Annotated in this window: 90 protein-coding genes, 1 tRNA gene and 2 pseudogenes (1 of these 93 running past the window's edge); 62 read left to right on the top strand and 31 right to left on the bottom strand. The window is 45.8% G+C overall.

Translation table 11 applies throughout. The features are described 5' to 3' along the window. The 13 genes from ACQRBJ_RS06785 to ACQRBJ_RS06725 all read left to right on the top strand — a co-directional run. Window positions 1–164, top strand: partial view of a thiamine phosphate synthase gene (locus ACQRBJ_RS06785; RefSeq protein ID WP_445303165.1) — the final stretch only. The gene continues 517 nt to the left of window position 1, outside the view; only the last 164 of its 681 coding nucleotides appear in the window; its start codon lies beyond the left edge, outside the window; it ends in the stop codon at window positions 162–164. Between the two features lie 29 nt (window positions 165–193). After that, window positions 194–2776, top strand: coding sequence for an endonuclease MutS2 (locus ACQRBJ_RS06780; protein ID WP_445303164.1), 2583 nt, complete (start codon window positions 194–196; stop codon window positions 2774–2776). 286 nt (window positions 2777–3062) lie between these two features. Continuing rightward, window positions 3063–3136: transfer RNA gene (locus ACQRBJ_RS06775), tRNA-Thr, on the top strand. A gap of 240 nt (window positions 3137–3376) precedes the next feature. Beyond that, complete coding sequence (locus tag ACQRBJ_RS06770) at window positions 3377–3982, top strand: DUF4199 domain-containing protein (protein ID WP_445303163.1); 606 nt, start codon at window positions 3377–3379, stop codon at window positions 3980–3982. A gap of 39 nt (window positions 3983–4021) precedes the next feature. After that, window positions 4022–4993, top strand: a complete 972-nt coding sequence (locus ACQRBJ_RS06765) for a glycosyltransferase (RefSeq protein WP_294970184.1) — start codon at window positions 4022–4024, stop codon at window positions 4991–4993. Beyond that, window positions 4981–5463 carry a DUF6452 family protein gene (locus ACQRBJ_RS06760; RefSeq protein WP_441936462.1) on the top strand — a complete coding sequence of 161 codons (483 nt, stop codon included), beginning with the start codon at window positions 4981–4983 and terminating at the stop codon, window positions 5461–5463. Before ACQRBJ_RS06765 ends, ACQRBJ_RS06760 begins: the two co-directional genes overlap by 13 nt. Then, window positions 5414–6133, top strand: a complete 720-nt coding sequence (locus ACQRBJ_RS06755; protein ID WP_443918128.1) for a DUF6048 family protein — start codon at window positions 5414–5416, stop codon at window positions 6131–6133. Before ACQRBJ_RS06760 ends, ACQRBJ_RS06755 begins: the two co-directional genes overlap by 50 nt. Window positions 6134–6136: 3 nt before the next feature. Continuing rightward, entirely contained in the window at window positions 6137–7153 is a 1017-nt protein-coding gene (locus ACQRBJ_RS06750; RefSeq protein WP_445303162.1) for an FAD:protein FMN transferase, read from the top strand. 1 nt (window position 7154) lies between these two features. Then, entirely contained in the window at window positions 7155–7832 is a 678-nt protein-coding gene (locus ACQRBJ_RS06745) for a Crp/Fnr family transcriptional regulator (protein ID WP_294970197.1), read from the top strand. A 47-nt stretch (window positions 7833–7879) separates the two neighbouring features. Further along, window positions 7880–9979: a M3 family metallopeptidase gene (locus tag ACQRBJ_RS06740; protein ID WP_445303161.1), complete on the top strand. Its 2100-nt coding sequence runs from the start codon at window positions 7880–7882 to the stop codon at window positions 9977–9979. 47 nt (window positions 9980–10026) lie between these two features. Next, the gene (locus ACQRBJ_RS06735; RefSeq protein WP_445303160.1) at window positions 10027–10473 is read left to right on the top strand and encodes a deoxycytidylate deaminase; all 447 of its coding nucleotides are present in this window, start codon (window positions 10027–10029) and stop codon (window positions 10471–10473) included. Between the two features lie 27 nt (window positions 10474–10500). Continuing rightward, entirely contained in the window at window positions 10501–12234 is a 1734-nt protein-coding gene (locus ACQRBJ_RS06730; protein ID WP_295347088.1) for a S41 family peptidase, read from the top strand. Window position 12235: 1 nt separating this feature from the next. Then, window positions 12236–12772, top strand: coding sequence for a 5-formyltetrahydrofolate cyclo-ligase (locus tag ACQRBJ_RS06725; RefSeq protein ID WP_445303159.1), 537 nt, complete (start codon window positions 12236–12238; stop codon window positions 12770–12772). 28 nt (window positions 12773–12800) lie between these two features. Here ACQRBJ_RS06725 and ACQRBJ_RS06720 read toward each other — a convergent pair whose 3' ends face one another. Together ACQRBJ_RS06720 and recF are read right to left on the bottom strand one after the other, a co-directional pair. After that, window positions 12801–13091 (bottom strand): DUF721 domain-containing protein, encoded by a 291-nt coding sequence (locus ACQRBJ_RS06720; protein WP_153122652.1) that lies wholly within the window; start codon window positions 13089–13091, stop codon window positions 12801–12803. 67 nt (window positions 13092–13158) lie between these two features. Continuing rightward, window positions 13159–14262, bottom strand: a complete 1104-nt coding sequence (gene recF / locus ACQRBJ_RS06715) for a DNA replication/repair protein RecF (protein WP_153122650.1) — start codon at window positions 14260–14262, stop codon at window positions 13159–13161. A 147-nt stretch (window positions 14263–14409) separates the two neighbouring features. On the opposite strand from recF, the gene ACQRBJ_RS06710 reads away from it, so the two are divergent. The 3 genes from ACQRBJ_RS06710 to ACQRBJ_RS06700 are packed head-to-tail and all read left to right on the top strand — an operon-like array spanning window position 14410 to window position 16061. Further along, the gene (locus tag ACQRBJ_RS06710; RefSeq protein WP_295347082.1) at window positions 14410–15105 is read left to right on the top strand and encodes a tetratricopeptide repeat protein; all 696 of its coding nucleotides are present in this window, start codon (window positions 14410–14412) and stop codon (window positions 15103–15105) included. A gap of 45 nt (window positions 15106–15150) precedes the next feature. Further along, complete coding sequence (gene ribH, locus ACQRBJ_RS06705) at window positions 15151–15627, top strand: 6,7-dimethyl-8-ribityllumazine synthase (protein ID WP_153122646.1); 477 nt, start codon at window positions 15151–15153, stop codon at window positions 15625–15627. A 53-nt stretch (window positions 15628–15680) separates the two neighbouring features. After that, window positions 15681–16061, top strand: a complete 381-nt coding sequence (locus tag ACQRBJ_RS06700) for a hypothetical protein (protein ID WP_153122644.1) — start codon at window positions 15681–15683, stop codon at window positions 16059–16061. A 63-nt stretch (window positions 16062–16124) separates the two neighbouring features. On the opposite strand, the gene ACQRBJ_RS06695 is transcribed toward ACQRBJ_RS06700, so the two are convergent. Then, window positions 16125–16721 carry a DUF4738 domain-containing protein gene (locus ACQRBJ_RS06695; protein WP_445303158.1) on the bottom strand — a complete coding sequence of 199 codons (597 nt, stop codon included), beginning with the start codon at window positions 16719–16721 and terminating at the stop codon, window positions 16125–16127. Between the two features lie 372 nt (window positions 16722–17093). Between ACQRBJ_RS06695 and ACQRBJ_RS06690 the strand changes: the two genes are divergently transcribed. The 3 genes from ACQRBJ_RS06690 to ACQRBJ_RS06680 all read left to right on the top strand — a co-directional run bounded on the left by ACQRBJ_RS06690 (window position 17094) and on the right by ACQRBJ_RS06680 (window position 19909). Beyond that, entirely contained in the window at window positions 17094–17816 is a 723-nt protein-coding gene (locus ACQRBJ_RS06690) for a DUF4230 domain-containing protein (RefSeq protein WP_295347079.1), read from the top strand. A gap of 93 nt (window positions 17817–17909) precedes the next feature. Further along, window positions 17910–18398: a DUF4230 domain-containing protein gene (locus ACQRBJ_RS06685; RefSeq protein WP_445303157.1), complete on the top strand. Its 489-nt coding sequence runs from the start codon at window positions 17910–17912 to the stop codon at window positions 18396–18398. A gap of 128 nt (window positions 18399–18526) precedes the next feature. After that, on the top strand, window positions 18527–19909 hold the full coding sequence (locus ACQRBJ_RS06680; protein ID WP_294970219.1) for an alanine/glycine:cation symporter family protein: 1383 nt from the start codon (window positions 18527–18529) through the stop codon (window positions 19907–19909). Between the two features lie 242 nt (window positions 19910–20151). Here the strand turns inward: ACQRBJ_RS06680 and ACQRBJ_RS06675 are convergent, their stop codons facing one another. Beyond that, window positions 20152–20730 carry a GNAT family N-acetyltransferase gene (locus ACQRBJ_RS06675; protein ID WP_445303156.1) on the bottom strand — a complete coding sequence of 193 codons (579 nt, stop codon included), beginning with the start codon at window positions 20728–20730 and terminating at the stop codon, window positions 20152–20154. A gap of 375 nt (window positions 20731–21105) precedes the next feature. Here ACQRBJ_RS06675 and ACQRBJ_RS06670 point away from each other — a divergent pair, with 375 nt between their 5' ends. The 3 genes from ACQRBJ_RS06670 (at window position 21106) to ACQRBJ_RS06660 (ending at window position 25465) form a co-directional block, all read left to right on the top strand. Further along, window positions 21106–22503 (top strand): sigma-54-dependent transcriptional regulator, encoded by a 1398-nt coding sequence (locus tag ACQRBJ_RS06670; RefSeq protein ID WP_445303155.1) that lies wholly within the window; start codon window positions 21106–21108, stop codon window positions 22501–22503. 219 nt (window positions 22504–22722) lie between these two features. Then, the gene (locus ACQRBJ_RS06665; protein ID WP_445303154.1) at window positions 22723–22938 is read left to right on the top strand and encodes a hypothetical protein; all 216 of its coding nucleotides are present in this window, start codon (window positions 22723–22725) and stop codon (window positions 22936–22938) included. A 196-nt stretch (window positions 22939–23134) separates the two neighbouring features. Next, window positions 23135–25465, top strand: a complete 2331-nt coding sequence (locus tag ACQRBJ_RS06660; protein ID WP_445303153.1) for an ATP-binding response regulator — start codon at window positions 23135–23137, stop codon at window positions 25463–25465. Window positions 25466–25610: 145 nt separating this feature from the next. Here ACQRBJ_RS06660 and ACQRBJ_RS06655 read toward each other — a convergent pair whose 3' ends face one another. Continuing rightward, the gene (locus ACQRBJ_RS06655) at window positions 25611–26306 is read right to left on the bottom strand and encodes a hypothetical protein (RefSeq protein ID WP_445303152.1); all 696 of its coding nucleotides are present in this window, start codon (window positions 26304–26306) and stop codon (window positions 25611–25613) included. Here ACQRBJ_RS06655 and ACQRBJ_RS06650 point away from each other — a divergent pair. After that, window positions 26305–26526, top strand: a complete 222-nt coding sequence (locus ACQRBJ_RS06650) for a hypothetical protein (RefSeq protein ID WP_445303151.1) — start codon at window positions 26305–26307, stop codon at window positions 26524–26526. The genes ACQRBJ_RS06655 and ACQRBJ_RS06650 overlap by 2 nt on opposite strands. Before the next feature lie 98 nt (window positions 26527–26624). Beyond that, on the top strand, window positions 26625–27488 hold the full coding sequence (locus tag ACQRBJ_RS06645; RefSeq protein ID WP_445303150.1) for an SDR family NAD(P)-dependent oxidoreductase: 864 nt from the start codon (window positions 26625–26627) through the stop codon (window positions 27486–27488). Window positions 27489–27790: 302 nt separating this feature from the next. On the opposite strand, the gene ACQRBJ_RS06640 is transcribed toward ACQRBJ_RS06645, so the two are convergent. From ACQRBJ_RS06640 to ACQRBJ_RS06630, 3 genes are all read right to left on the bottom strand, one after another. Next, window positions 27791–29185 (bottom strand): hypothetical protein, encoded by a 1395-nt coding sequence (locus ACQRBJ_RS06640; RefSeq protein WP_445303149.1) that lies wholly within the window; start codon window positions 29183–29185, stop codon window positions 27791–27793. 58 nt (window positions 29186–29243) lie between these two features. Beyond that, window positions 29244–32075, bottom strand: a complete 2832-nt coding sequence (locus ACQRBJ_RS06635; RefSeq protein ID WP_445303148.1) for a TonB-dependent receptor domain-containing protein — start codon at window positions 32073–32075, stop codon at window positions 29244–29246. Between the two features lie 142 nt (window positions 32076–32217). Next, window positions 32218–33291, bottom strand: a complete 1074-nt coding sequence (locus ACQRBJ_RS06630) for a metallophosphoesterase (protein WP_297158990.1) — start codon at window positions 33289–33291, stop codon at window positions 32218–32220. A 295-nt stretch (window positions 33292–33586) separates the two neighbouring features. On the opposite strand from ACQRBJ_RS06630, the gene ACQRBJ_RS06625 reads away from it, so the two are divergent. Next, entirely contained in the window at window positions 33587–34111 is a 525-nt protein-coding gene (locus ACQRBJ_RS06625; protein WP_445303147.1) for a hypothetical protein, read from the top strand. Between the two features lie 232 nt (window positions 34112–34343). On the opposite strand, the gene ACQRBJ_RS06620 is transcribed toward ACQRBJ_RS06625, so the two are convergent. Then, a complete protein-coding gene (locus ACQRBJ_RS06620; protein ID WP_445303146.1) occupies window positions 34344–36134 on the bottom strand; it encodes a 1-deoxy-D-xylulose-5-phosphate synthase in 1791 nt (596 codons plus the stop codon). 171 nt (window positions 36135–36305) lie between these two features. Beyond that, window positions 36306–36674 (bottom strand): helix-turn-helix domain-containing protein, encoded by a 369-nt coding sequence (locus ACQRBJ_RS06615; protein ID WP_287560361.1) that lies wholly within the window; start codon window positions 36672–36674, stop codon window positions 36306–36308. Between the two features lie 357 nt (window positions 36675–37031). On the opposite strand from ACQRBJ_RS06615, the gene ACQRBJ_RS06610 reads away from it, so the two are divergent. Next, window positions 37032–37481, top strand: a complete 450-nt coding sequence (locus ACQRBJ_RS06610; RefSeq protein ID WP_445303145.1) for a cupin domain-containing protein — start codon at window positions 37032–37034, stop codon at window positions 37479–37481. A gap of 3 nt (window positions 37482–37484) precedes the next feature. On the opposite strand, the gene ACQRBJ_RS06605 is transcribed toward ACQRBJ_RS06610, so the two are convergent. Continuing rightward, entirely contained in the window at window positions 37485–37853 is a 369-nt protein-coding gene (locus ACQRBJ_RS06605; RefSeq protein WP_445303144.1) for an MmcQ/YjbR family DNA-binding protein, read from the bottom strand. A gap of 331 nt (window positions 37854–38184) precedes the next feature. On the opposite strand from ACQRBJ_RS06605, the gene ACQRBJ_RS06600 reads away from it, so the two are divergent. Beyond that, window positions 38185–40620: an outer membrane beta-barrel protein gene (locus tag ACQRBJ_RS06600; RefSeq protein ID WP_445303143.1), complete on the top strand. Its 2436-nt coding sequence runs from the start codon at window positions 38185–38187 to the stop codon at window positions 40618–40620. Between the two features lie 248 nt (window positions 40621–40868). Next, complete coding sequence (locus ACQRBJ_RS06595; protein ID WP_445303142.1) at window positions 40869–41888, top strand: helix-turn-helix domain-containing protein; 1020 nt, start codon at window positions 40869–40871, stop codon at window positions 41886–41888. Here ACQRBJ_RS06595 and ACQRBJ_RS06590 read toward each other — a convergent pair. Genes ACQRBJ_RS06590 through ACQRBJ_RS06580 form a run of 3 tightly spaced genes read right to left on the bottom strand, consistent with a single transcriptional unit; the run spans window position 41872 to window position 43483 of the window. After that, complete coding sequence (locus ACQRBJ_RS06590) at window positions 41872–42552, bottom strand: CatA-like O-acetyltransferase (RefSeq protein WP_294972053.1); 681 nt, start codon at window positions 42550–42552, stop codon at window positions 41872–41874. The genes ACQRBJ_RS06595 and ACQRBJ_RS06590 overlap by 17 nt on opposite strands. Window positions 42553–42563: 11 nt before the next feature. Then, complete coding sequence (locus ACQRBJ_RS06585) at window positions 42564–42971, bottom strand: hypothetical protein (RefSeq protein WP_445303141.1); 408 nt, start codon at window positions 42969–42971, stop codon at window positions 42564–42566. A 5-nt stretch (window positions 42972–42976) separates the two neighbouring features. Next, window positions 42977–43483 carry a GyrI-like domain-containing protein gene (locus ACQRBJ_RS06580; RefSeq protein WP_295346224.1) on the bottom strand — a complete coding sequence of 169 codons (507 nt, stop codon included), beginning with the start codon at window positions 43481–43483 and terminating at the stop codon, window positions 42977–42979. A gap of 341 nt (window positions 43484–43824) precedes the next feature. On the opposite strand from ACQRBJ_RS06580, the gene ACQRBJ_RS06575 reads away from it, so the two are divergent. From ACQRBJ_RS06575 to cydB, 3 genes are all read left to right on the top strand, one after another. Beyond that, the gene (locus ACQRBJ_RS06575) at window positions 43825–44085 is read left to right on the top strand and encodes a DUF4492 domain-containing protein (protein ID WP_294972062.1); all 261 of its coding nucleotides are present in this window, start codon (window positions 43825–43827) and stop codon (window positions 44083–44085) included. A gap of 81 nt (window positions 44086–44166) precedes the next feature. Next, on the top strand, window positions 44167–45702 hold the full coding sequence (locus ACQRBJ_RS06570) for a cytochrome ubiquinol oxidase subunit I (RefSeq protein ID WP_445303174.1): 1536 nt from the start codon (window positions 44167–44169) through the stop codon (window positions 45700–45702). 87 nt (window positions 45703–45789) lie between these two features. Then, window positions 45790–46926, top strand: a complete 1137-nt coding sequence (gene cydB / locus ACQRBJ_RS06565; protein ID WP_445303140.1) for a cytochrome d ubiquinol oxidase subunit II — start codon at window positions 45790–45792, stop codon at window positions 46924–46926. 264 nt (window positions 46927–47190) lie between these two features. Here cydB and ACQRBJ_RS06560 read toward each other — a convergent pair whose 3' ends face one another. Next, on the bottom strand, window positions 47191–48066 hold the full coding sequence (locus ACQRBJ_RS06560; protein WP_445303139.1) for an MBL fold metallo-hydrolase: 876 nt from the start codon (window positions 48064–48066) through the stop codon (window positions 47191–47193). 142 nt (window positions 48067–48208) lie between these two features. Here ACQRBJ_RS06560 and ACQRBJ_RS06555 point away from each other — a divergent pair, with 142 nt between their 5' ends. Beyond that, window positions 48209–48526 (top strand): AAA family ATPase, encoded by a 318-nt coding sequence (locus ACQRBJ_RS06555; protein WP_445303138.1) that lies wholly within the window; start codon window positions 48209–48211, stop codon window positions 48524–48526. A gap of 87 nt (window positions 48527–48613) precedes the next feature. Here ACQRBJ_RS06555 and ACQRBJ_RS06550 read toward each other — a convergent pair whose 3' ends face one another. Both ACQRBJ_RS06550 and ACQRBJ_RS06545 read right to left on the bottom strand, forming a co-directional pair. After that, window positions 48614–49495 (bottom strand): Rpn family recombination-promoting nuclease/putative transposase, encoded by an 882-nt coding sequence (locus ACQRBJ_RS06550; RefSeq protein WP_445303137.1) that lies wholly within the window; start codon window positions 49493–49495, stop codon window positions 48614–48616. A 502-nt stretch (window positions 49496–49997) separates the two neighbouring features. After that, window positions 49998–50168, bottom strand: a pseudogene (locus tag ACQRBJ_RS06545) (MBL fold metallo-hydrolase); the annotation flags it as partial. A 227-nt stretch (window positions 50169–50395) separates the two neighbouring features. On the opposite strand from ACQRBJ_RS06545, the gene ACQRBJ_RS06540 reads away from it, so the two are divergent. After that, window positions 50396–52162, top strand: coding sequence for an AAA family ATPase (locus tag ACQRBJ_RS06540; RefSeq protein ID WP_445303136.1), 1767 nt, complete (start codon window positions 50396–50398; stop codon window positions 52160–52162). 82 nt (window positions 52163–52244) lie between these two features. Here ACQRBJ_RS06540 and ACQRBJ_RS06535 read toward each other — a convergent pair whose 3' ends face one another. Then, window positions 52245–55397: a DEAD/DEAH box helicase family protein gene (locus tag ACQRBJ_RS06535; RefSeq protein WP_445303135.1), complete on the bottom strand. Its 3153-nt coding sequence runs from the start codon at window positions 55395–55397 to the stop codon at window positions 52245–52247. A 5-nt stretch (window positions 55398–55402) separates the two neighbouring features. After that, on the bottom strand, window positions 55403–57331 hold the full coding sequence (locus ACQRBJ_RS06530) for a DNA methyltransferase (RefSeq protein ID WP_441191925.1): 1929 nt from the start codon (window positions 57329–57331) through the stop codon (window positions 55403–55405). Between the two features lie 598 nt (window positions 57332–57929). Between ACQRBJ_RS06530 and ACQRBJ_RS06525 the strand changes: the two genes are divergently transcribed. The 8 genes and pseudogenes from ACQRBJ_RS06525 to ACQRBJ_RS06490 all read left to right on the top strand — a co-directional run bounded on the left by ACQRBJ_RS06525 (window position 57930) and on the right by ACQRBJ_RS06490 (window position 65388). Further along, entirely contained in the window at window positions 57930–59228 is a 1299-nt protein-coding gene (locus ACQRBJ_RS06525) for an AAA family ATPase (protein WP_445303134.1), read from the top strand. Window positions 59229–59231: 3 nt separating this feature from the next. Further along, window positions 59232–59810, top strand: a pseudogene (locus tag ACQRBJ_RS06520) (RloB family protein); the annotation flags it as partial. Next, window positions 59808–60062: a winged helix-turn-helix transcriptional regulator gene (locus ACQRBJ_RS06515; RefSeq protein ID WP_295347297.1), complete on the top strand. Its 255-nt coding sequence runs from the start codon at window positions 59808–59810 to the stop codon at window positions 60060–60062. The pseudogene ACQRBJ_RS06520 and the gene ACQRBJ_RS06515, both read left to right, overlap by 3 nt. Continuing rightward, complete coding sequence (locus ACQRBJ_RS06510; protein WP_445303133.1) at window positions 60059–61252, top strand: hypothetical protein; 1194 nt, start codon at window positions 60059–60061, stop codon at window positions 61250–61252. The genes ACQRBJ_RS06515 and ACQRBJ_RS06510 overlap by 4 nt, the downstream gene beginning before the upstream one ends. A 434-nt stretch (window positions 61253–61686) precedes the next feature. Beyond that, complete coding sequence (locus ACQRBJ_RS06505) at window positions 61687–62037, top strand: hypothetical protein (protein ID WP_445303132.1); 351 nt, start codon at window positions 61687–61689, stop codon at window positions 62035–62037. 212 nt (window positions 62038–62249) lie between these two features. Continuing rightward, on the top strand, window positions 62250–63572 hold the full coding sequence (locus tag ACQRBJ_RS06500; RefSeq protein ID WP_295347262.1) for a hypothetical protein: 1323 nt from the start codon (window positions 62250–62252) through the stop codon (window positions 63570–63572). Between the two features lie 17 nt (window positions 63573–63589). Beyond that, complete coding sequence (locus ACQRBJ_RS06495; protein WP_445303131.1) at window positions 63590–64993, top strand: CHC2 zinc finger domain-containing protein; 1404 nt, start codon at window positions 63590–63592, stop codon at window positions 64991–64993. A 173-nt stretch (window positions 64994–65166) separates the two neighbouring features. Beyond that, window positions 65167–65388 carry a DUF4248 domain-containing protein gene (locus ACQRBJ_RS06490; protein WP_294972634.1) on the top strand — a complete coding sequence of 74 codons (222 nt, stop codon included), beginning with the start codon at window positions 65167–65169 and terminating at the stop codon, window positions 65386–65388. Window positions 65389–65461: 73 nt separating this feature from the next. Here the strand turns inward: ACQRBJ_RS06490 and ACQRBJ_RS06485 are convergent, their stop codons facing one another. The 3 genes from ACQRBJ_RS06485 to ACQRBJ_RS06475 are packed head-to-tail and all read right to left on the bottom strand — an operon-like array spanning window position 65462 to window position 66410. Further along, window positions 65462–65692: a DUF3791 domain-containing protein gene (locus ACQRBJ_RS06485; protein WP_445303130.1), complete on the bottom strand. Its 231-nt coding sequence runs from the start codon at window positions 65690–65692 to the stop codon at window positions 65462–65464. 5 nt (window positions 65693–65697) lie between these two features. After that, the gene (locus ACQRBJ_RS06480; protein ID WP_445303129.1) at window positions 65698–66189 is read right to left on the bottom strand and encodes a DUF3990 domain-containing protein; all 492 of its coding nucleotides are present in this window, start codon (window positions 66187–66189) and stop codon (window positions 65698–65700) included. Then, on the bottom strand, window positions 66186–66410 hold the full coding sequence (locus tag ACQRBJ_RS06475) for a DUF3791 domain-containing protein (RefSeq protein ID WP_294972626.1): 225 nt from the start codon (window positions 66408–66410) through the stop codon (window positions 66186–66188). Before ACQRBJ_RS06475 ends, ACQRBJ_RS06480 begins: the two co-directional genes overlap by 4 nt. Before the next feature lie 390 nt (window positions 66411–66800). Here ACQRBJ_RS06475 and ACQRBJ_RS06470 point away from each other — a divergent pair, with 390 nt between their 5' ends. Further along, entirely contained in the window at window positions 66801–66989 is a 189-nt protein-coding gene (locus tag ACQRBJ_RS06470; RefSeq protein ID WP_153122584.1) for a hypothetical protein, read from the top strand. Window positions 66990–67270: 281 nt separating this feature from the next. Then, a complete protein-coding gene (locus ACQRBJ_RS06465; RefSeq protein ID WP_441932598.1) occupies window positions 67271–67894 on the top strand; it encodes an HU family DNA-binding protein in 624 nt (207 codons plus the stop codon). A gap of 256 nt (window positions 67895–68150) precedes the next feature. Here the strand turns inward: ACQRBJ_RS06465 and ACQRBJ_RS06460 are convergent, their stop codons facing one another. Next, complete coding sequence (locus ACQRBJ_RS06460; protein ID WP_445303128.1) at window positions 68151–70040, bottom strand: SLC13 family permease; 1890 nt, start codon at window positions 70038–70040, stop codon at window positions 68151–68153. 228 nt (window positions 70041–70268) lie between these two features. Between ACQRBJ_RS06460 and ACQRBJ_RS06455 the strand changes: the two genes are divergently transcribed. Both ACQRBJ_RS06455 and ACQRBJ_RS06450 read left to right on the top strand, forming a co-directional pair. Beyond that, window positions 70269–71597, top strand: a complete 1329-nt coding sequence (locus tag ACQRBJ_RS06455) for an inositol-3-phosphate synthase (protein WP_294969503.1) — start codon at window positions 70269–70271, stop codon at window positions 71595–71597. 334 nt (window positions 71598–71931) lie between these two features. Beyond that, window positions 71932–72414, top strand: coding sequence for a low molecular weight protein-tyrosine-phosphatase (locus ACQRBJ_RS06450; RefSeq protein ID WP_297159151.1), 483 nt, complete (start codon window positions 71932–71934; stop codon window positions 72412–72414). Window positions 72415–72543: 129 nt separating this feature from the next. Here the strand turns inward: ACQRBJ_RS06450 and ACQRBJ_RS06445 are convergent, their stop codons facing one another. The 7 genes from ACQRBJ_RS06445 to ACQRBJ_RS06415 all read right to left on the bottom strand — a co-directional run bounded on the left by ACQRBJ_RS06445 (window position 72544) and on the right by ACQRBJ_RS06415 (window position 89646). Next, window positions 72544–74982, bottom strand: coding sequence for a TIM-barrel domain-containing protein (locus tag ACQRBJ_RS06445; RefSeq protein WP_445303127.1), 2439 nt, complete (start codon window positions 74980–74982; stop codon window positions 72544–72546). A gap of 19 nt (window positions 74983–75001) precedes the next feature. Then, window positions 75002–77473, bottom strand: a complete 2472-nt coding sequence (locus tag ACQRBJ_RS06440) for a glycoside hydrolase family 2 TIM barrel-domain containing protein (protein WP_445303126.1) — start codon at window positions 77471–77473, stop codon at window positions 75002–75004. 114 nt (window positions 77474–77587) lie between these two features. Then, window positions 77588–80542 carry a TIM-barrel domain-containing protein gene (locus ACQRBJ_RS06435; RefSeq protein WP_445303125.1) on the bottom strand — a complete coding sequence of 985 codons (2955 nt, stop codon included), beginning with the start codon at window positions 80540–80542 and terminating at the stop codon, window positions 77588–77590. 186 nt (window positions 80543–80728) lie between these two features. Continuing rightward, window positions 80729–84931 (bottom strand): hybrid sensor histidine kinase/response regulator transcription factor, encoded by a 4203-nt coding sequence (locus tag ACQRBJ_RS06430; protein ID WP_445303124.1) that lies wholly within the window; start codon window positions 84929–84931, stop codon window positions 80729–80731. A 145-nt stretch (window positions 84932–85076) separates the two neighbouring features. Next, window positions 85077–86093 (bottom strand): LacI family DNA-binding transcriptional regulator, encoded by a 1017-nt coding sequence (locus ACQRBJ_RS06425; protein WP_441932593.1) that lies wholly within the window; start codon window positions 86091–86093, stop codon window positions 85077–85079. A gap of 271 nt (window positions 86094–86364) precedes the next feature. Further along, window positions 86365–87003 (bottom strand): DNA-binding response regulator, encoded by a 639-nt coding sequence (locus tag ACQRBJ_RS06420; RefSeq protein WP_445303123.1) that lies wholly within the window; start codon window positions 87001–87003, stop codon window positions 86365–86367. Between the two features lie 81 nt (window positions 87004–87084). Then, window positions 87085–89646 carry a DUF5686 family protein gene (locus ACQRBJ_RS06415; RefSeq protein WP_445303122.1) on the bottom strand — a complete coding sequence of 854 codons (2562 nt, stop codon included), beginning with the start codon at window positions 89644–89646 and terminating at the stop codon, window positions 87085–87087. Window positions 89647–89864: 218 nt separating this feature from the next. Here ACQRBJ_RS06415 and ACQRBJ_RS06410 point away from each other — a divergent pair, with 218 nt between their 5' ends. From ACQRBJ_RS06410 to ACQRBJ_RS06395, 4 genes are read left to right on the top strand one after another with little or no spacing between them, the layout of a single operon-like run. After that, on the top strand, window positions 89865–90401 hold the full coding sequence (locus ACQRBJ_RS06410; RefSeq protein ID WP_445303121.1) for a phosphatidylglycerophosphatase A family protein: 537 nt from the start codon (window positions 89865–89867) through the stop codon (window positions 90399–90401). Continuing rightward, complete coding sequence (locus ACQRBJ_RS06405) at window positions 90389–90850, top strand: GtrA family protein (protein WP_295347283.1); 462 nt, start codon at window positions 90389–90391, stop codon at window positions 90848–90850. The genes ACQRBJ_RS06410 and ACQRBJ_RS06405 overlap by 13 nt, the downstream gene beginning before the upstream one ends. 44 nt (window positions 90851–90894) lie before the next feature. Further along, complete coding sequence (locus tag ACQRBJ_RS06400; protein ID WP_295347285.1) at window positions 90895–91599, top strand: CDP-alcohol phosphatidyltransferase family protein; 705 nt, start codon at window positions 90895–90897, stop codon at window positions 91597–91599. A gap of 6 nt (window positions 91600–91605) precedes the next feature. Beyond that, window positions 91606–92454: a phosphatase PAP2 family protein gene (locus ACQRBJ_RS06395; RefSeq protein WP_294969527.1), complete on the top strand. Its 849-nt coding sequence runs from the start codon at window positions 91606–91608 to the stop codon at window positions 92452–92454. A gap of 88 nt (window positions 92455–92542) precedes the next feature. On the opposite strand, the gene ACQRBJ_RS06390 is transcribed toward ACQRBJ_RS06395, so the two are convergent. Beyond that, window positions 92543–93697, bottom strand: coding sequence for an N-acetyltransferase (locus tag ACQRBJ_RS06390; protein WP_294969529.1), 1155 nt, complete (start codon window positions 93695–93697; stop codon window positions 92543–92545). Window positions 93698–93957: 260 nt separating this feature from the next. Between ACQRBJ_RS06390 and ACQRBJ_RS06385 the strand changes: the two genes are divergently transcribed. From ACQRBJ_RS06385 to ACQRBJ_RS06325, 13 genes are all read left to right on the top strand, one after another. After that, complete coding sequence (locus ACQRBJ_RS06385; protein ID WP_294969532.1) at window positions 93958–95298, top strand: MATE family efflux transporter; 1341 nt, start codon at window positions 93958–93960, stop codon at window positions 95296–95298. A gap of 114 nt (window positions 95299–95412) precedes the next feature. Continuing rightward, the gene (locus ACQRBJ_RS06380) at window positions 95413–99786 is read left to right on the top strand and encodes an acyl-CoA dehydratase activase-related protein (protein WP_445303120.1); all 4374 of its coding nucleotides are present in this window, start codon (window positions 95413–95415) and stop codon (window positions 99784–99786) included. A gap of 149 nt (window positions 99787–99935) precedes the next feature. Further along, complete coding sequence (locus tag ACQRBJ_RS06375) at window positions 99936–100877, top strand: serine acetyltransferase (protein ID WP_294969538.1); 942 nt, start codon at window positions 99936–99938, stop codon at window positions 100875–100877. After that, a complete protein-coding gene (locus tag ACQRBJ_RS06370; RefSeq protein WP_294969540.1) occupies window positions 100861–102387 on the top strand; it encodes a THUMP domain-containing protein in 1527 nt (508 codons plus the stop codon). Before ACQRBJ_RS06375 ends, ACQRBJ_RS06370 begins: the two co-directional genes overlap by 17 nt. 141 nt (window positions 102388–102528) lie before the next feature. After that, window positions 102529–104775, top strand: a complete 2247-nt coding sequence (locus ACQRBJ_RS06365; RefSeq protein WP_445303173.1) for a DPP IV N-terminal domain-containing protein — start codon at window positions 102529–102531, stop codon at window positions 104773–104775. 128 nt (window positions 104776–104903) lie between these two features. Continuing rightward, entirely contained in the window at window positions 104904–106172 is a 1269-nt protein-coding gene (purD, locus tag ACQRBJ_RS06360) for a phosphoribosylamine--glycine ligase (RefSeq protein WP_445303119.1), read from the top strand. A 105-nt stretch (window positions 106173–106277) separates the two neighbouring features. Further along, window positions 106278–107255 (top strand): hypothetical protein, encoded by a 978-nt coding sequence (locus ACQRBJ_RS06355; protein WP_294969545.1) that lies wholly within the window; start codon window positions 106278–106280, stop codon window positions 107253–107255. Between the two features lie 51 nt (window positions 107256–107306). After that, the gene (locus tag ACQRBJ_RS06350) at window positions 107307–107759 is read left to right on the top strand and encodes a YqaA family protein (protein ID WP_118063560.1); all 453 of its coding nucleotides are present in this window, start codon (window positions 107307–107309) and stop codon (window positions 107757–107759) included. Between the two features lie 77 nt (window positions 107760–107836). Further along, window positions 107837–108640 (top strand): metal ABC transporter solute-binding protein, Zn/Mn family, encoded by an 804-nt coding sequence (locus ACQRBJ_RS06345; protein WP_294969550.1) that lies wholly within the window; start codon window positions 107837–107839, stop codon window positions 108638–108640. 70 nt (window positions 108641–108710) lie between these two features. Next, window positions 108711–109427 carry a metal ABC transporter ATP-binding protein gene (locus tag ACQRBJ_RS06340; protein WP_445303118.1) on the top strand — a complete coding sequence of 239 codons (717 nt, stop codon included), beginning with the start codon at window positions 108711–108713 and terminating at the stop codon, window positions 109425–109427. A gap of 124 nt (window positions 109428–109551) precedes the next feature. Next, complete coding sequence (locus ACQRBJ_RS06335; protein ID WP_445303117.1) at window positions 109552–112986, top strand: glycosyltransferase family 117 protein; 3435 nt, start codon at window positions 109552–109554, stop codon at window positions 112984–112986. A gap of 69 nt (window positions 112987–113055) precedes the next feature. After that, the gene (locus ACQRBJ_RS06330; RefSeq protein ID WP_153122407.1) at window positions 113056–113667 is read left to right on the top strand and encodes a polysaccharide deacetylase family protein; all 612 of its coding nucleotides are present in this window, start codon (window positions 113056–113058) and stop codon (window positions 113665–113667) included. A 6-nt stretch (window positions 113668–113673) separates the two neighbouring features. Continuing rightward, window positions 113674–114414 (top strand): hypothetical protein, encoded by a 741-nt coding sequence (locus tag ACQRBJ_RS06325; RefSeq protein WP_153122405.1) that lies wholly within the window; start codon window positions 113674–113676, stop codon window positions 114412–114414. Window positions 114415–115343: the final 929 nt, after the last annotated feature.

Here is a 115343-nt window from a genome sequence, read left to right as displayed (position 1 = left end):
TTATCCCGCAATTGAGAGCCTGGAACTTTGGTGGAGCGGCATTCCTGGGGGCAGTATGGAACGAGCGGCACAAATACGATTGGCCCGATTATCTGAACAACATCCAAAAAAGGCTTACACCTTCAAAGGCAAAGAACACACTTAATGGTTCAAATATTTGGTAGTTAGCCAAAATAATTGTACTTTTGCACCCATGATTTATCCAGATAATTTTGAAAACAAGATAGGATTCAACGAAATCCGCAAGATGTTACGCGAAAGATGCCTCTCTCCACTTGGTAAAGAACAAGTGGACAAGATGGCATTCAGCGATGAAGCTGAAGAAGTAAACGAATGGCTCATGCAGGTGCGTGAGTTCCGCAGACTGATGGAGGAAGTAGAAGACTTTCCCCTGCAGTATTTCTATGACGTCAGGGAAAGTATCCTCCGCATCCGAGTAGAAAACACCCACTTGGAAGAAGACGAGCTTTTCGATTTGAGACGTTCGCTTGCAACCATCGCAGGCATGGTGAAGATTCTGAATCATAGTGATGAAGACGACGGGCACGCAGAACCGGAAGACGGCTGGCGCAGAGAAAAGAAATACCCTTACCCTGCCCTACACCGACTGTCACAAAACGTGATGACCTTTCCTCAGCTGATTCAGAGAATAGACCAAATCCTTGACAAATTTGGAAAGATACGAGATAATGCTACCCCGGAACTCCTCCTGATCAGAAGAGAACTGGCAAAGACTGAAGGTAGTATCTCCCGTACATTATATAGTATATTACGAACAGCCCAAAGTGAAGGTGTTGTTGAGAAAGACGTGACTCCTACCCTCCGTGACGGCAGACTGGTAATACCGGTTATCCCAACCTTGAAAAGAAAGATCAAAGGTATCGTACACGACGAGAGTGCTACGGGTAAAACCGTCTTCATCGAACCGACCGAAGTGGTAGAAGCCAACAACCGTGTGCGTGAACTGGAAGGTGAAGAAAGAAAGGAGATTATCCGCATCCTTACCGATTTCACCAACAAGGTTCGTCCTTTCTCAAAAGAGATTCTTGACAGTTACCGCTTCCTTGCCATCATCGACCTGATTCAGGCGAAACAAAAGCTGGCAGACACCTTCAAAGCTATCGAGCCTGAGGTAGAAGACCATCCGCACGTAGACTGGATCCGAGCTATCCACCCTCTGCTCCAGCAGTCATTACAGAAGAAAAATGAAAAGGTAGTACCTTTAGACATCACACTGACCAAGGAAAAGCGTATCCTGATCATTTCCGGTCCGAATGCCGGAGGTAAATCCGTATGCTTAAAGACTGTGGGACTGCTCCAATATATGCTGCAATGCGGACTGAGTATCCCCGTAAGTGAGAGATCAAAGACAGGTGTATTCAAAAACATCATGATTGATATTGGTGACGAACAGAGCCTGGAGAACGACCTCAGTACGTATTCATCCCACCTTCTGAACATGAAAAATATGATGAAAGCCGCCAATAGCGACACCATCATATTGATAGATGAGTTTGGTACCGGTACAGAACCGGGTATCGGAGGAGCCATCGCAGAGGCAGTACTCGATAAATTCTGCAAGCAACAGGCTTATGGAGTCATCACGACCCACTATCAGAACCTGAAACATTTTGCAGACAGTCATGAAGGTGTGGTTAATGGTGCCATGCTCTACGACCGTCATGAGATGAAAGCACTCTTCCAGTTAGCCATCGGCCGTCCAGGCTCTTCTTTTGCCATCGAAATAGCAAGAAAGATCGGATTGCCAGAAGAGGTTATCAAAGAAGCTTCAGACATCGTAGGTTCAGAATATATCCAGAGCGACAAATACCTCCAGGACATTGTACGCGACAAGCGGTACTGGGAGAACAAACGCCAGAATATCCACCAGCGAGAGAAGGATATGGAAAAAACCATCTCCAAGTATGAAAGTGATATTGAGGATATCGAACGAAGCAGAAAAGCTATTCTCAAGAAAGCCAAGGAAGAAGCTGCAGAACTCCTGAAGGAAAGTAACAAGAAGATTGAGAATGCCATCAGAGAGATTCGAGAGAGTCAGGCAGAGAAGGAGGAAACCCGCCGCATCCGTCAGGAACTCGATGCCTTCAAACAGGAGGTTCAGGAGATTGACACCAAGGAATCGGATGACAAGATAGCCCGCAAGATAGCCCAGATTCAGCAGCGCAAGGAGCGGCATGCCAAGCGACAGGCTGAAAAGAAGGAGACCCAGGAGAAGGCTGCGGCAGCCCTGCGTAATGCACAGAACAAGGCTCAGGCAGAAAGCAAACGGGAGATAAAAGCCGGTGATACGGTTCGTATCAAAGGATTGACAACTATCGGAAAAGTGGAAAGCATCAACGGTGATACCGCTACTGCCGTATTCGGAGGTATGAGAACCAAAATGCGTCTGAACAGACTGGAGCATGCTACGGCTACAGTAGAGAATGTGGACAAGACCGAGGAACGCAAGGAAAACCTTGCCTCTTACGGTATCAGCAAGGAAACCAGAAAAACCATTGATGCCCACAAGACCAACTTCCATCAGGATTTGGATGTAAGAGGCATGCGTGGTGACGAAGCATTGAATGCTGTACAGTATTTTATAGATGATGCCATCCTGGTAGGTATGCCACGTGTCCGCATCCTTCATGGAAAGGGCAACGGTATCCTCAGACAACTCATCCGCCAATATTTGAGCAGCGTCCCTAATGTGACCCATTATGCAGATGAGCATGTACAGTTTGGCGGTGCAGGAATCACGGTGGTAGACTTTTAAGTGAAGAATGCTTCTTCCTCTTAATATAATTAAGGTGAAGTATGGAAAAGGAGGCAAGATTTGCCTCCTTTTTCTAAATAAACGTTAACAAGCAAAACTTTTTCTGCAAAACATTTGGCAGGATAAGAAAAAAGCAGTACCTTTGCACTCGCTTAAAAGCAATAACCGCTTTCAAGTTTATGAGACGGACAAGTCTCATACGACCAGCTCCCTCGGAATCCCCCAGGATGGGAACATAGCAAGGGTACTTGGTTGTAGCGGTGCGATATGAATCGCTTGTCCACCCGCCTCTTTAGCTCAGTTGGCCAGAGCACGTGATTTGTAATCTCGGGGTCGTTGGTTCGAATCCGACAAGAGGCTCAAAAAGGAATCTTCTTTCAGAAGGTTCCTTTTTTATTTTATCTAAGTTTGGCACAACCGAAACAAAAGTTTCCCGACGCATTGAAGTGTACAAAACAAACAGAAACATATATTTTTCTATCTTTCAAGGCGTTTTATCTTTAATTATATATAAATATTTTCACCCTTTACACCTTATATAATAAAAAAGTTGTATTTTTGCAAATTGATATATTACATTCGCAGAAATACATTATAACAATGAATACAGAAAATAACGAAAATCAAGAAGAGAAGAAGACAGACGAGCAGACGCAAAAGGTTAAGATCTACATCATCGATACGGGTAAGATCAAACAAACCAAAGCGTTTGCCCGACAAGATGGAGCAATTCTTGGCATCGTATGGATAGCCAGCTTCGTCTGCACCATGATGGCAGTAGAACCAAAGTACCAGATGCTGGGGTTACTATCCAACATTCTGATTATCTCTACCCCATTCGTGGTAGCAAAGAGATTGAAGTATTTCCGTGACTTCGTAAGAGAGGGACATATTTCTTTCAGACACGGATTATACTATTGCATCCAGACATTCTTCTATGCAACCCTACTGCTCACCATCGTGCAGTATCTCTGGTTCCGATTCATGGATACAGGCATGTTTATGACTCAGCTTCAAACCAACTACCAGATGATAGCACAGGTTTATCAGTTGACAGCAGAGGAAACAAAAGCTCTCTTCGATGCCATCTCTATGATGAAACCAATAGCATGGGCATCCATGTTTATGATTACCGACCTGGTTGCTGGAGCAATACTCAGTCCGATACTTGCTGCCATATTCGCCAAAAAGAAAATAGCCAATTAGGTTTCAGATAAAAAATAAATTCTCAAAACATCAGATAAAATGGATATTTCAGTTATCGTTCCTCTGTTCAATGAGGAAGAGTCGCTGCCAGAACTCTTCGCCTGGATCAAACGGGTGATGGATGCCAACGATTTCACTTACGAAGTTATCTTTGTGAACGACGGTTCTACCGACCGTTCATGGAACGTCATAGAAGAACTTGCCGAGAAAAACGAGCAGGTAAAAGGAATCAAATTCCGCCGCAACTACGGAAAGAGTCCTGCCCTCTACTGTGGATTCAAAGAGGCACAAGGTGATGTAGTCATCACTATGGATGCCGACTTGCAGGATTCACCTGACGAGATACCAGGTCTCTACGAAATGATAAAGAAAGATGGTTTCGATCTTGTATCGGGTTATAAGCAGAACCGCAAGCAGGGAGACCCTCTGAGCAAAACGATTCCAACCAAACTTTTCAATGCCACAGCCCGCAAGGTGAGCGGCATCCACAATCTGCATGACTTTAACTGCGGACTCAAGGCTTACCGCCGCGACGTAGTGAAGAACATCGAAGTATACGGTGAGATGCATCGCTACATTCCATACCTTGCCAAGAATGCAGGCTTCGCAAATATTGGCGAAAAACCTGTTCACCATCAGGCAAGAAAGTTTGGTACTTCCAAGTTCATGGGCTGGAACCGTTTCGTGAACGGCTATCTGGACCTGATGACACTCTGGTTCCTGAGCAACTTCGGCAAGAAGCCAATGCATGTTTTTGGATTCTTAGGAAGTGTGGTGTTCTTCATTGCCTTTCTCTCGCTTATCGGACTTGGCATCGATAAAGCCATAGACTTACATCGTGGCATCTACGGACACCTCATCACCGATTCCCCATACTTCTTCATCGCTCTCATTGCGATGGTATTGGGCAGTCAGTTCTTCCTAGCCGGATTCCTGGGTGACCTTATCAGTCGTCAGAACCCTAATCGTAACGATTATCAAATAGAAAAGGAAATAAGATGCAAAAAATAATACCATTGGTTTTCATGATGCTGGTACTCATGGTGGCTAGCTGCACTAGTCTCAACTGCCCGCTCAACAACACCACTTACACCAAGTATAAGTTGATGGGCAACGTAAAGACACTCAACGCCACCTTAACCATCTCGACCACCAAACAGGAAGGAGAAGACAGCGTACTTATCAATAAGGATGAGAACGTGGATAGCTTCATCCTTCCGATGAGTTACCACCAGCCTGAGGATGTGTTCTTTTTTGAAATTCAGAATGCAGACAATCAGGTATGGAAAGATACAGTAACCGTCAAGAAAGAGGACTATCCACATTTCGAGTCTGTAGATTGCGGTGCAGCCTACTTCCACAAAATAACAGAAGTGAAGACAACCCACAACTATATCGACTCAATAGTTATCAACAATAAAGAGGTTAATTATGATGCATCTAAAGCGCATTTCTACATATATTTCGGTACCCGTTACTAAAAAAGCGGTAATTGTCCTGAGTCTTCTCCTACTCTTAGGTGGAGGATGGGCGAACGCACAAAACCGTCTAAAAAAAGTAGCAACGGTAGAAAAAGATACGATTCCATGGTTTAACGGAATGGCGGTGAGTGTGGATTTAATAGGACCAGCCCAATTGATGGTAAGTGATTACGGACAATATGAAGCTTCTCTGCGAGTGAACTTAAAAGACAAGTATTACCCTATCTTTGAATTGGGTTACGGCAAAGCAGATGCCTTCGATGAGAGTACCCAGATCACTTATAAGACAAGTGCACCATACGCCCGTCTGGGTGTAGACTGGAACCTGCTCAAAAACAAGCACGATGACTACCGCCTGTTTGGCGGATTCCGTTACGGTTTCACCTACTATAAATACGACATCTCTTCACCACCCATCAAAGATCCAGTCTGGGGAGGTGATGCACCTTACGGAGCAGAAGGCGTATCCGCTAACTATCACTGGCTGGAAGGTGTAATAGGAATAGATGCAAAGATATGGGGACCAATCCGCATGGGATGGAGTTTCAGATACAAGCGCCGTGTTGCCCATAATGATGGCGACATGGGCAACACCTATTATGTACCAGGCTTCGGCAAGCAAGGTGGTTCCCGACTTGGCGGTACGTTCAATGTAACATTTGAAATATAAACAATGAAGAATAAAAGACTCATTTGGCAGATACCGTTTCTGCTTCTCTTGATTTTTGGCAGTATTTATGTCATTCGCCAACAGCAAAATACTCCTTACCAGAGGGATGAAGGTTTCATCTTTGGTACTATCTATCACATCACTTACCAAAGTGACGTCAATTACCAAAAAGAAATCGAGGCTGAACTGCAGAAAGTAGACAATTCTCTTTCTCCATTCAACAAGACATCCATCATTTCGCGTATCAACCGTAATGAAGACGTGAAGGTAGACAACATGTTTGCTGAGGTTTTCCAACTCGCAGAAAAAATATCCAAAGAAACAGACGGAGCATTTGACATCACTGTAGCCCCCATGGTAAATGCCTGGGGATTCGGATTCAAGACCGGGAACCCTCCTACCCAACAAACAGTAGACAGTCTTCGCGCTATCGTCGGATTCCAGAAAGTAACATTAAAGGAAGAGCACGTCAAGAAACAGAATCCTCATATCATGCTCGACTGCTCAGCCATTGCCAAAGGATACGGAAGCGATATCGTGGCAAGGTTTCTAAAGAAAAAAGGCATCCGAAACTTTATGGTAGAGATTGGTGGCGAAATTGTGGTGAATGGAAACAGCGACAAGCAAGTGCCTTGGCGGGTAGGCATCAACAAGCCTACAGACGATTCTCTCAATACGAATCAGGAATTACAAGACGTAATCAATGTGACAGACATAGCAATGGCAACAAGTGGAAACTATCGGAATTTCTACTATAAGAACGGCAAGAAATACGCTCACACAATAGACCCGAAGACAGGCTATCCCGTGCAGCACAATATTCTGTCAGCCACCGTTCTAGCCAAGAATTGTGCCACAGCCGATGCCTATGCCACATCCTTCATGGTAATGGGACTGGATGGAGCTAGGAAAGTATTGGAAAAACATCCTGAACTTGACGCCTATCTCATCTATTCCGATGAACAGGGAAATAACAGGATATGGTATTCGCCAGAGCTCAAGAAGAAAATATTGAAATAGAATGCAAGAAGACAGAGTATATGACAATCTTTTAAATCTGCCTCTATTCCTGGGAATGAGCCGTAACGATTTGCTGGAAGTAGCCGGTCATACAAAGTTCGATTTCCAAAAGGCAGAAAAGGGACTCACCATCGTCAAGGAAGGAGAGCCCTGCAAACGTCTGTACTTTCTTCTTACCGGCGAACTCAACGTTGTCACAGAGGCTGACGATCATGGCTACCGCATCGAAGAAGACATCAAAGCCCCAGAAGCGTTTCAAATGGAATGCATCTACGGATATAACCAATACTTCACTCACACCTATATCGCAAAGAAAGAATGTAGCGTGATGAGTATCAGCAAGCAGGAGATGCAGAAACTATCTGATAGATACGAGATTTTCAGAATCAACATGTTCAATCTCATTTCTACTCAAACCCAAAAGAACAACCGGCGCCTGTATCGGGTTCCTCCCAAAACACTCTCAGAACGTATCATCCAGTTCTTTGAAAGCCGATGTCTCAAACCTGCCGGCGAAAAATTATTCCACATCAAGATGGAAAGACTTGCCGCAGAAATGAATGTCAAGAGAATCTATGTCTCCAACGTGCTGAATGAACTGCAGAAGCAAAAGCTCATGCATCTGGAAAGAGGAAGAATCTATATTCCACAATTAGAAAAGCTGATTGTGAATAAATAAAAAGAGAACTGTCATAGAGTAAAGCAAACAAATAAAAAATCACTATCATGCAAGATATAAAAGATCAGAATCATATCAGAAATACAGAGAATCGAGAGAATCCATTCTTTGTTCCCTATCACACACCGCACGATACTGTGCCTTTCAACCGTATCCTGCTGGAAGACTATGAGCCTGCCTTCATGGAGGGTATTCGCCGTGACAAAGAAGCGACAGACAAGGTCATCAACGACCCGGCTGAGCCTACATTCGAGAATACTATCGCCCGTGTGGATACAGAAAAAGGCGAACATTATTACGACCTTTTAAGTCGTGTTTCCAATGTATTCTCATGCATGATGAGTGCAGAGACATGCGACGAGATGGAGGAACTGGCACAAAAGATGAGTCCTATCCTCACCAAACATGCCAACGACATTACACTCAACAAGAAACTCTTTGAGCGTATTAAATATGTTCATGACCACCCTAACAGAGAGTTAACCCCAGAAGAACAGATGCTTTTGGAAACCAGTTATGATGGTTTTGTACGTAGTGGTGCTCTTCTTGATGAGGAAGGAAAAGACAAGCTTCGCAAACTTACAGAGGAAGCAAGTATTCTCACCCTCCAGTTCTCACAGAATCTCCTGAAGGAAGACAAGGCATTTACCCTCCATATCACAGACGAGGCTCAACTTGACGGACTTCCAGAAACAGCAAAGGCTGCAGCAGCTCATACTGCCAAAGAGAAGAATGAAGAAGGCTGGATTTTCACACTCGACTATCCAAGTTACTCTCCATTCATGACCTACTCTACTCAGCGTGAACTCCGCAAACAGATGTATATGGCACGCAATACGGTCTGTACCCATGAGAACGAGCAGAACAACATTGAAATCTGCAAGCGATTGGTCAATTTACGTAGAGAACTCGCTCAACTTCTTGGCTTCGAGACCTATGCAGACTATGTATTACGTCATCGAATGGCAAGTAATGTAGAGAATGTCTATAAACTTCTCAATGATCTGATTGAGGCTTATAAGCCAACAGCAGAAAAAGAAGTGAAAGAAGTAGAAGTCCTAGCCAAGAAACTGGAAGGCGAAGACTTCAAAATGGAGCCATGGGACTTCGGATTCTATTCCCACAAGCTCCAGATGGAAAAATACAATCTGGATGCAGAGATGCTCCGTCCATACTTCCAACTTGACAAGGTGATAAAGGGCGTCTTCGGATTAGCCAACAAACTGTATGGTATTACCTTCAAGGAAAACAAAGAGATTCCAGTATACCATCCTGACGTGAAGGCATACGAAGTATTCGATAAAGACGGCAGTTATCTGGCTGTGTTCTATGCAGACTTCTTCCCACGCAAGGGCAAACAGGGAGGTGCCTGGATGACAGAATTCCAAGGACAATGGATAGACCATAAAGGCAACAACATACGTCCACACGTGAGCGTAGTGATGAACTTCACCAAGCCTACAGAAGAAAAACCTGCCCTCCTGACCTTGGGAGAGGTAGAGACCTTCCTGCATGAGTTTGGTCACAGCCTTCACGGAATGTTCGCCAACACCCGGTTCGAAAGTCTTTCGGGTACCAATGTATGGTGGGATTTCGTAGAGTTGCCATCCCAATTTATGGAGAACTATGCCATAGAAAAGGAATTCCTGCGCACCTTCGCTTTCCATTATGAAACAGGCGAGCCATTGCCGGACGAGCTCATCGAACGTATCGTAAAAAGCCGCAACTTCATGGCAGCATACGCCTGCCTGCGCCAAGTAAGTTTCGGACTCCTGGATATGGCATATTACACCAAAAAGGATGTCTTTACAGCTGACATCATCCCATTCGAGAAAGAAGCATGGAAAGAAGCCATGATTCTACCACAGTTGCCTGACACTTGCATGACCGTACAGTTCTCGCACATTATGGCAGGAGGTTACGCAGCCGGCTACTACAGTTACAAATGGGCTGAAGTTCTGGACGCTGATGCATTCAGCGTATTCAAGAAAAACGGTATTTTCGACCGAACTACCGCCCAGAGCTTCCGTGACAACATACTCTCAAAGGGAGGCACCGAACATCCGATGACACTCTATAAACGATTCCGTGGACAAGAGCCAACCATAGACGCCCTACTGGAACGCAACGAAATCAAGAAGAGTTAACAGTTTAGGCAAGTAATTATAAATGACACAATATAAATAACAGATCAATGGGGGACAACTTTTTAAAACAGAAAAAGCTTGATTTGCGATACCTTCGCATGGCTCGCATCTGGGCAGAAAACAGCTATTGCAAACGCCGACAGGTAGGTGCTTTAGTAGTAAAAGACAAGATGATTATCAGCGATGGTTACAATGGTACACCAAGCGGATTTGAAAATATCTGCGAGGATAACAATGTAACCAAGCCCTATGTCCTCCATGCAGAAGCCAACGCCATAACCAAGTTGGCCCGCAGCAGCAACAACAGCGAGGGAAGCACACTTTATGTCACTGCTTCTCCTTGCATCGAATGCTCCAAGCTCATCATTCAAGCAGGCATCAAACGAGTTGTATATGCCGAGAAATACAGACTTACTGATGGTGTGGAACTATTGGAAAGAGCCGGAGTAAAAGTAGAATATATGAATCCTGATGAAAATATCAGTTTAGAATAACGTTAGTATAATGTAAATTAGTAAGTTATGAATAAGAACAAGAATAAGACCAACAGGTTTATGCCGTTCATCATGGCACTCTGCGTAGTGCTAGGCATTGTCATCGGCACATTCTTTTCGAATCATTTTGCCGGCAACCGACTCAACGTCATCAATAGTGGAAGCAACCGCTTAAACAACTTGCTCCATCTCATTGATGACCAATATGTAGATTCTGTCAACATAGATTCGCTAGTAGATAAAGCCATTCCACAAATTCTTGCGGAACTGGATCCTCACTCGGTCTACATCAGTGCCAAAGATGCAGCTCAGGCTAATGACGACCTCAAAGGTTCATTCTCGGGTGTAGGTATTGAGTTCGTGATCCGCCAGGACACCATTCATGTGCAAAATGTAATCCAAAACGGTCCTGCCGAAAAAGCAGGTCTTCTAGCAGGAGATAAGATTGTTGCTGTGGATGGCAAACCTTTCGTGGGCAAAATCGTGACCAATCAGGAAGCCATGCACCGCTTAAAGGGTCCTAAAGACACGAAAGTAAAAATCGGCGTAATCCGCTATGGCAGCAACAAGGTACAGAGCTTCACGGTAACACGAGGAGAAATCCCAACCAAGAGTATAACTGCAGCCTACATGCTCAATGACAATACAGGCTACATCCGCATCAAGAACTTCGGTGAGAACACTTATCCAGAGATGCTTATCGCCTTAGCCAAACTGTCTCAACAGGGATTCTCTAATCTCTGCATTGACTTACGCGACAACTCTGGAGGCTATCTCACAGCTGCAGTAAATATGGCAAACGAGTTCTTACCAGAAAAGAAACTGATTCTCTATACACAAGGACGAAAGTCTCCTCGCCAAGATTATCCGAGCGACGGCAAGGGTTCTTATCAAAAGATACCTATGGTTGTACTCATCAATGAGGGTTCGGCTTCTTCTGCTGAAATCTTTGCAGGTGCCATGCAGGATAATGACCGTGCAACCATCATCGGTCGCCGTTCATTCGGAAAGGGATTGGTACAACAGCAAATAGAATTCCCAGACCATAGCCTTATCCGTCTCACCATTGCCAGATACTATACTCCTTCTGGAAGATGTATCCAAAAACCTTATACGATGGGTGATGACAAGGATTATGAACAGGATCTTCTGGATCGCTACCAGCATGGAGAATTTTTCTCACAAGACAGCATCAAGCATACGGGTCCTGCATACCACACAGGCATTGGACGTGTAGTTTATGGTGGAGGTGGTATCACGCCAGACATCTTTGTTCCAGAAGATACGCTCGGTATGACTTCCTACTTCAAAGAGGCTAGTTTGAGCGGCTTGATCCTACAGTTTGCATTTACCTATACTGATGATAATCGTCCTAAGTTGAACAACTTCAAGGAGATGATGGAACTTGCCGATTATCTTGACAGTCAGAACATGGTGGAACAGTTTGTCAACTATGCAGACAAGCATGGATTGAAGCGCCGTAACCTTCTTATCAAGAAGTCACATAAGTTGCTGGATAGAGTCATCGACAGCCGTATCATCTATAACATGCTTGATGAACAAGCCTGGACTCAGTATATCAACCAGGACGACCCAGTGATTAAGAAGACCCTCGAAGTCTTCGAAAAGCACGAGGCGTTCCCAAAGAAACCTGAGCCAACAGCCAAATTCAAAAGCAAGAAGCAGAAAGTAGCAATGGCTGGCATACCATACAATTACAGTTCACTACATTGCAGAAATATGATGATGGCAAACGCATAAGATGAATAAGAAAGAACTTAGAAAAATCATAAAAGACAGAAAGCGACAGTATTCCTCAAGCCAACTTGAGGAACTGTCGCTTTCTGTCTTATCCCGACTTACAGATCAAGAATCTTTCCGCAAGGCTAAAATCATTTTAATGTATTATTCTCTCCCTGATGAAGTCAACACTCATACCTTTATTGATGAGATGACAGCTTTAGGGAAAACTGTTCTTTTACCTGTAGTAAAGGATTCAGAAAAAATGGAAATCAGAGAATACTCTGGCAGAAAAGATCTCACAGAAGGTTCCTTTCATATTATGGAGCCTATCGGCAAGCTCTTTCCACCAGAAAGATATGGGGAAATAGAAGTCGGTGTCATTCCAGGTATGAGTTTTGATGAAAAAGGCAACCGTCTGGGACGAGGAAAAGGATATTATGACAGATTTCTGAAAAAAGTACCAACCCTGTTCAAGATTGGCATCTGTTTCGACTTTCAAAAGACAGATACCATCCCAACAGAAGAAACGGATATCAGAATGGATTGCATCATATAAAGAGTTCTGGAAATAGAGGCAAATTCTATCAATAGAAACGGATATCTGAAATCACCAATGCCCCTACCTGCTCGTTCAATCTTCTTACCAAGATTGAACGATGCATGGTAAGATCTGCCCTGAGAGCAGGATTTAGAATCTTAACATAAAGGGTTTGATTCTTGATAAATTTATCAGCACAATAAACAGAAATAGAGGCACCAACAACGGTGTCCCAACTATCCAAGAGACGCTTTTGCTGCAAAGGCGTCTCCAATCCTTCGTTTCTCAAAAACTCCGGCAAAAGTTCTGCTATAGAACGAACCTTTTTTCTAAACATAATTATACCCAATAAATAATGTACTACAAATCGTCAGACTTGATTTTCCACCCCTGACATTCAGTATCTAATCTCTTACATGCAGTTCTCCATTTTCGACAGAGAAAATCTTATAGTCGCCACGTAAACGATGAAGGATTTGGTCAAGATGATCACGATTGGTATCCGTGATAAAAATCTGTCCAAAATTATCATTCGAGACTAACTGAACTATCGCTTCAACCCGCTGAGCATCAAGCTTATCAAAAATATCATCCAACAAGAGTAAAGGAGTGGTATTAGAGCAGGTTCGCTTCAAGAAACTAAACTGCGCCAACTTCAAGGCAATGACATAACTCTTGTTCTGTCCCTGACTTCCCTCACGCTTCATCTGATAGTCACCAATCGTAAACTCCAAGTCGTCACGATGAACTCCATGAAGCGAATAACCAACGGCACGATCCTTGAATCTATCACGCTGGATAACCTCCAATAACGGTCCCCTTTGACAGTGCGAAATATAATGCAAGCCTACCCGTTCCTTATCACCGGAAATATGCTGATAAATCTGCTGAAACAAAGGTATTAATTCGTTGACAAAAGCCTGGCGCTTAGCAAAGAGCAGTTCTCCATTCATAGCCATCTGCTGTTCCCAAAGCTCCATAAGAGTTACATCCGGTTCCGCCTCCATCTTCAGGAGAGCATTACGCTGCTGCAAGGCTTTGTTGTAGTTAGAAAGAGCCTCGATATATGTATTATCATACTGAGAGATAACAACATCCATCAGTTTTCTACGCTCATCACTTCCACCCTCAATGAGGGAAACATCAGAAGGAGAAACAAAGACAAGCGGAATGAGTCCAATATGTTGAGACAAGCGCTTATATTCTTTCTTATTTCGCTTAAAATGTTTTTTGGTTCCACGCTTCATCCCGCAATAAATGTTCTCCAAATCCCCATTATCATTCTCATAATTACCTTCCAACATAAAAAAGGCCTCATCGTGCAAAATGATTTGCGAATCAATCGGATTATTGGCACTTCTGCAAAACGAGAGGTAATAAATTGCATCCAAAAAGTTGGTCTTACCCATGCCGTTATGACCGATAAGACAGTTAATTTTGGGCGACAATTCAATATTGGCGCTCTTGATATTTTTATAGTTAATAATGGAAATATTCTTTAAAATCATAGACTCTTTACTGATTATTGAGTGCAAAGTTAACAGAAAAAGCCCAAAAAACGAAAAAAGTAGGCTAGAAATTTCAATATCTGAATAAAATTCCGTATTTTTGCAGAAGTTTAGCAATATTAGAATAATAAAAAACAAAAATACAAAATGGCAAACAACAAAGTACAGGCTCAGGAAATAGAGAGCCTCAACATTCGTGAGGCCTTCTTCATGAAGAACAAGAAGGCTATTATTATCGCTGTGGTAGCTATTGTAGTTATCATTGCTGGTGTATTCGGTTATGTATCTCAGATCTCTGGTCCACGTGAGGACAAGGCTAGCACAATGCTTGGCAAGGGTCAGACTTACTTCAACAACGAGATGTTCGAACAAGCACTTAACGGAGACGGTGCTGGTTACGTTGGCTTCAAGAAAATTGCAGACGAATATAGCAGCACTGACGCTGGTAACTTGGCAAACCTCTATGCAGGTCTTTGCTATGCTAACCTTGGCAAATGGGCAGAAGCAGAAAAGAGTTTGGATGCATTCTCTTCAAAGGATGACCAGATGATCAGCCCAGCAGCTGAAGCTGCGCTCGGTGATGTTTACGCTCACTTGAACCAGTTGGACAAGGCTGTCGAAGCATTCAAGAAGGCTGCTTCCATGGCTGACAGCAAAGCAGAAGACGACACTAACAACAGTCTCTCTCCTGCATTCCTGATTAAGGCTGGTGAAGTTCTCGAGAGCCAGAACAAGAAGCAGGATGCATTGAATATCTATCAGGATATCAAGAAGAAGTATGTTAACTCTATGCTTGTTCAGAGCGGTGAGATTGACAAGTACATTGAGCGCGCATCCAATTAATAACATCTTACGAGTAACATCTTAGAACAAGTTTAATAGATAATTATGGCAACAGCTCTTCATAATTTATCAGAATATGACCTTAGCAAAGTACCTGATGCCAGCAACATGTGCTTTGGTATCGTTGTAGCTGAATGGAACCCAGAAATAACAGGTGCCCTGCTGGACGGTGCTGTCAAGACGCTCGAAAAACATGGAGCCTTAACAGAGAACATACATGTTAAGACTGTTCCTGGCAGTTTCGAACTCATCTATGGCGCACATCAGATGGTACTTAATGGCGGCTATGACGCTGTTATTATCTTGGGAAGCGTAATTCGTGGTGAAACTCCTCACTTCGATTATATCTGCGAGGGAGTAACCTATGGTATTGCCCGTCTCAATGCCACACAAGAGATTCCTGTCATTTATGGACTCTTGACTACAAACGACCTGCAACAGGCAAAGGACCGTAGCGGTGGCAAATTGGGCAACAAGGGCGATGAATGTGCTATTGATGCCATCAAAATGGCTAAATTCTAAAAGCACAGACATTGAGTCTTTCAAAACAATTACTATATAATAAGGTAAATAAAATGAAGCTCTACCAATTATTACAGTCATACGAATTTGAGGAGATTTTCCCTACAGTCAACGTGATGTTTCCCAACGCACAGTTGCATAGAGACGTCTTTGAAAAAGCATTCAACATGCTTTGCGACATTCAACCTATCAGTTCCAAGAAAGTAATCCGTTTCGAACTGATGGAGGATCCAAACTCTAGCGATATGTTTGTTGGAGCCAACGACAGCTGTTTTCAAACAACTTGGGATGTATGTCTCGGCAAAGAAATAAAGAAAGGGAAAGGCGCCGACCTCAACGATGTGGAAATGGTAGCCAATTGTCTGCTTAATATCCTCTTCATAGGTCGTCATCCTCAAAGTTTCGAAAAAGATTATAAGAAACTCTTCAAATAATCATAGGAATTACAAAAAAAGGACCTCTTGAAATCTGAGTATTTCAAGAGGTTCTTCCTTTATTTATACACCCTCATCATCGTCTTCATCAACAGAAGAATTGCCCGATGGAGAACTGTCATTTCCTTCAGTATCCAGTAATTGATCTTTACTGATACTCACCTCCCCCATCTTAGAGACTTTTACCACCAAAGGCAAATATTCATCACTCATCACATCAGGTGAACCAACACTGGCTGCAAAACAAAGATTGTTACCTTCAGTTTTTACATAGACAATACCCAATAATCCACCAGAGGCCTTGGTATGAGAATCCAAGTATTTTTCAAAGGCAGCTTTGGTAAAACTACGTTTGAAGAATTCAGAACCGTCGCTTCTTATAATCCGAACAGTAATCATATTATCGTGATACTTAGTATTTTCATCTACCTTAACGAGCGGCAAACTGTCATCTGGTTCTCGTTTTACCACCACTTTGTATGTAGCGCCCAACCATTCAATGCTTCTAGACTGCTCATACTCACTCATCTTGAGTGTTTGCTTTTTAACTTTGACAACAGGTTTAGGAGCTATAATGATGTTGCTTTTCTTTTTCTCAGCACACGAAGCCATTATACCTATAGCCAGAGCCATGAAAAATAAGTAATTGATTCGTTTCATTGCTTTTTTATTTTAATGCTACAAAAGTAGTAAAAAAAAACGAAATAAACACGGGTTACCCGTTAAAAAAGAAAAAAAGCATCGACTTTCACAAGCCGATGCTCCGAATCTACCTAAATACTAACTAATAAATTTCCTATTGAATCTTACACGATATAATAAAAGTTCAGTTTATGAATTCTAATCAGTAGTTTGACGTCATCACGAAGAAAAGGTTTAATGCAAGTCTAAAAAAAAATGCATTTTTTCTTCATTAAATGTTTTTTCTCTCTTAAAACTGCTTCTTTTCTTCTTTTTAAAGCAAATTTACCCTTTTTATTTTGAGATTTAAACATTTTGTCGTATCTTTGCAGACAAAAAGAAACATTTTGTATGAAAAAGATTCTATTATTCATAATAACTGCCAGCATTTTTACCTTTTCTTCTTGCTATCAGAAAGAGCAAACGCAAGAAAAGGAGCAAGTCATCGACACTATTCCAATGATGGTGATGCAAATACAAAAATGCAACCGACTATATACGGCAGAAGCCCATGTTCACAAAATTATCACCCACGATGATCAACTGAATCTGAAAGGTTCTTTTTTCAGAAAGAACTTCAACATTCATGTACCTGGTTCAAACAGGAAAGTTGCAATCCCTATGAATGCAACCATCAAGGCTTCCGTAGACTTCCAAGGGTTTTCCAATCAAAATGTGTTACGCAAAGGTGACAAGATAGAAATTATTCTGCCAGACCCAAAGCTGACACTCACGAGCAGTAAGATAGACCACAATGCGGTAAAACAATATGTTTCCATTGCCCGCAGCAATTTCAGTGATGCAGAACTCACCCAACTAGAGCAGCAAGGCAGACAAAGCATCATCAATGATATTCCGAATCTTGACCTCATGGAACAAGCTAGGCTCAGTGCCGCAAATACTCTGATTCCGATGCTCAAGGACATGGGATTCAAGGAAGAAAACATCAAAATTAGCTTCCGTAAGAAATTCACAATCCACGACTTGAAGGAATTCATTTCAAATGGATTGAATGACAATAAAACAATAGAAAAGAGAACAGCCTCTAGCCAGGCATCAAATAAAGAGGACTAAGATATGAAGAAATATGGAATCATAATCATTTTATTCCTTATTATAATAATAGGTGGAGCACTCTTTTGGCTTAATAAAGACAATACAATAAACGTGGCAACGGAAGAAAAGACCACCCTTTCACCAACCCAAGTAGAAAGTATTGAGGCTATCGGGCAATGGGAATTTCTTGCCATCAACGATGAGGAACTCGTTGATACAACCCGACATGGCTTCTTTGGTGACGATCAATTGGTACGTATCTATTATGGTACCCTGCGTCTCGGCATTGACATGAAAGACGTAAAGGAAGGATGGATACAGACGGATGAAAAGAAAGATTCCATAGTCTGCACCCTTCCCCCAATACGACTCCTCGACAACAATTTCATAGACGAGGCAAAGACTAAAAGTTTCTTTGAAGAAGGAAAATGGACTGGCGCTGACCGACAGGCTATGTACGACAGAGCTTACGTTATGATGAAAAAGCGTTGCTTGACACCTGTGAATTATCAGACGGCAAGAAGAAATGCCAAGCAGCAATTCAAAGACATGTTCAAGACAATGGGATTCACTAACGTTAGAATAGAATTCGAAGACTGAGGGTAGAATTACCTTCAGTCTCCCAAAACGGAAGTAACTAAACATATTCCGTTCATAAAAAGACAAGAGAGTTATCAGGGCGCAAGCCTAATTATTAATTATCATTTTTAAATTAAAACATAAGAGAGATGGATGCTATCAATGATTTTTTCACAGCCTTTAGTTCATTCCTTTGGGGATGGCCTATGATTATTTTATTGTTGGGAACTCATATTTTTCTAACCATCCGCCTGCGCTTTCCACAGCGCAAGATATTCCAGGCTATCAAATTGTCTGTCAAGAAAGACAAGAAGGCAACGGGGGATGTTTCTCAATTCGGAGCACTAGCCACTGCCTTGGCAGCTACCATCGGTACGGGTAACATCATCGGTGTGGCTACAGCCATAGCATTAGGTGGACCAGGTGCTGTCCTTTGGTGCTGGCTCACCGGTGTTTTCGGTATTTCTACCAAGTATGCAGAGGGACTTCTTGCCGTAAAATATCGAGTTAAGACAACACGAGGAAAGATGCTGGGAGGTCCGATGTATGCTCTAGAAAAGGGATTGGGCTGGAAATGGCTTGCCATCCTCTTCGCAACCTTTGCCGCCCTTGCTTCTTTTGGTATTGGCAGCACAGTTCAAGCTAATGCCATCTCAACCCTTGTAGAGAATCAATATGGCATTTCTCCTTTCATTACAGGCTCGATAGTTACCATTTTAGGAGCAGCCGTAATCATTGGTGGTGTAAAGACAATCTCTAAGGTTTGTGGAATGCTTGTACCTTTCATGGCCCTATTCTATGTATTGGGCTGTATTTATATTCTCATTGTAAATCATGCCTACATTCTCCCTGCCCTACAGATTATCTGCGAATCAGCTTTTACAACAAAAGCTGCTGGTGGTGGTTTTGCAGGTAGCACACTGATGCTTGCAGCCCGTTATGGTATTGCCCGTGGTCTTTTCTCTAATGAGAGTGGACTTGGTTCTGCGCCAATTGTTGCCGCAGCTGCTCAAACCCGCAATCCCGTTCGACAGGCATTAGTTTCATCAACAGGAACATTCTGGGATACAGTCATCATCTGCGCTCTAACAGGACTGGTAATCACCAGCAGTATCATAGCCTATCCAGATATAGACTATCATGATGGAGCAGCACTTACCAAAGCAGCTTTTAGTAAAATACCATATATTGGAGCTCCATTACTAACATTTGGTCTGACCACCTTTGCTTTTAGTACTACACTAGGTTGGAGTTATTATGGCGAACGTTGCGTAGAATACCTGAAGGGAAAGAAATGGATGCTTTGCTATCGCATCCTCTACATTGCCAGTATATTTGCAGGAAGTGTCATCAGTCTCGGTCTGGTATGGAACATAGCTGATTGCATGAATGCTCTTATGGCTATTCCAAATCTCGTCTCTTTACTATGTCTTAGTGGAATTATTGTGCATGAAACAAGAAAGTATCTTTGGCGCCACCGTCTAGATCAGGATATGGAGGAAAGCGAATTACAGGAAGTAGAAGACAAATAATCGTGCAAACGATTGTCCTGAAGAAATAGCAGAAAACTATATATTTTTGATTCATCCTACCATTTTCTTTTGTACCTTTGCAGCAGAAAAGGTAACTTTATAGAAAATATAGGTTAAAAGAGATTTTATTAGTTTTTGTTGATTAAAAAAATGCCCAGGCAGCAGTGATGCTATCCTGGGCTTTTTGTTTTATATGCTCTATTCACTTATATTCTGTAATCATCAACAAGAATTTTCACTTCTTATTCAGCATTTATCTGCAAATGCTTCATTCCGTGTCCACCCCACGTTGTATAATTGACGAATTGGAATCCCATACGAGTATAAAGGCTTTCAGCTCTTGGATTGCCTTTATCAACCAATAATCCAACCTTCGGAATACCAAGTTCCTTACCACGTTGTATGGCAGCATTCAACAAAAGCTTTGCAATCCCCTTACCTCTATAGCTACTGGAAACAGCCAAACTGTCGAGATAGAATTCACCTTCTTGAGTCTCAGCATCCATACCCGAATAATCAATTCCAAAGGTATCAAGAGCCTCATCTACAAATCTTTTGCGCAAAGTCTTAAGTTGAGCTCCATCATAAGCCACCAAGATGCCAGCAACCACACCATCAGCAGTCATAGCCATCAACACATTTCGGTAACTATACTGGCTATCCTCCATCTTTACCAGACGTTCCATCAACTGATGAAAATCAGCCAATGTATGACGAGGTCCGGCAAAATTCTGACAACATTCCGTATTCATCGCTTCCATAATGAGCGATGCTATATGCGAAGCTTTATCTGGGGTTGCTTGTTCGATATGTATCTTCATTTTCGTTTAGTTTTTACAATTACGAATGCAAAGATAATAATAATTAACGAGATAAACAAAACTTTTTCTTTTTCTTTACTTTTGTTTCACAAAGATTTTATATCTTTGCCCCATAATTCAATAACAAATGTTAAGATAGAGGCTACCAGATTGTCACAACATCAATTTCCCAGAGTAAAAAGCTATCAAAAATCAATTGATAATATAAGATCTCTATCCTTCATGTTTGGGTAGAGACCTTCATTATTATTATAATCTTTTGTAAAAACTGACAATTAAAGACTTTTTCTTTGCTGATTCCAAATAATAATGCTAACTTTGCGCACGAATTTGTTTTATCTTGAGAAGACAAAGAGACAGAAAGATTGTAATGATATGGAAAAAATACTAATAGTTGAAGACGACATCGCATTTGGAACCATGATTCAGACATGGCTCAGGAAGAAAGGATTCGAAGTTGAAAAAACGACTTCGGTGAAAGCAGCTATACAGGCTTGGGAGAAATTGGAAAGTAGATTTGATCTGGTGCTATCCGACCTTCGTCTTCCAGACCATGATGGTATTTTCTTATTGCAATGGATGAGAAAGCACGGCGTGCAAGTACCTTTCATCGTCATGACCAGCTATGCAGAGATTCAGAACGTAGTACTCGCCATGAAGTCGGGTGCTACAGATTACGTAGCCAAACCTTTTCATCCGGACATCCTCCTGGAAAAGATTAAGGAAGCCATAAAAAATCACAATACAAGCTCTCTATCAGAGAAAAATATAGAGCAGAGGGAGGCAACAGGAAATCAGGAGCCAATAGATAATAAAAAAGTATCAGGAAATACGGAATCTAAAGGAAATGTAGATGTTCCTAAATATCTTGAAGGTGAAAGTGAGGCTTCAAGAAAACTCTATAGTTTCGTATCTTTGGTTGCTCCTACCCCTATGTCAGTTCTCATTCTGGGTGCAAGCGGAACGGGTAAGGAATATGTAGCTCGTCGCATTCATGAATTAAGCCAGCGGGCAGGGAAACCTTTCTTTGCACTCGACTGTGGAGCCATTCCTAAGGATGTGGCAGCATCAGAATTCTTCGGTCACAGCAAGGGAGCCTTTACGGGAGCAGACCAAGACAAAAAGGGAGCTTTCGAAATAGCAAATGGCGGTACACTCTTCCTGGACGAAATGGGGAACCTGAACTATGAAGTGCAAGTGCAACTGCTTCGTGCCCTTCAGGAGCGAAAAATTCGTCCATTGGGCAGCAACAAGGAAATCGACATCGACATCCGACTGGTTTGCGCCACCAACGAAAATCTGGCACAGCGTGTAGCAGAGGGAAACTTCCGCGAAGACCTATACCACCGCATCAACGAGTTTACCATCTACATGCCGGAGTTGAAAGACCGTGGTGCCGATCTCTTCCTCTTTGCTGATCTCTTTATCAAACATGCCAACAAAGAACTCAATAGAAACGTGGAAGGACTCGATGGTAAGGCGAAGGAGAGAATCGCCTCTTATAACTGGCCAGGAAACCTGCGCGAATTGAACAATGTGATGAAACGTGCCACTCTTCTTGCCACAGGCAGATATATTGGAGTAACAGAACTGGAACAGAGTATGGCTCATATTCAACCACAAGCTCCTACCACCCTGCATGATGAGGAAACAGAACTGCAGCGTATAGAAGCAGCACTAAAAGCGGCAGGAGGTAACAAGAGTAAAGCTGCACAATTGCTTGCTGTGGATAGAAAGACGCTGTATAACAAGATGAAGAAGTACGGCATCTGAGGAACTTTCCCCAATATTTTGGGGAAAAATTCCACACTTGTTCCACAACTTCCACAAAGTTAAGATTTGGCACAAAAATGCATATTAACTGATTATCAACCATTTACTAAAAGGAGGAATCTTTTGGCACGCAGATTGTGAACTCGCAAACAAGCAACAATGCAAGTAAGACGGTTCATTAAAGTAAAAATAATATTCACAATAAAAAATAAAAAGATTATGAAAAAGTTAGTATTCGCAGCTATCGCTGCCATGGTAATGGTATCAGTTAGTAATGTATTCGCCAACAACAAAATGGCAAGTGTTTCATCAGTAGCTCCAGTAGACACAGTTGCTCCTGCAGAACCAGCAGACACAACAGTAGAGAAGACAACTCCAGCAGAGACTCCAGCTGATTCTACAACAGCAACAACAGATTCAACTGTAGCTAAGTAATATCACCTTCAAAAAACAGTAATAAACAGAAGAAATAGAAAGACATTAAATATCAGTAATTACGCTTCGCTTTCAATTAGGCAGGAGACTAATGATAAAATTCATTGGTCTCCTGACTTGTTTTTAGCCCTTTCTTTTCTTTAAATCAGTTTTTTGCATTATCTTTGCAGAAGATAATTAAGTAAGTAGATTTCACATGCACAAAAACAATATTCCACTCAAGGTAGCCCTCGGCTATTGCATTATTGCTATTATCATGATTCTGGCAATCAGTCTCGTATATAGCAACACCAAGAGCATCATCGCCATCAACGAAGCATCCCGTGAGTACATCAAGAAAAAGGATGCAGCAGACAGTACCATGACTTCTCTGCTCAAAGAAGAACAGAAGAACTTGAAGCAACTCTCTGATGCAATGGCAGGGAAATCTACGTCCAATTATCTGCAAGATAAGGTAAAAAGTCTCAATACCGGCAAGGATTCTATCGTTGTTCATTCCAAAGCCCCACAAACCCACGAGGCAAAGAAAACTACGGTGGAAGTAATGAAGACCCGCCGAGGATTCTTCCGGCGACTAGCCGATGCTTTCAAGAAAGAGCATGCAGAGACGCTAAGCATCAAGCAAGACAGCAACAGAGCCATCATTGATTCTATCACAACTCCTGTGAATGTGGCAGAAAATGTAGCCAACATTCTGGACCAGATAGACAAGAAGGAGAAGGTGGCTACGCAAGACCATAAGGAAAGTATCAACAAAGAGATGGAAGACTTGAAAATAGTCAGTACAAAACTTGCCTTACGTTCTGCCAAGCAACTGAGTGATGTGCACCAAAGGGAACGTGACTCTATGCAGAAAGCCATCAACAAAGCGATGGCAGCCCGCAGACAACTGTTGTGGCAAATAGGTTTACTCACACTAATAACACTCTTTGCAATTATCGTCATGATTTGGTTCATCTGGCGCGATGCTAGAAAAGAGCGCATCTACCGGGAGAATCTTGAGGCAGCCAACGAAGAAATCCAACGCATCATGAACCAACGTGAACGACTTCTTCTCACCATTACCCACGATATCAAGGCTCCCGCAGCCTCCATTTCCGGCTTCATCGACCTGATGAAAGAATACGTCACCGAAGCACAAGGTATGGAATGTCTTCAAAATATCAAGAACTCAGCAGCTCATCTTTCCAGACTCGTAGCTTCTCTTCTTGATTATCATCAGTTGGAAAATGGATTGATGAAGGTTCAGCCTGTTTCTTTCTCTCCAGCCCAACTGGTGAAAGAATCGGTAGAGGGAATGCGATTACGAGCCAAAGAGAAAGGCTTATCCATTTCGTATGAGATGACGATGGGAATGAAAAAGGAAGCAAATCAGGAGAATGAAACAGACAAGGAATTATTCCTAGCCGATGCTTTCCGTATTCGTCAGATTCTGGATAATCTGGTGAGCAATGCCATCAAATATACCGATCACGGAAGTGTCAACATTGAGGCACGAGTTTCCAAAATCATGGGTAAGCTGACACTCACCCTGAGCGTGCAAGATACCGGCAAGGGAATGACTGATGAGGAAAAGCAGAAAGTATTCCAGGCATTCACCAGATTAAAGAGTGCACAAGGCATCGAGGGAACAGGCCTGGGCTTGTCTATCACTCAAGAACTGGTGTCGCTTCTCGGTGGAGAAATTCTACTTCGTTCTACCTTGGGCAAAGGTTCCAGTTTCATCGTTACGCTACCTATAGAACCTGCCCCAAAAGATGATTCGCAGGAGGATATCAAACAAACATCTGATCATCAGGAAGCCAAGGACTCAGACAACAAAAAGAAGGCTCAACAAGAGTTTGCCAACAATAAGGTTCTGATTCTCGATGACGACAAGCTTCAGCTTCAACTTCTCCAGGAAATGCTACGACGCATAGCAGGCGATTCCTGGCAAGTATTCGCCTGCAATCATGTGATTGATGCACTCACCATCCTGCACAATGAGCAGCCAGCCCTCATGCTGATGGACATAGAAATGCCAGAAATGAATGGTACAGAGATGATTACCCACATCAACCATACCAATATGACTGTCATTGCTATGACAGCGCATGATACGAGTATCCGGGAACAACTTATAAAAGCCGGCTTCGACGATTGCCTGTTCAAGCCATTCAGCATGGAGAAGTTATCTGCTATCCTGGGAATAGATTCTGAACCTCAATCCCACTTTGACGCTCTTCTGGCTTTTGCAGAGGGCGATGAAGAGGCTGCAAAAGAGATACTCAACACCGTGAAGCAGGAACTGGCAGAACATCTTAAGAATTTGAAAGAAGCCATGGAGGAGGATTCCTTATTTATAGATAAAATAGGAAAAGCTGCTCACAAGCTCCTGCCGATTGCCAGTATGATGCAGATGAGTTGTCTGGAAGAACTGAAGGCACTATCGCCTGAACATATTCAAGAGAATGGAGAAGAAGAGATTAGGAAGAAATTGAAGGTTGTTGCAGATTGCTTGCAGCACGTGCTGGAACAGAGTTTCTAGCACGCGCCTTCCCTTTTATTCCCTGATCTGCTGCGGCGTCAGCCCTGTATGCTTCTTGAAATAACGACAGAAGAAACTGACATCGGCAAAATGAAACTACCAAGCCATCTCCTTGATGCTTTGCGTAGTTCGCTTAAGATGCATCTTAATCTGCAGAATCACGTATTGGTCGATGATGGTCTTGGGGGTATGCCCAGTTACCTGGTTCACGATATTGGTGAGATATTTCGAGGAGATATTCATCTGGTCGGTATTGCGGATTGCGCTGAAGATACTCATGAAAACCGATGAAGAACGCCTTCAACTGGCACAATACCAATTGGGAGATACAAGTACATTCCGATTGGTCGAAATAAACTTTTAATAGAGCAAACATTCCATTGATGATATTTGTCACCACGGGGATATCCTGTCTGCATCTGTCTTCCCGTAAGGAAGAATAAACCGTCTGTTCCAGTTGCAGACTTGCTTCACGAAGCAAGGAAGGATTATATTTCAGGATTTCGGCTTGGAAGCAGTTCGCTGTTTGAAGAGATTTGCAATCTCCGTTTTCAGTTTCAGGGGATTTGCAATCCTCATTTTCAGTTTCAGGGGATTTGCAATCCCCATTTTCTGTTTGAGGGGATTTGAAATCCCCGTCAATCTTCAATTCTACTACATCATTCGGGAACAGCGTAATCACCGCCCCCTCATAAAGTTCCCAATCCTTATAATTCACATTCAGCCTCGCCTTTCCTTTCCGGCAAATCAATATTGCTCCGTAAGTCAATACTTGCGGACCCTCCTGCCATTCCTCCAAACCAGAGCAGGAAAGGCTTGCTTTCTGATAACTGCTCTTCATGGAATTGACGATGGCAGGCAACATGTCGCGCGGATTGCCTTACGATGCCACCAATCTTCTGATGCTCAGTATCCGGAACCTCTATGGCATTACTTGTATCATCGGTCTTGCTGTATTGCTCATCTTCCTGCTATGGGATGTTCAGCCGGTAAGAAGTACCCTGAAGAAAATGCCAGCATGGAATTTTGTAGGCAGAAAGATGAAAAAAGCAAGCAGATAATGCGCACATTCAAAGAAAAACATTATCTTTGCATTTAGTTTAACAAAATGAAATATTCTTTTTTTAAAGGAATAAGGAAAAACATCAAAGAAAAAACTATGGCAAAGAAAGCGATTGTGATGGGGGCAACCTCAGGAATAGGAATGGAAGTAGCCAGCCTCTTAGCGCAGAGAGGTTGGCAGGTGGGAATAGCCGGAAGAAGAGTAGAGCGACTTGAAGAAGTAAAAAGAAATACAAACCAGATTATTTCTGAGAAAACAAAAGTATCTCAGAAGGGGAACATTTCAGAAGGCATGAAAGCATCCAGGGGAGAAATCACCTGCTATCAGCAGATAGATGTAACTTCGGCTGACGCCCCTACTCTTCTTCAGAAACTCATCGAAAAACTCGGTGGGATGGATTTATATTTCCATAGTTCAGGAATCGGATGGCAAAACTATTCACTTGATTTTGAAAAGGAAATGAAGACCGTTGAGACCAATGGGCTGGGATTTGTAAGAATGGTGGATACGGCTTTCAACTGGTTTGCCCAACAGAGTCAAGAGCAAGATAAAGGGCAAGAGCTAAGACTAGAGCAAAAATCAGATAAAGGCAAGGGCAATGATACTTACCGCATCGCCTGCATTACCTCTATTGCCGGAACGAAAGGGCTCGGTGCTGCTCCTGCCTATTCTGCCACCAAGCGTTTCCAGAATCATTATCTGGAGTGCCTTACCCAGCAGGCTTACATGCGCCATCTTCCTATCGCCATCACAGATATCCGCCCGGGTTTCGTAAAGACTGACCTGATAGCTGGCAGCAACTATCCCCTGCAATTAACTCCTCAGGAAGTGGCTCAGCAGATTGTAAATGCTATAGAACGGGGAAAAACAGTCAAAACCATTGACTGGAAATACAGTATCCTCGTTTCGCTCTGGCGAATGATTCCCAGATGGATTTGGACAAGACTTACCATTAAATAATATAGAAACTATACTTGCATTTGATTTTATACCTAGATAAAATCTCCGTTCATAGACGTTGAATGTCCGTTCAAAGACGTTGAACCGCCGTTCAAAGACGCTGAACCGACATTCAACGTCTATGAACAGAGATTTCAAAAGGATTAAAGAAAATCTTTTCCTGTTACAATCAATACTTTTTCTGTAACAACCTAAACTTTTCCCAAGATCAACATTAAAAGGAGAGTAGAAACATGAAGAAAAGAAAAGCGTGCAAGCTACATTTCTATAGCCTGCATGCTTTTCTTTTTTATAATTACTGTTTACAATCTTGCTCCGAATCTTGCGCTTGGCAATGGGGCGGCGAAGTAATAGTTCTGGTCGTTATTCTTATCCAGAAAATTCACGTGCTTCATGCCGAAGAATGGCAGACCTTGTGGGAAGAGACGGACAAAATCGGTTACACCTCCTGAGAGGGCAGGACTGCCTGTCTGATACTCGAAATTCCAGCTCTTGTCGAATGCCAATGGAGCACCCTGGGCTACATCATCTATCTCGCAATTGATATTCATCTTCTCGCTCTGAGTGAAGTTCTTGAAGAGAGGGTTGAGCTGACCTGCCACGCTGCTCTTGATATCGGTATCAAACCAGATGCCGAGCTCTGCATCCTTCGCCATCTGCGCTACGCCTGTCTCTGTAGATGCAAAGTAGTAGTTTGGTGTAAGACGACTGTGCTCCATATCAGCACCATCCTTCTTTGGCTGCTTCAGGCCGAAACGGGAATCGAAGATGAGGTTGTTCACGAAGACTGGCTTCGCTGCCTTCTCTACCCAGACAGAACCGCCCTTCTTGTTCTTGGAACGGCGCCAGCCGCAATTGATGATGGTGTTGTTATAGACGGTCATCTCAGAGAGAGGGATTACCTCGCTATTTCCGGCATTCGAAAGCTTGAAGGCGTTGGTGCAGGCGTTGTAGATGATGTTGTTGGCTACATCGAGCTTGCAACCTGCCTTTACGTTGATGGCCTCGCCACCATCGGCTGCATTTCCGCTATCGGCAAAGATATTGTTGATAATCACGCCGTTACCACCTGTAAAGTAAGTCTGGTCGTTGTAGTTGTCATGGAAGAAACTGTTTGCCATCACAAACTTGCCGTTTACATTACAGAAGTGGAAGGCTGGCACACCGCCATCGATGGTGGTCTTGAAAAGCTTGTTCTGGAAAGAAGCTGAACTCTCGGTAGGAGTAGCACCGGCATAGGCCACATCCACGTGATTGAGCACTACCTCCTCAGAATTATATCCGCAGATGATGCCGCCCCAATCAGCAGGCTTCCTGGTATCAGAAGTAAAGACTACCGGTTTTTCGGCAGTTCCCATACAATAGAGATTGCCCAACACCACGATTTCTACCGGTACCTGAACCTCTGATTTGCAGGTGACGGTTACGCCCGGCTCAATGTAGAGCGATGCTCCTATCGGAATTTCAACGCTCTGGCTCAGGGTAGTATCCTTGGTCCAAACCACAGAACCTACGGGATATTCTGCCACCTTCGTTGTGATGACATCCTTAGAACCCTGGTTCTCATTACCATCACTTCCATTACCGCCATTATTCACGTAATCGTATGGATTGATATTATCGTTCTCGCAAGATGTGGAGAACATTGCAGCTGCTGCCATCATAAGCATGCAAGCTAAAGTATTTATCTTTTTCATTTCTTTTTTTTACCTTTTTACTTTTTTACCTTTTTACCTTTAAAAGCCTTTTTACCTTTTAAAGTTTGTATCTTACTCCCAGCAGGAAGGTTCTGCCATACTGATAAGTTCCCACGATGGTCTTATCGCTCTTCTGGCCCTCATACTCCAGGTTGCTCTTGTTCACGGTCTTCAAGTATCTCTCGCGCTTGGCATCGAGCAGATTGTTTGCCTTGAAGAAGATGGAGATGCCGTTCTTGAATTGCTTCTCGGCACTCAGGTCGAGACCGAACATCGCCTTATCCCACTGGTCGGCATCCTTGAAGGGAGAAACCAGGGCGAGCTTGGTGCCCGTGAAGGAAGAGGCAAGCTGCGCATTCCAGCCATGCTCCGTATCCTTATATAATAAGGAGATGTTGGCGGTATGAGGAGCCTGGTTAACCAGCGGACGGGTCTGGGTTACGCCCGTCTTATACTCAGCACTACCCTCCTGGTACTCACGCTTCGAGGTGGTGATTTCTGAATGGGTGTAAGTATAATTCGCCTTCACTCCGAAGTGGCGGATGTACTTGATTACGTCGATTTCGAAGCCCATGTTCTTGGCATTACCCAGGTTGTCAGGCATGTAATAGGCATCGGTTCCGGCTCCAATCTTGCCATCCGATGTTACGAACACCTGCTCTATAGGGTCTTTCAGATACTTATAGAATACGCCGGCAAGAATCTGTTCGGTCTTGCTTGGGAACCACTCCCAGCGCAGGTCGATGTTGTCGATGCGGGCACGCTTCAGGTTTGGATTACCTTTTTCCTGATACTCCTCGCCCAGAATCTGATAAGGCACTATCTCGTAGAAGCCCGGACGGTTGATGGAGCGATAGTAAGAGAGACGCACGTTCATCTTCTTGGTTGGTGTCCACTTGATGGATGCCGATGGCAGATAATCCCAGTAGCTCTGCTCGCCCACCTGTCCCATGTTGCGGAAATGCTGGAGCATAGTGTAAATCTGGTTGGTGTGCTCAGCACGGAAACCGGCATTCAGTTCGCCCACCTCGCTCCTCAGGGTTACCATGGCATAGGCTCCGCCGATGTGTTCCTTGGAATCATAGTTGAGCTGAGAAGCCTGAGAATAAGGAGTCTTGCAAACCCAATCGATGTGAGCAAACTGGTCTATTCCGTTACCATCCAATCGCTGCGAGATGTCGGCAGGATTGAAGATGTAAGAATAATATCTGTTGCTGCGCTCCTTTCTGCGATACTGCGCACCCGCCTTCCAGTGTGCCTCCACAGAGTTGGCGAAATGGGTATCGTAAGAGAGGTTGATGTAACCCGCCCAGTCGGTATCCTTGTTGTGCTGGAATCGGCGTTCGGCACTCTTAGGCAGGGTCTTGGTGATGTTCTTGTCGCCTTCCCAGATGGAACCCGAAACGGCATCGCCGCCATTCTCGGCTTTTCTGCTCACGGTATTCGTCAGGGTGACGTAAGTTCTGTCCGGATCTTCCTCCTTAGCCTGCGAGAATACACCCGACCAATCTATGGTAAAATCCTTGGTAAGATGATGCGTACCCTTCAGATTGGTGGCAAAGATGCTCTGGGTGGTTGAGAGAGAGCGCACCTCATCGTCCTGCGTGTAGCTGTCGGCTCCGATGTATTCGGTATTGACGCTGTTATTGTATCTGATGCCCTTGGAATTGGTGTGCACATACATGTTGTACCATTCCAGCTTGTGGCCAGGCAGGGTTAAATCTATCTTGGCATGAGCTCCTGCAGTAAGGTCGTGGATGCTGTAGTAGCGATGCTGCAAATTGGAAATGTACATGGCCTGCTCGCCCGATGCCATCTTTACGGAATTGTAGGTGCGCTCGGTGCCACGGAAAACATTCTGCACGCTTCCGGCAAGCATCACGCCCAGGCGGTCGTTCCAGAAGCGGTTGCCGATGCTCAAGCCTCCTATAAAATTAGGAGATGGCATGGAATGGCTCTTCAACTGAACAGGACCGTTCTTGAAATCGCTCATCTGCGCCTTGTAGTCTTTTCCGAAAGCCTCGTAAGGAGATTTCTTTGTATAATCAGAGCGATTGCTGGTAAGATAATCTCTGCCATCCTTCCAGAAATAATCACTTGCTCCGATGGCTGCATTCGCCTGAATCTGAAAGCGGGATGGGGCATCCTTCATCACCATGTCCACCACGCCGCCGGCTGCATCGCCTTCCATATCAGCAGTAAGAGACTTGGAAACCACGAGGCGGTCCATCAGATCTGAAGGGAAGATATTCAATGGGATGTAACGGTTTTTATCATCCGGACTAGGAATCTTCACGCCGTTCACCAGGGTGTAGTTGTAGCGCTTGTCCATGCCTCGGAGGATGGCGTAGGAAGCCTCGCCCGATGCATCACGCTCCATGGTTACACCCGATACACGCTGCAGAACGCTCGCCACGTTGACGTCAGGCGAAAGCTGGATGCTCTGCTGGCTCATCACGTTGAGCACGTTGCCGGCATTCTTCACGGATTCTATGGCGCTGCGGTCGCTACGGTATTCACGATGACCGGTAACCACCACTTCGCCCAACTGCTTCAGGTCTTCTTCCATGGCGATGGTCAACTGTCCATCCTTTCCCTCTTTTCCATCTTTGGAAAAGTCTTTAGCCACATCCACCACCATCTCCCTGGTCTTGTACGACATGTAGGAAACGATGATGGTCACCTTGCCTTTATCAGGCAATTCATGCAGGGTGAAAGTACCATCAAGTCCGGTAGTGGTACTCACGTTGGGCAGCTCCTTTACCCGGATTACGGTTCCGATGAGGGGCTCGCCCGTTTTGTTATCCTTGACTATACCATCCAGCGTGTGTGCCTGGATGGCGGTAGTCGCAGCGGCAAGAAGCGCCGCACTCAGTAAAAATCTTTTCATCTATATCGCTATTGATTCTTCATTCGTTTCTTTTCGCAAAAAAGCTCCTTTTACCTTTAATATAAAAGCTTGGAGACCAGCGATGGAATAGCTGGGAACGGGGGTGCAAAGGAGTTAAAGCTCTTTTTACTTTTTTACCTTTTTACTTTTTTACCTTTAAAACCGTGTGGATGATTTTTCCATCCTTATCTATCATTGACATTCTGAGCTGCTTCTTATCTGCTGTAAATACAGAGAAACCATCGGCTGGACTGCAGAACACGGTGCCATCGATAGGCTTCACTGGACGAGCCAGAGATGAAGAGGAATTGACTACGTAGTCGATGTTGTCGCCCTTCTTCTGGATATGCTGGAAGTTGTGGATGTGACCGCAGGCATAAATCGCCACATTATTATATTTATGGAGGATAGGAAGAAGGCGCTTCTGCATGTCGAGTCGCTCATTCTCCTTCTTCGTGGTGTAGGCGTAGATAGGATGATGACCAACCACGATGACCCAGTCTTCCTTGGCATTCTTCAGGGTTTCATCGAGCCAGGAGAGCTGAGCCTCTGCATCCTGCTTGCAGGCATCAGGATAGATTTCCGGATTCTTGCGGTAAGAATCGATGAGGGGCGTGGTGTCGAGGAAGATGACGCGCACGGTGGTTCCCTTGTGATCGAACACCTTGGTGTAATATTTGGCAGGCATCATCCAGCGGCGGCTCACCTTACCATAGTCCATAAAAGCCTGAGTATTACCACGATACTCATGGTTTCCACAAACCGGGAACCAGTTGAGCATCAGGTCGGGATGAGAATAAACCCATTCGTAATTGGTAAGCCACAGAGGGTCCTGGGTGGAAGCCACGCCATTGAAATGGTGGATGTCGCCCACGGCAAGTACGCATTCCGGATCTACCGTGCCCGCCATCTCGCCCATCAGTTCGGCGATAGGCTTCTGGTCGTAGTAGCCGTTGCGGCCCATATCATTGGTCATGTAGAGGGTGATTTCACCCTTCAGTTTCTGCCATTCGGCAGCATTCGCCTTCCAGTTTGGATTCTGCGGAATGGCGGTTGCTGCACTCTGAGAGCAGGTGGTTAATGCTGCGTTTTGCGCCTGTGCAGTCAAGCCTCCACCCAACAATAAAGCCGAAGCCAAAACTACAGTAGCTACTCTACCTTTCATCATAGCAAAGCCATTCATGCTGCTATGCTTACCCGATACTTTCTTTTCCATTTTTCTTTATCTGACTATAATACATTATTAAATATTGATGATACCTTTCTCCTTCCGGGGTTGTATCTGTTAAATTTCGGGTGCAAAGGTAGGGGTATTATGTGTCAATGAGGTTACAAGGATTTGAATTAGCAGATAAAAGATACTACAATTTTATTACAGGAATCTCCCCGATGCTTTTAGGGAAAATCATACATCAGATTATGGTTTTCCCCTTGTTATTTTCAGCTATTCTCCCTATCTTTGCACCAGAAATAAATAAATGCAGTAATAACCCTTTAAAGAGAAGATAGTTATGAAAAGAATAATGATGACAATCGTAGCAGCATGGATGATGATTACATCTATGAATGCTCAGAGACTGACAAATATTCAGGCAGAAGCCCGTTTTATCACAGATAAGATGGTGGTAGAACTGGGATTGAGCAGCGCCCAGCGCAACAGCATCCTGAACATCAATCTCAATTATCTCAATGGCATCCGCAGCTATCGCGACATTGATGCCTACGGCTGGCATTACCGCAACAAGCAGCTCAAGCGCATGATGACCGCCAGACAATGGAAGAAATTTAAGAACTCATACTATTTCTATCGCCCTATCGGCTGGAATAATCATGTGTATGTTCACCATATTTACACCAAGTATCCAAAGCATAACTGGGGACACGACAAGCGCCGCCCTCGCCCTGAGTGGAGCTACGGAAAACCAGGATGGCCAGGCGGAACCCATGTAACTTATGGACCAGGAAAGCCGGACAAGCATCACAAGCACGACAAGCATCACAAGCACGACAAGAAGTGGAAGCACGATAGAGATTAGGATGATGATGATGACGATGATGAAGATGACGATAATGAAGATGACGATGATTGAGATTAAGACTGGGTTGATGATTGAGATTAAGATGAGATTAAGACAAACATTCGATGATAAAACAGAAGAAATCCAAGCTAGAGATCATTCTCCGGCTTGGATTTCTCGTTAAATAAAAACTAACTATGCCGACTAACTAATAACTAATCATTAATAATTAATTACCAATCATTAATTACTAATCATTAATTACTGACAAGATATCTTCCACTATCTGCTCATCGAGCAGACGATTATCCGAAAGCAACTTCTTCACATCATATCTATCGTAGAGACCCTTTCTGATGCCGCCTACCATCACCTTCATTTCTGAAGTGCCATAGTAAGAGGCGATGCGCTCTCCGAAGCCGCCATCCTTCGAGCCATCTTCCAGGGTTACCACCAACTGATGGTTTGCCTTCAGGCTATCCAGCGTCTCGGCATCCACCTCATTCAGATAACGGGGATTGATGAGCGTAGCATCGATACCCTTATCAGCCAACAGGCGGACTACATTCTCGCCCTTCTGATAGAACGAACCGGCGGCGATGACTGCCACCTTCTCGCCCTGGTGCATCACCTTGTACTTTGCCTCGTAACCATACTCAGCATCAACGGCTTCTGACGTATGAACCACGCCATTGCTTGGCACGCGGATGGCGATAGGTTTCTTATCCTGCAGAATGCTCCAGCGGAGCATGGCGAAATACTCCTCGCAGGTGGTTGGAGCCAGATAGATGAGCCCCGGAATGCTGCAGAGCATCGGAATATCGAAAAGGCAGATGTGGGTGATGTCGTTCATCGAGTTCACTCCGCCTCCTACCACGTTGATTACGGCTGGGTTGGAATTGATGCAGAGGTCTTGCGCAATCTGGTCGTAGGTGCGTTGGATAAAGGTACTGTAAACGGTCCAAACCGGATGCAATCCGCCCTTCGCCATTCCCGAAATCATAGCCACAGCCTGCTCTTCGGCGATTCCCATATCGATGTGCTGCTTGCCAGCCAGTTGGCGCTTATCGGCAGTAAAGCCACCTGCGGTAGGAGTACCGGCGGTTACGGCGATGAGGGTTTTATCCTGCTTCATCTCGCCCAGCATCCAGTCAGAGAATAAAGTGCCGTAATCCTCTGTTGGAGCAACCTCCGGGAGGGTTCCATCGGCATTCCTTCTTGGTCGCGAACCGTCTTCCAGATTGAAAGGCATTCCCCAATGCCAAGCCTCCTTATTGGCTACGGCAGGTGCAAATCCATGACCTTTCTCTGTGTGAATGTGAACTACGGTAGGCTTATCCGTACCCTTCACGCTCTCAAAAACCTGGATGAGTTTTTCGATGTCGTTACCCTCTTCCAGATACTTGTATTCAAAGCCCCACGCCTTGAACCAGTTGTGCTCGCAGGTGCCGTTGCTCTCGCGCAAGGCACGCAGGTTCTTATAGATTCCGCCATGATTTTCGGCGATAGACATTTCGTTGTCGTTCACCACGATGATGATGCCCGTGCCGAGTTCCGAAGCCTCATCCAGTCCCTCGAAAGCCTCGCCGCCCGAAAGAGATCCGTCGCCGATAATGGCGATGATGTTCTCATCGGTTCCCTTGATGTCGCGCGCCTTCTGCAAACCGGTGGCAAGACTCACGGAAGTGGAAGTATGCCCCACCTCAAAGTTATCATACTCCGGACATTCGGCAGGAGAAGAATAGCCCGAAATGGCATTCATGTCATCCACATCGCCGAGGAATCCCGCAGCTCGTCCGGTGAGCACCTTATGCGGATAGCATTGGTGGCTTACGTCAAACACGAGCTTATCCTTTGGCGCATTAAAAACGTAGTGAAGCGCCACGGTAGCCTCCACGAATCCCAGGTTCGGTCCCACATGACCGCCATGCTTGCTCACACGGTTCAGCACAGCCTGTCTGGTTTCATCAGCCACCACCTGCAGTTCCTTCAAATCCAGCTTCTTCAAGTCGGCTGGCGACTTTATTTTCTCAATATACATTTTCTTATACTTATAGTTATGATTCTATTTATGATTAGATGATGATCATCATTTTCGAGTGCAAAGATACGAAGATTCCAGAAAACACGCATTACCCCAACTACAGAAAAAATGAAAGATTTTCCGGAAAACTCATCTTGGAATATTCTTCAGGAAAACTCATCTTGGAAATCAGCCTACTGCCTTATCCCTATCCTTCAGAATCACAGCCATGTTATCCAGCGCCCATTCTATCAGATGATCCATAATAGGAATAAGGGTTTCAGCACGGGGTGTGAGAGAATACTCCACTCTTGGCGGCACTTCGGCATAAGCCTTGCGGGTAACGTAGCCATCAGCCTCCAACGATTTTAACGTGCTGGTAAGCATTTTCTGCGAAATATCCGGAATCTGCTTACGCAGGGCATTAAACCGGAGGGGGCCATCCTGATGATATTTCAGGGTGTAGATTACCAGTAGCGACCACTTGTCGCAAACGCGCGCCAGAACGTTACGGATGGGACAGTCCTGCACTACCATTTCTTTTATCATTCTTCCCATAATCTATCTTCTTTATATTCTACAATAATCTATAATATTCTGCAATAATGTTCTGCAAAACTCTATAATATTCTGCAATAGGCTACAAAAGTAACTAATATCCGAAAAGATACCAAACCTACCAAGTTAATCTAAGTTAACGCTTCATTTTTCTTTCTCCCATTCCCACGCAATAGTTACCTCCCAGTAACCATCTTACCCCCAAGTGCCCTCTTGCAGGAACCGGTTTTTCGCTGTATCTTTGCAGCGCAATTCAGAAGTGAAAGCAGAAAACAGAAGTATTCACAAATTCACAAAAAGAAATAACATAAAGTGAAATAAAAAAAGAAATATAAACATTTAAAAATAACAGACAAGATGAAAGAAACAAAGATTATTGCAAAGGCTGAAAACTTCACAGCCACGGATTTTGGCAAGATGAGTGATCTCAAGGACTACATTCTGGAATTCACCCCAGAAATCAAGGTTTCTGGAAAGGTATTTGGCGGTCAGAGCGTAAACGCAACCGGCAGCGAATTCTCATTCCAGATTATGGTTCCAGGTCAGGAGCCCGGTTTCCTCCACACTCACAAGAACCACGAGGAACTGTATTTCTTCCTCAGCGGCAAGGGCGAGTTCCAGGTAGATGGCAAGGTATTCCCTATTCAGGAGGGAAGCGTGGTGAGAGTAGCACCAGCCGGCAAGCGCTCTGTTCGCAACAACGGTACAGAACCACTCGTGATGCTCTGCGTGCAGTATAAGACCGAAACCTTTACAGCCGAAGATGCAACCGACGGCGTGATTCTCAACGATAAGGTGGAGTGGTAGAAACTACTCCACCACCTCCATGATTTCAGGATGCTCAAGCTTTTCCTTTTTCTTGAGCTTCTTCACTACTTCGGAATAACTGTGGCGAATCAGGGACTGGATGAAATCATCTTCCAGCGTACCATAAAGGTTTACCTGATTCCAGTATTTCTTATTCCAATGCCATGCGCCTTCTATTTCGGGATGCACTTCCCGGAGTTCGAGGGCGTAATCGGCATTACATTTCATCGTAACCCACTCGGGGCGCTCCAGGTCAACACAGGCAAAGATCTTGCCCAAAATGCGAAACACCAAGGTTCGCTCATCAAAAGGAAAAGCCTCGGTTACGAGGGGAAGCGAGAGGCAATACTCTCTAACAGATTCTATATTCATTATTTCTTCACACTAAATTAATTCTACATTTCTTCTCATTTAGTTCTACTTGCCGAGATTCAGCTTATCCAATAAAAATTGCCGAAATCCTGCTTATCCTATAAAACTTGCCGAGACCCAGCTTATCCTATAAATAGTGCAAAGATAAGGAATTATGATGAAACAGCAAGCCTTATTCCATAAAAAAACAAATCTTATCCGAAAAAATTCCGTCATATTAAAATCCTTCTCTTTCCTTATCCGTAATTTTGCAACATCATCAGCAAGATTCCTGCGCAGTAACATTCGCAAGAACTTTGTGACATATTGCATTAAAATAAAAAAGAAGATTATGAAACATGAATTGATCATAAGCAGCTTGCTCGTCCTGGGAAATCCGATGATGACAAACGCTCAACAGACAAAGACCACTACAGCAGAGAGTATTTCTACAGCAAAGAATATTTCTACTGAGAGCATTTCTACAGCAAAAAATATTTCTACTGCAAAGAATAATTCTACTGATAGCATCCAGGCGATGAAGGAAAAGCTGCGCCAGGACAGCATCCAATGGGAGAAACAGCTCGCAGCCGTAACCATCAAGGGAACCCGCTCGCAATTCCGCCAGAAGAACGGCGGAATCGTGGCTCGCATCTCGGGAACTTCTCTCGAGAAGGAGCCAACAGCTACGGAAGTGCTTGCCAAACTTCCCGGAATGTTCAAAAACAAGGATGGCAAACCGCAGGCATTTATCGGCGGCTCACCCGAAATCTACATCAACGACAGAAAGGTGCAGGATTACAGCGTGGTAGAAAACCTGCCCGTTACACAGATAAAAGAGGTGAAGGTGATTCATCATCCCGGAGCCGAATACGGCAACAACGTGGGCTGCGTGCTGCTCATCACCACCAAGAAGAACCTGCAAGGACTCGCCATCGTGGAGAACTCCGGCTTCCTCTTCGACTCCTTCGTGAGCAACAACCATGACCTCGACCTTACCTACACCCACGGCAAGATGACGTACTACGGCAAGTTGGGCTACGCCAACTGGCAGGGAATATGGAAAGAACAGGACATCGCCACAAATTACGTAAGCGGCAGCCAGGCTGGCGATAACGCCACCACCTACATTGCCTCCGCCACCCTCGACAGCAAGCACAGCTACTACGACCGCTTCTACTGGAGTGCCGGAGCCGACCTCGCCCTGACAGAAAAGCAAACCATCGGAGTAAAATACGACGGCTACAACATCCATCAGCCGATGCCTTTCAAGATGACGAGCTATGCGATGACCAACGATCACGTAGATGACAACGTAACGGGCAACAACAAGTTTTTCTATTACGACTGGCAGCACCACGTGAACGCCTTCTACCAGGGCAAATACGGAGAGAAATGGAAGCTGAACTTCTTCGGCGATTTCGTGAAGCTGCACACGGAGCAGGCTCAATTCGTGGATGAAATCTCAGAGAAAGGAGCAGCCAAAGGAAAAGGAGCAGCCAAAGGAAAAGGAGCAGCCACCTCCCCAAGCGCCCTCTTAGCCCCAAGCAGCTCCCCTTCTGTCCCCCTCCTTGCCTCCGTTCCAAGCGATTCCATCGCTTGGTCCCTCGCTTCAAGTTCCCCCCTGCAGGAAGCCAGAAACAAGTTCACACTCCTGCCGCAAAGCGATGGAACCATCTGGGGAGCAAAGGTCCGCGCCAACTACACCATCAACGACAAGCAAACCTGGATGATGGGCGCCGAGTACAACTACGTGAAGAGCGAATCGCGCACCGATTACACCCCTGCCGATAAGGGAACCTCCACCCACAGCATCACCAAGGAAAATCATGCTGCCGTCTTCGCCGAGTATTCACTCGATTTCAAGCCCTTCTCATTAAGAGTAGGATTGAGATACGAGCACGTGGACAGCCGCCTGGATTATCTGAAAGATGAAACAGCCTCCACCGAGCCGCTTCATCGCAAATACGACAACCTCTACCCTTCCCTCCTGCTCTCTCATCAGTCAGGCAGATTCTCCCAGTCCCTGAGCTACCGCTCTTCCGAAATCCGACCATCCTTCCAGGAGCTGAACACGGGCACGGTTTACGCGAACCGCTACATGTGGCAGATAGGAAACAGCCAGCTGGAGCCATCCCAGCGCCACGAGTTCAAATACCAGGCAAGCTACGGCGACCTATTCGTCCAGGCAAGCTACACCTACGTGAAGGATTACATCACCAGCATCATCGAACCCGATTCAGATGACCCGCAAACGGGCTACATCACCTGGACCAACATCGACCATTGCTGGAACTGGGGCAGCTTCCTCGGCTACCGCCACCGCTGGGGCTTCTACGAGCCACAGGTGCAGGCAGGCATCCAGCAGGGCTTCATCAAGGCCGTCAGCATGGGCAAGGAGAAAAGCTTCCACGACCCCTACTACATCTTCAGCCTCTACAACGGCTTCCATCTTCCAAAGGGCTGGTACATGAACCTCTCGTTCTCCTACCGAAGCAGCGGCACCTACGATTTCCTCACCCTCTGCAGCGTGCACAACTTCGACTTCCAGCTCTACAAGAGTTTCCTGAAAGACCGTCTCTCGCTAAGCCTGAACGTGAACGACATCTTCAACACCAAGCGCCAAAAGACCGACGGTACCTACGGCAACGTACGGTTCCAGCAGCAGAAGTGGGTAGACACCCGAAACGTCCAGCTCCGCCTCACCTATCGCTTCAACCAGGCCAAGAAGCAATACCGTGGCGAGAACTCTGCCCAGGAAGCCGTGGGACGAATGGGAGGAAAATAGAAAAACTTTCTCGGTTTCTCCAGAAGAACTCCTCTTTGTAGAAGAACTTTCTCGGTTTAAATATAGAAAAAACGAAGTCTCTGTTAAGCAGAATCTCTATGATTTTGCCCCAGCAGAGACTTTTTCTCGAAAAAAGAGGTATAAAATTGGAGATAAACTTGTATATTTACTTAGAATATCGTACATTTGCAACGAATTTCTTGCTTAATTGCAATTTCGCAGCATAAAAACAACTTAAAGTAAAGCTAATGATCGACTGTCAGATAATAAGAGATGGAAAGATAGAAGGGGAAGTAAGGACAAACGGCCTTATCTTCATCGACAACCATGGGATGGAAGGGAGCAACCACATCGAATCGAATGCAATGGAAGTTTCGCTCAAGGAGTGGCATTACCGGAAGTTTGGCATTATGAACCAACACTATTTTGGCAAGGCGAACAACACCAAGTTTATCGCGCAGCACGAGGTCAGACCAGCCCTGCTCTTCTCCATGCCAACCTTTGGCGGCAGCATGAAAGAAGTATACGGCGGTCGTGGTAAAAAAAAGGAAATGATGTGGAAAACAGGCGAGGCAAGCCTCTGTTTTCTAAGCGGCGAAGGTGGTGCCAACACTCACCTGAACCAGGGCACCCAATTCGAAATCTTAAACGTGGTCATCCCACAGCAATTCATAGAAGAGCTTATCGAGCACGACGCGGAGGCATTTGAGCAGCTCTCCCCTCTAACCAGCCCTACCTTCGACACCCAGACCATCATCAAGTACAACCAGCCCGCCATAGCAGCAGTCATCAAGGCGGCACGAGACATCCAGCGTTCCCGCCTGTTAGGCAACCAAGCCTCCAAATACCTGGAATCGAAGATTATCGACTGCCTCTCGGGATTTCTCCTGCCCGCCAGTCTCTTGCCAGGCAGCCAAACCTTCAGTCTCAGCATCCGTGACAAGATACACGATGCCCAAAGCATCATCCTCACCCACTATCAGGAAATGCCTTCGCTCCACGAGTTGGCGGCAATGGTGGGCACCAACGAATGCACCCTGAAGAAAGCCTTCAAGCAGGAGTTTGGCACCACGGTATTCCAGTATCTCTTCGATTTCCGCATGGATTTAGCGGTTCATTATCTCCTCGACACAAGTCTGCCGATTGCCGACATCGGTATCAAATTGGGCTACGATTACCAGAGCCATTTCTGCACGGCATTCAAGCGGAAACATGGGGTGAGCCCGATGGAATTCAGATTAAGACGTGGAGTTATTGCAAGAACCTGATGATTACTTGTAATAACTCCAGAAATCCTGCAGCCTCGCCGCCATCCATCTGAACATGATGAAACTGGAAGGAGATGGGGAGCGTGGTTCTGAAGAAACCACGATGATAACTTCCCCACATCAGCATGGGGTTGCAGAATAAATCCGTGTATTGATTCACGATACAATCAAGCTCCGTTCCTATCATCGCCGACGTTCCCACCACCATCGCATCCTCTAAAGAAGATGATTTGCATTCAGCAGCAGCCTCAGAAGTCAGACGAAGATAATCTTCATTAAACTTCTGAATATCATCAGAATAAGGAATGTCGCAGGAATTGATTCCTCCCTTCTTATTTCCCACGATTACGTTAATGGCGATAGAATCGTATTGCATCAATCGCCAGGATGAACCAGATTCTTTTTCTTGGGATTTTTCCTCATCAGGAATTCCTTTAGAAGATTCTTTTTCCGGAAGAAGATAAAACTCCTTGGTTCTCGATGCAGCACAGCCTATCGCCCAGCACAAGATCATATTGAATTTCCACCCCCTCTTCCTGCTTATCTTCATAATTCGGGAAACATCGAATGTCTTGGTCAGGGTTACCATCGGCATCGGCGACGAAATCCATAATTCGAACGCCGCCGCCCTGGAAGTTTCTCTTGCATTTATCTCTTTCTTCATAACATTCTTTTTTATACTTGCTTTTCTCGTTTCAGCCCGGGAAAATAGCAATAGACGAGAATCGCTGGCACTAAAGTCGAGAAGAATTGCAGATAAGTAAACTCATACAACAGCCAATCAATCCCTACTATTACTCTGATAGAATACAAGCCAACAATGGCTATCATCACCAATCTCTGTAATGGTAACTTTCTAATATCGCCTGCAACAGAGAGCGCATATAAAATAGCAAAGCCTACTGCCAGACAAACCGTAACAGCATACAACAGCCATTCCTGGTCAAAACAGAGATGCTTCATTTCATATAAAATACCATAAGCCTTGAATGCCTCCTCCAAAAAGAAGAGGCAAATCAAATGGCCTATGGCTATCAGAAAATGAAGTAATGCTCCTAATCTTAACCTAAATATATTTAGCATGATTTCTACTCTATCGGAATCCAAATTTCTGTTAGCAATTCTTCCGGAGCCGTTGTCTCCGGGTCGTTCAGGTAACGCTCAAACATCTGACAATTTTCCAACACTCCGCTTCCCAACTTCACCTTCTCGCCAGATGCAGGAAGGAGTTCGCCATAAACCTTGGCGTTAACTTCTGCCAGATTCTCATACGGTCCCTGATAACGATAAACCAGGAAGCGACCGCCATAAATCGTAATAATGTTCACACCTTCCTCAGGCTGAAGCTGCTCTACGATAGGAGCTGCGATACAAACATCCGTGCGACAGGCTTCAGCAGGAGTCGTTGCCGGATTGTCGTGATAGATGTTGATGTATTCTGCATCCGGACAATCATAATCAAGATGATGCTTCTGACAATAAGCACCCAACTTGTTCCAAGCCTCCATATAATTGACAGACTTATAATCACCCAAAAGGCGAACACTAATCGCCTTTACATCCTTTCTACTCTGAATTCTTTCTGTAATTTCCATTTCCTAATGATTTTAATGTTATCTTAATATTTTATAGGCAGCAAGACTTACCAGCATCGCCACCTTAACAATTACTACTCCTATAATCATACACATTTTCTTCTATTTTATATTATAAGGTTTTTACATCTCATTTCATGTAATGAGACAGCAAAGATAAGCTATTTTTAGAGAGGAAATTTTAATTTAAGGGAATAAAAAATAACAGAACCTACTTGCAAAACCTGAATAGACTATCTAGAAACAAATTCTTTTCTTTTTGTATCTTTTTCAATAAAATGTTTGGTAGTTACAATTATTTATTGTAGATTTGCAGCAGATTTTTTTAAGAAGGAGTGCTTATGCAGAAGAAAAAGGATAAAAACCTGATGAAAACGGATGTAAAACCGATGAAGCAAGGACTGCTATCCCGGATTTTCCATCTCTATTACGATGGTTTCAGGACGATGACCCTGGGCAGGACGCTCTGGACCATCATCCTCATCAAGCTTGCCATCATCTTCCTGGTGCTCAAGCTCTTTTTCTTTCCGAATTATATTAACAGTAATGCAAAGAATGGAGATAAGGCGGGCTTCGTATCCAAGGAAATTCTGAACAGATAAGACTCAGAATCCCCGCAACCTTCAGATAGAAAGAAATACAAAAACATTATATAATAACAATTTTAAAACCGTTCAACTATGATGACAAATCTATTGTTAGACATTACATCAGCCACCATCGACTGGTCGAGGGCGCAATTCGCACTCACGGCCATCTACCATTGGCTGTTCGTGCCGCTCACCCTGGGACTGGCAGTAATCATGGGCATCGCCGAAACATGCTACTACCGCACCAACAAACCGTTCTGGAAGCACGTAACCCGTTTCTGGCAAAAACTCTTTGGCGTCAACTTCGCCATGGGTGTTGCCACGGGAATCATCCTGGAGTTTGAATTCGGCACCAACTGGAGCAACTACTCCTGGTTCGTGGGCGACGTATTCGGCGCTCCCCTAGCCATCGAAGGCATCCTGGCATTCTTCATGGAGAGCACCTTCGTGGCCGTGATGTTCTTCGGCTGGGATAAGGTGAGCCGGGGCTTCCACCTTGCCTCTACCTGGCTCACGGGACTTGGAGCCACCATTTCTGCCTGGTGGATTCTCGTAGCCAACGCCTGGATGCAATATCCTGTAGGTCAGGAATTTAATCCCGACACCATGCGCTTCGAGATGACCTCGTTCCTGGATGTGGCACTCTCGCCATTCGCCATCAACAAGTTCACCCACACCGTCACCTCATCCTGGATCATCGGAGCCACCTTCGTGGTAGCCGTAAGCTGCTGGTATCTCCTGAAGAAGAGAGAAACCCAACTTGCCAAGGCGAGCATCAAGATGGGTGCCGGAGTAGGACTCATCGCCACCCTGCTGGCTGCGATGACCGGCGACAATTCCGCCTATCGGGTGGCACAGGTGCAGCCAATGAAACTGGCTGCGATGGAAGCATTATATAATGGTGGAAAGGGTGAGAGCCTTACGGCGATAGCAGCCGTTCATCCCTTCCGGCAGCCCGATTACGAAAACGAGCAGGAGCCAGCCATGCGCATCGCCATCCCTAACATGCTCTCGTTCTTAGCCACCCGCACAGCCGATGGCTACGTGCCAGGCGTAAACGATATTCTCAAGGGTTACACCCACGAGGATGGCACCCGGGAACCATCCGTTCAGGAAAAGATAGCCCGGGGCAAGAAGGCGATTGTTGCCCTGAAAACCTATCGCGAAACCAAGGCGCAAGACCAGCTCCCTATCCTCAGGGAGAACATGAAATACTTCGGATATGGTTACATCAAGGACGCCAGGGAACTGGTGCCGAGCATCCCGATCTGCTTCTACGCCTTCCGCCTGATGGTGGGAGTAGGCTGCCTGCTCATCCTCTTCTTCGCCCTCAGCCTCTTCTTGGTTTATAAGAAGGAAATCGCCCAATACCGATGGTTCCTCATTTCCGCCATCATCATGATTCCGCTGGCTTACATCGCCTCAGAATCGGGCTGGATAGTAGCAGAAATCGGTCGCCAGCCTTGGACCATCCAAGACCTGCTGCCAGTAAGCGCCGCCATCTCCGACATCGAGGCAGGCAGCGTGGCCACCACCTTCTTCATCTTCCTGGCACTCTTCACCACCATGCTTGCCGTAGAAATCAGCATCCTGGTGAAGCAGATCAAGAAAGGACCGGAATACGATTAATCTCTCTGATAATCAATGTTTTTTCAGAAAGATTTCGAAAAGAATCATAGGATAGTTTTTCAGTAAACAACAAAACCCGAAAGTATTATGACATACGAATTTTTGCAATCATACTGGTGGTTCCTCGTATCATTATTAGGAGCCCTGCTGGTGTTTCTCATGTTTGTACAGGGAGCCAACACCTTGATATTCTGTTTGGGAAAAACGGAAGAGGAGCGTCGCCTCATCATCAACTCTACGGGACGAAAATGGGAGTTCACCTTCACCACGCTCGTCACCTTCGGCGGAGCCTTCTTCGCCTCATTCCCGCTGTTCTACAGCACCAGTTTCGGCGGAGCCTACTGGCTGTGGATGATCATCCTGTTCTCGTTTGTGATTCAAGCCGTGAGCTATGAATTCCAGAACAAGATAGGTAATTTTCTTGGACCGAAGACCTTTCAGATTTGCCTCATTATCAACGGCATCGTGGGTCCGCTGCTTCTTGGCGGCGCCGTAGCCACCTTCTTCAACGGCAGCAATTTCCTGATAGACAAGGGCAATATTACCAACAGTCTGCAACCCGTCATCAGCCGTTGGGCAAACGCCAGTCATGGTCTTGATGCCCTACTCGACCCATGGAATGTGGTGCTGGGACTTGCCGTACTGATGCTAGCCCGCATCCTGGGCATGCTCTACATCAAGAACAACATCGAACACCAGCAGATTCAGGAGCGCTGCACCCGCCAGTTGCCATGGAATGCCCTGCTCTTCCTATTGTTCTTCCTGCCATTCCTCATCAGATTAATGATAAAGGATGGATTCAGCACTTCTTCTTCCAGCATTACGATTGAGAGTATGAAGTATCTTCACAATCTTCTGGAGATGCCAATCTTGATTGTAATATTATTAATAGGTGTAGTACTCGTTCTCTTCGGCATTTTCAAGTCATCGAGGAGCGTGCAGTATAGAAAGGGAATCTGGTTTACGGGCATCGGAACCGTGCTTACCGTGCTGGTTCTGTTGCTGGTAGCCGGTTGGAACAATACCGCCTACTATCCATCCAACATCGACCTTCAGAGTTCGCTCACCCTCGCAAACAGTTGCAGCAGCGAGTTCACGCTCCGCACCATGGCGATAGCCTCCCTCCTCATCCCGTTCGTCCTAGCCTACATCGTCTTCGCCTGGCGCGCCATCGACCGCAAGCGCATCACGCAGGAAGAAATAGAGCAGGGAGAAGCGTATTAAAAAAGGCGAAAAAGTAAGCCTCTTCAAAAGTCCCACAGATTCCACAGATTTACACAGATTCTTTCTTGCCATAATCGAAAGGAAAATTCCCCAAATATCCAAACAAAAAAATCTGCGTAAATCTGTGAAATCTGTGGGACAAAGAAACACAAATCTCCAACAAAAAAATCTGCGTCATCTGCGAAATCTGCGTGCTTTTTATCCAAAGACCGAACAAGTCCAAAATCTGTGCAAATCTGCGAAATCTGTGGGACAAAGAAAATCCTACAGCTCTATCACTTCCAAATCATCAGGAACGAAGATTCTACCCTTGAAGTTCTCAGCGGCTTCACGGGTATAATTTTCTTTACGATTAGCCAGCGTTTTCTCCTCCGTATGATATAGGATAAGATTCTTCACGCCCAGTTCCTCCGCCAGTTTTCCGGCATCAAGCGCCGTGCTGTGGCATTTCTCGTAAGGCTTGAACGTATCGCGGTCGGCATAGAGGCAGAACGCCTCGCACATCATCCAGTCAGCCCCCACTATGTAGCGGCTGTTCTGCTCGTTATAAGGCTCATCGCCCAGGCACGCCAAGACCAAAGGTTTACCCGATTCATCAGAAGAAGCATTATCGGATGCAGCATGATCTTCTGAAACATTATTTTCTGAATTTCCTGGCAACTCAGCCCGGAATCCGAACTGTTTCTCCTTAGTAGACTGAATATCAAAGCATTCCAGCTTCATATCCCCCACTTCGAAGCAATCGCCATCTTCCAGCTGATGGAACACCACCCTTTCAGCCACCTTAGCCAGTTGCTTCTTGGCAAGAATCATGTCGATGATGGTCTTGATCACCTTCATCACCTTATCGTTTCCATAAACATGCAGCAATCCCTCGTAACCCTTGCATTGTGCCACCATTCGGATTACCCAGATCACACCCAACACATGGTCGGTATGGGCATGGGTAACGAAGAGGTGATGAATATCAGAAATCTGGACATTCACCTTCTTCAGCTGCGAGAGGATTCCGTTTCCTCCGCCCGCATCCACCAGCATTAGGGTGCTGGGAGTCTGGAGCACAAAACAGGTATTATAAATCTGGGAAACCGTAGCATTTCCCGTTCCGAGCATCGTAATTTGATTCGTTTTCTTATCCATTATCTTATTCGTTATCTATTTGATTCACGTCCGCAAAACTACTCATTTTCTGATAAACCACCAAGAAAAAGCCCCGAAAACTTTGCTTATTCCAAATAATAATCTTAACTTTGCGGCATAAAAGTATAAAGTATCAGCGATTATGGCAGAAATGAACAATAGAATATTACCAGTAGGCATCCAGTCATTTGAAGAAATCAGAGAGAAAGGATACCTTTATGTTGACAAGACAGATACTATCTGGCAACTTGCCAACAGGGGAAAAAAGTATAATTACCTGAGCCGCCCACGCCGCTTTGGCAAATCCGTTCTCGTAGATAAAAGTGGTAGCCCTGGCCGTGGAACTGGACGAACAGGGCAAGGGACTGATAGATTGGAAGGAAGTGGAATAAAAGGTAGTGGAATAAAAGACATACAGAAAGAAAGGGCAAAAGCATCATACCATATATTGACAAGGTAATGCTTTTGCCCTTTTATCTTTAGCAGATAATGTATTTCAAAATGCCGATGGTAGCAATCTTGGTTTCATTATCTTCCGGAACAACTCCTAAAGCTGCTTCAACTGCTCTTCATTCAATCCTGTAGCCTTCATAATCTGAGGCAAAGTCATACCCATTGCCAATAGGTTGCGGGCTACTTCCAAACCTTTAGACAGTTCACCTTCCGCTCTACCTTTAGCAATTCCCTTTTCCTCTCCTTCAACATAAGAGCCATAAAGGCCGGAGTAGTAATCGTCAACAGCCTTAATACTTTCATCGTATTTTTCCTGCTCCTCACTACTCAAGCAACGAACATCAGCCAATTTAGCAAGATGATTGAATATCTTCTTCTGTGCCGTAAAAGGCAATCTTTCCAATACTTCCATATATTTCAATACATAAATCCATTTTTCAAAACCAGTCTCGCATTCTTCCTCACTCTTATCAAAGAAGGGAAGAGAAAGATAGATGAAACGAAGCTTGTCAGAAAACATTGAGTCGCTAGACTTCTCCCTCAAAGCAACGTCTGTCCTAAACTTTGTCACCTCATGCTCCCTTGGCATAAAATTCATGATGCAAACCACATACACCGGCACAAACTGGTATAAAACAGGAGTGCGCTCACCTGCTTCATCAAACCTCTTGCGCTGGGCGACAAAAGCCTTACTAGCATAATAGATGGAACGATTCACAAAGAAAGGTACCCATCTGTTCTGCATCTCAACGATGAAATGCTTGCCATCGTCGGTTACACAATAGATATCAAAGATGCAGCCACGGAGATCATTAGAATCTCCAAGCTGTTCCTTATCCTTGAATGTTACGTCCTTGATTTGAAACTCGCCTTCAAACAAGTCGTTCAAAAAATTAATCAGCAAGTCCTTGCCGAACTCTTGACCGAAGAGACGCTTGAAGCCCCAATCGGTAAAAGGGTTGATGTATCTACCCATAATTAATTATTTTAGATTCTATAAATCTGCTGCGAAGATACGCATTTTTATTGAAACTGCCAAGAAATTATAGGATTTTCTTGCTGAACCCCGACCTTGGCAGATGAATTTATGGTACCGATTTGAAATTACCAATGAGGCTGTGCGCAGCCAGATGTATACCTTATTTCATTAAGGCGATAAAAACAGCCTGCCAAAAGATCTGTTTTTTTCTAAAGATTAGAGTTAAAGATCGTGATCAGACGCCAAGTTTATGAAAGTTTTAGTACCTTTGCATATTGACTTCGGTCAACATGTGCAAGAAACGCATGGAAACAATTAAAAAAATTAGCTGATGGCTGTATCAGAAGATAGAAAGTTTACGAAAGAACAAGTCTATACTCTACTTGAAGGAGCAAAGGGCAAGACTCTTGGTGAGGTTGATTTAAGACCACCGGAGTTCGTGTACCCAAAAGAGAACAGAAACCACCCTTTCAGCCACCTTAGCCAGTTGCTTCTTGGCAAGAATCATGTCGATGATGGTCTTGATTACCTTCTTCAGCTGCGAGAGGATTCCGTTTCCTCCGCCCGCATCCACCAGCATCAGAGTGCTGGAAGTCTTGAGCAGAAAACAGGTATTATAAATCTGGGAAACCATAGCATTTCCCGTTCCGAGCATCGTAATTTGATTCATCTTTTCGCTATTTTCGTTATGATTCATATTTTGTTTTATCTCAATCTCCCCCATCAGGAATAGATTTCCTCATCATCAGGAAGATTTTATTCCCTTATTACAGAGAAGATTCACGCCCACAAAACTACTCATTTTCTGATTAACCACCAAGAAAAAGCCCCGAAAACTTTGCTTATTCCAAATAATAATCTTAACTTTGCGACATAAAACAAAAAATGGTTTCGATTATGGCAAAAATAGAAAGACAAAAGCGAATCTATCGCAAGCGCATCCCTTACGGAATGCAGAACTTTGAGGATGTAATGGAAAGAGATTGTTACTATGTTGACAAGACCCCATTCATAGAGAAAATAGAAGAATCTAACATGTATTTCTTCTTCATTCGCCCTCGCCGTTTCGGCAAGAGCCTTACCCTCTCCATGCTCGAAAACTATTACGACATCAACAAGAAGGATAAGTTTGAAAGCCTCTTCGGCAAGCTTTACATCGGAGAGAATCCTACCCCTGAACGCAACAGCTACCTCATCCTGCATCTGAATTTTGCCATGATTTCAGCAGGATTGGATAATTATAAAAAAGGACTTGATGCCCATTGCAACAACAAGTTCAATTCCTTCTGCAGCAGATACGCCCACCTTTTGCCACCGGACACAAAGGAAGAGATGAACCAAAAGGAAGATGCCGTTGCCCAATTGGGATTTCTATGCGACAAATGTGCTGAAGCAGGCTTGAAAATCTATCTCTTCATCGATGAATACGACCACTTTACCAATCAGATTCTTGCCCACAAGGAGCATGAAACCCGATATCGCGAGCAGACTCACGGCGAGGGATATCTGCGACATTTCTTCGACACAATCAAGGGAGCCGCCGGAGATTCACTGGGCAGAGTTTTCGTTACAGGAGTAAGTCCAGTAACAATGGACGATCTGACCAGCGGTTTCAACATCGGTACCAACTATTCCCTGTCTCCGGAGTTCAACGAGATGGTGGGATTCACCGAGGAGGAAGTGCGTGAAATGCTGGCTTATTACGCCAGCGTGCTGCCATTCCGCCACAGCGTGGATGAGCTGATAGAAGTGATGAAGCCATGGTACGACAATTATTGCTTCTCAGAAGAAAAGTACGGCAACACAACCATGTACAACTCCGTGATGGTGCTCTACTTTGTAGATAATTACATCCGCAACAACTATGATATTCCGAAGAAGCTGGTGGAAACCAACATCCGCATCGACTACGACAAGATACGCATGCTCATCCGCCACGACAGGGAGTTTGCTCACGATGCCAGCATCATACAGGATATCGTGACCAAGGGATTCACCACGGGAACCCTGATGGAGAATTTCCCAGCCGAGCGCATCAACGATCCCGACAATTTCCTGAGCCTGCTCTTCTATTTCGGCATGGTAACGATAGACGGTACCTATCAGGGCAACACCCGCTTCGTGGTTCCCAACGAGGTGGTGCGCGACCAGATGTACACCTATCTGCTGGATACCTACAAGGAGAACGACCTCACCTTTGAGCAATACGACAAGACCCAGCTGGAGAGCAAGTTGGCTTACGAAGGCGCATTCAAGCCCTACTTTGCCTACATAGCCGATTGTCTGAAGCGCTTCTCCTCCCAGCGCGACAAGCAGAAGGGCGAAGCCTACGTTCATGGTTTCACTCTGGCGATGACGAGCCAATGCAAGTTCTACCGTCCTATCTCAGAACTCGACAACGACGGCGGTTATGCCGACATCTTCCTGCTGCCCCTTTGCGACATTTATAAGGACCTGGAAGATTCCTACATCGTGGAACTGAAATATTGCAAGTCGGGCACCAGCGATGAACAGCTGAACCATCTCTTCGAGGAAGCCTCTGCCCAGATAAGGCGCTACGCCGATAGCGACATCGTGCGCGAATCCGTGAAGACCACGAAGCTTCATCAGCTCGTTGTGATTTACCGGGGAACAGAAATGGCAATGTGCGAGGAAGTGGAATAAAATGAAATAAAAGACATACAGAGAGAAAGGGCAAAAGCATCATACCATATATTGACAAGGTAATGCTTTTGCCCTTTTATCGTTAACGGATAATGTATTTCAAGATGCCGACAACGGCAATATTTGCTTCATTATCTTCTGGAATTTCTATGGTCTGGAAGCCATCTTTGTTGAGCGGCTGCAGTTCTATCTTTAAATGAACTTCCACCCCTTCTTCATTCACAGTTTTCTCACTATGAAACTTTTTGATGGTATATTTTCCGCCATACTCCTCGTAATATTCGTTTACCTGCGAGAGTACGATTTCTCCTTCTCTCGAACCTCCTTGATAACGCTCAAACACGCATAAGTCGCCATCCTTAATTTTCGGCAACATAGAGTTGCCTTTAGCGTGAACCACGAACATTTCCCTATTCGGAGTGAATGGTAATGAGGATACATCCACCCATCCTTCCGCCTCAGGTTCCTCATATTTATCAAAGTAGCCGCAGGCTGCCTGGATGGAATACAGAGGGAGGAAACGGGTGAAGCGGTCGGAAGGAGAGATGCTATTCTCCTTTAGAATCTTCCAAGCCTTATTCTTCGTTTTTAATGCTCCAAAATCAATAACAGCCTCTTTAAAATCCGTATTGAATGCAGCTTCTCTTTCCTCATTATAGAAAGGTAATCCCCATACATTAAAGCTATCAGCCTTAGTTATCCAATGTACGTCTGCCATCTGTTGGATTTGCAATAGAAATTTTTCTTTCCATTTATCCTTCAGAAGCAGTTGATTTCCCTTCGGTTCTATAAAGATCTGCAAATTATCATACTTAGCATCATCTCCCTTTATGCGAAGAAACAATATGTAATCTGGTTCAAAAGCACCACCTTCATCAAAGCTGTAGATGCAGACATCCTTCTCATTACGGACAAGATATATTTCATCATACTTTTCTTTGAGTTTTGGCATGATTCCATCAATATACTTCACAAGTGCCTTTTCTTCAGAAGTACCGAAATTATCGTTATAGGCATACCAATCTTTTTCAAAAAGATCAAGAGTATAATCGATATTTGCCGGATTCTTCTGCGAACGCCCAAATTCTTTTTCTCCTCCAGATACGTTTACCTTAAGAATTATATTATCTCGAAATTGCTTATTAAACGGCAACGGCAGAAAAGTCTTCGTTCCCCGATAAGTTTTCCCACGAGTTCTAAGCAAAGGTTCTAACTGTCTCAGAAGTTCTTTAGCTATATATAGTTTATCAGCTTGCCCGTATTCTGCAAGTGAAGCATATTTGCCTATTACCTTCACCTGAAGTTTTGCAAGATATTTATCCGATGCTACAAATTCAGCACAAGATTTTAAACTTGGATACAACTCATGCAACACCTCGTAAGTATAAGTAGAAAACCTATTCATAGCTGAACGAACAACGTGACTTCCAATCCGTAAAAAATCAAATTGCGGTACGGTAAGGCTAGTCAACTCTTCAGCCGAAGCATTATCTCCAAAGATGATTCCTGTAGACATTTTCCCTGTCGGCATTTTAACAGTAAATATCTTATCAAGAATAGACTTGCCTAAAGTGCCATCATCTTCCATTTCGGCCACTTTTTTTCTTTCATTTACAAACACAATCCCTTTGGTATAGAGGCGGCTTTTCTTAAAGTCATCTTTCATAAAAAGATTGATTTGTACATGATGCTCGGCCATAATTCCAGTCTGAATAAGGGCGTTGCGCAACTCTTGGATATAGCGTGGATTATGAGCACTATGATAATGCAGTTTTTCTACTACACGACAAGGATTAGCAACATCACAATCGTATTTACGCTTATCTATCGGCAAAGAATCATCAGAGGGGTCTCTGAAAGGCATGTAGCGGGCACCTCTTCCTATAAGCTGAGCTTCCTGCATAGTTGTTTTTCCAGGCTTGCCTCCGTTAGCATCACGAGTATCATAAAGTCGTACTATATCATAGAGATTCAATACATCCCATCCTTCATTCAGCATATCAACGGCAAAAATCGCTCTGATGCCATTTGAAGCATCTTCTAGAGAATTGAGCAGCCTTTGTTTCTCTGGCGTAATCGTTTTACCATCCACAAGCAACAGACGCTTTTCGGAAAAATCATTCTGCAATTCCAAAATAAGATTTTCATCTGTCACACCATTTGATTGAAAATAATCAAAAGCCGCCAACAGATCTTCCTTTGCTCTATTTCTAATATTGCTAATATCAGATAGTTTGAGTGTTGCAACACGCTCTTTGAAAGCTTCATAGTTAGCCTTATTCTCCTTGATGGTTTTCGACTTCAGCATTATTACAGGCTTGATGTCTTGTCCCAACTTTACAAAAACCTTGCGTTTGTACTGGCTCAGAATCATAGCCTGAAGAGCACGATCCAATTCGTCCAAGTCTGTTACGAAAGTCTCAACCTCCTTGGAATAACCATCTTCACGAAAGCGCTTTAATGTATAATCAAAGATTATTTTATCATCATATTTCTGGGCAATAGCCTGATCTGCTAAATCCATAGTAGCAGTAAACTCCAACAAAATATTCGGTAGTTTTCCATTATCTCTCTGAAAGATATTGTCAATAGTCCGCTCCCAGTTTTGAACGTTTTCTGCCTCTTCCCTGCTACGTTTGTTTGCCGCTTTTGTCTCAGCATTCAGATGATGTGCTTCATCAGCAATTAGCACAACAGGTTCTGCCGTAAAATCTTCATAAGTTAAAGCATTCTCTTTTTCCGCAGTCAAATCTGCATGCAAACCTTGAATGGTAGTCAAACAAAGGTTGATGCTATCAGAATCTGTCCCTTGGAAGTTTTTCACTTCTTTCACTTCCACCTTTCTGCCTTCTATAGTAAGAATTGGTGCAAACAGATATTTTGAAGAAGACGAATTTAAGAAATTATCACGCGTCTTCTCTACAATATTATTGCTGCTGACAAAGAATAGAAAGTTTCTATATCCACGCTCATAAAGATAAAGCATAGCAAGTGCCATCATCATCGTCTTTCCGGAGCCAGTAGCCATATGGAAGAGTAGATGAGGACTTCGTTCTTTCCCATCAAAGTTTTTATCGGGATTCATGTAAGTCAGAAAATACTTCATACATTCCTCCTGATATGGGCGCAGACGTTTTGAAGGATTCAATCCCGTTTCAAAATATTCCGGCAATTGCGTTTGGGCTATATTTAGTTGCCCAAACATTTTATCTAAAGTGTCTTGTAGTTTTGCCATCTTTATCAGTTTTTATGATAGAACTCACGTGTCAAACGCTTATCCTCATCAGTCACACCATACTCATTACTGTCTATATCAGATAGAGGGACATAAAGCAGATTTTTGTCCAGACATTCTATAAGGAAGCGTTTCTGATCGTCCAAGTTCAAACCTTCAAAGTCTGCCACGTTGGCATCTACTTCTTTTACGTCAACCTTATAGTTCAAATAATCTGTAGCCTTCATGCGATTCCAGATATCCATCAATTGACCGGTTGTTTCTGCATTTTCTATCTCATCAGCAAATTTTCCATTCGCTTTTGAAAGTTCGCAATAGACGAAAGAGCCACCACCTTGCCAGCCGATGCTCTTAGAGACTCCGCCTTGTTCTCCACAAATTACCTCATTAAGCCGATTAACTGTTAACTCTATTTGATGGTCTATCTGTTCACAACCAATATACTTTCTCCCTAACTTATGAGCTACAGCTACAGTTGTACCACTACCAGAAAAGAAATCCATAACCAAATCACCTTCATTAGTTACAGCCTCCATAATTATCTTAATTAAATTCTCAGGCTTAGCATAATCAAACTCATCACGCCCAAAAAGATCATTAATTTCGTTATTACCTATTTCATTTTTGCAATCATACAATAATGACTTTAAGAACTGCTGAATTTGACAATCAGATATTATTGAACTTAACTTACCATTGGCCTCGTCTTCATATTTGAATTTTCGACTATATGGTTTTGTTATTTTAAGAAAGTCATAATCATCAGGAAAGACAATATACCCTCTTTTGTAGTGAAAGTCAAATGTCTCTTTTGTTATGCACCACGTTCTCTTTTCACTTGGAGGATATTCTTTTCCAGTCTTTGGATCAACCATAGTAAAGAAAGAATTTTCTCTTTCTTTTGCTGTTGTCTGCTTAGTCAAGTCAGCAAGTCTCCACGGCTTTCCAGGATAGTCTTCTGTCGTGTAATATTTTCGTTCAACAGCTCTCCCCATTACAGCTTGACTTTCTTCTACATTTGTATAAACGAGAAGCCAATCAAAATCTTGAGAAAAATTAAATGGAACATCAGATTTTCCATTTCGTGTACGCCTAGGAAGCGTTCCTATGAAATGATTTATTCCAAAAACTTGGTCGGCTACAAGTTTAAGATAATGCATTCCTTCATCTCCCATATGTATCCATATAGTTCCTGAAGGTGCTAACAGATGTTTTGCACATTCTAATCTATCTCTCATAAAAGTAAGCCATGTAGAAAGGTGAAAATTTGAATTATATTTAAATGTATCAGTTGATAATTTTTTCCTAAAATAATACGGCGGATCAATATAAATCAATTTTACTTGCCCCGCATACTTTTTCTTCAAAGAATGTAAGGCCAGCAGATTATTACCTTTGATGATTAAATTATCATTATCAGAAAGATGATCCACCTGATGCTCACCTTCCTTATCATAACGCTTAAAGTTAGAGAAGACCTTTGGTTCTGTCAATCGGTTCACCTCATCTGGAGCCAGAGTCTCATTCCAAAATACTTCGTTTCGCTTTGCATCTTCTTTCGTTTGGCCACCTTCAAGCATACAGTCCTTATAAGGCCAGGAAAGAACCACCTCTCTGCTTTCACTCACAAAGCGGCCATTTTCATTAGCCAAACCGATTTTGTTTTTGAACATCGTATAGCTGCCGCCCAAAAATTGAGTATCAGATACAAAACGCTGGAACTTTATCTTATCAAAGACCATTACCCCCTCAACATCGGTAAAGAACACCTTCTTCATTTTTTCATTACCAAGAAGTTCCTTTACAAGAAGAGGCTGAATGCTCAAAGCATCCTCCACAATTCGGTTCTTCAATAATCTACCGTCATCCATACAATAACGACTATTCTTTCGCAAGAGCTGTTCAAGCTCATGATAGAGATTTAATTTGTCCATTCTATTCGATAGTTAGATTCTGCATCCAACTATCATCAGGCTACTCACAAAAAGACACAAAAGAAGGGTGTGAACGATTCTTAAGGTCTTCCGTGGCAAGCGTAGGAAAGTCTGAACCACCGTCAAATATAAGAATGCTCACACCCTATATCGGGCATGAACATTGACTCTACATATTTGACGAGAGGCTCACCTATGCTTACCACAGATGAAGCCAACCATTATTGGTGCGGTCGTATATTCAGAAAGAAAGTTTCCTACGCTTTTTCCGGAAGACCACAATAATAGTCAATGCTTTGTTTTTACTAAAATGTCTGGAAGCGGCTCATGCCGAATCCATGCGCAAAGGTACGAAGAAACCGGCAAAAAACAAAATGAAATGGGATTTATTTTCATTTTTATAACTCATTAGCAGGTTTAAGAAAAGCCTTTATGCTACTTTTAAACAGTATTTCGCCAACAAAAAGCCTCTTTAAAATAGGAAAAAATACGGAAAACGCTGCTTTTAATATTAAATAACGTGAATTTTTTACGAAACACAAATTTTCATTTTGAAATTCTGCTTTTTTATCGTATATTTGCAGCAAAAACAACAGCTATGATACAGGAATTTCAAATACAAAACTTCTTCAGCATCAGAGAAAAGCAAACGCTCAGCTTCCTTCCTACGAATGATGACAAGATGAGAAACCAATACCTATACGAAGTGGCAGAAGGTGTTGAACTCCTCAAGATTGGTATCGTGTATGGTAGCAACGCCAGCGGCAAAACCACGCTGCTCGATGCCCTCGCATTCTTCCGCCGCACCATGCTCGACAAGCCGGAAAACAAGAATACGGGAATGGGGTACGTTCCTTTTCTTCTGGATAATCACAGCCGCAAGGAACACTCCTCGATGCAGATGACCTTCTGGCTCAACCGGGAAAAATACGTCCTAAGCCTGGAATTCGACGAAAAGCGAATCTACGAGGAGATGCTGATGGTTTATACAAGCTCACGCCCTACCAAGCTATACAGCCGCAGCTACCAGCAGGAAACAGACCACTCGGAAGTTACCTTTGGCAGCAAATCGGGCATCAACAAAGCCACCCAGCGTGCCATCGCCGGCAATACTACCAACAACTGTACGGTTATGGCAGCCTTTGGACAATCAAATGCAACCACATCACGGCTGAATATCGTGGCAGAATTCTTCTATTCGGGAATGCGGGATACGCTGAGCCCGCGCGCCTCCCTGACCTTCAATGTGAAAGACGAATTGCGCCATGACAAGGATGGCAGGAAGAAACGCTTTCTATTACAGATGCTGAAAGCGAGCGACTTCAACATCACCGACCTTTCTCTAGATGACCGCGAAGAAAGTATCACTCCGGAAATGGAGAAGACCATCAAGAGTGCTCCCATCCCAGAGGAGGCTAAGGTAGAGATGCTCCGCCGTGGTACGCTTAAACATGATGAAATCCTCTTCCAGCATAAGGGCGACGGCGGCGAATATACTTTACACGAACAAATGGAATCGGCAGGCACCCACAGGTTTCTGGGCATGTCGGTTGTGCTTTATTATGTGCTTCACCACAACAACTTCATCCCTATCGACGAGGTGGAAACGAGCATCCATTATGAGCTTCTCTCCTACTTCATCAAGTTGTTTCTTGCCAACAGCGAGGGTTCTAGCCAGCTGCTCATGACTACTCACGACATCAATCTGCTGAACGAAGGCTACATCCGTCGGGATGTGGTATGGTTTACAGACAAGAGCCGTGAAGGTGCCACCCAGCTGAAGCGTCTCAGTTCGCTGGGTCTGCACAAGACGATGAATCCATATCATGCCTACAAGCAAGGCAAGCTGGTGGATTTACCATTCCTTGGAAGTATTTATCTAGATAAGGAGGATTAGAATATGGCAGTAAAGAAAAGTATAGCAATCATAGGTGAAGGCGAGACGGAGTGGTTCTACTTCGACTCGCTCCGCGTCGCCTGCCGCTATCCCTTCAAGGTGGCGCCCGATTTTCCCCAACATTCCGACATTCCTCACATGGCAAAATTGGCAGAGTCGTATGTAAAATGCGAAACCGACTATGTAATCTGCCTTGTTGATATGGACCGTCTGTTGCAGAATCCCAAAGAAATGGAAACTTACTCCAAGATACGCAAGAAGAGCAGCCATAAGATTCTTTGGGTGGAAACCAATCCATGCACGGAATTCTGGTTTCTGCTGCATTTCCTGCCTCAACTTTCCGTGAAGCGTTACGACTGCTATGAGCAGCTTATTCCTGAGCTTCAGCGCTATATGCCTGGCTACGAAAAGACCGTAAGATATTTCCGCAAGAACAAGCTTTACAACTATCTTACGGAAAACGGCGATCTTCAGCGAGCTCTAGGTTATGCCAAGGAACTCTCCCGGCTAAGCGAGACTACGCCAGAAGATAAGATTGCCTATAGCCAGATGCACCGGGTATTCGAGCTGATAGCATCGATGAATCATGATAAAACCTGCAAGGAAATCATCCTACCGAATGAACAAATCCCAATTGGAGACAACCAGCAGGAAATCATCAATTTCATCGTCAATAACGGAAAATCTGATCTGAAATCCATTTCAAAAGCTACAGGCCTGAAAGTTTCAAGAACACGAGATTATCTCAAAACGCTCGTTGATAAAGGTCTGATTGATGTGGAGGGAAATTATAAAGATAAATTATATAAATTAAAGACACAACCTAAAAAATGACAACAGACCAAAAAGAAAAATGCCGCAAGGCATATTACCATTCTGATATCGAGCCTACACTAGACCGACTAAATCAGATAAAGGAAATAGTCTCCAAATTTGAAGAGAATGGAGCAAATCGCCTTACCTGTGCCCTGGAAATGAAGCACAAGGATCTGGACGAAATAGAACAACTTTCAGGATTCATAGCCCAAGCCTGCGACAAAATGGAAAAAGAACTGGAACGACTGAAAAAGTTTGAACCCTCTTTCAATAATCAATTTGCCACAGACCACAACAACTACTACAATTCAGTAAGCGAAGTTCTAAGACATATCAGAAGTCACTTGTCCCCTCTGAAAATCATCCTCAAGAAATTCTGCCCGCGAAAGCATCCTTCGGCTGCAGAATGCGAAATGTATAATATTCCGCCCAAATCGGTAATCGATGCTTCATTACTTGGAGATGAAATATACCAGCCTGATTTGTTTGAACTGGAAAGCTTTCCGCCAGCAGTACAGGGGCTGTATAACGAGATGATTAAATTCTTCAAGGCAGAAAAGGAATGTATGGATATCTGTGCAGAAATTCTACAAGAAGAACTGGCTATACGCAAGGATCCTATCAAAAGTAAATGCATATTGGATAAATACAGACAAAAAGCATACAAACGTATGGAAAATACGATTATGCTCATCTCCGAAGATACGATAGAGTATCTCAAGGCTACAACACCTGCTTACCAGGCGTACCTACACTATGCTTCAGAGGAAGGATTTGCGCAAGGCGAATTCCACAAGCAGAACTGTGCCTCGATGGATCATCTATGCCTTATCGAAGCTAAAACCGAAAATGAGGATATAACCATTAAAGAGAAGATGCTTTGGGGCAACAATCCAAAAACCATCAAGAAAATAAGATACGTAATAAGCCACTTCGACGAACTGCTGCCAGCTGATTTCAAGCACAAACTGATGGGAATGTATGAATATATTTTCTGCCAATGGGCTTTGCCTGACAATGTGAAGCAGGCAGTAGAATACTTCATCGAGCACTACAATGGGAACTACGCTCCTGTAAAATATGCCGCAGTAAACAAACATAGTCTGGAATATAACAAGACCTCCGAGATGGTAAAAAGTTTCATATCCCGCATCAATGTACTTTTTGCAAATAGCAATAATGAAGACCTGATGGATTTTAGTGCTTAAAAAGTAGATTTGATTGGGAGTGAAATGGTTCAAAATACCCAAAAAGTGTATTAGCTCGCATAGCTGATACACTTTTTTTATTGAATTCTTGCTTTGAAAATCTACTTTTTATGAAAACCAGATTAACTTTTTATAAAAAGTAGATTATCAGTAGCCTATCAATCTACGTTTTTGCTTTTAATAATCTACTTTGCTACCATTCAATCTACTTTTTAACTTAGCATAACATCAAGAATTCTAAAAACGTAAATATTTTTCACTCATCTACTATCTACTTTTTTCCTTGTCTATCTCTCAAAAAATACCGACCTTTGCAGCACCAAACCACATCAGGCATGGGCAAGCGAAGACCGAAGCCTGTTTCGATTTTTGCTGATGCGGAATGGAGGTCCCCTCTCATCGAAACGGAGGGAATAACCGGAAAGACTACAATTATGTCTAATCATAATTTCTACCCCAACACAGAGTTGGGTATCGACCTCAAGTTGATAACACGCAAGCCTGGACGCATGGCCGTGGGCGAGTATCTGGACGGAGCCATTACGCACGACGGCGAAGACCACTTCACATTCGTGCAGAACGACTCCGAGAAGAAGAAGAAGGTGGTGCAGAGAAATCCGCACGTGTATGAAGGAACTTACATCAACGTGAACCGGAAGAAAGACGGTACGCTCTACCCTACCTTCAACCGCCCGCAGTTCTCAGAGCGCTTCACCTTCCAGGACTTCTGCCAGGGTGCCGCCGACGAGCTGCGCATCATTAGCGGCAAGAGTGATGACAGATAACACGGAGTCTCACGTCTCAGTCTCAGTTAGGATAAATGTCACAATTCAACTTCAAACCCGCTTCTTAAGCACTTATAACTTATTGATTATTAATTAGTTATATATAATATATATAGAAAGCGAGACCACATGAAAAAAAACTGAGACTCTGAGACTGAGACTGTAGGCAATAAAAAAAGAACATCGATTTTAATTTAATTCTCTAAAAAGCAATGATTTACAACATTTTCAGCAATGCCGCTCCGGCGATGCCCAAGCCCAGCAAGGGCACAGAATTTGTAAAATTTGCCCTCTCGCAGGCATCAAAAGACATGCGTGAAGTGCTCATTCCGATGGCAATTCCGGCTCTTGCCGCTCATCTCACGGACGTAAGGTTCATGTATTGCGACAACAAATATTATGAAATGTGCGGGCAGATGGGGCATCTGATAGGTCCTTCGGGTATCGGAAAGGCACAATTGGGGCATTTGGTAGAGGCTATCATGCGCCCTTTTCGCAAGCATGATGAGACTGAGTTCAAGAAACTCGTGGACTGGCAGCGACAGATGAAGACCAAGGGCGCCAACAAGGAAAAACCCGAACGTCCGGACGTGAGTTTCTGGTTTCCACCAGCCGATGTCACCAATCCTGCCTTTATCCAGAATGCCATGGCATGCGAAAAACTGGGCGAGCGCACGCAATACATCAATCTGCCCGAAGTAGAAATGGCGGACAGGATGTGTGGCGGACATAAGCAGGTGAGCCAGATGGTAAGAAACATCTACGACCGTCAGCGTGCCGGAGCCCTGCGCGCCACGGCAGATGGCGTAACGGGCAATCCCGTGCTCAGGGTGAACCTCACCTTCACTTCTACCCCCGAGGCTGCCCGACAGTTCTACAAGAAAGACCTCACCAATGGTTTCTTCGGCCGCATCCCTTTCGCCTACAAGGCTCGTGGCGAGCGTAGTGGCAAGATTCCACGGCAGGGAACGTATGATGAGGAATTCCTGAAGAAGATGGACAGCTATCTGCTGCGCCTGGACAACTGTAAGGGCAGTTTTGTGGTGAAGAAGCTCAACAAGGTGGCCGACCAGCTGGCAGAAGAAATGGCAAGGCTTGCCGATCTTGCCGATGATGACATGCTCTGGGAGCTTTCCCACCGCAGCATCTTTTCGGCATGGAAGAAGGGAGCCGTGCTGTGGATTCTGAACGACCAGACGTGGACACGCTCCATCGGGGACTTCGTGGTATGGTTCTGCTACTACGACTTGTGGTCGAAAGTGAAGGTATTTGGCGACATGTTCAAGTGTGGCGATGTGCAGGAGGAGGTGCAGCGAACCGGTCCCAAGAATATGCTTGACCATCTGGAAGTATCATTCAACGAACTGCAGCTGGAAGCTCTCCGCTTGAGCCTTGGCAAGAGCAAGGAGGGTACCAAGCATCAGCTTAACGTATGGAAGAACCGCAAATTCATCACCTATTCTGCCCAGACGGGGCTTTATACGAAGACAAGGGAATATCTGATGGGAATGCCGGCGGGAAAGGATAAGAAATAAAGTAAAAAATAGTTTTTATGGAGAAATATGAGATTCAGAAGCTGCGCGACCTGCCTATTGAGGGAGTTGCGGAGCAGATGGGGATAAAGGTGGAGCGGCACAAGGCGCTCTGCCCCTTTCATGACGACCACCATGCCAGCCTCTCGTTCAGCACGAGGAGGAACAGCTGCCGCTGCTATGTCTGCATGGGTAATTCCGTGGGCACCATCGACCTGGTGATGAAATACCTGGGGAAGGATTTTCTGTCGGCTTGCCGATGGCTCGCGGAGGTGAATGGGGTTTATCTGGAAGATGGCAGGAAGAGAGAGGGGGCTTTCTCTTCTCTTTCCTCCGAAGCCTCTTCTGGCGGTGGTTCTCATTCGGAAAAGGATTCCGGTGGCTCTCATTCGGGAAAGGATTCCGGTGGTTCTCATTCGGAAAAGGATTCCGGTGGCTCTCATTCGGGAGATGATTCTGGTGGCTCTCATTCGGGAAAATCCTCCTCCTTCGATGCCAGCAAGTATGCGAGATTCTTTGAGCATCCGTGGCTGAACGAGGCGGCAAGGAGGTTCCTGTTCGAAGAGAGGAAGATTGACTGGAGAGTGGTGAACTGGTGCAGACTGACTTCATGGACGGATAAGAAGGGCATCAACTGGCTGCAGATTCCCTACTTCGACATGGACGGACGGCTCATCGGAATCCAGAACAGAAACCTCGATTACCGGAAGACGCCCACAGATTTCACAGATGACACAGATTCTCCTTCACATCAGACGGAGGGTTCACATCAGACGGAGGGTTCGCTTCAGACGGAGGGTTCACATCAGACGGAGGGTTCACATCAGACGGAGGGTTCGCTTCAGACGGAGGGTTCACATCAGACGGAGGGTTCGCTTCAGACGGTGGGTTCACATCAGACAGAGGGTTCACATCAGACAGAGGGTTCACATCAGACGGAGGGTTCGCTTCAGACGGAGGGTTCGCTTCAGACGGAGGGTTCACATCAGACGGAGGGTTCGCTTCAGACGGAGGGTTCACATCAGACGGAGGGTTCGCTTCAGACGGAACCGATGGCTCCCCGCTTCCGGTTTCCCTATGGCGCCAGATGCTCCATCTACAACCTGCCGGTGGTAGGGAGACTGAAACCTGGCGAGAAGCTTTTCATCACGGAGGGATGCAGCGACTGCTGGGCGATGCTTTCTGCCGGACATAAGGCGATAGCCATTCCGTCGGCCACGCTTCTCAAACCTGAGGATAAGCAGCTGCTGGCTGATATCGAGCGTCAATATCAGGTGGAATTCCACATGTTTCCTGATCAGGATGCGCCCGGCGAACAGCTCTTCCTGCAACTCAGGGAGATTCTCCCCCATCTGGTTCATCATCAGTTGCCCCCAGGCTGCAAGGATTTCAGCGAGTATTATTTATTCAAGTTTTGCAAGTGAGGGAATTAATTGAAGTTAAAGAAGTTATCACTCCCTGCGATCGTTCGGGAAGTTAAGAGACAATAGTCTTTTTCGTAAGATGCAGGACATTTGTCCCTTAGCTTCCCTCTAACTTCTCTAACTTCCCTTAACTTCCCCATATGCGAAACTCACCCTTTAAAATCAAAATGAATATGGAAGAATTTATCATTCGTACGTACACCAAGAAGGAACTTGCCCTGATGTACTTTCCCGAGAGTAATCCACGCACAGCCGTCAACCATCTGATGGCTTGGATTCACCAATGCGACCCGCTATGGGAGGAGCTCCTGGCAATGGGCTATCACAAACTGAGCAAGGCTTTTACGCCCAAGCAGGTGAAGGCTATCATAGATTACCTGGGGGAACCGGGATAAGGTTTAGAGTTGATAGTTTAGTATAAGTAAGCCCCAAGCGCCAGCCAATTGGTTACTGGCGTTTGGAGCTCATTTATGATATTCCGGAAGCTGCAGATGCTTCTCTTTCCTGCAGCTCTTTTAGAAGGTCTTCAAGCACATATTGATCGCTCATGAGTTGCAATCCTGTATTAGGATCAGACAACAGCTGAGCGGTTCTGGAAGAATAATAGATATCAAGAGCTTGTTCTGGAGTAATATTCTTCTCCTTTGCCAGCAACATCACGATACGGCTTTGTTTACGCCAAAGTACAGAGTCTCTCATAATTTCTAAATTTGATAGGATGAAACGAATTGAAGGTATTTGTCGATAATTTGCTGATTACGAATACAAATTTGATGGTTCACTTGCTTATACACCAACTGTCCCAATGCCTGTTCCGCAGTAATTCTGCCATTTTCGAAATCTTCTACTGTGTCGATTACATTATCATTGGCTACACCACCCTCTACCAGGTCATATTGTTTTTGCAAATTACCTCCTCTTCTACAATCCACAACATATTGAAGCCACTCTATATTGTATTCTTTGAACCTTTTGATACGGAAATCCGACAAGTTAAACAAATCTTCGTTCAATTCAAACATATTGACGATTGGCCGAAAGGCAGGTCCTTTTCTGATAGCAATAACCTTAGACCATTTTTCAGCTTGCGACTTAATGCCAGTTAAATAGACCCCTTGCCCGAAATCAACTTTAGTACGCCCTTTACTGATTTCTGGATATTCTATTTTCATGTATGATCCATGGAATAATTTCATTGTGCCATCTCCCAGTTTTTGAGTGTTTCAACCGTAGTTCTTGCAACCCAATCAGAACTCTGGGTATGTAATTCTTCATAATATGGCAAAAGGAAATTATGGATGAGACCTTGTTTCTTCAAACGCATATACATGTTTTTAGAAGGTACATTCATTATTTTTGCTCCCTTCTCTATTGCCATGATAGCCAGATGTATATTGTTATAACCTACTTGTTCCATACGCTTTAATTTTATACCAAGGCTTATGCCTCCTATTTTTTAGCAAATATAATCAATTATCTCGATATAAGGCCATTAATTAGGCTGATTTTATATTTTTTTAAAAAATGTTCCGCTATCGCACGGCTTCACATGCCATCGCCCAACTGACTGTGGGGGATTTCGTATCTTTGCATCGTGATTCAGAAAGCGCTGGAAAATCACTTTCCTAGTTGGAGAAAAATATTTCTCCAGTTGGAAAAATGAAAAAAGGCATCTGGGAGATATTCCGGATAAGATTATCCCGAATGCATCAAGTTATCAACCTCGACTCCAAGCCCTGATACGAGTCCTTCTCTTTCTTCTTTTTAAAAAAGAAGACGGAAAGTTAATAGGGGGCAAGAGAAGCGTATGAACCCAAATATGAAGGCATTCATCAAGTATCTCATCGTGGCCGTATGCTCTGCCATCGTCACCTTCCTCACCAGCTCGTGTACCGCGGGTCTCGTGATCGGGAAGAACCAGAGGCAGCAGCAGGAGAACAACATCACCACGCGAGCCGACTCTTCGCACTTCGTGCCAACCATCACCATCAGGTGAAGATGGTTTGCAAAAACGCCGGAACGCCTAGGGGGGACCAGCGATGGAATCGCTGGGAACGGGGGCTGGAAGGGAGCTACGAGCCTTGCGCTCCTTTTCTGACTCGGCAAGAACGGAGGCTGGAAGGCGGGCTGGAAGGGGGCTACGAGCCTTGCGCTCCTTTTCTGACTCGGCAAGAACGGAGGCTGGAAGGCGGGCTAGAAGGGGACGCCCTGAAAGGGGGGAAAGCTTTATAATTATTTTTTTATCAATTTATTAACAATTTAAAATTCAAGAAGATTATGGCTATTAATTTGAAAGCAAAGGAAACCCTCATCCAGGTGGGTGAGTTGAAAGGTAAGTATCGTTACGTTCTCAGTACCGAGCTTTACAACAAGCTCCCGGAGAGCAAGGTTATCAAGGAGGCGGCTCTGAGAAGTGGCGTGAGCCGCGGCGTGATGCAGGCATGCTGGGATGCTGCCGGCGAAGTTATCAAGACATGGTCTACCGAAGGACACTCCGTTGCCATCCCGGGGTTGGGAACCATGAGATTCGGCGTGCGAGCCAAGAGTGTGGCTACCGTGGGTGAGGTGGCAGGTAGCCTCATCACCACCCGCAGAGTTATCTTCACTCCAAACGTGGATATCAAGGATGAGCTGCAGAGAACTCCTATCCAGATTACCTGTATCGACCGCAACGGCAAGGTGGTGAAGAACGTTACTTCGGGCGATGGCGGCAACGTGGAAGACCCAGACAAGGATCCAAACGGAGGTGGAACCGAAGGTGGCGGCTCAGGCAATACCGAAGGCGGCGGTTCAGGCAATACCGAAGGTGGCGGCTCAGGCAATACCGAAGGTGGTGGCTCAGGCAATACCGAAGGCGGTGGCACCAGCGGTGGAGACGCTGAAGGAGACGTAGGCATGTAGTCCTACTACCAAGATAGAAAATCCCCAATCCTCGGACTCATCAGGAGCACCAAGAGATTGGGGATTATCTTTTTCCAGCATTTCGCAAAAGAGGGAATTGATTGAAGTTAAAGAAGTTATCACTCCCTTCGGTCGTTCAGGAAGTGAAGAGACAATAGTCTTTTGTCGTATAACGTAGGACATTTGTCCCTTAACTTCCCCTTAACACTTCTAAAGTTCAGTAATTTCGCAAATGAGGGAATTGATTGAAGTAAAATCAATACGGGAACAGGAGCGGAAGCACGAAGGTCATCACCACGCCGATGATGATCTGCAACGGCAAACCTACCTTCACGTAGTCCATGAACGTATAGCCACCCGCCTTCATCACCAGCGCATTAGGCGGAGTGGAGAACGGAGAGGCAAAGCACATGCTGGCACCCAACGTTACCGCAAAGAGGAAGGAATAAGGACTCACGCCCACCTGCTGGGCTGCCACCAGGGCGATAGGAGCCATCAACACAGCCGTGGCGGTATTGCTGATGAACATCGTCATGAGCGAAGTGGTGAAATAGATACCTGCCAGCAGAGCCGTCGGTCCCATCGAGCCGAGACTGTCTACCAGTCCCTGCGAAACCAAGGCCGAAGCACCCGTCTTCTCCAGCGCCGTAGACATCGGCATCATGGCGGCTATCAGCACGATGCTCTCCCAGTTGATGGTCTTGTAGGCTGCCTCCACGTTGCGGAAGCATCCGGCAAAGACGGTAAGCAGTCCGGCGATGATGACCGCCGTGACCGGAGCCACGGGGATGAAGTCGAACACCATCATCGCTATCATCAAGAGCATGATGGCTGCAGCCACAGGAGCCTTGTAGTCCAGGAGCACCTTGTCTGCCGTCTTCTCCGGCTGATCCAGCACCACCCAGTTGGTGGTATCTGCCGTAAGATGGGCCAGATTGGTCCACTCTCCCTGCACCAGGAGCATATCGCCCACATGCAGCCTGGTGGCTATCAGATTGTCGGTAATATATTCCTTTCCCACCTTGCCGTCAGAAGAGCTTCCGCCTCGCTTCACGCCCAGCACGTTGATGCCGAAGCGCTTGCGCAGGTTGGCATCTCCAATTCGCAATCCGGCAAAATTGGAAGTAGGCATCACAACAATCTCGGTCAGTCCCAGGTCGTAGAAATCAATCTTCACGTCCTTCATCTTCCTCAGGTCGTAATCCTGCGCAAACCGTTCAATCTTCTCCTCGTCACCTATTATATATAAGGTGTCGTGCACGGCGATGGTGCTGCTGCTCTTCGCCATGTTCTGGTTGACGTCCTTCACGAGTCCCAGTCGCGATTTCTTCTCGTTTCTTATCTCGATGATGCTCACGCCATATTTCTTCTGGATGCTGAGGTCCTTGAGGGTCTTGCCCACGATGTCCATCATCTGCCCATTCTCATCGATGGCTGCAGCCGTCCGCTTGCTTGGCACGATGTAGCGATGCAGGTTGTCGAGCAGCTGGTATTCGTCTACCAGGTCATCGAGCGACTTTCCGTTCTTCTTTTTCTTGCCGTTCTGCTTCTGGCTGAGAAAGATTTTGCTCAGGGGCATGAGGACGATGATTCCGATGGCGATGACGATGATTCCCACCGGGAAGAAGGAGAAGAACGCCAGGGGCTTGAATCCCGCCTCGGTAAGCACCTCGTCGATGACCAGGTTGGGCGGCGTACCGATGAGGGTGAGCATTCCGCCCAGACTTCCGGCAAAGGCGAGCGGCATGAGGAATCGCGACGACTGCATGCCCGAACCCGCAGCCAGGCTCATGATGATAGGCATCATCAGCGCCACGGTTCCGGTATTGCTCACGAAGGCTCCGATAAACGAGGTTACCAGCATCACGAGGAGGAAGGTAACGGTTTCGTTGCCACGGGAGAGCGCCATCAGCTTATTGCCCGTCAGCTTGGCAAGGCCGGTCTGCATGATAGCTCCACCCACCACGAAGAGGCCTATCATCATGATGACGATGGGCGAAGAGAAGCCGGCAAGAGCCTCTGCCGGCGTCAGGATTCCGAGAACCAAGAGTGCTGCCAAGGCAGTAAGAGCCACAATATCAGCCCTCACCCTGCCCCATATAAACATGGCAACCGTAATGATTAATATAATAAGCGTTATTGTCATGCTATAAAAAAAATTAGAAAATTGTTTCTTCTGATTATAAACTCTTTTGCAAAGATACTTACTTTTTATCGTTTTTTTTATCATTCTAATGCTAATATTTCTAAATTTATTGCAGATATTTCCAAAAAACTACACTTATTCCATCAGTTTTCCTTATCTTTGCAATCCAGATAGACATACTGAACAATAGAAGTAGAAGACTTTATAATACATTAATTTTTTTAGATAATGGAACAAAACAAGGTTAAACCAGCTGATGGCAAGCTGGGTATCATGGTTGTAGGTTGTGGTGCAGTTTCTACTACATTCATGACTGGTGTGTTTATGGCTCGCAAGGGACTTGCAAAGCCAGTAGGTTCAATGACTCAATACGATAAGATTCGCGTAGGCAAGGGTGCAGACAAGAAGTATCTTCACTACAAGGACATCGTGCCTATGGCAGATCTCAACGACATCGTATTCGGCACTTGGGATGTTTATCCGCAGAATGCTTACCAGGCTGCTATGTATGCCGAGGTCCTGAAGGAGAAGGATATCAACCCTGTGCGCGAGGAGCTGGAGAAGGTGGTTCCAATGAAGGCTGCCTTCGACAAGAACTACGCCAAGCGTCTGGATGGCGACAACGTGAAGGACTGCAAGACCCGCTGGGAAATGGTGGAGGCTCTGCGTCAGGACATCCGCGACTTCAAGGAGAAGAACGGCTGCTCCCGCATCGTCGTAGCCTGGGCAGCATCTACCGAAATCTACGTACCGGTAGATATGGAAATCCACGGCTCATTGGCAGCTCTCGAGGCTGCGATGAAGGCTGACGACCGCCAGCACATCGCTCCATCCATGTGCTACGCTTATGCAGCCCTTACGGAGGGTGCTCCTTTCATCATGGGTGCTCCTAACACAACAGTTGACATTCCTGCCATGTGGGAACTCGCTGAGAAGACCCACATGCCTATCGCAGGCAAGGACTTCAAGACTGGTCAGACTCTCGTGAAGAGTGGTTTTGCTCCTATCATCGGCACCCGCTGCCTCGGCTTGAACGGTTGGTTCTCTACCAACATTCTGGGCAACCGCGACGGTCTCGTTCTCGATGAGCCAGCCAACTTCCATACCAAGGAAGTGAGCAAGCTCTCTACCCTTGAGACTATCCTGAAGCCAGAAGTCCAGCCAGACCTCTACGGCCATGGCAACGATGAGGACACTCAGTATTATCACAAGGTTCGCATCAACTATTATCCTCCTCGCAACGACAACAAGGAAGGTTGGGACAACATCGACATCTTCGGCTGGATGGGTTATCCAATGCAAATCAAGATCAACTTCCTGTGCCGCGACTCCATCCTTGCCGCTCCATTGCTGCTCGACCTCTGTCTGTTGAGCGACCTTGCAGCCCGTGCCGGCCGTTACGGCATCCAGCGCTTCCTGAGTTTCTTCCTCAAGGCGCCAATGCACGATTATACCCAGGGTGAAGAGGCTGTGAACAACCTCTACCAGCAGTACACCATGCTGAAGAACGCCATCCGCGAGATGGGCGGTTATGAGGCTGACGAGGAAATCGACTAAAAATATTATCTCCCGATAAAGGACGGTAATGGTTGATTTCAAACAGACGAAGGTTGATTTCAGCAATACGCCCAGAAAGGGCAGAAGCTCCTAGCCCAGGGCAACGCACTGGGTTGTAGGGAGTTATAAATATACGCCCTGTAAGGGGAAAAGCTTTATTACCCATATTCTAAAGCTTTTGCCCTTACAGGGCGCCTTGCTGACTGCTGTTTATACCCAGGGCGTTGCCCTGGGCTAGGAGCTTCTGCCCTTTCAGGGCGTGCGGGGCGAACTTACAAAACAGGGCGTGCGGGGCGAACTCGCTAAACTTGACAAACATTTAAATATAATATTTATGACAAAGAAAGGTAAACATACCGTTTTATTTATTTGCCTCGGCAACATTTGCCGTTCGCCAGCCGGCGAGGGCATCATGAAGAGCCTGGTAGAAAAGGCAGGGCTGCAGGATGAGTTTGAAATTGATTCTGCAGGAATAGGCAACTGGCACGTGGGGCAGCTGCCTGACAGTCGCATGCGGAAATGTGGCGCCGAACATGGCTACAATTTCAACAGCCACGCCCGCCAGTTCCAGAAGTCAGATTTCGGAAGATTCGAAACCATCGTGGTGATGGATAATGAGAATTACCGTGCCATTACCTCCATGGCTTCCTGCCAGGCAGATAAGGACAAGGTGGTCCGGATGGCCGATTTCCTGACCCACCATCGTGAATACACCACCGTTCCCGACCCATATTATGGCGACATGGGCGATTTTGAACTGGTCATCACCCTATTGGAAGATGCCTGCCAGGGGTTGCTGCAAAGCATCATCGGATAAAAAAATACAACATATTAATCATACTATCATCTACAAAAAAAGTCCTCCGGAAGTAAACATCGCATTACTTCCGAAGGATTTTTTTATGATAGCATTTTTAAAAATAATATTTTTTATGATAGCATTTTTTCAAATGGTAGAATCATAAAACTCTCGCTTTACGATTGCAATCTTCTCGCTTCCCGGCAGATAAAGATAGCCTACGCATTCGGCTGCATCAGCCTTGAACGTACGCATTGAGAGCTTGCTCCAATTAATCTTGTCCGTGCTCTGAGCCACAGGAACCTGAGGAATCAAGCTGCCATCCTTGACCAGAATAATGCAAGGAAGAGGCTGGGAAACCGTTGCCGAGCCCGAAGCCTCAGCATAAGCCTTCACCTCCTGAGCCGTAGGGATGGAAATCTCCTGATAGCCACCCTCGTAAACCTTACCACTCTGGTAATCAATCCATTTACCCTTAGGCAAATAAACCGTACGGCTACTGCCCGACTCCAGGAGCGGAGCCACCAGCAGCTGGGAACCATACATGTACTCATCCTCTACCAGCCAGGCACCTGCATCATGCGGGAACTCTACGAAGAGCGCACGAACCATCGGCAAGCCCTTCTCTGAACAATCCTTAGCCTGCGCATAAACATAAGGCATCAGCTGATACTTCATCTCGGCATTGGCACGGAAAGCATCCGTAAAATCCTTGCTGATGAGCCAAGGCTCGGTAGGAGGCGCTCCATGAGCACGGGTATGGGAACTCAGGAAACCGAACGGCAACCAGCGACGGTACAGATCGTCAGGACTCTGGGTTACAAAGCCACCCATATCATGACTCCAGAAAGAGAAACCGCTCAATCCGAAACTCAAGCCGCCTCGCAAATCGCCCAGCATTCCTACGCTTCCAATCTCGTTGGTAGCCGCATCGCCACCCCAATGGAGCGGAAAGCGCTGGCTTCCTGCCCACGCACTTCGTGCCCAGATTACGCCTTCATGGTCGGCAGAATTTGCCTTCACGGCTTCCCAGAGCGCCTTATTATAACGCAGAGGATAGAGATTGTGCTCATAGAAGCCTGTCTTGCCGCTGGCGTAAAGACCATCATAAGGAGCCGCCTCGCCAAAATCGCACTTGATGACGCCTACTCCCAGCTTGATGAGATGGGCTATCTTGTCCTGATACCAGCTTACGGTCTTCTGATTGCTCAGGTCGAGCACAGCATCCTCATAATTGAGCGTTCCGTTGGCATTTCTTACCGCCATTCCACCTTCTACCAGTTCGTGGAAGTAACGATTTTTCGGAGTGAAATAAGGCAACTGCCACAAGCAGGTATGGAAACCTTCCTTCTTCAGAGTCTTCAGCATTCCTACCGGGTCCTTGAAGCGGTCCTTGGCAAACTCATAGTCACATTGCCAGTCTACGCCAAACCATCCCGTATCGAAATGAATCACGTCGGCAGGAATGCGGTTGGCTCTCAGCTGATGTGCAATCTCCAGACCCTCTTTCTGCGAGAAGTAGGAGATGCGGCTCATCCAGGTGCCGAAAGTCCAGAGAGGCAGCATCGGCGACTTGCCCGTAACGTTGGTATATTTATCCAGAATCTCCTTTGGCTCTCCGAAGAAGACGAAGAAGTCCATCGTCTCATCGCCCATGAACAGGCGTTGTGCTCCGATGTAGCTAGCTCCGAAATCGGCAGTAGTAGGAGCCGAAGTATGCATAAATATTCCATAGCCACGATTGGAGAAATAGAAAGGCACAGGCTTGTACATTCCGTCGGTTTCAGGACCCTGCGGGTCTACCACGGAAATATTCACCTTCTGCCCCACCTTGTTGAGCGAGGTGAAACTCTCTCCGCAACCATAGATTCTCTCTCCCGGCGAAAGCATGAAGACGGGGTTGATGCTGCGCGAATTGTCGCTTCCGCGCTTGATGAAATTGAACGGCAGGAGTTTTACCTGCGTACTGTCGTTGTCTATTATATGTCGAGTTTGTGTAAGTATTTTTCCTTTCGCATCGCGAAGTATCAATCGGAACGGATACTTCTGGATTTCCAGCTCTCCATTTCCGTTTTTATAAATAATGCTTTGTGCCGACGCCGACGTGTTCCATCTCCCCTTCCCCATGCGGGCATTCCCGTTGCCGAAGTTCCCGGAGATAAACTCAGGCGAAAACATCGGGTCGTTGGCCTCGTCCATCTTAGGTTCGATAGGCGAAGTGAAGACGGTAATGCGCAGGGTTCTGTCATCAATCTTCTGAATCCTGATTTTCAGGTTTGGGTCGTTATCGTACTGGGTGTCGGGGAAATCGAGCATCTTCATCCTGACCGGCCAATAACCGTTGAGGTTGAAAGCCTGTCGGGGTGCCAGCCGGTAACGCTTCCAGTTGAGCAGTCCTTCGCCCTTGTTCAGGTCGAAGCCGGCGATGCTGTCGGCAAGGAAATAAGTATTTGCCAAATCGCAGAAATCGCCCGAAACATCGGGCGCCTGGCATTGTAAGTATTCTATGCCATTATTAGTTTTAAGCTGTGCCTGTCCTGCCATCGGCAGGCTCAGGACACAAAGGGTTAAAAGTGATTTTCTCATGATTCAAAAGATTTTTATTCTATAATTCCAAAGCTGCTTCCTTCAGGTCAACAGCCTTTGCCTGGAGCTTACCCTTGCCCTTCAATACCACCACGCACTTGCCGAAGAACGCCTTGCGATGAGGGTCGGTAAAACGCTCCAGAGAGGTCTGGCAACCATTATCCGTACCCAGAATCTGAGCATCGGAAGAGAAGAAAATCTGGTTCTCGGCATTCGGACAGAGATTTCCGTCCTTATCCACCACATTCACTTCTACGAAGGTTGTAGGTTCTGCTGAGCCATAAGCCAGATTGCCCTGATAGGTCTTCTTCAAGACGATGTGATGAGGAGCACCCGCAGTCCTGATGGTCTGCTCGCCCACCTGCTTGCCGCCCTTTCTAGCCACCACCTTTACTTCGCCCGGCTGGAACTCAACTCGCCACATCACGTGATATTCCGTACTCTTCCGGAAGGCTTCACCCTCGTTCTTCTCACCATAGACGGTCTTCTTGCGAACACCCTGGCTCTTGCCGTTCACGAAGAGTTCCACCTCGTCTGCGTTGTTGTAGTAGCACCACATGTCGATGGTCTGTCCCGGAATCCAGTTCCAATGAGGGAAGAGATGAAGCACGTTCTTCTGCGTCCACTCACTCTGATACATAAAATAAGTGTCCTTCGGGAGACCTGCCAGGTCGATGATTCCGAAGTAGCTGCTTCGCGCCGGATAAGCATAAGGAGTAGGTTCGCCTATATAATCGAAACCGGTCCAGATAAACTGTCCGCCCACGAAATCATTATGTTTCACCACATCCCATGTCTCCTCGTGCGTGCTGCTCCATGAAGCATGCATATTATCATAAGCCGAGCACTTGAAGGAAGGGTCGTAGTACGGCAGCCACCACTCCTTAGGAGCCGAATAGATACTGTCGCTAGGCATCATGTAAAAACCGCGCGTCTGCAGGGCAGAGACACTCTCCGACATGATGAAAGGCTTGCCAGGGAAGTTCTTCGGAACATCCTTCACCCATTGATGATGGTAATTGAACCCAATCAGGTCGATGGCTCCACTCTTGAAGAGATGGTTCTTCGGGTCGGGCTCATTACAGCCAGCCGTAACCGGACGCGTTCCCCACGGATCATACTCCTTGACTATCCGGGCAAGATGCCGGGTGAGGAGCGAATTCACGCTCAGCTCATCGCTATGCGCCAGCGTAGAAGCATCATGCCCAGCATTCAGAATCAGATTCGCCTGCTCCAGCGAAAGCGTATCTGCCGCAGCATCCGACCATTGCTCCAGCACCTCGTTGCCGATGCTCCACATGATGATGCTAGGATGATTGCGGTCGCGCTTCACCAGGTCAGAGAGGTCGCGCTTGTGCCACTCATCAAAGAATCGGGCGTAGTCGCCATTCGATTTCTTGCGTCGCCACATGTCGAAACTCTCGTCCATGACGAGGATTCCCATCGAATCGCACATGTTGAGGAGTTCAGGAGCCGGAGGATTATGGCTGCTCCGGATGGCGTTCACGCCCATGTTGCGCAGGATGGTGAGCTTGCGATGCATCGCATCCTCGTTTACGGCAGCACCCAGACAGCCGAAATCATGATGCTCGCAGACTCCATTCAGCTTGATATTCCTGCCATTGAGGAAAAATCCCTTCCTGGCATCAAACTTCACATCGCGGAAGCCTGTAGTGGTTGTGGCTACATCCACTACCTTCCCGTTTAGAATCAGCTCACTCTTGACGGTATAGAGATATCCCTTTCCGATGTCCCAGAGATGCGGATTCTTCACCTGCAGTTTCTGTTCCTGATCACCTTTACTCTTTGCTACAATCTTTCCTGCAGCATCATAGATGATGTTACGGACAGAGAGTTTCATCCTGTTGCCGGAAGCTGCAAAATCCGTCTTCACCCTGACATCACCCTGAGGAGTGGTAGAAACATACTGCCCCCATTGAGGAATGTAAGCCTTCTTCATGGTCTTGGTGAGCCAGACGTGGCGATAGATTCCGCAGCCCGAATACCATCGGCTGTTAGGCTGGTCGCTATTATCCACCTTCACGGCAATCACATTATCACCCTTCCTATTAATATAAGGTGTAAGGTCGTACTCGAAAGTACTGTAGCCGTAAGGACGGGTTCCGAGCTGATGACCGTTGATGTAGACGGTAGAGTTCATGTAAACTCCATCAAAGGTAATGGTAAAGCGGTCGTACTTCTCATGAGGATTCAGGGAGAAATGCTTTCTGTACCATCCTATTCCGCCTGGCAGAGCGCCTCCGCTGGCTCCCGAAGGATTGCCTGGCGAGAAATCGCCCTCTATCGCCCAGTCATGAGGCAGATTCAGGCTTCGCCAATGGGCGTCAGCATAATCCGCTTTCCACATTCCGGCAGAATCAGCCAGAGTGAAAAGCCAGCCCTTATCAAAAGACAGATGTTCACGGGCACTCATCGGAAGAGCGAAAAGACCGCTCATCAAGGCAACGCTAAATATTGTTTTCTTATTCATTCTTTCCTATCAATATAAAAAATCCCACAGACTGCACGGATTTTCACAGATTCATCTTTCCTGAAAGAGAGTTACAGATATCTGTGTAAACTGTGAAATCTGCGGGAGATTAGATTACTTCAATTTTACAGTTACTGCCTGACCGGCATACTTCACCATCTTCCCCTTAGGAGCCTTGGCGAGGTTAACGCCCTGGTTGTTCTGGGCATTCACCAGAATCACGTTGAAGCGACGCTTCTGCAGCATTCCGTCGAATGAACCCTTGCGAGCACCAATGGTCAGGGTCTTCTGGGCATCATTATACTTGAAGTCTATCATAGCATACTTGCCCTTCTCGTAGTTGTAGTTGGTTCCCTCGTCCTCATAGAGCGTATAAGAACCGTCCTTGCCTGCATAGACATAGAGGTCGATGAGCTCAGCCTTCTTCTGGTCGCTCCACTCCATCTCCGGACCTACAGGAAGAATAGAACCCTCTGGTACGAAGACAGGAATCTTCTCGAATGGCGCATCGGCTACGATGGTCTGACCACCTGCATAATGCTTGCCGGTATAGAAATCGTACCAGCCCTTCTGCTTAGGAAGATAAACGTTACGGCTGTACTTCTGATACTCGCCTACAGGACAAGCCATCAGAGCAGGACCGAACATCCACTGGTCCTTGATGTCGTAAACATTATCATCGCCGTTGAAGTCCATTACCAATCCACGCATCATGGTGTAATCCTTGAAATGAACCATACCAGCCATACTGTAGAGGTAAGGCATCAGACGGTAACGGAGCTTGTCGTAAGCCACGATGGTCTTGTAAGCCGGATGATTGGCTGGCGCAATATTCCAGACCTCACGCAATGGCCACTGGCCATGAGCACGATAGAGCGGAACGAAGCAGCCGAACTGGTTCCAGCGAGCCTGCAACTCACGCCACTCCTTCAAGTCGGCATTCTCCTTACCGGTCTTGTCGAACTCCTGCTGGGCAGCCACGTAGCGGTTCTCTACGCAGAAACCACCCTGATCCATTCCCCAGAAAGGCAGACCCGCCATAGAATAGTTCAAGCCGGCAGTCATCTGAGCGCGCATGTCCTCCCAACGGGTAGCAATATCGCCCGACCAGGTAGCCGTGCTGTAGCGCTGCTCGCCTGCAAAGCCCGAACGGGTAAGGAGGAAGACACGCTGGTTAGGATTCACGCTACGCTGGCCATGATAGATGGCGTCAGCATTCACGATACTGTAAGCGTTGAAATATTCGGTTGATGTTCCGAGGGCTGTAGGACCGGAAAGGGCCTTGCGGTACCACATCGGAGTACAGTCGCGAACATTAGGCTCAGAAGCATCCATCCACCATGCGTCAATTCCGAACTTATACTTGGTATAGAGATTCTCGTCCATCTGGCGCCAGAACATCTTTCGTGCACCAGCATCATAAGCATCATAGAAAGAGCCGCGGAAGCCGAGCCAGTCATGAATATCGTCCTTGATAGCCTGATGATACATCCAGCCCCTGCTGTCGAGTTCCTTATAGTTCTTGACGGTATCGTAGAACTTAGGCCATACGGAAATCATGAATCTTCCGTTCATGGCATGCACGCTATCGAGCATCGCCTGCGGATTAGGATAACGTGCCGCCTCAAACTCATGGCTTCCCCATGAATCGAGCTTCCAGTAGTTCCAGTCCTGAACGATATTGTCTACAGGAATCTTCAGGTCGCGGAACTTCTTGAGGTTCTCCTCGATGTCCTTGCTGCTCTTATAGCGCTCACGGCTCTGCCAGAAACCGAGGGTCCACTTAGGATAGAGCGAAGCCTTGCCGGTAAGCGTACGGTAGCCCGAAATCACCTCGTCGAGGTTCTGACCGGCAATGAAGTAGTAATCCATGTCAGGAGACATTTCGCTCCAGATGCTCAGCTGGTTCTTCTCAGCCTCAGAACGAGGAGCTGCTACGCGAAGACCGCAGTAGGAAACGTCGCCATCCGGCTGCCACTCGATGCGGATAGGAGTCTTTACGCCCTTCCTGATTGGAGTTTCAAACTTGAAGGAATTAGGATTCCAGGCTGTACGCCAACGCTCAGGCACAACCAGCTTGCCGTCGATATAAATCTTCATGTAGCCGGCATAGTAGAGGATAAACTGGTAGAAACTGTTGGTTGGAGCCTCCACATAACCCTCGTAAACCACCTTGGAACCATTCAGGGCAAAGCCCTTTGGCAGGTTCTGGATACCGCCCTTGTCGGTCTTGTTGCAGATTTCAGAAGTCTCAGGCATCGCATATTCAAAGTAGATGCTGTCTTCGCCACGAACAATCTTCTGTCCGTTCTTGTCCACGTAAGTACCGGTAAGCTGACCTTCCTTTCCGTCCTTGTCGTAAAGCTTGAAGGCACGGTTGAGCTGGAGATAATCTTCAGGATTACCCCAACGGCAATAAGAATAGGAATCCCAGAGAATACCGTAGTTCTTGTTGGAAATGACGAAAGGCACACTCACCTTCGTATTATACTGGAAGAGGTCTTCGTTCTTGCCCTTCATGTTGAGTTCCTCGCTCTGATGCTGACCGAGACCATAGAAAGCCTCGTTGTCTGGAGAATCGAAGAGGGCTCTCCATGACCATCCGTGCTTCTGAGATTCAGGAACCTTGGCGATGTCTACGCCAATCTCACGGTCAGGAACGGTAAAAGGCTTGAAAGTCTTACCACCCTGAGCCACCTCGTTGAGGAGCACATGATCCTTCAAATCATAGAATGTAATCTGACCGGTAGCCTCATTCAACACGGCGCGCATGGCGGCTGTGGTAATGATGAGCTGTTCGCCCTGTTCCTCTACCTTATAATTAGCCTTGCCTTTCTGAGGCACGATGATGAGACTCTGCTTGTCGCGGAATCCCTGCTCGGCAGTAGCCTGCACACGGATAATCTTATCGCTCACCACCTGGAGGCGAATCTGACTAGGACCAAAATTCTGGTGCTGTTTCAACTGAACGGTAAGATAGTTACCTTTCTGAATAAAGCCTGCTGCCTGGAGCCCAGAAGCGCTCATCAGCAAAACGGCTGAAATCAATAACGTCTTAGTTAGCTTCATACTATATTGTTTATACAAGTTTTTTAAACTTATGATTATTAGATTGAATATCTGCCTGCAAAATTACTTCTTTTTAGTGATAATAATACGTGGAAATGTAACAAAATAGGGTATAAAATGTTAATTACCACATTTTATACCCTTTTCGTTAACAAGAAATCAAGAGATTCCTATGGATTCCTATGATTAGATACTCTCGCCATTCAATTTCTTCTTATACTGGGAAGGCGTCAGTCCATAAGCCTCCTGAAAGTATTTGGTGAAATAGCGAGGATTGTTGAAACCTACCGTATAAGCGATTTCGCTGATGTTCAGCTCGTCGCTATGAATCAGCTCTTCAGCCCGCTTGATGCGCTTGGCACGCAGATACTCTGAAGGAGTGGTACCCGTGAGCGAAACCATACGCTTGTAGAGCTGGACGCGCGACATGCAAAGATGAGCACTCATCGACTCTACCGAAGTATCCGGATTGCCCATCATGTCCTTGATGTATTTATCCACATCTGCCAGGAACTTGCGGTCGCTGGCTGTCATTTCAAAGTCGCCCAGCTCGCCCTTAGGAATCACTCTCTCCTTAGGCTGGCCTGAATCCTTCTTCTCTTCCTTATTCTTATCAAGGAAAGAACGACGGGCAGAACGGCGTGCCCAACCCAAGAGATTGCGGATGCGCAGATTGAGCATATCGATATTGAACGGCTTGATGATGTAATCGTCTGCTCCACTCTCCAATCCCTCTACCTGATGGTCGGTAGCCAGACGCGCAGTCAGCATCACAAACGGAATGGAAGCCGTCTCCTCGTTGCTCTTCACCATGCGGCAGAGCTCGATTCCGTCCATCACAGGCATCATCACGTCGGAGAGGATGACGTCCGGGCGAACCTCGATAATCTTCTGCCAGGCATCCTTACCGTTCACGGCCTCGATGACCTGATAGTCGGTAAGCACATCACGCATAAACTCGCGGAAGTCATCGCTATCATCTACCAGAAGCACCTTAGCCACATAGTTCTTGCGGGCAGGCTTGGCGGTTAGCGAAGAACGATGAACGCCATAGAGCGCATCAGAAGAGCCTCCCTCCTCTACCGTTTCTTCCATCGTATCTTCTGCCTTATGAACGGTAGCGATGACTGGAGCCACACGCATGGATTCCAGATGGGCGTTGGTCTTGGCAGCTCCGCCATCATCCATCGGCAAGTCTACGATAAAGACTGAACCGCCGCCATCGTTGTCTCTTACTTCTACCTGACCTCCGTGAAGTTCTGTAAACTTCTTCACCAGGTTGAGGCCGATTCCGCTTCCACCGGCAGGCTGCATTTCCGTGCCGTTCACCTGATAGAAACGCTCGAAGACGTGCTTCTTCTCCTCATCGCTGATTCCCTTGCCGTTATCGGCTACGCTGATGCGCAACATGTCGTGGGTATGGTCTTTTACCTCTACGCCCAAGGCTACGGAAAGTCTAACCGTAATAGATCCTCCGTCTGGAGTGAACTTGTAGGCGTTACTGAGGAGATTATTGACAATCTTGCCCACCTTGTCTGCATCAAAGGTCATGATCAGCTTGGAAGTAAACGACTCGAAAGACAGATTCACCTTATTATTAGCCAGGATTCTGAACGAATTGCAGATATTGTCCACGAAGCTCACGATGTCCATACGGGCAAGAGACAGCTTCTCCTTGTTCTGGTCGAACTTGCGGAAATCCAGAATCTGGTTGACCAGATTCAGCAGTCGGGTTGCATTACGATGAATCAGCTCGAGCTTTCTGCGCTTCTCTGGGTCGCCCTCATCCCGAATCATGGTAACAAGAGGCGAGATAATCAGGGTGAGCGGAGTTCGAAGCTCGTGGCTCACATTGGTAAAGAAGTTGAGCTTCAACTCGTTCATCTCACGGGTCTTCTTGATGCTGTCTTCCCTGATCTGGATTTCATACTTCACTCTCTGCTTCTCTATCATGCGGCGGCGATAGTACCAGAACGCAGCCACAACGAGGAGCAGATAAATAATGATGGCCCAGGTAGAGAGATAGAACGGCGGATGGATGTGAACCTTCAGCCGGCTCACCTCTTCGCTCACGGTTCCGTCTCCATTCACCACCTTCACTTCGAGCACATAGTTGCCTGAAAGGAGATTGGTAAATGTAACTTCCGATCTTCCATCAGGAGTCATCATCCACTTATCATTCAATCCCTTCATGCGATAAAGGAAACGGCAACGTGCCGGAAGCGACACCTGATTGGAAGCCAGCTGGATGGTAAACGCCTTGTCCTTATAACTCAAGTCTAGTTCCGGATTGCTGTCGAGCGATAATTTGAGTGGCACTCTGCCCTCGAACTTTTCGCCCGCAGTAAGAGGATGGTCAAAGAGAACAAATCCGCTGAAGAGCACATGAGCCTGCTGCCTGCTTGTGCGGATGGTTCTAGGCCGGATGATGTTGATACCGTCCTGACCGCCCACGGCAATCGCTCCGTTTCGCATCAGATAGGCAGAACGGATATTAAACTGACGGCTCTGCAATCCATCCAGCGAATTGAAACTGATCATGGTAAGATTCCACTTGCCCTGAGCATCCTTGGTCAAGGTTACACGGGTGACGATAAACTCGGAAACCAGCCAGATATTATGCTGCTTGTCCTCAACAACCGCACAGCCCACAGCTCCTGTGGTTCCATTCAGTTCGTTGATGGATTCATACTGTCCGTTGCTGCTGTCATACATCGAAATACCTCCAGGCGAAGCCATCCACAAGATGCCACGGCTATCCTTCATCGCATAATTAATAGAAGGACTCCCGAAAGGAGTTCCGTCCTTGGTACTATTGATGTTAGTCATCTTCCTACTATGAAGATCAAAGACAGAAATATACTGGGAATGACCTATCAGAGCCTCATGATTATTGAGCAGGAAAATGGAATTGATGAAATTGCTCGTTAATCCAGAATTGGCAATATTGAAGGTAGAGAATTTCTCTGTGACAGGATCAAAAATCTGCACACCACTTCCCAAAGTACCGATAAGCAGACGATGCTGAGGGTCTTCCTGGAAGCACCAGACGCTATTATTAGCCAATCCGCTATTGGAAATATTGAAAGTCTTCCACCTGCCATTCTTAAACTGGGTAAAGCCGCCGTTGAAGGTTCCGAAATACATGGTTCCATCCTTCATGGTCACGCTACTCACCACGACATCCGAGCCAAGACCGGTCTGAGCCTTACCGAAATGCCAGGTCTGTCCGGTTACAGGATTATAACCCACGATTCCCATATCGTTGGTTCCACACCACAGATTTCCTGCCAAATCCTGCGTAATGGTACAGACATCGCCGAGCGGAATGGTATTGAACTTGCTGGAAGATGGTGAATAATAAGCCACACCATTCTTATAGCTGCCCACCCATACGGCTCCGAAATTGTCAATATAAACCTTCTGTAAAGAATTGTCTACAATACTTCCCCGGGCATTACTATGCACATACTGGTGAAAAGTCTTTGACTTGAAATCAATATAGAAAAGTCCATGATGATCGGTAGCAACCCACAAGGCACCATTTGGGTCTACCTGAAGGTCGCGCATGACGATGCGGTCTTTTACAGGAACAAGAATTCCTCTCTGTGCAAGATAAGAACGGGCAGTAAGCCATTGTCTGTTAAGAGAATTGAAGACATAAGATTCTGTTGCTGTAGAAACCCAGAAAGTATGATTGTTCTCTACATAACTGTAAGCGCCATTATCTCCACAAAGACGATGGTCTTTCAGGAAGGTATTATACCAGAGCACGCTCTGTTTGTCGCCATCCAGCAGGCACAGCTTGCCGTCGCCATAAGTAACCAGCAACTTACCGTCTACATCCTTCAGGTTGCTAAAGTCGCCATCCAGGATACAACCGCTCTTAGGCTTCTTCGCATATTTGAACAGGTATGTGGTTTCGTTCTTTACATTATAATAATAAAGCCCCTTTCCCCACACCTGAATCCACATATTCTTCTGTGAATCCACCAATACTCTCTGTGGTGCACCCTCTACGTTGATGGTCTTCAACCATACTTCCGGCTTGCGGTCGAACTGCTCGGTAGTAGGGTCATAGACACAATAACCCACAGAAGTATGCACCCAGATTTTTCCTTCATTGTCCTCCTGTAAATCATCTACGTAATTGTTGGCCAATGAAGTCTGGTTTGTGGCACTATACAAGAAGGTCTTCATTCGGAATCCATCAAATCGATTGAGTCCCGACTGAGTACCAAACCAGACGTAACCTGTCTTATCTTTCAAGATAGCATTCACCTGGCTATTACTGAGTCCGTCACGGTTATTCAAACTGGAGAACTCGATGTTTTGCAAAGCCGCTCTCATCTGGAGAGGCTGCAGAAGCAGCACAAATCCGAGAATCATGAGGGCCTGCCTTAGCAAATTCAAGTTTTTAAACATGCTCATTCAAGGTTTATATTTATAGTTTGTCGTTTTTATCTTTATCATCGCTTTCCATCGAGGTTCATCAGTCTTCAAAGTGGTCTTTCAGTTCTAGGGAAAAGGTCCTTTAACCCTGCTTCTCAGAGCTTTCTCTGATTTTCAGAATCATCGGCACAACTTCCTTGTAGATTTGCTCATCCCCATTGATGCTGCGCATGAGCAATTCGCAAGCCTTGGTACCCTGTTCGTGCGCCTTATCCATGATGGCAGAAAGGCGGGGAGTAACGAAGGCTGCCGTATCTCCATCCGTGAAGCCGATAATGGCAACATCTTCAGGAATGCGCAAGCCCTTAGCCTTGATGGCATCAAAGGCAGCATAGGTAATGATATCGTTGAAAGCAAGAATAGCATCCGGGCGATTCTCACTCTCCAGAAGTCGAAGTGTAGCATTACGAGCTACATCGAAATCTATCTTGTCACAGACTACCAGATCGCGGTCGATAGGAATACGGTTCTCCCTGAGCGCTTCCAGATAGCCATGCTTGCGACGGCGAACCATATCGAGATGATTAGGACCGCCAATGAAGGCAATACGGCGGGAGCCTGTCTCAATCATGTGCTGAGTAGCCTTCTGAGCCGCCACATCACCATTACCCACAACCTGAGAGAACTTTTCTTCCAGGCAGCAACGGGCAAAAAACACCAAAGGAACTCCCATCTTGTGGAGCTGCTCGAAATGAGAATAGTCGGTAGTATCTTGTGCAAGGCAAGCAATAATACCTTCCACATGCATATCGAGAAAATTGTCAAGAGCCTTCGCTTCGCGCTCATGGTTCTCATGACTATTGGCACTAATAACCGAATAGCCACACTTTGAGGCATAATCTTCTATGCCATCCAGCACGGCAGCATAATAGTGGGTAACCAGATTAGGAACGATGACGCCTATCACCCTTGGAGCTTCCTTCCGAAGACTCTGTGCAAATGGGTTAGGCCGATAGTTGAGTTCCTTTGCCAAGGTCTTGACTTTCTGAGTCATTTCCTCTCCCACCTCATGGCTATTTCGTAAAGCTCGAGACACGGTAGCGATGCTCACTCCCAACTTGTCTGCGAGATCTTTTAGTGATGTTCTACGTTGCTTCATTTACTAATAAGTTAGATTAGAAGATGCATTATTGCACTTTTACGTGCAAAGATACAGTTTTTATTCGAATTTGCAAACGTTTACGTGTGTTTTTTCTAGAGAAAATACTTTTTTTTCTATAAAAACTTGTAATTTTGCAGCCAGTAAGTAATGAATAGTTGATAATAAGTTAGTTAGAAACAAAAGGTTTCAGACTGTCGGGAGACAATCTGAAACCTTATTTTTTTACCATATCCTCAAATATCGTATTCAAGTTTCGCAAGTTCAGAAGTTAAATATAATATTCTGCAGAATCTACCAAGCCCGCTCTTAAAGCATATTTTGTAGCCTCATGAACATTATTGACGCCCAGCTTTCTGAAGATATTCTTACGATGGGTGTTCACGGTATGGAAACTGGAGAAACGCTTTTCGGCTATTTCCTTCGTAGTCATTCCTAATGCAATATCTTTCAGAATCTCAGTCTCAGTCTTGGTAAGATTTACCTTTTCTTCTGTTTCTTTCTTAGGAGCGAGCAATACTTCCATCATGCGCTGGCAGATGAAACGGTTGCTGGCTACACAGAAGCGGATAGCCTCCTTGATTTCCATCAGCGGGCTCTCCTTCAGGAGAATACTGAACATACTACTGCTAGCCACGAGTACCTTCACGAAGTCGGTACTCAAGTCTTCACTAAACAAGAGCCATCGGGTATAAGGAAAACGTTGGTTCAGGATGAGCAGCTCTGCTGCATCGTTGATGTCGAAGTTCGTATAGTCGAGTATCACGACCGTATCTTCGTTATCTTTGAGCGCAAGCATCAGCTCAGCCTTGTCTTCCACATACTTGCTTTCCAGCCCTTCCATTTTCTCTATCACGTAGCTGAGTCCTGCTCGCGTGATGTCCTGTCTGTCTGCTAGCAAAATTTTCATGATTCTATCTCCTATCTTATTTTATGTTGCTGATGACAAATATGATTTCTGATGGTCCGCTTCCAGACCATCAGAAATTGATTAGAACGTCATGAGGAATCCCATGCGGATGCCCCACTTGTCTACATTAGGATGATTCAGGTAATTGATACGGCGCACATAGTCAATTCCGAAGAACTTGAAGATGTTGTGCACGCCAGCCACCAATTCCCAATATGGAGTATCACCAAAGGTGTAAGAGTTGTTTGGGAACTTGAAGAGAACATCATCGTTCGGATTCTTCAGCGGATTGTTCTTATCCGTAAGTTGTCCCCAGACTCCCTTGGCTGCAATATATTCACGCCACTTGAGTTTCTTGATGAGCGGAATACGATTGAGTAGCTTGCCGTTCATATCCCAGGCTACAGACCAGAACACCTGACGGTCGCTCAGGAATTCCCAGTCTTTCATCATACTGATAGTGGCCTCCTGTTCAAAGATAGAGAGGTTGACAGGTGGCTGGATAAGCATACTGAATGGCACCTTGTTCCATTGCATCTTACCCACAATATTGAAATCGATGTAGCCGAAGCTTCCCAACCATTGGCGCTTGTAAATACCCAGGCTGGTGATGTTGCTCTTATACTGTCCACCCATAAAGCCATCGAGACCCGTCGTATGGCGCAAGCTGAGCTCAGGACTATCCAGATTGATAGGCAAACGCTGCTGCTTGGTATTCACATAGGTAACACCAGGATTGTAATTGAGTCCTGCCGAAACCTCCGTGGTACGGATTTTCTTTACTTCTTCGCCCGTGTTCACCTTATAATAACGCAGGTTGCCCACGGTACGGTTGCTCTGCCAGCGTATATTCGTATCGAAGCGGAAGCCCCAATCGGTCTCGTAGACAAAGCCCAGCTTCTGGCGCTGGTAGAGATACATCTGATCCTGAGTCGTGGCACGAAGGGTCATGAAGAAGTTGTCCTTGTTGTGCAACAGGTTGTCATCAGATGGAGAAGTAATATCATGTCCCATCTCGAAGGTCAGGTTGCGCATAGGGAACTCGAACGGACTGTTTTTCTTCTTGTTGAAAGAATAGGTCAGCACATGACCATAATACCATTCATGACTCTTCAGACCATAGGCTCCGTAACCATTCCAGAAGAAATGAGGATTGAGCGCAGCCATCGTACGACCAGCCAGACGCAATCGGATTCCATCCACGAAGTTGTTGGAAAGGAACGTATTGATAGGTCCCAAGTCGAAATAACTTCTGTTTTCCTTATTCTCCTCGGTCTTCTTGGCATGAGCCACCTCAACATAGTTCTCCATCAGGGCTCGCACACCCAGGATAATGTATTTGAAGCCCTTGGAATTCTCCATACGATGAATGAAACTATCCATCGACGATTCGCTCTTCGTAAGGCCTACCTGTCGGTATTTATTCCAGTAAGCCTCATCACGGTTCATGGCGTCCATATCGTGCCTTATCTTCGCCTTGCCCTTGAACAGCTGCTTCGGCAGTTCATCAAAGGCATAGTCGGAGAGTCGCGTATTTCTTACCACCAGCAGGTCCTGCAACAGATTATTGATGTGCATTTCTGCCACCATATCGTCCTTGGTCAAAACCCACTCGCCATTATCGAGCTTCGTAAATTCCTGCTCTATCTTCATATCCTTCACCCAGTTTACATCACTATTGTGAGGCATGTAAAGATTACATTTCTTTACATGCAGGGTGCTGTCAGCAAGCACATAGAGCTCTCCACGGAATCCGAAGTCCTGACTGTTGGCAGGAATAAACTGCAGATGATAGCAGAGATCGCGCTCTACATAAACCGTATCCTCTATATAATAATGGTAGAAGGAAATAGCTGTTCTACCGATAGGAGAAGGGAACGGATATTGCAGGAGGCGCACATAATCATCGTAGATATCGACATCGGTAAATACATCCTTGAGAACGGTATTGATGATTTCACCCGTCTGAATCACCTGACCGATACCATTACTCTGCTGACCCTTGATAATATCTTTCTCGCTCTTTGGATCCTTGCGGTAGATATGCTGCGAAACCGTCTCGTTGATCTGCACAGGCAAGGTCAGCTTATCATTATAAGGCGATTTCTCCACCTGGTCCAGCAGATACTGACGCTTGCTGAAGAACTTGCCCTCCAACTGTTCCTTGGTCAAATCGTTGAGCGCCAAGGTTAACTTCTGATATTTATCAAACTGATAATAATCATGATTGGACAGATTGCTCTTCTTCTTGGCAGCAATCACACGTCGCATCAGCTCTACAGCAGGATTTTCCTTTCTTTTGTACTTACCTTTCTTCGATTTCACCACCACCTCGTTGAGCCGGCGGCTATCATCTTTCAATTTCACTTCCAGAAAATTGAGCTTTTCGCTAATCTTCACAGTCTGTGACTTATAGCTGAGGGCACTCACGGTAAGCACCCATTCGGGATGCTTCTCGATGGTAAACTTACCCTCTCCATCACTTGAAACGGCAATCTTGTGTCCCTTATATTGCACGCTAGCATAAGGCACGGCAAAGCCATCCTCGTCGATGACGCGACCGCTGATTTTTTGCTGTGCAGCCATCTCAAGCGCACAGACCATCAATGTAAAAAACAACAAGAATGATCTTTTAAAATTCATATCCTTCATTAACCTCTTTCTAATAATACCTTATTTATATAATAAGCCATATTTAAGCTCTTTTGGGCTTCATTTTTGGCTTTTTTCCGAATTCGGATGCAAAGATATACATATTATTCTGAAAATAATCGAAAACTATTTGGATATTTTAGTTTTTTAGCGTAATTTTGCAACCGAATTACAAACAATCAAGCAAAACGAATAGAAATTAGGCAAAAATGAACAATAAAGGAAATCTAATCAATGACCCCCCTCCGCTGCTGCCCGTCATCATCGGAACAGGCTTCGGAAGCGGCTTCTGGCCTTGGGGACCAGGCACGGCTGGCTCAGTCTTGGCCACCCTTATTTGGGCATTGATGGCTTACCTCGGTGGCTTCAACGGAGAAACGCTGCAAAGCATCACCTTCTTCCTGGTCATCCTCTCTACCCTGTTAGGAACCTGGGCTACAGCCCGACTACAGCCTTATTGGGGAGAAGACCCAAGCCGAGTTGTAATCGACGAGATGGCTGGCGTATGGATTCCGCTGTCCCTAATTACGCCATTTACTACCACAGGAGCACCCAAGGATGCCTGGTGGTGGGCTTTGGTTGCCTTGGTTCTCTTCCGCTTCTTCGACATGGTGAAGCCGCTTGGCATCAAGTGGCTAGACCGCAAAGAGGGAGCCTTCTATGTCATGGCAGACGACCTGCTGGGTGGATTCTATGCAGCCGTCGTCATGCTGATTGCAAAAATCATATTTTTATGGGTAAGATAAAGCAGGAACTGGTAACCTTCGGAAAGGCTGAGCTGACAGCATCAATAGCCTCGATAGTAGACTTCGGACTGGCTTTCTTCCTCTCCGACATCATCGGAATATACTACGGACTAGCCAATGCCCTGGGCGTCATGAGTGGCGGAATCACCAACTGCACCCTCAACTACCGCTACGTATTCGGCTACTCCAAGCGCAAGAAGAAGAGCGTGGCATGGCGATATTTCATCATCTGGGCCTTGAGCTGGACGCTCAATTCGGGCGGTACCATCGCCTTGACAGAAGCCATCAACCTGCATGAACACGTCAATATCCACTACATGATTCCAAAATGTGTGGTTTCATTTCTTGTAGCTGTGCTGGTGAATTATCCCGGACAGAGGAAATTCGTGTTTAAGAAAAAGGACGAAGAAGAGGTTCCTGAAGGAAGGAATCCTGAAGACCTCCAATAAGAAGGGAAAAAGAATATTAGGAAATTACAAATGACAATAAACAAATGAATTACAGAGATTTCTTACAAAAAGTAATCTACGTGATGATCAATCCGCTCATCAAGGCGATGATAAAGATTGGAATCACGCCAAACATCGTGACGCTGGTAGGTTTTATCGGCAATATTTTTGCTACCTGCTTCTTTATTGACGCTGCGTGGATTCAGGGAATGGGCGGAGTCAACAGCGACCCTACCCTGATGACTGCCGGCACTAGCGACTATACTTATGCCGACAGTATGACTCTCATCGGATGGGGTGGATTTATCATTCTTGCCTCTGGTCTCTTCGATATGATGGATGGAAGACTGGCCCGTATGAGCGGCAAGAGCAGCCTCTTTGGTGCACTTTGGGATTCTACGCTCGACCGTTACAGCGAGCTGGTCAGTCTCTTCGGCATCTGCCTGGTCTTCCTCCTTACCGACAAGGGCGAATGGTTCTGGATGGGCGTAATGACTTTTGCTGCCATGACGGGTTCCGTGATGGTAAGCTACGTTCGTGCCCGTGCTGAAGGCCTTGACATCGAGTGCAAGGTAGGATTCATGCAACGCCCGGAGCGAGTAGTCGTTACTGCCGTATCTGCAATCGTTACTGGCATTACCGGAGATTTATGGTGGTTGGCGAGCGGCATGATTCTCATCGCCATTCTTGCCAACATCACAGCATTCTGGCGTATCGCACATTGCTATCGAGTAATGAAAAAAAAATAAGAGAAAGTGTTTAGCATATATTTAATCATTCTATTGGTCGTGCTGATGGCTTGGAAGAAGACCCGCAACTTTGCCATCTACTTCCTGCCTTGGTTCCTCTTCGGAATCATCTACGATTCGATGCGCCTTTACCCGAACTATAAGGTAAACTCCATCGATGTAGTTCATCTGTATGAAGCAGAGAAATATCTCTTTGGAATAGCAGCCACTACAGCTGCTGAACTGCAGGCTGTAGCCGACCATACACAACTCATGATACCAGGCGAATACTTCAAGGTTCACAACTGCGGAGCAGCCGATTTCATGGCTGGTATCTTCTACCTGTGCTGGGTACCGGTACCTATCGCCTTCGCCATTTATCTCTACATCAAGAAGCAGTATTCCTGGTTCAGACGATTCTCATGGGCTTTTCTTCTGGTCAACATCATTGGCTTTATCGGCTATTATATCTACCCTGCAGCTCCACCTTGGTATGCGATGAACTATGGTTTCGAGCCGGTTCTCCACACCCCGGGTAATGTGGCAGGTTTAGGAAGATTTGATGAAATGACGGGACTTTCCATCTTTCATGGACTGTACGGCAAGAATGCCAATGTATTTGCTGCCGTTCCCAGCTTGCACGCAGCCTACATGTTCCTCACTACCATCTATGCCGTAATGAGCCATAAGCGTTGGTACACGATAGCCCTATTCGCTTTCATCTGCATAGGAATCTGGTGGACAGCCGTTTATTCCGGCCATCATTACATCATCGATGTCATCTTGGGCATCCTCACCACCCTTATTGGTGTAATTCTGATGGAACTGGGAGGCTTGAAGGGCTTTCTGGGAGAAAGAAAGAACATACGGTATTAGGAAATAAAACAAAGCGCCTGACTCAGACTCAATTATCTAAGCCAGGCGCTTTTTTATCTTAAAATCGCATTTTCCATACAGTTTTATCTTATCTAACCATCACCTTACGGTAACATCTGCGACGACGATGCTGTTCGCTTTCCAGATATTGCCATTGGCTCTGTACACCTTTGTTGCTTTCCATCTGTGGCATAGCCTCAGCCCATTTAAATCCATAACGGTGATATTGCTCGATAAGATCGGCAAAGATCAAGGCATTGGCTCCCTTGGCACGATACTCAGGCAATACACCTATCAGGAGTAAATCTACCGTATCTGTGGCATGAAACTTCAGTACTTTCAGAATTTTCAACCATCCCCAAGGCAACAGTTTGCCATTCCCTATCTTCTGCAAAGCATCGGTAAAAGAAGGGAAAGATACGCCAAAACCTATTAATCTATTGCCATCATTACCATCAACAACACCCGTAACCAGATTCAAATCAGCCTTCTTGATATAATCATTTACATACTTATCTATCTGCCTGTCCGTGAGTTGCTGGAAATCATAAAGGTCTTTATAGGTTTCGTTTACGATATGAAACACCGCTTGTCCCATACCACCCTTAACCAACTCTCGAGAAGTAAACTTATGCACATGCAGATTGTATCTTTTCTCTATCATCTCTGCAGTTCTGGCAAACTTGGCCGGGGTTTCCTCAGGCACCTTGATGCGATATTCCAGCCAGTCATTATCCTTCTCATAGAACGACATGGCTTCCATGTGGTTCTTATAATAAGGATAATTATAATTGATATACATGGTAGATTTATGATGGAATCCCTCGATGAGCAATCCTTCACGGTCCATATCCGTAAAGCCAAGCGGTCCTACGCACTCAGTCATTCCCTTTGTGCGTCCCCAAGCCTCAACAGCATTTAATAAAGCCTGCGACACCTCTAAATCATCCACAAAATCAAACCATCCGAATCTTACCTGCTTCTTATTCCATTGTTCATTGGCACGGCGATTGATGATGGCAGCAACACGACCCACGATACGCGCCTCACCATCTACAGCCAGAAAATACTGCGCCTCGCAGAATTCGAAGGCAGGATTCTTGCGCTTACTCAACGTATTCATTTCATCAAAGCGCAAGAAGGGAACAGCAAATTTATTGCCCTTATACAGTTCATAATAGAAGTTTACGAAGGCACGCAATCCCTTTCGGGTTGTTACTGGTATTATTCTTATATTGCTCATTACAGTTTTTACTCGATTATAATCAAATTCTGATCAGTATAATTAGTCCGTTTTATATAGCAATTCAGTCCGTACATCTTGTATTACAAGAAGATAGAGAACTACAAAACTTCTGCAAAAGTACTACATATTTTTGACAGAGGCAAGTTTTTAGTGCATTTTTATTAAAAAAGTTCACATAAATCCCATTATTGGGCGATAATCGAAAATAAAATCGTACCTTTGCATGGTCAAAAAAAGAAGAAAACAGATTTTTCACAATGAAGAAAACAAGAGATAATTATACATTCCTGACCGAAGCTCCTGTGCACAAGGTTGTTTTCACGATGGCGATTCCTACCATCATCAGCATGCTGTCTACAAGTATGTACAATCTCGCCGACACCTATTTCGTGGGAAGCATCAATACCCAGAGCGTAGCGGCTGTGGGAATATCGTTTGCCATGATGGCGGTAATACAGGCTGTTGGCTTCTTCTATGGTCATGGAGCTGGCAATTATATCTCTCGTAAGTTGGGCGCCAAAGAGGAGGAGAACGCCAGAAAGATGGCGACAACAGGCTTTGTATTGAGCTTTCTCACAGGTTTGGTCATCGCAATACTGGGACAGCTGTTTCTTACCCCACTCTGCCTTACCTTGGGCTCTACTCCCACCATTCTTCCCTATACAGAGCGTTATCTGGGCATTATCCTGTTAGGGGCTCCTTTCATGACCACTTCGCTCACTCTCAACAACATGATGCGTTTCCAGGGTAACACGATGTATGCGATGAAAGGCATCATGTCAGGCGTATTGCTGAATCTGATTCTCGCCCCATTGCTCATTCTCTACTTCGAGCTGGGCATTACGGGTGCAGCCATCGCCACTCTCATCAGCCAATGTTTCGGTTGCACCATCCTCTTCTGGATGACGCACAAGGGGCAGAACATCCGAATCCACCTTCGCTACTTCACACCTAGCAAGGCTTATGCCAAGGAAATCATCTTTGGCGGAACCCCTTCCCTGTCAAGACAGGGCTTGGGAAGTATCGCCACCTTGGTATTGAATGTGGCAGCGGGAGCTTACGGAGATGCTGCCATTGCCGGCATGAGCATCGTCACCCGCATCTCTTTCTTTACCTATGCTGTGGTAATCGGATTGGGTCAAGGATTCCAGCCTCTCTGTGGTTTCTGCTATGGAGCCAGACTATATGCCCGCGTCAAGGAAGCTTTTTATTACTGCATCAAGTGTGGCACCATATTCCTGGCTATCTGTGCCGTAATTGGCTTCATTTTCTCAGAGCCTATCATCGAACTCTTCCGTGATGATGCCAAGGTAATAGAGGTTGGTTCCATGGCTTTGAAATGGCAGGTTATCAGTTTTCCTCTGGTTGCCACCATCGTACTTACCAATATGCTGATGCAGACCATCCGCAAGCCTATCCGTGCCAATATCGTAGCTGGAGCAAGAAGCGGTTTGTTCTTCATTCCGCTCATCTTTATCCTACCCCATTTCTTCGGTTTGCTGGGGGTAGAAATGTGTCAGGCATGGGCAGACTTCTGCTCCTTTGCAGTAGCTATTCCGATAGCATGGAGTGCGTTCAGAGATATGAGAAAGGTGTGAATGCCCATTCTTTGTTCTTTGAAAAAGTCATGGGATTATTAGCAAAAATCATAGCTGTCTTTTGGTTTTCTTGAAAGATTTTTGTAATTTTGCAGGCTGAAAGAAAGAAGAGAAATGGAGAAAGCAAAATATAGTATCGGACTAGATGTTGGCTCTACAACAGCCAAAGTTGCCGTTATCGATGGCAAGAAAAACTTGATTTACTCAAAATACGAACGCCACAACGCTCGTGTCAAAGAACTTGTGTCTCATTATTTCGATGAGATTAACCAGTTGATAGGCGATACAAAGGTAAATATCTGCGTTACGGGAAGCGTGGGCATGGCTACGGCAGAACAGCTGCAGGCTGAGTTTGTTCAGGAAGTAGTGGCAGCATCGGTTTATGCCCGTAAGGCTCATCCTGAGGCAAAGGCTCTCATCGATATCGGTGGAGAGGATGCCAAGGTTGTTTTCTTCAAGCCTAATGGCGGAATGGAACTCCGCATGAACGGAAACTGTGCCGGAGGTACTGGTGCGTTTATCGACCAGATGAGCGTATTGATGGGTGTAGACAATCAGAAGATGAGCCAGTTGGCTATGAATGCCCAACATGTTTATCCGATGGCAGCCCGCTGTGGTGTCTTCGCCAAGACCGATATCCAGAATCTCATGGCACGCAATCTTCCGGAAGAGGATATTGCAGCCAGTATCTTTCATAGCATCGCAGTACAAACTGTGGTGACGCTTTCTCACGGCATCGACTTCGAGGCTCCTATCCTGCTTTGCGGTGGTCCGCTGACCTTTCTCCCTGCACTCCGCAAAGCATTCTGCGACTATATGCAGCTGTCAGAAAATGATTTCATCGTATCAGAAAATAGCAATCTGATTCCTGCGCTGGGATGCGCCTACCGTAATTCTCCCACGGATTCCGCAGATTCTACAGATGCTTCTGATTCTGACGGAATCCAGCTTTCCATACTCAGAAAGCGCTTACATCAGGAAATAAAGGTTGAGTGGAACAGTAGCTTGGAACCTTTGTTTAAAAACGAAATGGAGCACGATAAATGGCTCCAGTCAAAAGCAAGATTCGCTACCGAAACCCATCCTCTGGCAAAAGGTAAGCAGCAGGTGGTTATCGGTATTGATTCCGGCTCCACTACAACCAAGATTGTGGCAGTTAGAATGGGAAGCAATACGGATACAGATGCGAAATCTGCCCAAAAGGACAAGGGCGATATTGTCTTTACAAACTATCGTCTGAACCTAGGCAACCCCATTAAGGCGGTAGCCGATGGTCTGAACGCCCTGAAGCAGGAAGCAGAACATAGAGGGGCTGAACTGGAAATCGTAGGCTCTTGTTCTACCGGCTATGGCGAGGAACTGATTAAGGCTGCATTCGGACTTGACTGCGGCATTATCGAAACCATGGCACACGAACGGGCAGCTGCATCACTCATGCCCGACGTCAGTTTCATCCTTGATATTGGCGGACAGGACATGAAGGCTATCTTCGTAGAAAAAGGTGCCGTAGTTAGAATGGAACTCAACGAGGCATGCTCTTCCGGTTGCGGAACCTTCATACAGACTTTTGCCAATAACATGGGATATTCTGTAGGTGATTTCGCCAAACTTGCCTGCCAGTCTAAAGCTCCTTGCGACCTGGGTACCCGCTGTACGGTCTTCATGAACTCCAAGGTAAAGCAGGTTCTCAGAGAGGGGGCTTCGGTGGCTGATATTTCTGCCGGAATCTCTTATTCGGTTATCAAGAACTGTCTTTATAAAGTACTGAAACTCCATGGTAACGAGAACCTTGGAGGAAAAATCGTCGTACAGGGTGGTACCATGAGAAACGATGCTGTGGTAAGAGCTTTCGAATTGCTGACTCATACCGAAGTGGCCCGTAGCAACATGCCGGAATTGATGGGTGCCTACGGCTGTGCACTCCATGCGGCAGCTGATTACCCAACAGAAACGAATGCCCGGAGCATTGACGACCTTCTGAATCTAGCTCATTACGAAACCAGGCAGTTGCAATGTAAAGGCTGTGAGAACCATTGCTATGTTTCTCGCTACACCTTCGCTGGTGGCAATAAGTTTTACTCGGGAAACAAGTGTGAACGGGTTTTCAACAACAAGGGTGCAAATGAGATAAAAGGTAAGAATATTTACGAATATAAATATCACTTACTCTTTGACGGTAAGGAAATTAAGCACTTTGATGTCACAAAACGCCACATCAAGGTTGGTATCCCCCGCATTCTCAACATGTATGAGGATTTTCCGTTCTGGAATGCCCTGCTTCATGCAGCAGGTTTCGATGTCATTCTCTCTTCTGATTCAACCTTCAGCCAGTATGAAGGAGCCTTGAATACAGTTATGAGCGACAACATCTGCTTCCCTGCCAAGTTGGCTCACAGTCATCTCAAAGAGCTTAATGAGAACCCGGAGGTAGACCGCATCCTGATGCCATACGTAGTATATGAACACAATGACGACCCGAAGAATACGCTGAACAGCTTCAACTGTCCTGTGGTTTCGGGCTATAGCGATGTCATCAAATCGGTAATAAATCTGAAGAAACCGATAGATTCTCCAGTCATCAACTTTGCACAATCCAAGGCTTTGGAAAAGCAAATCGTGGATTATCTCAAGAAGTTGGGAGTAGACAGAAAGACTGCCCGAAAGGCCTTGAGAGAAGCGCTCTATGCGCAAACTGCCTATTCAGCAGAAATCAAGACGAAAGCTTGGGAGATTCTCAATCAGAACGAGGAAAAGCCTCGTCTTACCATCCTCCTGGCTGGCCGTCCTTATCATACAGACCCGTTGGTTCAGCACAAGTTGAGCGAGATGATTGCAAACCTGGGAGTCAACGTAATCAGCGAAGACATCGCCAGAGGCTCATCAGACAACAACGATGCATACAACAGCCAGCCAGAGACTTATCTTGTCAAGCAATGGGCTTACATGAACCGCATCATGAAGGCTGCGCAATGGGCAGCCGAACAGGGTGACAATGTACATTTCGTACAGATGACCAGCTTCGGTTGCGGACCGGACAGCTTTATTCAGGACGAGATTCGTGACATCATGAAGCGCCACAACAAGCCTTTCACGCTCTTGAAGATAGATGATGTCAGCAATATTGGTTCGCTGAAGCTTCGTGTCCGCTCGCTGATAGAAAGTCTTAAAGTTAAAAGTAATCATAAGGTTCAAAGCTCAAAGTTCAAAGTTCAAAGTCTCAAACAGACCAAGGTTTTCACCAAGCAGGATGTGCATCGCAAGATTCTCGCTCCGTTCATGACTGAGTATCTCACTCCTATCATTCCTCCTATCCTGAAGCTGATAGGTTATGATGTAGAAGTTTTGCCTATGAGTGATGAAGCTAGTGCTGAAATTGGCTTGAGATTCGCCAACAATGAGGTTTGCTATCCTGCAACACTCATCGTGGGCGACATCATCAAAGCCTTGAAATCTGGCAAATACGACCTCAAGAACACAGCAGTAGTAATGAGTCAGACGGGTGGACAATGTCGTGCAACCAACTATGCAGGCCTCATCAAACGGGCGATGATTTCCAACGGTTTCCAGGATGTACCATTACTCACACTAGGCGTAACAGCCTCGACAGGCGAAGCTTCCGGTTCTACGGATGATAAGCAAGACTATAATGAGCAGGATGGCTTCAACGTGCCTTGGCTAAAATACAGCCAGATTATCGTTACCGCTATTTTCTATGGCGATGCGATTAACGAGATGTACAACGCCTGCATCGCAAGAGAACGGAAACAGGGAATAGCCAAGGAATTACGGGATAAGTACATACGCCTCATCGACGAGCCTATCGCCCGAAACTCAGCAAAAGGTCTCATCAAGCTCCTGGAACAGGCTGCAGAGGAATTCAACCAGATGACCCTAGACAAGGATGTACCTAAAGTGGGCATCGTAGGAGAAATCTTCCTGAAGTTCAATCCTTTTGCCCATCAGTACCTGGAGCGATACATCATCTCTAAGGGCATCGAGGTTGTACCACCACTACTCGCTCCATTCTTCCTACAGGAATTCGTGAATGTAGAGATACAGAAGCACATGCGACTGAATTGTACCAAGGTACCAGACTTCATCATCAAGGGTGCTTATCAGGCATTGATAGGCAGAAGATTGCGCCAGGTGAACAAGGCAGCCAGCAAGTTCCGCTACTTCCGTCCATTCACCAATATTTATGATGATGCGAAGGATGTGCAGGGATTGGTTTCGCTGGCAGCACAGTTTGGAGAAGGCTGGCTCCTGCCTGCCGACATCGTGGGTTATATCCGAGACGGAGTGAATAATATCATCTCGCTCCAGCCATTCGGCTGCATCGCTAACCACGTGATTTCCAAGGGAATCGAAAAACGGCTACATGAGCGTTTCCCTCAACTGAACCTGGTATCCCTCGATTTCGATTCGGGAGTTTCAGAAGTAAATGTCACCAACCGATTGCTGCTCTTTTTAGACAGTATCACAGAATAGAAGCCGAAAAAGCAGATTCCGTATTTTAGTGAATCTGCTTTTTCTGTTTCGATTATTCTACAAAAAAGCAAAAAAACAGCCGTCATTTTTTTGCAATTCAAGAAATAAATCGTATCTTTGCACACGAATTTTATTGATACATGAAGAAAATGAGTAAAGATACATTAACTCATCAGCTGACAGAGACCATCGACGAGCTTTCTTGCGCCGATTCATTAAAAGGTCTATTCCATCAGCACAGAGACGGAAATCCACTTCCTTCGGGCAAGGCGCTCGAAGATATCATCAATCTGTCTCGCTCCATCCTCTTTCCGGGATATTTCGGCAATTCTTCCGTTAATATCTCCACTATCAAATATCATATTGGAGTAAGAGTAGAGAAACTCTACGAGATGCTTGCAGAACAGATTCTCGCCGGACTCTGCTTCGCCAATGATTGCGAAACTGAGACACAGGCTGATCTACAGCATCAACGTGCCAAGGCTGGCGTTATCGCAGCAAAAGCCATCATGGAGTTTCCAAAACTTCGTAAAATTCTCGCCACTGACGTGGAGGCTGCCTATAATGGAGACCCTGCGGCAATGAGCCACGGAGAAATCATCTCCTGCTATCCTGTCATCAAGGCGATAACCAACTATCGTATCGCTCATGTTCTTCACCTGCTCGGTGTGCCACTCATCCCCCGTATGATGACCGAGCTGGCACATTCAGAGACCGGTATCGATATCAATCCAGAGGCTACCATCGGTCACCACTTCACCATCGACCATGGAACGGGTGTGGTAATCGGAGCCACCTGCATCATCGGCAACAACGTGAAACTCTACCAGGGTGTAACCCTCGGAGCCAAGAGTTTTCCACTCGATAAGGACGGCAACCCTATCAAGGGAATCCCTCGTCACCCTATCCTGGAAGACGATGTCATCGTCTATGCCAATGCTACAATCCTCGGTCGCATCACCATCGGAAAGGGCTGCGTAGTAGGAGCAAACGTATGGGTAACCAAGGATATGCAACCCAAAACAAAGAAATATAGAAAAGAAAAACAAAGTTTATTAGATATAGAATTCAATAATGGAACAGGAATTTGAACTCATTGCCAAAACCTTCATGGGCCTGGAGCCTGTCTTGGCTGAGGAGCTCACCCAGCTGGGTGCCAACAATGTACAGATAGGTCGCCGTATGGTATCTTTCACAGGCGACAAGGAAATGATGTATCGTGCCAACTTCCAGTTGCACACAGCCATCCGTATCTTAAAGCCTATCAAGCACTTCAAGGCTCGTTCTGCCGAAGAAGTGTACGATCAGATTCAGAAGATTAAGTGGGATGACATCTTAGACGTGAAGAAGACATTCTCAGTAGATTCAGTAGTTTACTCCGAGGAATTCCGCAACTCACGCTTTGTTACTTACAAGGTAAAAGATGCTATCGTAGACTGGTTCCGCGAGAAGCAGGGCACACGTCCTAACATCAGCGTATCCAACCCAGACATCCGTCTTAATATCCATATCGCAGAAGATAACGCAACCTTGAGTCTTGACTCTAGTGGCGAGAGCTTACACCGCCGTGGCTACCGCCAGGAGCAGGTTGAAGCACCATTGAACGAGGTTCTGGCTGCAGGTATGATTCTGATGACCGGCTGGAAGGGCGAATGCGACTTCATCGATCCTATGTGTGGTTCTGGCACCATCGCTATCGAAGCAGCACTTATTGCCCGCAACATCTCTCCAGGTGTATTCCGCAAGGAGTTTGCCTTCGAGAAGTGGAACGATTTCGATCAGGAGCTTTTCGATATGATTTACAATGATGACTCTCAGGAGCGCGAGTTCGAGCACCATATCTACGGTTATGATGTAGATATGAAGGCTGTGAACACTGCCAACCTCAACGTGCGTGCAGCAGGACTGAGCAAGGATATCACCATCGCACAGCAGGACTTCAAGAACTTCACTCAGCCAGCAGAGAAGAGCATCATCGTGATGAACCCTCCATACGGTGAGCGTATCTCTACCCCTAACCTCTTGAATACCTACAAGATGATTGGCGAGCGCTTCAAGAAGGCTTTCGCAGGCAACGAGGCTTGGGTATTAAGTTACCGCGAGGAATGCTTTGAGCAGATTGGTCTGAAGCCATCTATCAAGATTCCTGTATACAACGGAAGTTTGGAATGCGAATTCCGCAAGTACGTGATGTTCGACGGTAAGATGAAGGAATTCCGCTCTGAAGGCGGTATTGTCAAGACCGAAGCCGAGAAGCGCGAAATGGCTCAGAAGCATCGTTTCAAGAAAGAGCGCGAGTTTAAGAAACGCATAAGCGAGGAGACAGAAAACGAGGATGCAGACATCCGCAGCTTCCAGTTCCATAGCCATCGCCTGGAAGACTTTGAAAAGCGCCGCAATGAGATTCGCCGTGGCGGACGTGGCGGACGAAGCCACGATGATGATGACCGCAAGGGCGGACGCAGCTTCGGCGGAAAGCGTGGCAACGACCGTAACGACAAGCGTGGTGGATTCAAGGGAGACCGTCGCGGTGGTCGTGATTTCGGAGGAAAGCGTGGTGGCAAGCCTAGCTTCAACACCGACTTCGATGATGAGGATTAAAAACTACGCATCAAACCATACAAGACCTTGACGTGGCATTCTGCCACATCAAGGTTTTTATTCATTCAATCAACAAACAAAATAACAATGAATCTAAAGAATTCAATTTATAAATTATCTTTTGCAGCAATGATTTCCATGATGGCAATGAATGCAACCGAGATACAGGCTCAGGGCGTGGTTCCTGCGCAGAAGGGCGAGAAAACCTTCACCCTGGAGGATTTGAACTTCGGTGGCAACAACTATCGCAACATGGTGGCAAAGAACCGCTGGTGTACCTGGTGGGGAAATGAACTCATTCGCCAGGACGTGGAGGCTTGCTATCTCGTGAACAAGGCTACGGGCAAGGAGACCAAACTCTTCGGCATCAACGATATCAACCAGTGGATTGCTCCAACCAAGGACATCAAGGTAAGAGCTCTCTACAACGCTCAGTTCCCTTTTGCAGGCAAGAGCATCGTAATGGTAAGCAATGGCAGCAAGACCTACACCATCGACTTCAAGAAGCATAAGCTGCTGAGCGAGATGGAGTTTGAAGATGGCGAGAACCTCCTCGAAGCTAACGCACAGCAGAATGCATTCGCCTATCTGAAGGGCAGCAACCTCTATGTGCGCACCTTCAACGTAGCCAACAATGCCATGACAAGAGAGAAGAAGTCTCACGATTTCCAGATTTCTACAGACGGCAGCCGCTCTATCGTGTATGGTCAGAGTGTTCACCGCGATGAATTCGGCATCAGCAAGGGTACCTTCTGGAGCCCTAACGGCGAACTGCTCGCCTTCTACCGCATGGACCAGAGCATGGTAACAGATTATCCGCAGGTGGATATCCCGGAGATTGATTACTTCAATCATCCTGAGACAGAAACCTGCTGCGCCAAGCCTGCACCAGACAAGTATCCGATGACAGGCGAGACATCGCACAAGGTAACTGTGGGCGTGTTCGACTGCATGACCGGCAAGACCATCTATCTGAAGGCTGGCGATCCTACAGACCGCTACTTCACCAACATCGCATGGAGCCCGGACAGCAAGACCATCTATATGTTCGAACTGAACCGCGACCAGAACGACTGTCGCCTGACAGCCTACAGCGCAGAGACTGGTGAGAAGACCGGTGAACTCTATCGCGAGACCGATGAGAAGTATGTAGAGCCTTGCCACCCAATCCAGTTCCTGCCTTGGGACAATAGCAGCTTCATCATGCAGAGCCGCAAGGATGGCTACAATCACCTCTATCTCTGCACCCTGGGCAAACACGGCAGCCGCATGGCAAGCAACACAGAATCACTCGAAATCAAACAGTTGACTTCCGGTAAATGGGAGGTAATGGAAGTGCTCGGCTTCAACGCCAAGCGCAAGAGCATCATCATCGCATCCAACGAGTGCTCTCCTATCCAGCGTAACATCTTCGTGGTGGATACCAAGACCGGCAAGCGCACCATGATGGACGACTGCGGCAAGGGATGGCACAACGCTACCCTGAGCGAGAACGGTCAGTTTATCTATGATAACTACTCTACCCCAACCGTGCCTCGCAAGATTGCCATCGTAAACACCGAGAACGGCAAGCGCACCGCCTATTTCACTGCCGAGAACCCTTGGAAGGGCTACAACGTGCCTGAATACAGCTGCGGTTCCATCAAGGCTGATGACGGCGTAACCGACCTCTACTGGAGAATGGTGAAACCAGTGAACTTCGACCCCAACAAGAAGTATCCTACTATTATATATGTATATGGCGGTCCTCACGCCCACAACGTGGATGCCCGCTGGAACTACTCTAGCCGTGGCTGGGAAACCTACATGGCAGAAAAGGGCTATCTTCTCTTCATCCTCGACAACCGTGGCAGCGAGAACCGTGGCAAGGCTTTCGAGCAGGCAACCTTCCGCCAGCTGGGTCAGGTGGAGATGAAGGACCAGATGAAGGGTGTAGAGTATCTGAAGACCCTGCCATACGTAGATGCCGACAAGATTGGTGTTCACGGTTGGAGCTTCGGAGGATTCATGACCATCTCATTGATGACCAACTATCCTGACGTATTCAAGGTAGGCGTAGCAGGCGGTCCGGTAATCGACTGGCACTGGTACGAGGTGATGTATGGCGAGCGCTATATGGATACCCCACAGACCAACCCAGAGGGTTACAAGAAGACATCCCTGCTCTATCAGGCTAAGAACCTGAAGGGTAAGCTGCAGATTATCCAGGGCTTGAACGATGTAACTGTAGTACCACAGCATTGCCTCACCTTCCTGAAGGCATGTATCGCAGCAGGTACACAACCAGATTTCTTCGTATACCCAGGCGAACCTCATAACATGAGAGGTCACCAAAGTACTCACTTACATGAGCGCATCAGCAATTACTTCTTCGACTATTTGAAGTAAAACTTGCAAAAAAATATATTTTATGTAAATATTTTGCCTAATTCATAGGATTTTAGTAACTTTGCAGCAAAATGGAGAAATTAAGTATCCTAAGGTAAAATATCAGAGGAACAATTAAACGTACAACGATGAAAATATTATTGTTAGGAGGCGGTGGACGCGAGCACGCCTTAGCTTGGAAAATCGCTCAGAGCGAAAAGTGTGAGAAACTTTTTATCGCTCCAGGTAATGCCGGTACTCAGAATGTCGGCGAGAACGTGAATATCAAGGCTGACGACTTCGAGGCTCTGAAGAACTTCGCTGTCGAGAACGGTGTTGATATGGTTGTTGTTGGTCCTGAAGACCCATTGGTAAAGGGTGTTTATGACGACTTCAAAACCGATCCTCGCACCAAGAACATTCCAGTAATCGGTCCTTCAAAGGCTGGTGCTGTACTGGAAGGCAGCAAGGATTTCGCCAAGAAGTTTATGAAGCGCCACAACATTCCTACAGCTCAATACGAAACTTTCGATGGCGAGCATGTAGAGGAAGGTCTTAAATTCCTGGAGACCTTGAAGGCTCCATACGTATTGAAGGCTGACGGTTTGTGCGCAGGTAAGGGTGTTCTCATCCTCCCTACTTTGGAAGAGGCAAAGAAGGAATTCAAGGAGATGCTGGGCGGTATGTTCGGCAATGCTTCTGCACGTGTGGTTATCGAGGAATTCCTGAGCGGCATCGAATGCTCTGTCTTTGTTCTCACAGATGGCAAGAACTATAAGATTTTGCCTGAGGCTAAGGACTACAAGCGTATCGGTGAGCACGATACCGGTTTGAATACAGGCGGTATGGGTAGTGTTACCCCTGTGCCATTCGCTACCAAGGAATGGATGCAGAAAGTAGACGAGCGCATCATCCGTCCTACAGTAGAGGGACTTGCAGAAGAGAACATCGACTACAAGGGCTTCATCTTCTTCGGACTGATCAACGTTGAGGGCGAGCCAATGGTCATCGAGTACAACTGCCGTATGGGCGACCCAGAGACAGAAAGTGTCATGCTCCGATTGAAGAGCGACATCGTAGACCTCTTCGAAGGTGTTGCTGCTGGCGACCTTGACAAGCGCAACATCGAGTTTGATGAGCGTGCAGCAGTCTGCGTCATGCTCGTGAGCGGCGGTTATCCAGAGGCTTACAAGAAGGGCTATCCTATCGAAGGTATCGACAATGTTGAAGGTTCTGTAGTATTCCACTCCGGTACAACGATGAAGGATGGACAGGTAGTAACCAACGGTGGTCGTGTCATCTGCGTAAGCAGCTACGGCAAGGACAAGGAAGAAGCCTTGAAGAAGAGCTTTGCCGAGGCCCAGAAGATTCAGTTCACCGACAAGTACTTCCGTTCAGACATCGGACAGGACCTTTAAGATAATGAATAATTAATAATTAATAATGTATAAATCTGCAGGACACAATCCTCCTGCTACAACGTACATTATTAATTATACATTATAAATTATTAATAGACATTGATGTTAAGAAAAAAAACTTTTCAAAATAAAGTAGCACCTAGTCGCTACGCACTACCAATCACTGCAACCCTTGCCACCTTGGTTTGGGTTGCAGTAGGTTTTATAGAGGGTAACATTTGGCTTAATTTTGCTTTTACCATCATATCTACATTACTGATGGTAGAACTCAACAACCACAACTCTCTGATGCGTACCTACAGCCGAATGGTTTCGTGCAGTTTTCTGGTACTAGTCACCATGACTTGTCTACCAACCCCATCTTATAAAGCCAATATCGTGTCGATGTGTTTCATCGCCTTCTATCTCATTATATGGAATAGCTATCAGGATAAACGGTCGGCAGGATGGACTTTCTATGCCTTTACCTGTATCGGACTCGCTTCGATGGTATTCATACAGATAGGTTATTTCTTACCGATATTATGGCTGATGATGATGGTATTCACCAATTCCTTCAGTATCAGAAACTTATTTGCCTCACTCATCGGAATCATCATACCTTACTGGTTCTCGGCAGGATACTATGCCTATACCAACAACATCGATGGACTTGTCAGCCATTTATCAGAATTCATCAACTATCATGAGTTGTTTGATTATTCAAGGGTAACCGACCATGAAGTCGTCAACCTGATATTCATCACCATTCTGGGCATTATCGGTTCCATCCACTTTCTGCACACAGCATATGCTGACAAGATTCGTACGAGAATGATATACGAGTCGTTCACCATGGTGAACTTCGTGAGCCTCGCCTTCATCATCCTGCAGCCTCAGCACATCAAGGAGTTAGGCAGCATCATGATAGTAAACACGGCACCACTCATCGCTCACTTCATCACCTATACCAAGGGAAAAATAACCAATATCATGTTTATCACGATGCTCGTGATGACTGTCTTGATATTATTATACAATATATTCATTCCTGAAACTGTATTATTACAGGCAGTTCAAGGATTAAGTATCCACGGATAAAGTTTGATGTGTTGAAACGCTGCATCAGACCTATTAAATGACGAATTGACAATGAGTTGGATTATCAGTTTCTTAATCGACTGGGGCTATTGGGGCATGCTTGCTGCAGCTTTTCTGGCAGGTTCTTTCTTCCCATTCAGCAGCGAGGCAGTAATGGCAGGCTTGCAGGCAGCTGGACTAGAGCCTCTCCCCCTCGTTATCTACGGTAGCATCGGCAATGTGCTTGGTTCCATGTTCAACTACGGTGTGGGCAGAATGGGTAAGATGGAATGGATAGAGAAATACCTGCATGTGAAGAAAAAAAGTCTGGATAAGGCTGAACGTTTCATGGCAGGCAGAGGCGCCTGGATGGGATTCTTCGCCTTTCTCCCACTATTGGGAAGTGCCATCACCATCGTTTTAGGCTTGACAAGAGCCAATATTCCGATTTCGATACTCAGTATCACCATCGGAAAAGTACTAAGATATGTTTTACTGGTCTATGGACTGAGTTTTATCGTTTAATTATGAAGAGATTTTTATACCTTATTATAATATGCACCCTAATGGTTGGCTGCAAAAGCAACCAGCAAAAGGCTGGCATGGCTGAAAGTAATGCCAAGCCTACTGTAACCGTTACCATCCCTCCCTACCAATACTTCGTAGATAAGATTGCCGGAGACAAGGTAGATGTCAACGTAATGGTATCGAATGGTAACAACCCTGAAACATACGAGCCAAACGCCCAGCAGATGATGGAACTCTCCAATAGTGCACTCTATCTGAAAGTGGGCAGCATCGGCTTCGAGCAGACTTGGATGAAGAAACTGCAGGACAACGCTCCCGACATGAAGGTGATTGATACCTCTGTAGGCATCAAGCCAGCCCAAACACCTGGCGGCAATATCGACCCACATGTATGGATGAGTTGCAAAAACGCCCGCATCATCGCCAGCAACATGCTCAAGGCACTCTGCGAACTGGAGCCAAAACACAAGACTTTCTTCGAGAAGAACTACAAATCGCTGCTCAGCATCATCGACAAGAGAGACAGCACCATCAAGGAAAGTTTCAAAGAGAACCCAGATTTGGTACGCAAGTTTGTGATTTATCACCCTATCCTTACCTACTTTGCCCGTGACTACCAGCTTGAGCAGCTAGCTATAGAGGAAGAAGGAAGGGAGCCAAGTGCCGCCCAGCTGAAGAGCCTCATCAAGAGAGCAAGAAAAGAGAAGATCAAATATTGCCTCATACAAGCAGAGTTTGCCAACCGCAACACCAATACATTCATCAACGAGAGCCACACCAAGCCAATGAATATCAACCCATTGCAAGGCGAATGGAACTGGGCGATGCAGGAAGCTTCATTGGCTGTACAAGGCAAGGAAATTGTGGTAGGCAAATAAACTATACTTCTGCTGGTGCCACCCAGCCTGGCGGTTAAATTTAAAGAACAATAACTAATCATAAAGTTCAATGTTCAAAGTTCAAAGTTCAAAGTTAATAGAGATTGAGCATCTATCCGCCGGATACGACGGCAAACAGGTGCTCCACGACATCAATCTCACCGTCTATCAAGACGATTATCTTGGCATCATCGGACCAAACGGTGGTGGCAAGACTACCCTCATGCGCCTCATTCTGGGACTGATGAAGCCAACAGAAGGAAGAATCAGATATTATAAAGATGGGCAGGAAGTCAAGGAAATCCGAATGGGCTATCTCCCACAATACAACTCCCTCGACAAACAGTTCCCTATCTCCGTCTACGAAGTGGTGCTCTCTGGCCTCAGCAAGACCAAGAGTCTCTTTTCGAGATACACCCAGGCGCAGCATCAGCAGGTACTCGATTGCCTCGAGCGTATGCAATTGATGGAATTCAAGAATCGCCACATCGCAGCCCTCAGCGGTGGACAGCTTCAGCGAGTCCTCCTCGCCCGGGCTATTGTCTCAAAACCGGATGTAGTAATCCTCGATGAGCCAAACACCTATATCGACCGCAGATTTCAAAAGCAGATGTACGAGATGCTGGAGCAAATTAACAAGGAATGCGCCATCATCATCGTGAGCCACGACATTGCCGAAGTGCTTAATAATGTGAAGCACATCGCCTGTGTGAACCATCATCTGCATTACCACGATACGGCAGATATGCCTAGAGAAAAACTGGAAGAACATTTTCTAAATGTTTAGGTAGATAATATAATAATGCCTAAAAAACAAGAATAAACTTCAAGATTATCTCATCTTTTTAGTATCTTTGCAACGATTTATACACTTTAACAAAGAAATATAATACATTAAAGTTTAAACAATAATGAAACAGTACAAATTGGTGGACAATATCTTTGGGTGGGTCGCATTCATCATTGCGGCTTTTGTTTATTGTTCCACGATTGAGCCGACAGCCAGTTTCTGGGACTGTCCTGAGTTTATTACAACTGCCTACAAGCAGGAAATCGGTCACCCACCAGGGGCACCGTTCTTCATGCTCTTGGGCAATTTCTTCACACACTTCGCCAGCGATACCACTCAGGTGGCTAAGATGGTGAACATGATGAGCGCACTCCTCAGTGCCGTCTGCATCATGTTCCTCTTCTGGACCATCACCCATTTGGCTCGCAAGCTTATCATCGGTGACTGGAAGGAGATGACCACCGGCAAACTGATTGCCATTGAAGCATCCGGTATGGTGGGCGCACTCATCTATACCTTTAGCGATACCTTCTGGTTCTCAGCTGTTGAGGGTGAGGTATATGCCTTCTCTTCTGCCTTTACCGCTGTGGTATTCTGGTTGATTCTGAAGTGGGAAGACCATGCCGATGAACCTCATAGCGACCGCTGGCTCGTACTCATCGCTTATATGACAGGTCTGAGTATCGGTGTGCACTTGCTTAACCTGCTCTGCATCCCAGCCATCGTATTGGTTTATTACTACAAGAAGGTACCTCAGGCAAACTTGAAGGGTTCGCTCCTGGCGTTGTTCCTCTCATTCCTGGTAGTAGTTGCCGTATTGTATGGTGTGGTTCCAGGTATCATCACCGTAGGTGGATGGTTTGAGCTGTTCTTCGTCAACGTGCTCGGTTGTCCATTCAATACCGGTGAAATCGTATATATCATCTGCCTCGTAGCCTCTGTTATCTGGGGTATCTACGAGACATACAATGCCTCAGAAAAGAACGAGAAGAAGCAGAACATCGCCTTCGTTCTCGGCTTCGGTATGCTCGGCATTCCTTTCTATGGATATGGCTGGACCGCCGTTATCTGTGGCATCATCGTATTGGCAGCCCTCTGGTTCGCCTTGAACTACAAGCGCAAGAAGGAAATCACAACAGGTGTTGACGAGGTAACAGGCATCACAAAGAAGAAGATGCAGGTATTGCCTCTCATCTCTGCCCGCATCAAGAATACAGCATTGCTCTGCATGCTGATGCTGATGATTGGTTACTCAAGCTATGCGCTCATCGTAATCCGTTCATCTGCCAACCCTCCTATGGACCAGAACTCTCCTGAGGACATCTTTACCTTGGGTAGTTACTTGAGCCGTGACCAGTATGGCGACCGTCCTTTGTTCTATGGTCAGGCTTATACCTCTCAGGTAGCTCTTGAGGTAGATGGCAACATGTGCAAGCCTGTCATGAAGGAAGGTGCACCGGTTTACCAGCGCAAGGAGAAGGCTTCAGCAGATGAGAAGGACTCCTACTTTGTAGTAAGTCATAAGAACAAGTACGTCTATGCACAGAATATGCTCTTCCCTCGTATGTACAGCTCGGCTCATGCCTCAGCATACGAAGACTGGATGGGTGGCGTAGAAGGTTCCCAGGTACCTTACGACCGTTGCGGTGAAAGCATCATGGTGAAGGTTCCTTCACAGATTGACAACATCCGCTTCTTCCTCTCATATCAGTGCAACTTCATGTACTGGCGCTACTTCATGTGGAACTTTGCCGGACGTCAGAACGACATTCAGGGCAATGGCGAACCAGAACATGGTAACTGGATTTCCGGTTTCTCATTCATTGATGATGCACTCTATGGCGACCAGAGCAAATTGCCAGACGACCTGAAGGCGAACAAGGGACACAACGTGTTCTACTGCATGCCGCTGATTCTCGGTCTCATCGGTCTCTTCTGGCAAGCTTGGTATACCCGCAAACGCAAGGTAATGAAGAACGGCGTGGAGACTGAGGAGACTCTTCCTATCGGTATCCAGCAGTTCTGGGTGGTATTCTTCCTGTTCTTCATGACAGGTCTTGCCATCGTCATCTACTTGAACCAGACTCCTATGCAGCCACGTGAGCGTGACTATGCTTATGCCGGTTCATTCTATGCCTACGCTATCTGGTGTGGTCTTGGCGTCCTCGCCATCATCGACCTTCTGAAACAGAAGATGAAACTCAGCGGAACAGCCGTTTCTGCTATCGTAGCAGTCATCACACTTCTCGTCCCAATCCAGATGGCTTCACAGACTTGGGATGACCACGACCGTTCAGGCCGTTACACCTGCCGTGACTTTGGTCAGAACTATCTGATGTCACTCCAGGAGAAGAGCAACCCTATCATCTTCACCAATGGTGATAACGATACCTTCCCACTCTGGTACAATCAGGAAGTAGAAGGCGTAGGAACAGATGCCCGCGTTTGTAACCTGAGTTACCTGCAGACTGACTGGTATATCGACCAGATGATGCGTCCTGCATACAACTCACCTTCTGTGCCAATCACCTGGCCACGTCTCGACTTCTGTTCAGGTACCAACGAATATGTATCGGTAGAGCCGGAAACAAAGAAGCAGATTCTTGAATTCTACAAGCAAGATCCAGAGAATGCCAAGAAGCAGTTCGGCGATGAGCCTTTCGAGCTGAAGAACATTCTGAAGAACTGGGTACGCAGCAAGAACCCTGATATGCACTTCATCCCAACCGATACCCTCTATGTCACTATCGACAAGGAGGCAGTAAAGAAGAGCGGCATGATGATGGCTACAGATTCTATCCCTGACAAGATGGTTATTTCTCTGACAGGTAAGACTGCACTCTATAAGGGTGATCTGATGATGCTCGAGATGTTGGCACAGTGCAACTGGACACGTCCGCTCTACGTAGCACTCACCGTGGGTGAAGAAAATTACATGAACCTTGGCGACAACTTCGTACAGGAGGGTCTTGTAAACCGCATCACTCCATTCACAACAAATGCTCCTGGTGCAAAACGCTTCGATACAGAGAAGACCTATCATAACATCATGACCCGATTCAAGTTCGGTAACCTCAAGCAGAAGGGTCTCTATATCGACGAGACAACCATGCGCATGTGTTATACTCACCGTCGCCTGCTTGCTCAGACAGCTCTCCAGCTCATTGCTGAAGGCAAGAAGCAGAAGGCTATCAACATCTTGAAGAAGGCAGATGTAGAGATTCCGGCATACAACGTAACACTCGATTACATGAGTGGTGGTCTGGATATGGCTCGCGGCTGGTTGATGACCGGTCAGAAAGCCAAGGGTAAGGAATATGTAGAAGCTGTTTGGAAGAACGCTTCACAGTATCTCAACTATTACCTCTCATTGTCTAACGACCGATTCCTCATGAGTCAGAACGACTGCATCCGTCAGCTTATGATTATGCAGAGCATCTGCGATGTAGCAGGAATGGTAAGTCCTCAGTTGGAACAGAAGTATCAGAAGCAGCTCAACAACCTCTATACCCTGTACCACGGCAGAGGCGGCAAAATGCCAGAAGGCAATCAGTAAATAACAGAAAGTTTGATGTAGCGATGGCTACATCAAACTTTTCATTATTCATAACAATCAATTTTTCCCATGTTCATAGAGCAACCAGCCAAATGGCTTAGATGGTTATATCCAAAGGCAATCTGGAGAATGGATAAGAATGACCACTCGGTATATCTCACATTCGATGACGGTCCCATTCCAGAATCCACTCCATTCATTCTGGAAACCCTGAGAAAATATAACATCAAGGCAACCTTCTTTATGGTGGGCGAGAATGTATTGCGCAACCACGACCTCTACAACCAGATTGTGGCAGAGGGACATCAGGTGGGCAACCATACATTCAACCACATCGGTGCTTTCAAGCATCGTGTCATCTCATACGTTCTCAATACCAACAAAGCAAATGAGTTGATACATGCCCATCTCTTCCGTCCACCCCATGGATGGATGAGAGCCAGTGAATACTGGTGGCTGCATCGTACCTATAAAGTAATTATGTGGGACCTGGTTACCCGTGACTATTCTAAATGGATGACGGCAGAAGACGTGGTAAACAACGTGAAGAAGTATGCCCGCAACGGCAGCATCATCACCTTCCACGACTCATTGAAGAGCATCGACAAACTGAAGACAGCTCTTCCACAATCCATTGAATGGCTCATGGAACAGGGTTATGAATTTAAGATTTTTGAATAAACAGACATGAAAAGAATCAATAGTTATCAAGCTGTAGCTTCATTTGTAAGAGGTTTCTTCGAGGCTTATGCCCGAGGCATCATGGATGCAGCCATCGGAGGAGATGACTTCCAGAAGAAGAACGACCCGAAAGAGGTGAAGCAGATGATGCTGGAACACTATGGAGAAGTGAACCAGTATTTCTTCGACATCATGTTCTCTACCCTCGTACGACTCAACTACAAGAGCGCAGAAGAGGCTAATGAGCGCATGAAGAAGAACTTTGAGAGCATGAAGCAAGCGGATCCTACCTTCGAGCCAACCATGCTCGACTATCTGCGCATCGCCTGCAAATCCAACCAGCTTTACAAGGCGATGGAAGCTGAATACAAGCGCAACTTCACCTGGCTCCTGCAAGGTAAGTTTACAAGCATAGAGGAGCACGTACGCGATTATACGCATGGCATTCTCATCAGTCTTGCCGACGAACCGATGGCTATCCATCTGCTGGTGCGTATCATCGTGAAGGCATACGCAGCCGGACTGAAGTGTGGCAGCAAGGAAGGCACTCAGCATCAGCTCCACATGCCTACCCTGCACGGTATGCTGCTGAACAATGTGAACATCCTCTTGAACGAGGCTCCGCTGAAGGGCGATCCTGAAGATCCTGTTGCCCTCTTCAAGGAGGCATGCAAGAACGAAGAAGAAAACATCAACGTTCTTTTCAACACATTAAACGATGCGATGAAAGAGCTGGCAGAGGAATAAGAGAAAAGCATCATTAATGACGAGCACAGCACCTGATTCGAGAACCTTATCTATCGTGCCCTGTCAAGTGGCTTGATTACAGAATCCAAGGCTCATGAAAAGGGTTTGATAGAAGGCCGTGCACCACACTATACTATATCGCTAAAAGTTGCCAAAATGACTAAGCAGACAGGACACTATACAAAAGAAAATGGTCTTGCAGAAAATAGTATCCAAAAGTTATTGTTGCAATTGGCTCATAATGCAGGAAGTACGGGATTCAAACGTTAAGACGTTTATGAGGGCCTACAACATGTTTTTCCATCAAGTTTAACTCTGGACGAGAAACTGAGAAAAATAGGACGACTTCTTGGCATTATGGCCAAAGATGGCTTGATAAGCAAACCCTCTACAGGCAAGAAATGGAATATTACAGAGAAAACGCCTTTCTGACTCTATCATTTCTGAAATCAAGGCTGTAGAAGATGATATAAACATAGAGGTCACAGAAAAAGATTCTATTGTGAAGTCACGAATAGGACAAGGAATATTCAGACATAAATTGATTGAATATTGGCATGGTTGTGCCATCAGTCAATGTCCTCTGACCTGGATGCTTATGGCTTCTCATATCAAACCGTGGTACCAAGCAGACAATAAGGAATTGTAACAAAGTGAGGTCTGCCATATTAACCTCATTTCTGATTTTACTGATGATGCGCTTGTCATGTTCTGAAAAATTCTCGGGTCTTTCTAACGCATTTGCCAAAATTCCTTCTGCCATCCTTAGTTGGTCAACGAACCATCTCATGTCATTTGATAATTTTTTCTTTTGATTCTATTTCGCGAAGATACAAAAGAATCCGAATAATCGGATACCATTTCATCTTTCTTATATTTTTCGCGCACTTATAAACATTTTCTCAATTTTTATCAGAAAACTCTTGCAG

The organism is Prevotella sp. SGI.167 (assembly GCF_050313615.1).
Taxonomy (GTDB): domain Bacteria; phylum Bacteroidota; class Bacteroidia; order Bacteroidales; family Bacteroidaceae; genus Prevotella.
This window is presented reverse-complemented; position numbering and strand designations above follow the sequence as displayed.

Coding starts and splice junctions, on each gene's coding strand:
- ACQRBJ_RS06550 (WP_445303137.1), bottom strand. CDS start 49,495: ATGGGTAGATACATCAACCCTTTTACCGATTGGGGCTTCAAGCGTCTC.
- ACQRBJ_RS06555 (WP_445303138.1), top strand. CDS start 48,209: ATGGCAGAAATGAACAATAGAATATTACCAGTAGGCATCCAGTCATTT.
- ACQRBJ_RS06460 (WP_445303128.1), bottom strand. CDS start 70,040: ATGACAATAACGCTTATTATATTAATCATTACGGTTGCCATGTTTATA.
- ACQRBJ_RS06665 (WP_445303154.1), top strand. CDS start 22,723: ATGAAAAAGTTAGTATTCGCAGCTATCGCTGCCATGGTAATGGTATCA.
- ACQRBJ_RS06345 (WP_294969550.1), top strand. CDS start 107,837: ATGGCTGAAAGTAATGCCAAGCCTACTGTAACCGTTACCATCCCTCCC.
- ribH (WP_153122646.1), top strand. CDS start 15,151: ATGGCAACAGCTCTTCATAATTTATCAGAATATGACCTTAGCAAAGTA.
- ACQRBJ_RS06580 (WP_295346224.1), bottom strand. CDS start 43,483: ATGGAAATTACAGAAAGAATTCAGAGTAGAAAGGATGTAAAGGCGATT.
- ACQRBJ_RS06605 (WP_445303144.1), bottom strand. CDS start 37,853: ATGAATATAGAATCTGTTAGAGAGTATTGCCTCTCGCTTCCCCTCGTA.
- ACQRBJ_RS06505 (WP_445303132.1), top strand. CDS start 61,687: ATGTCTAATCATAATTTCTACCCCAACACAGAGTTGGGTATCGACCTC.
- ACQRBJ_RS06735 (WP_445303160.1), top strand. CDS start 10,027: ATGGGGGACAACTTTTTAAAACAGAAAAAGCTTGATTTGCGATACCTT.
- ACQRBJ_RS06435 (WP_445303125.1), bottom strand. CDS start 80,542: ATGAAGCTAACTAAGACGTTATTGATTTCAGCCGTTTTGCTGATGAGC.
- ACQRBJ_RS06600 (WP_445303143.1), top strand. CDS start 38,185: ATGAAACATGAATTGATCATAAGCAGCTTGCTCGTCCTGGGAAATCCG.
- ACQRBJ_RS06500 (WP_295347262.1), top strand. CDS start 62,250: ATGATTTACAACATTTTCAGCAATGCCGCTCCGGCGATGCCCAAGCCC.
- ACQRBJ_RS06355 (WP_294969545.1), top strand. CDS start 106,278: ATGTTAAGAAAAAAAACTTTTCAAAATAAAGTAGCACCTAGTCGCTAC.
- ACQRBJ_RS06640 (WP_445303149.1), bottom strand. CDS start 29,185: ATGAAAAAGATAAATACTTTAGCTTGCATGCTTATGATGGCAGCAGCT.
- ACQRBJ_RS06375 (WP_294969538.1), top strand. CDS start 99,936: ATGAGTAAAGATACATTAACTCATCAGCTGACAGAGACCATCGACGAG.
- ACQRBJ_RS06515 (WP_295347297.1), top strand. CDS start 59,808: ATGAATCATGATAAAACCTGCAAGGAAATCATCCTACCGAATGAACAA.
- ACQRBJ_RS06490 (WP_294972634.1), top strand. CDS start 65,167: ATGGAAGAATTTATCATTCGTACGTACACCAAGAAGGAACTTGCCCTG.
- ACQRBJ_RS06590 (WP_294972053.1), bottom strand. CDS start 42,552: ATGAAGAAAGAGATAAATGCAAGAGAAACTTCCAGGGCGGCGGCGTTC.
- ACQRBJ_RS06455 (WP_294969503.1), top strand. CDS start 70,269: ATGGAACAAAACAAGGTTAAACCAGCTGATGGCAAGCTGGGTATCATG.
- recF (WP_153122650.1), bottom strand. CDS start 14,262: ATGATTTTAAAGAATATTTCCATTATTAACTATAAAAATATCAAGAGC.
- ACQRBJ_RS06750 (WP_445303162.1), top strand. CDS start 6,137: ATGAAGAATAAAAGACTCATTTGGCAGATACCGTTTCTGCTTCTCTTG.
- ACQRBJ_RS06370 (WP_294969540.1), top strand. CDS start 100,861: ATGGAACAGGAATTTGAACTCATTGCCAAAACCTTCATGGGCCTGGAG.
- ACQRBJ_RS06690 (WP_295347079.1), top strand. CDS start 17,094: ATGAAAAAGATTCTATTATTCATAATAACTGCCAGCATTTTTACCTTT.
- ACQRBJ_RS06595 (WP_445303142.1), top strand. CDS start 40,869: ATGATCGACTGTCAGATAATAAGAGATGGAAAGATAGAAGGGGAAGTA.
- ACQRBJ_RS06485 (WP_445303130.1), bottom strand. CDS start 65,692: ATGAGAGACTCTGTACTTTGGCGTAAACAAAGCCGTATCGTGATGTTG.
- ACQRBJ_RS06740 (WP_445303161.1), top strand. CDS start 7,880: ATGCAAGATATAAAAGATCAGAATCATATCAGAAATACAGAGAATCGA.
- ACQRBJ_RS06470 (WP_153122584.1), top strand. CDS start 66,801: ATGAACCCAAATATGAAGGCATTCATCAAGTATCTCATCGTGGCCGTA.
- ACQRBJ_RS06675 (WP_445303156.1), bottom strand. CDS start 20,730: ATGAAGATACATATCGAACAAGCAACCCCAGATAAAGCTTCGCATATA.
- ACQRBJ_RS06720 (WP_153122652.1), bottom strand. CDS start 13,091: ATGTTTAGAAAAAAGGTTCGTTCTATAGCAGAACTTTTGCCGGAGTTT.
- ACQRBJ_RS06480 (WP_445303129.1), bottom strand. CDS start 66,189: ATGAAATTATTCCATGGATCATACATGAAAATAGAATATCCAGAAATC.
- ACQRBJ_RS06770 (WP_445303163.1), top strand. CDS start 3,377: ATGAATACAGAAAATAACGAAAATCAAGAAGAGAAGAAGACAGACGAG.
- ACQRBJ_RS06585 (WP_445303141.1), bottom strand. CDS start 42,971: ATGCTAAATATATTTAGGTTAAGATTAGGAGCATTACTTCATTTTCTG.
- ACQRBJ_RS06410 (WP_445303121.1), top strand. CDS start 89,865: ATGAACAATAAAGGAAATCTAATCAATGACCCCCCTCCGCTGCTGCCC.
- ACQRBJ_RS06450 (WP_297159151.1), top strand. CDS start 71,932: ATGACAAAGAAAGGTAAACATACCGTTTTATTTATTTGCCTCGGCAAC.
- ACQRBJ_RS06530 (WP_441191925.1), bottom strand. CDS start 57,331: ATGGACAAATTAAATCTCTATCATGAGCTTGAACAGCTCTTGCGAAAG.
- ACQRBJ_RS06560 (WP_445303139.1), bottom strand. CDS start 48,066: ATGGATAAGAAAACGAATCAAATTACGATGCTCGGAACGGGAAATGCT.
- ACQRBJ_RS06765 (WP_294970184.1), top strand. CDS start 4,022: ATGGATATTTCAGTTATCGTTCCTCTGTTCAATGAGGAAGAGTCGCTG.
- ACQRBJ_RS06625 (WP_445303147.1), top strand. CDS start 33,587: ATGAAAAGAATAATGATGACAATCGTAGCAGCATGGATGATGATTACA.
- ACQRBJ_RS06425 (WP_441932593.1), bottom strand. CDS start 86,093: ATGAAGCAACGTAGAACATCACTAAAAGATCTCGCAGACAAGTTGGGA.
- purD (WP_445303119.1), top strand. CDS start 104,904: ATGAAAATATTATTGTTAGGAGGCGGTGGACGCGAGCACGCCTTAGCT.
- ACQRBJ_RS06330 (WP_153122407.1), top strand. CDS start 113,056: ATGTTCATAGAGCAACCAGCCAAATGGCTTAGATGGTTATATCCAAAG.
- ACQRBJ_RS06730 (WP_295347088.1), top strand. CDS start 10,501: ATGAATAAGAACAAGAATAAGACCAACAGGTTTATGCCGTTCATCATG.
- ACQRBJ_RS06650 (WP_445303151.1), top strand. CDS start 26,305: ATGGAATTGACGATGGCAGGCAACATGTCGCGCGGATTGCCTTACGAT.
- ACQRBJ_RS06620 (WP_445303146.1), bottom strand. CDS start 36,134: ATGTATATTGAGAAAATAAAGTCGCCAGCCGACTTGAAGAAGCTGGAT.
- ACQRBJ_RS06440 (WP_445303126.1), bottom strand. CDS start 77,473: ATGAATAAGAAAACAATATTTAGCGTTGCCTTGATGAGCGGTCTTTTC.
- ACQRBJ_RS06610 (WP_445303145.1), top strand. CDS start 37,032: ATGAAAGAAACAAAGATTATTGCAAAGGCTGAAAACTTCACAGCCACG.
- ACQRBJ_RS06645 (WP_445303150.1), top strand. CDS start 26,625: ATGGCAAAGAAAGCGATTGTGATGGGGGCAACCTCAGGAATAGGAATG.
- ACQRBJ_RS06725 (WP_445303159.1), top strand. CDS start 12,236: ATGAATAAGAAAGAACTTAGAAAAATCATAAAAGACAGAAAGCGACAG.
- ACQRBJ_RS06615 (WP_287560361.1), bottom strand. CDS start 36,674: ATGGGAAGAATGATAAAAGAAATGGTAGTGCAGGACTGTCCCATCCGT.
- ACQRBJ_RS06575 (WP_294972062.1), top strand. CDS start 43,825: ATGCAGAAGAAAAAGGATAAAAACCTGATGAAAACGGATGTAAAACCG.
- ACQRBJ_RS06380 (WP_445303120.1), top strand. CDS start 95,413: ATGGAGAAAGCAAAATATAGTATCGGACTAGATGTTGGCTCTACAACA.
- ACQRBJ_RS06390 (WP_294969529.1), bottom strand. CDS start 93,697: ATGAGCAATATAAGAATAATACCAGTAACAACCCGAAAGGGATTGCGT.
- ACQRBJ_RS06535 (WP_445303135.1), bottom strand. CDS start 55,397: ATGGCAAAACTACAAGACACTTTAGATAAAATGTTTGGGCAACTAAAT.
- ACQRBJ_RS06755 (WP_443918128.1), top strand. CDS start 5,414: ATGATGCATCTAAAGCGCATTTCTACATATATTTCGGTACCCGTTACT.
- ACQRBJ_RS06325 (WP_153122405.1), top strand. CDS start 113,674: ATGAAAAGAATCAATAGTTATCAAGCTGTAGCTTCATTTGTAAGAGGT.
- ACQRBJ_RS06475 (WP_294972626.1), bottom strand. CDS start 66,410: ATGGAACAAGTAGGTTATAACAATATACATCTGGCTATCATGGCAATA.
- ACQRBJ_RS06415 (WP_445303122.1), bottom strand. CDS start 89,646: ATGAATTTTAAAAGATCATTCTTGTTGTTTTTTACATTGATGGTCTGT.
- ACQRBJ_RS06745 (WP_294970197.1), top strand. CDS start 7,155: ATGCAAGAAGACAGAGTATATGACAATCTTTTAAATCTGCCTCTATTC.
- ACQRBJ_RS06335 (WP_445303117.1), top strand. CDS start 109,552: ATGAAACAGTACAAATTGGTGGACAATATCTTTGGGTGGGTCGCATTC.
- ACQRBJ_RS06405 (WP_295347283.1), top strand. CDS start 90,389: ATGGGTAAGATAAAGCAGGAACTGGTAACCTTCGGAAAGGCTGAGCTG.
- ACQRBJ_RS06340 (WP_445303118.1), top strand. CDS start 108,711: ATGTTCAAAGTTCAAAGTTCAAAGTTAATAGAGATTGAGCATCTATCC.
- ACQRBJ_RS06365 (WP_445303173.1), top strand. CDS start 102,529: ATGGCAATGAATGCAACCGAGATACAGGCTCAGGGCGTGGTTCCTGCG.
- ACQRBJ_RS06630 (WP_297158990.1), bottom strand. CDS start 33,291: ATGGAAAAGAAAGTATCGGGTAAGCATAGCAGCATGAATGGCTTTGCT.
- ACQRBJ_RS06445 (WP_445303127.1), bottom strand. CDS start 74,982: ATGAGAAAATCACTTTTAACCCTTTGTGTCCTGAGCCTGCCGATGGCA.
- ACQRBJ_RS06430 (WP_445303124.1), bottom strand. CDS start 84,931: ATGATTCTCGGATTTGTGCTGCTTCTGCAGCCTCTCCAGATGAGAGCG.
- ACQRBJ_RS06540 (WP_445303136.1), top strand. CDS start 50,396: ATGGCAAAAATAGAAAGACAAAAGCGAATCTATCGCAAGCGCATCCCT.
- ACQRBJ_RS06465 (WP_441932598.1), top strand. CDS start 67,271: ATGGCTATTAATTTGAAAGCAAAGGAAACCCTCATCCAGGTGGGTGAG.
- ACQRBJ_RS06780 (WP_445303164.1), top strand. CDS start 194: ATGATTTATCCAGATAATTTTGAAAACAAGATAGGATTCAACGAAATC.
- ACQRBJ_RS06655 (WP_445303152.1), bottom strand. CDS start 26,306: ATGAAGAGCAGTTATCAGAAAGCAAGCCTTTCCTGCTCTGGTTTGGAG.
- ACQRBJ_RS06695 (WP_445303158.1), bottom strand. CDS start 16,721: ATGAAACGAATCAATTACTTATTTTTCATGGCTCTGGCTATAGGTATA.
- ACQRBJ_RS06400 (WP_295347285.1), top strand. CDS start 90,895: ATGAATTACAGAGATTTCTTACAAAAAGTAATCTACGTGATGATCAAT.
- ACQRBJ_RS06510 (WP_445303133.1), top strand. CDS start 60,059: ATGACAACAGACCAAAAAGAAAAATGCCGCAAGGCATATTACCATTCT.
- ACQRBJ_RS06570 (WP_445303174.1), top strand. CDS start 44,167: ATGACAAATCTATTGTTAGACATTACATCAGCCACCATCGACTGGTCG.
- ACQRBJ_RS06710 (WP_295347082.1), top strand. CDS start 14,410: ATGGCAAACAACAAAGTACAGGCTCAGGAAATAGAGAGCCTCAACATT.
- ACQRBJ_RS06680 (WP_294970219.1), top strand. CDS start 18,527: ATGGATGCTATCAATGATTTTTTCACAGCCTTTAGTTCATTCCTTTGG.
- cydB (WP_445303140.1), top strand. CDS start 45,790: ATGACATACGAATTTTTGCAATCATACTGGTGGTTCCTCGTATCATTA.
- ACQRBJ_RS06420 (WP_445303123.1), bottom strand. CDS start 87,003: ATGAAAATTTTGCTAGCAGACAGACAGGACATCACGCGAGCAGGACTC.
- ACQRBJ_RS06635 (WP_445303148.1), bottom strand. CDS start 32,075: ATGAAAAGATTTTTACTGAGTGCGGCGCTTCTTGCCGCTGCGACTACC.
- ACQRBJ_RS06760 (WP_441936462.1), top strand. CDS start 4,981: ATGCAAAAAATAATACCATTGGTTTTCATGATGCTGGTACTCATGGTG.
- ACQRBJ_RS06385 (WP_294969532.1), top strand. CDS start 93,958: ATGAAGAAAACAAGAGATAATTATACATTCCTGACCGAAGCTCCTGTG.
- ACQRBJ_RS06495 (WP_445303131.1), top strand. CDS start 63,590: ATGGAGAAATATGAGATTCAGAAGCTGCGCGACCTGCCTATTGAGGGA.
- ACQRBJ_RS06660 (WP_445303153.1), top strand. CDS start 23,135: ATGCACAAAAACAATATTCCACTCAAGGTAGCCCTCGGCTATTGCATT.
- ACQRBJ_RS06700 (WP_153122644.1), top strand. CDS start 15,681: ATGAAGCTCTACCAATTATTACAGTCATACGAATTTGAGGAGATTTTC.
- ACQRBJ_RS06670 (WP_445303155.1), top strand. CDS start 21,106: ATGGAAAAAATACTAATAGTTGAAGACGACATCGCATTTGGAACCATG.
- ACQRBJ_RS06350 (WP_118063560.1), top strand. CDS start 107,307: ATGAGTTGGATTATCAGTTTCTTAATCGACTGGGGCTATTGGGGCATG.
- ACQRBJ_RS06525 (WP_445303134.1), top strand. CDS start 57,930: ATGATACAGGAATTTCAAATACAAAACTTCTTCAGCATCAGAGAAAAG.